Source organism: Cupriavidus sp. D384 (genome assembly GCF_001652915.1).
Classification (GTDB): domain Bacteria; phylum Pseudomonadota; class Gammaproteobacteria; order Burkholderiales; family Burkholderiaceae; genus Cupriavidus.
The window spans coordinates 1-114,161 of record NZ_BBQI01000009.1 but is presented as its reverse complement, the minus strand read 5'-3'; the positions used below and the strand labels follow the sequence as shown (position 1 = coordinate 114,161).

The 114,161-nt window shown below is 65.8% G+C and carries 99 protein-coding genes, 1 tRNA gene, 1 other RNA gene and 1 riboswitch (1 of these 102 running past the window's edge); of the genes, 60 read left to right on the top strand and 41 right to left on the bottom strand.

Annotation, left to right across the window (positions count from 1 at the left end):
* Positions 1 to 987: the 5' portion of a bifunctional riboflavin kinase/FAD synthetase gene (locus tag A9J21_RS03860; RefSeq protein ID WP_066732082.1), read on the bottom strand. It extends 30 nt beyond the left edge of the window; 987 of the gene's 1,017 nt are visible here — the first part of the coding sequence; its start codon is at positions 985 to 987; the stop codon falls past the left edge of the window.
* A gap of 284 nt (positions 988 to 1,271) precedes the next feature.
* Between A9J21_RS03860 and A9J21_RS03855 the strand changes: the two genes are divergently transcribed.
* Positions 1,272 to 3,062 (top strand): hybrid sensor histidine kinase/response regulator, encoded by a 1,791-nt coding sequence (locus tag A9J21_RS03855; RefSeq protein ID WP_066732079.1) that lies wholly within the window; start codon positions 1,272 to 1,274, stop codon positions 3,060 to 3,062.
* 85 nt (positions 3,063 to 3,147) lie between these two features.
* Here the strand turns inward: A9J21_RS03855 and A9J21_RS03850 are convergent, their stop codons facing one another.
* Positions 3,148 to 3,807: a response regulator transcription factor gene (locus tag A9J21_RS03850; protein WP_029051234.1), complete on the bottom strand. Its 660-nt coding sequence runs from the start codon at positions 3,805 to 3,807 to the stop codon at positions 3,148 to 3,150.
* Between the two features lie 237 nt (positions 3,808 to 4,044).
* Here A9J21_RS03850 and purN point away from each other — a divergent pair, with 237 nt between their 5' ends.
* The 6 genes from purN to nadC all read left to right on the top strand — a co-directional run bounded on the left by purN (position 4,045) and on the right by nadC (position 11,139).
* A complete protein-coding gene (purN, locus tag A9J21_RS03845) occupies positions 4,045 to 4,704 on the top strand; it encodes a phosphoribosylglycinamide formyltransferase (protein WP_066732076.1) in 660 nt (219 codons plus the stop codon).
* Positions 4,701 to 6,092, top strand: coding sequence for an RsmB/NOP family class I SAM-dependent RNA methyltransferase (locus A9J21_RS03840; RefSeq protein ID WP_066732074.1), 1,392 nt, complete (start codon positions 4,701 to 4,703; stop codon positions 6,090 to 6,092). Before purN ends, A9J21_RS03840 begins: the two co-directional genes overlap by 4 nt.
* 36 nt (positions 6,093 to 6,128) lie before the next feature.
* Positions 6,129 to 7,484: a mechanosensitive ion channel family protein gene (locus tag A9J21_RS03835; protein ID WP_066732072.1), complete on the top strand. Its 1,356-nt coding sequence runs from the start codon at positions 6,129 to 6,131 to the stop codon at positions 7,482 to 7,484.
* A 308-nt stretch (positions 7,485 to 7,792) separates the two neighbouring features.
* Positions 7,793 to 8,983, top strand: a complete 1,191-nt coding sequence (locus A9J21_RS03830) for an acyl-CoA desaturase (protein WP_066732070.1) — start codon at positions 7,793 to 7,795, stop codon at positions 8,981 to 8,983.
* Between the two features lie 141 nt (positions 8,984 to 9,124).
* Complete coding sequence (gene nadA / locus A9J21_RS03825; protein ID WP_066732068.1) at positions 9,125 to 10,279, top strand: quinolinate synthase NadA; 1,155 nt, start codon at positions 9,125 to 9,127, stop codon at positions 10,277 to 10,279.
* Complete coding sequence (gene nadC / locus A9J21_RS03820; RefSeq protein WP_066732066.1) at positions 10,276 to 11,139, top strand: carboxylating nicotinate-nucleotide diphosphorylase; 864 nt, start codon at positions 10,276 to 10,278, stop codon at positions 11,137 to 11,139. Before nadA ends, nadC begins: the two co-directional genes overlap by 4 nt.
* A gap of 15 nt (positions 11,140 to 11,154) precedes the next feature.
* Here nadC and nadB read toward each other — a convergent pair whose 3' ends face one another.
* From nadB to rpmB, 3 genes are all read right to left on the bottom strand, one after another.
* Positions 11,155 to 12,768, bottom strand: coding sequence for an L-aspartate oxidase (nadB, locus tag A9J21_RS03815; protein WP_066732064.1), 1,614 nt, complete (start codon positions 12,766 to 12,768; stop codon positions 11,155 to 11,157).
* Between the two features lie 210 nt (positions 12,769 to 12,978).
* Complete coding sequence (gene rpmG, locus A9J21_RS03810) at positions 12,979 to 13,149, bottom strand: 50S ribosomal protein L33 (RefSeq protein ID WP_029051226.1); 171 nt, start codon at positions 13,147 to 13,149, stop codon at positions 12,979 to 12,981.
* 13 nt (positions 13,150 to 13,162) lie between these two features.
* A complete protein-coding gene (gene rpmB, locus A9J21_RS03805) occupies positions 13,163 to 13,396 on the bottom strand; it encodes a 50S ribosomal protein L28 (RefSeq protein WP_008644908.1) in 234 nt (77 codons plus the stop codon).
* A gap of 386 nt (positions 13,397 to 13,782) precedes the next feature.
* Here rpmB and A9J21_RS03800 point away from each other — a divergent pair, with 386 nt between their 5' ends.
* The 7 genes from A9J21_RS03800 (at position 13,783) to A9J21_RS03770 (ending at position 20,983) form a co-directional block, all read left to right on the top strand.
* The gene (locus tag A9J21_RS03800) at positions 13,783 to 14,274 is read left to right on the top strand and encodes a peptidylprolyl isomerase (RefSeq protein WP_066732062.1); all 492 of its coding nucleotides are present in this window, start codon (positions 13,783 to 13,785) and stop codon (positions 14,272 to 14,274) included.
* The gene (gene ispH, locus A9J21_RS03795) at positions 14,274 to 15,260 is read left to right on the top strand and encodes a 4-hydroxy-3-methylbut-2-enyl diphosphate reductase (RefSeq protein ID WP_066732060.1); all 987 of its coding nucleotides are present in this window, start codon (positions 14,274 to 14,276) and stop codon (positions 15,258 to 15,260) included. The genes A9J21_RS03800 and ispH overlap by 1 nt, the downstream gene beginning before the upstream one ends.
* Positions 15,261 to 15,927: 667 nt before the next feature.
* On the top strand, positions 15,928 to 17,136 hold the full coding sequence (locus A9J21_RS03790; RefSeq protein WP_066732059.1) for a branched-chain amino acid ABC transporter substrate-binding protein: 1,209 nt from the start codon (positions 15,928 to 15,930) through the stop codon (positions 17,134 to 17,136).
* 221 nt (positions 17,137 to 17,357) lie between these two features.
* Positions 17,358 to 18,293 (top strand): branched-chain amino acid ABC transporter permease, encoded by a 936-nt coding sequence (locus A9J21_RS03785; protein WP_066732058.1) that lies wholly within the window; start codon positions 17,358 to 17,360, stop codon positions 18,291 to 18,293.
* Between the two features lie 13 nt (positions 18,294 to 18,306).
* Positions 18,307 to 19,461: an ABC transporter permease subunit gene (locus tag A9J21_RS03780; protein WP_066732057.1), complete on the top strand. Its 1,155-nt coding sequence runs from the start codon at positions 18,307 to 18,309 to the stop codon at positions 19,459 to 19,461.
* 13 nt (positions 19,462 to 19,474) lie between these two features.
* Complete coding sequence (locus A9J21_RS03775; RefSeq protein WP_066732056.1) at positions 19,475 to 20,251, top strand: ABC transporter ATP-binding protein; 777 nt, start codon at positions 19,475 to 19,477, stop codon at positions 20,249 to 20,251.
* A 15-nt stretch (positions 20,252 to 20,266) separates the two neighbouring features.
* Complete coding sequence (locus tag A9J21_RS03770; protein WP_066732055.1) at positions 20,267 to 20,983, top strand: ABC transporter ATP-binding protein; 717 nt, start codon at positions 20,267 to 20,269, stop codon at positions 20,981 to 20,983.
* A 122-nt stretch (positions 20,984 to 21,105) separates the two neighbouring features.
* Here A9J21_RS03770 and A9J21_RS03765 read toward each other — a convergent pair whose 3' ends face one another.
* The gene (locus tag A9J21_RS03765) at positions 21,106 to 22,293 is read right to left on the bottom strand and encodes an acetylornithine transaminase (protein ID WP_066732053.1); all 1,188 of its coding nucleotides are present in this window, start codon (positions 22,291 to 22,293) and stop codon (positions 21,106 to 21,108) included.
* Positions 22,294 to 22,553: 260 nt separating this feature from the next.
* Positions 22,554 to 23,609, bottom strand: coding sequence for a CDP-6-deoxy-delta-3,4-glucoseen reductase (locus A9J21_RS03760; RefSeq protein WP_066732051.1), 1,056 nt, complete (start codon positions 23,607 to 23,609; stop codon positions 22,554 to 22,556).
* Between the two features lie 10 nt (positions 23,610 to 23,619).
* Between A9J21_RS03760 and A9J21_RS03755 the strand changes: the two genes are divergently transcribed.
* The 11 genes from A9J21_RS03755 (at position 23,620) to hutG (ending at position 35,923) form a co-directional block, all read left to right on the top strand.
* Entirely contained in the window at positions 23,620 to 24,645 is a 1,026-nt protein-coding gene (locus A9J21_RS03755; protein WP_066732049.1) for an NAD-dependent epimerase/dehydratase family protein, read from the top strand.
* A 297-nt stretch (positions 24,646 to 24,942) separates the two neighbouring features.
* Positions 24,943 to 25,905 carry an ABC transporter substrate-binding protein gene (locus tag A9J21_RS03750; RefSeq protein WP_066732047.1) on the top strand — a complete coding sequence of 321 codons (963 nt, stop codon included), beginning with the start codon at positions 24,943 to 24,945 and terminating at the stop codon, positions 25,903 to 25,905.
* 13 nt (positions 25,906 to 25,918) lie between these two features.
* Positions 25,919 to 26,791, top strand: a complete 873-nt coding sequence (locus tag A9J21_RS03745) for an ABC transporter permease (RefSeq protein WP_156545652.1) — start codon at positions 25,919 to 25,921, stop codon at positions 26,789 to 26,791.
* Positions 26,788 to 27,567, top strand: coding sequence for an ABC transporter ATP-binding protein (locus A9J21_RS03740; RefSeq protein ID WP_066732045.1), 780 nt, complete (start codon positions 26,788 to 26,790; stop codon positions 27,565 to 27,567). The genes A9J21_RS03745 and A9J21_RS03740 overlap by 4 nt, the downstream gene beginning before the upstream one ends.
* Before the next feature lie 29 nt (positions 27,568 to 27,596).
* The gene (gene hutC / locus A9J21_RS03735) at positions 27,597 to 28,358 is read left to right on the top strand and encodes a histidine utilization repressor (protein WP_066732043.1); all 762 of its coding nucleotides are present in this window, start codon (positions 27,597 to 27,599) and stop codon (positions 28,356 to 28,358) included.
* Between the two features lie 99 nt (positions 28,359 to 28,457).
* On the top strand, positions 28,458 to 30,020 hold the full coding sequence (hutH, locus tag A9J21_RS03730; protein WP_066732041.1) for a histidine ammonia-lyase: 1,563 nt from the start codon (positions 28,458 to 28,460) through the stop codon (positions 30,018 to 30,020).
* Positions 30,021 to 30,136: 116 nt separating this feature from the next.
* On the top strand, positions 30,137 to 31,840 hold the full coding sequence (gene hutU, locus A9J21_RS03725; protein WP_066732039.1) for a urocanate hydratase: 1,704 nt from the start codon (positions 30,137 to 30,139) through the stop codon (positions 31,838 to 31,840).
* Positions 31,840 to 32,433 carry a HutD family protein gene (locus A9J21_RS03720; RefSeq protein WP_066732037.1) on the top strand — a complete coding sequence of 198 codons (594 nt, stop codon included), beginning with the start codon at positions 31,840 to 31,842 and terminating at the stop codon, positions 32,431 to 32,433. Before hutU ends, A9J21_RS03720 begins: the two co-directional genes overlap by 1 nt.
* A complete protein-coding gene (gene hutI / locus A9J21_RS03715; RefSeq protein WP_066732034.1) occupies positions 32,430 to 33,656 on the top strand; it encodes an imidazolonepropionase in 1,227 nt (408 codons plus the stop codon). The genes A9J21_RS03720 and hutI overlap by 4 nt, the downstream gene beginning before the upstream one ends.
* On the top strand, positions 33,653 to 35,059 hold the full coding sequence (locus A9J21_RS03710; protein ID WP_066732032.1) for a formimidoylglutamate deiminase: 1,407 nt from the start codon (positions 33,653 to 33,655) through the stop codon (positions 35,057 to 35,059). The genes hutI and A9J21_RS03710 overlap by 4 nt, the downstream gene beginning before the upstream one ends.
* 42 nt (positions 35,060 to 35,101) lie before the next feature.
* Positions 35,102 to 35,923 carry an N-formylglutamate deformylase gene (gene hutG, locus A9J21_RS03705; RefSeq protein ID WP_066732031.1) on the top strand — a complete coding sequence of 274 codons (822 nt, stop codon included), beginning with the start codon at positions 35,102 to 35,104 and terminating at the stop codon, positions 35,921 to 35,923.
* A 154-nt stretch (positions 35,924 to 36,077) separates the two neighbouring features.
* On the opposite strand, the gene A9J21_RS03700 is transcribed toward hutG, so the two are convergent.
* The 4 genes from A9J21_RS03700 to A9J21_RS03685 all read right to left on the bottom strand — a co-directional run bounded on the left by A9J21_RS03700 (position 36,078) and on the right by A9J21_RS03685 (position 42,245).
* Positions 36,078 to 37,706, bottom strand: a complete 1,629-nt coding sequence (locus tag A9J21_RS03700) for a bifunctional aspartate transaminase/aspartate 4-decarboxylase (protein ID WP_066732029.1) — start codon at positions 37,704 to 37,706, stop codon at positions 36,078 to 36,080.
* Between the two features lie 41 nt (positions 37,707 to 37,747).
* Positions 37,748 to 39,433 carry an aspartate-alanine antiporter gene (gene aspT, locus A9J21_RS03695; protein ID WP_066732027.1) on the bottom strand — a complete coding sequence of 562 codons (1,686 nt, stop codon included), beginning with the start codon at positions 39,431 to 39,433 and terminating at the stop codon, positions 37,748 to 37,750.
* Positions 39,434 to 39,512: 79 nt separating this feature from the next.
* Positions 39,513 to 41,216, bottom strand: a complete 1,704-nt coding sequence (gene aspT, locus A9J21_RS03690) for an aspartate-alanine antiporter (RefSeq protein ID WP_066732025.1) — start codon at positions 41,214 to 41,216, stop codon at positions 39,513 to 39,515.
* 279 nt (positions 41,217 to 41,495) lie between these two features.
* On the bottom strand, positions 41,496 to 42,245 hold the full coding sequence (locus A9J21_RS03685; RefSeq protein ID WP_066732023.1) for a M48 family metallopeptidase: 750 nt from the start codon (positions 42,243 to 42,245) through the stop codon (positions 41,496 to 41,498).
* A 661-nt stretch (positions 42,246 to 42,906) separates the two neighbouring features.
* On the opposite strand from A9J21_RS03685, the gene A9J21_RS03680 reads away from it, so the two are divergent.
* On the top strand, positions 42,907 to 43,677 hold the full coding sequence (locus A9J21_RS03680; protein WP_066732022.1) for a ChbG/HpnK family deacetylase: 771 nt from the start codon (positions 42,907 to 42,909) through the stop codon (positions 43,675 to 43,677).
* A gap of 66 nt (positions 43,678 to 43,743) precedes the next feature.
* Here the strand turns inward: A9J21_RS03680 and A9J21_RS03675 are convergent.
* Both A9J21_RS03675 and A9J21_RS03670 read right to left on the bottom strand, forming a co-directional pair.
* Positions 43,744 to 43,828 (bottom strand) — tRNA-Leu (locus tag A9J21_RS03675).
* Positions 43,829 to 43,950: 122 nt separating this feature from the next.
* Positions 43,951 to 44,325 carry a hypothetical protein gene (locus A9J21_RS03670; protein WP_066732021.1) on the bottom strand — a complete coding sequence of 125 codons (375 nt, stop codon included), beginning with the start codon at positions 44,323 to 44,325 and terminating at the stop codon, positions 43,951 to 43,953.
* Between the two features lie 99 nt (positions 44,326 to 44,424).
* Between A9J21_RS03670 and A9J21_RS03665 the strand changes: the two genes are divergently transcribed.
* Positions 44,425 to 45,363, top strand: a complete 939-nt coding sequence (locus A9J21_RS03665; RefSeq protein ID WP_066732020.1) for an alpha/beta hydrolase — start codon at positions 44,425 to 44,427, stop codon at positions 45,361 to 45,363.
* A gap of 18 nt (positions 45,364 to 45,381) precedes the next feature.
* Here the strand turns inward: A9J21_RS03665 and A9J21_RS03660 are convergent, their stop codons facing one another.
* The 4 genes from A9J21_RS03660 to A9J21_RS03645 form a co-directional block, all read right to left on the bottom strand.
* Positions 45,382 to 46,254 carry an NAD(P)-dependent oxidoreductase gene (locus A9J21_RS03660; RefSeq protein ID WP_066732019.1) on the bottom strand — a complete coding sequence of 291 codons (873 nt, stop codon included), beginning with the start codon at positions 46,252 to 46,254 and terminating at the stop codon, positions 45,382 to 45,384.
* A gap of 13 nt (positions 46,255 to 46,267) precedes the next feature.
* Positions 46,268 to 47,425: an ABC transporter substrate-binding protein gene (locus A9J21_RS03655; RefSeq protein WP_066732017.1), complete on the bottom strand. Its 1,158-nt coding sequence runs from the start codon at positions 47,423 to 47,425 to the stop codon at positions 46,268 to 46,270.
* 139 nt (positions 47,426 to 47,564) lie between these two features.
* Complete coding sequence (locus tag A9J21_RS03650; RefSeq protein WP_066732015.1) at positions 47,565 to 48,725, bottom strand: class I SAM-dependent methyltransferase; 1,161 nt, start codon at positions 48,723 to 48,725, stop codon at positions 47,565 to 47,567.
* Positions 48,726 to 48,875: 150 nt separating this feature from the next.
* Positions 48,876 to 49,817, bottom strand: coding sequence for a CysB family HTH-type transcriptional regulator (locus A9J21_RS03645; RefSeq protein ID WP_066732013.1), 942 nt, complete (start codon positions 49,815 to 49,817; stop codon positions 48,876 to 48,878).
* A gap of 171 nt (positions 49,818 to 49,988) precedes the next feature.
* Here A9J21_RS03645 and A9J21_RS03640 point away from each other — a divergent pair, with 171 nt between their 5' ends.
* From A9J21_RS03640 to cobA, 7 genes are read left to right on the top strand one after another with little or no spacing between them, the layout of a single operon-like run.
* Positions 49,989 to 50,762, top strand: a complete 774-nt coding sequence (locus A9J21_RS03640) for a sulfite exporter TauE/SafE family protein (RefSeq protein ID WP_066732011.1) — start codon at positions 49,989 to 49,991, stop codon at positions 50,760 to 50,762.
* Between the two features lie 31 nt (positions 50,763 to 50,793).
* Complete coding sequence (locus tag A9J21_RS03635; protein ID WP_066732009.1) at positions 50,794 to 52,476, top strand: nitrite/sulfite reductase; 1,683 nt, start codon at positions 50,794 to 50,796, stop codon at positions 52,474 to 52,476.
* Positions 52,477 to 52,495: 19 nt separating this feature from the next.
* Positions 52,496 to 53,083, top strand: a complete 588-nt coding sequence (locus tag A9J21_RS03630) for a DUF934 domain-containing protein (protein WP_066732008.1) — start codon at positions 52,496 to 52,498, stop codon at positions 53,081 to 53,083.
* On the top strand, positions 53,080 to 53,898 hold the full coding sequence (locus A9J21_RS03625; RefSeq protein ID WP_066732006.1) for a phosphoadenylyl-sulfate reductase: 819 nt from the start codon (positions 53,080 to 53,082) through the stop codon (positions 53,896 to 53,898). Before A9J21_RS03630 ends, A9J21_RS03625 begins: the two co-directional genes overlap by 4 nt.
* Before the next feature lie 26 nt (positions 53,899 to 53,924).
* Entirely contained in the window at positions 53,925 to 54,896 is a 972-nt protein-coding gene (cysD, locus tag A9J21_RS03620) for a sulfate adenylyltransferase subunit CysD (protein ID WP_066732004.1), read from the top strand.
* 25 nt (positions 54,897 to 54,921) lie between these two features.
* The gene (locus A9J21_RS03615; protein ID WP_066732002.1) at positions 54,922 to 56,226 is read left to right on the top strand and encodes a sulfate adenylyltransferase subunit 1; all 1,305 of its coding nucleotides are present in this window, start codon (positions 54,922 to 54,924) and stop codon (positions 56,224 to 56,226) included.
* Positions 56,227 to 56,265: 39 nt separating this feature from the next.
* Positions 56,266 to 57,042 (top strand): uroporphyrinogen-III C-methyltransferase, encoded by a 777-nt coding sequence (gene cobA, locus A9J21_RS03610; RefSeq protein WP_066732000.1) that lies wholly within the window; start codon positions 56,266 to 56,268, stop codon positions 57,040 to 57,042.
* Between the two features lie 65 nt (positions 57,043 to 57,107).
* Here cobA and A9J21_RS03605 read toward each other — a convergent pair whose 3' ends face one another.
* From A9J21_RS03605 to lptF, 3 genes are read right to left on the bottom strand one after another with little or no spacing between them, the layout of a single operon-like run.
* Complete coding sequence (locus A9J21_RS03605; protein WP_066731999.1) at positions 57,108 to 57,518, bottom strand: sirohydrochlorin chelatase; 411 nt, start codon at positions 57,516 to 57,518, stop codon at positions 57,108 to 57,110.
* A gap of 2 nt (positions 57,519 to 57,520) precedes the next feature.
* Positions 57,521 to 58,708 carry an LPS export ABC transporter permease LptG gene (gene lptG, locus A9J21_RS03600; RefSeq protein ID WP_066731997.1) on the bottom strand — a complete coding sequence of 396 codons (1,188 nt, stop codon included), beginning with the start codon at positions 58,706 to 58,708 and terminating at the stop codon, positions 57,521 to 57,523.
* Positions 58,705 to 59,853, bottom strand: a complete 1,149-nt coding sequence (gene lptF, locus A9J21_RS03595) for an LPS export ABC transporter permease LptF (RefSeq protein WP_066731994.1) — start codon at positions 59,851 to 59,853, stop codon at positions 58,705 to 58,707. Before lptF ends, lptG begins: the two co-directional genes overlap by 4 nt.
* 165 nt (positions 59,854 to 60,018) lie before the next feature.
* On the opposite strand from lptF, the gene A9J21_RS03590 reads away from it, so the two are divergent.
* Genes A9J21_RS03590 through A9J21_RS03580 form a run of 3 tightly spaced genes read left to right on the top strand, consistent with a single transcriptional unit; the run spans position 60,019 to position 62,519 of the window.
* Positions 60,019 to 61,551 (top strand): leucyl aminopeptidase, encoded by a 1,533-nt coding sequence (locus A9J21_RS03590; protein WP_066731992.1) that lies wholly within the window; start codon positions 60,019 to 60,021, stop codon positions 61,549 to 61,551.
* Positions 61,552 to 61,575: 24 nt separating this feature from the next.
* A complete protein-coding gene (locus tag A9J21_RS03585; protein WP_066731990.1) occupies positions 61,576 to 62,010 on the top strand; it encodes a DNA polymerase III subunit chi in 435 nt (144 codons plus the stop codon).
* The gene (locus tag A9J21_RS03580; protein ID WP_066731989.1) at positions 62,007 to 62,519 is read left to right on the top strand and encodes a hypothetical protein; all 513 of its coding nucleotides are present in this window, start codon (positions 62,007 to 62,009) and stop codon (positions 62,517 to 62,519) included. Before A9J21_RS03585 ends, A9J21_RS03580 begins: the two co-directional genes overlap by 4 nt.
* Positions 62,520 to 62,591: 72 nt before the next feature.
* Here A9J21_RS03580 and ilvD read toward each other — a convergent pair whose 3' ends face one another.
* Positions 62,592 to 64,265 carry a dihydroxy-acid dehydratase gene (gene ilvD, locus A9J21_RS03575; RefSeq protein WP_066731987.1) on the bottom strand — a complete coding sequence of 558 codons (1,674 nt, stop codon included), beginning with the start codon at positions 64,263 to 64,265 and terminating at the stop codon, positions 62,592 to 62,594.
* Between the two features lie 161 nt (positions 64,266 to 64,426).
* On the opposite strand from ilvD, the gene A9J21_RS03570 reads away from it, so the two are divergent.
* Positions 64,427 to 65,371, top strand: a complete 945-nt coding sequence (locus tag A9J21_RS03570) for a LysR family transcriptional regulator (RefSeq protein ID WP_066731985.1) — start codon at positions 64,427 to 64,429, stop codon at positions 65,369 to 65,371.
* A 57-nt stretch (positions 65,372 to 65,428) separates the two neighbouring features.
* On the top strand, positions 65,429 to 66,247 hold the full coding sequence (lgt, locus tag A9J21_RS03565) for a prolipoprotein diacylglyceryl transferase (protein ID WP_066731983.1): 819 nt from the start codon (positions 65,429 to 65,431) through the stop codon (positions 66,245 to 66,247).
* Between the two features lie 56 nt (positions 66,248 to 66,303).
* On the opposite strand, the gene A9J21_RS03560 is transcribed toward lgt, so the two are convergent.
* Entirely contained in the window at positions 66,304 to 67,335 is a 1,032-nt protein-coding gene (locus tag A9J21_RS03560; protein WP_066731981.1) for a M48 family metallopeptidase, read from the bottom strand.
* A gap of 18 nt (positions 67,336 to 67,353) precedes the next feature.
* A complete protein-coding gene (locus A9J21_RS03555) occupies positions 67,354 to 68,439 on the bottom strand; it encodes a YjgN family protein (RefSeq protein WP_082926224.1) in 1,086 nt (361 codons plus the stop codon).
* 784 nt (positions 68,440 to 69,223) lie between these two features.
* On the opposite strand from A9J21_RS03555, the gene A9J21_RS03550 reads away from it, so the two are divergent.
* The 5 genes from A9J21_RS03550 (at position 69,224) to A9J21_RS03530 (ending at position 75,013) form a co-directional block, all read left to right on the top strand.
* Complete coding sequence (locus A9J21_RS03550) at positions 69,224 to 69,958, top strand: GntR family transcriptional regulator (protein WP_066731979.1); 735 nt, start codon at positions 69,224 to 69,226, stop codon at positions 69,956 to 69,958.
* A gap of 53 nt (positions 69,959 to 70,011) precedes the next feature.
* Positions 70,012 to 71,451, top strand: coding sequence for a malonyl-CoA decarboxylase domain-containing protein (locus A9J21_RS03545; RefSeq protein WP_066731978.1), 1,440 nt, complete (start codon positions 70,012 to 70,014; stop codon positions 71,449 to 71,451).
* A gap of 107 nt (positions 71,452 to 71,558) precedes the next feature.
* The gene (locus A9J21_RS03540) at positions 71,559 to 72,566 is read left to right on the top strand and encodes a tripartite tricarboxylate transporter substrate binding protein (protein WP_066731977.1); all 1,008 of its coding nucleotides are present in this window, start codon (positions 71,559 to 71,561) and stop codon (positions 72,564 to 72,566) included.
* A complete protein-coding gene (locus A9J21_RS03535; RefSeq protein WP_066731976.1) occupies positions 72,566 to 73,372 on the top strand; it encodes an enoyl-CoA hydratase/isomerase family protein in 807 nt (268 codons plus the stop codon). The genes A9J21_RS03540 and A9J21_RS03535 overlap by 1 nt, the downstream gene beginning before the upstream one ends.
* An 87-nt stretch (positions 73,373 to 73,459) precedes the next feature.
* Positions 73,460 to 75,013 carry a malonyl-CoA synthase gene (locus tag A9J21_RS03530; protein WP_066731974.1) on the top strand — a complete coding sequence of 518 codons (1,554 nt, stop codon included), beginning with the start codon at positions 73,460 to 73,462 and terminating at the stop codon, positions 75,011 to 75,013.
* Positions 75,014 to 75,104: 91 nt separating this feature from the next.
* Here A9J21_RS03530 and A9J21_RS03525 read toward each other — a convergent pair whose 3' ends face one another.
* The 5 genes from A9J21_RS03525 to A9J21_RS03505 form a co-directional block, all read right to left on the bottom strand.
* On the bottom strand, positions 75,105 to 75,803 hold the full coding sequence (locus A9J21_RS03525) for an SIMPL domain-containing protein (RefSeq protein ID WP_066731972.1): 699 nt from the start codon (positions 75,801 to 75,803) through the stop codon (positions 75,105 to 75,107).
* A 152-nt stretch (positions 75,804 to 75,955) separates the two neighbouring features.
* Positions 75,956 to 76,429, bottom strand: a complete 474-nt coding sequence (locus A9J21_RS03520) for an EVE domain-containing protein (RefSeq protein WP_066731970.1) — start codon at positions 76,427 to 76,429, stop codon at positions 75,956 to 75,958.
* Between the two features lie 76 nt (positions 76,430 to 76,505).
* A non-coding RNA gene (gene ssrS / locus A9J21_RS03515) (6S RNA) lies at positions 76,506 to 76,724 on the bottom strand.
* 330 nt (positions 76,725 to 77,054) lie between these two features.
* Positions 77,055 to 77,378 carry a cell division protein ZapA gene (locus tag A9J21_RS03510; RefSeq protein ID WP_066731968.1) on the bottom strand — a complete coding sequence of 108 codons (324 nt, stop codon included), beginning with the start codon at positions 77,376 to 77,378 and terminating at the stop codon, positions 77,055 to 77,057.
* Positions 77,375 to 77,698, bottom strand: a complete 324-nt coding sequence (locus A9J21_RS03505; RefSeq protein WP_066731963.1) for a hypothetical protein — start codon at positions 77,696 to 77,698, stop codon at positions 77,375 to 77,377. Before A9J21_RS03505 ends, A9J21_RS03510 begins: the two co-directional genes overlap by 4 nt.
* Before the next feature lie 205 nt (positions 77,699 to 77,903).
* A riboswitch (cobalamin riboswitch) is annotated at positions 77,904 to 78,207 on the top strand.
* Between the two features lie 75 nt (positions 78,208 to 78,282).
* Here A9J21_RS03505 and A9J21_RS03500 point away from each other — a divergent pair.
* Genes A9J21_RS03500 through cobC form a run of 7 tightly spaced genes read left to right on the top strand, consistent with a single transcriptional unit; the run spans position 78,283 to position 85,199 of the window.
* Positions 78,283 to 80,238, top strand: a complete 1,956-nt coding sequence (locus A9J21_RS03500; RefSeq protein ID WP_066731962.1) for a TonB-dependent siderophore receptor — start codon at positions 78,283 to 78,285, stop codon at positions 80,236 to 80,238.
* 16 nt (positions 80,239 to 80,254) lie between these two features.
* Positions 80,255 to 81,262, top strand: a complete 1,008-nt coding sequence (locus tag A9J21_RS03495) for an iron ABC transporter permease (protein WP_066731961.1) — start codon at positions 80,255 to 80,257, stop codon at positions 81,260 to 81,262.
* Entirely contained in the window at positions 81,259 to 82,086 is an 828-nt protein-coding gene (locus A9J21_RS03490; RefSeq protein WP_066731960.1) for an ABC transporter ATP-binding protein, read from the top strand. Before A9J21_RS03495 ends, A9J21_RS03490 begins: the two co-directional genes overlap by 4 nt.
* Complete coding sequence (gene cobO / locus A9J21_RS03485) at positions 82,083 to 82,718, top strand: cob(I)yrinic acid a,c-diamide adenosyltransferase (protein ID WP_066731959.1); 636 nt, start codon at positions 82,083 to 82,085, stop codon at positions 82,716 to 82,718. The genes A9J21_RS03490 and cobO overlap by 4 nt, the downstream gene beginning before the upstream one ends.
* Positions 82,719 to 82,777: 59 nt before the next feature.
* On the top strand, positions 82,778 to 83,842 hold the full coding sequence (gene cobT, locus A9J21_RS03480) for a nicotinate-nucleotide--dimethylbenzimidazole phosphoribosyltransferase (RefSeq protein ID WP_066731956.1): 1,065 nt from the start codon (positions 82,778 to 82,780) through the stop codon (positions 83,840 to 83,842).
* A 14-nt stretch (positions 83,843 to 83,856) separates the two neighbouring features.
* Entirely contained in the window at positions 83,857 to 84,633 is a 777-nt protein-coding gene (locus A9J21_RS03475; protein ID WP_066731955.1) for an adenosylcobinamide-GDP ribazoletransferase, read from the top strand.
* Positions 84,618 to 85,199, top strand: coding sequence for an alpha-ribazole phosphatase family protein (cobC, locus tag A9J21_RS03470; protein WP_066731954.1), 582 nt, complete (start codon positions 84,618 to 84,620; stop codon positions 85,197 to 85,199). The genes A9J21_RS03475 and cobC overlap by 16 nt, the downstream gene beginning before the upstream one ends.
* A 104-nt stretch (positions 85,200 to 85,303) precedes the next feature.
* Here the strand turns inward: cobC and A9J21_RS03465 are convergent, their stop codons facing one another.
* The 4 genes from A9J21_RS03465 to cobU are packed head-to-tail and all read right to left on the bottom strand — an operon-like array spanning position 85,304 to position 88,957.
* On the bottom strand, positions 85,304 to 86,197 hold the full coding sequence (locus tag A9J21_RS03465; protein WP_066732482.1) for a cobalamin-binding protein: 894 nt from the start codon (positions 86,195 to 86,197) through the stop codon (positions 85,304 to 85,306).
* A gap of 8 nt (positions 86,198 to 86,205) precedes the next feature.
* Entirely contained in the window at positions 86,206 to 87,234 is a 1,029-nt protein-coding gene (gene cobD / locus A9J21_RS03460; RefSeq protein WP_066732483.1) for a threonine-phosphate decarboxylase CobD, read from the bottom strand.
* Positions 87,231 to 88,220, bottom strand: coding sequence for a CobD/CbiB family cobalamin biosynthesis protein (locus A9J21_RS03455; RefSeq protein ID WP_066731953.1), 990 nt, complete (start codon positions 88,218 to 88,220; stop codon positions 87,231 to 87,233). Before A9J21_RS03455 ends, cobD begins: the two co-directional genes overlap by 4 nt.
* Positions 88,217 to 88,957 carry a bifunctional adenosylcobinamide kinase/adenosylcobinamide-phosphate guanylyltransferase gene (gene cobU, locus A9J21_RS03450; RefSeq protein WP_082926222.1) on the bottom strand — a complete coding sequence of 247 codons (741 nt, stop codon included), beginning with the start codon at positions 88,955 to 88,957 and terminating at the stop codon, positions 88,217 to 88,219. Before cobU ends, A9J21_RS03455 begins: the two co-directional genes overlap by 4 nt.
* Positions 88,958 to 89,127: 170 nt before the next feature.
* On the opposite strand from cobU, the gene A9J21_RS03445 reads away from it, so the two are divergent.
* Positions 89,128 to 90,630, top strand: coding sequence for a cobyric acid synthase (locus tag A9J21_RS03445; protein ID WP_156545664.1), 1,503 nt, complete (start codon positions 89,128 to 89,130; stop codon positions 90,628 to 90,630).
* Here A9J21_RS03445 and A9J21_RS03440 read toward each other — a convergent pair.
* Positions 90,605 to 91,159: a GNAT family N-acetyltransferase gene (locus A9J21_RS03440; RefSeq protein ID WP_066731949.1), complete on the bottom strand. Its 555-nt coding sequence runs from the start codon at positions 91,157 to 91,159 to the stop codon at positions 90,605 to 90,607. The two genes, A9J21_RS03445 and A9J21_RS03440, sit on opposite strands and share 26 nt — an antisense overlap.
* A 176-nt stretch (positions 91,160 to 91,335) precedes the next feature.
* Here A9J21_RS03440 and A9J21_RS03435 point away from each other — a divergent pair, with 176 nt between their 5' ends.
* Positions 91,336 to 92,523, top strand: coding sequence for a PepSY domain-containing protein (locus A9J21_RS03435; RefSeq protein ID WP_066731946.1), 1,188 nt, complete (start codon positions 91,336 to 91,338; stop codon positions 92,521 to 92,523).
* A gap of 68 nt (positions 92,524 to 92,591) precedes the next feature.
* Here A9J21_RS03435 and panC read toward each other — a convergent pair whose 3' ends face one another.
* The 3 genes from panC to A9J21_RS03420 all read right to left on the bottom strand — a co-directional run bounded on the left by panC (position 92,592) and on the right by A9J21_RS03420 (position 94,719).
* On the bottom strand, positions 92,592 to 93,434 hold the full coding sequence (panC, locus tag A9J21_RS03430; RefSeq protein WP_066731944.1) for a pantoate--beta-alanine ligase: 843 nt from the start codon (positions 93,432 to 93,434) through the stop codon (positions 92,592 to 92,594).
* 156 nt (positions 93,435 to 93,590) lie between these two features.
* Positions 93,591 to 94,499, bottom strand: coding sequence for a ScpA family protein (locus A9J21_RS03425; RefSeq protein WP_066731933.1), 909 nt, complete (start codon positions 94,497 to 94,499; stop codon positions 93,591 to 93,593).
* Between the two features lie 28 nt (positions 94,500 to 94,527).
* Complete coding sequence (locus A9J21_RS03420; protein WP_066731922.1) at positions 94,528 to 94,719, bottom strand: DUF3460 family protein; 192 nt, start codon at positions 94,717 to 94,719, stop codon at positions 94,528 to 94,530.
* Positions 94,720 to 94,979: 260 nt separating this feature from the next.
* Here A9J21_RS03420 and A9J21_RS03415 point away from each other — a divergent pair, with 260 nt between their 5' ends.
* The 3 genes from A9J21_RS03415 to bamE all read left to right on the top strand — a co-directional run bounded on the left by A9J21_RS03415 (position 94,980) and on the right by bamE (position 101,529).
* Positions 94,980 to 96,776, top strand: coding sequence for an autotransporter assembly complex family protein (locus A9J21_RS03415; protein WP_066731920.1), 1,797 nt, complete (start codon positions 94,980 to 94,982; stop codon positions 96,774 to 96,776).
* Positions 96,776 to 100,915 (top strand): translocation/assembly module TamB domain-containing protein, encoded by a 4,140-nt coding sequence (locus A9J21_RS03410; RefSeq protein ID WP_066731918.1) that lies wholly within the window; start codon positions 96,776 to 96,778, stop codon positions 100,913 to 100,915. The genes A9J21_RS03415 and A9J21_RS03410 overlap by 1 nt, the downstream gene beginning before the upstream one ends.
* Before the next feature lie 65 nt (positions 100,916 to 100,980).
* A complete protein-coding gene (gene bamE / locus A9J21_RS03405) occupies positions 100,981 to 101,529 on the top strand; it encodes an outer membrane protein assembly factor BamE (RefSeq protein WP_066731916.1) in 549 nt (182 codons plus the stop codon).
* 81 nt (positions 101,530 to 101,610) lie between these two features.
* Here bamE and metG read toward each other — a convergent pair whose 3' ends face one another.
* Positions 101,611 to 103,683 carry a methionine--tRNA ligase gene (metG, locus tag A9J21_RS03400; RefSeq protein ID WP_066731914.1) on the bottom strand — a complete coding sequence of 691 codons (2,073 nt, stop codon included), beginning with the start codon at positions 103,681 to 103,683 and terminating at the stop codon, positions 101,611 to 101,613.
* A 309-nt stretch (positions 103,684 to 103,992) separates the two neighbouring features.
* Entirely contained in the window at positions 103,993 to 104,628 is a 636-nt protein-coding gene (locus tag A9J21_RS03395) for an OmpA family protein (RefSeq protein WP_066731911.1), read from the bottom strand.
* A 377-nt stretch (positions 104,629 to 105,005) separates the two neighbouring features.
* Between A9J21_RS03395 and apbC the strand changes: the two genes are divergently transcribed.
* The 4 genes from apbC to A9J21_RS03375 all read left to right on the top strand — a co-directional run bounded on the left by apbC (position 105,006) and on the right by A9J21_RS03375 (position 110,011).
* Positions 105,006 to 106,094 carry an iron-sulfur cluster carrier protein ApbC gene (gene apbC / locus A9J21_RS03390; RefSeq protein ID WP_066731909.1) on the top strand — a complete coding sequence of 363 codons (1,089 nt, stop codon included), beginning with the start codon at positions 105,006 to 105,008 and terminating at the stop codon, positions 106,092 to 106,094.
* A 130-nt stretch (positions 106,095 to 106,224) separates the two neighbouring features.
* On the top strand, positions 106,225 to 106,800 hold the full coding sequence (locus A9J21_RS03385) for a superoxide dismutase family protein (RefSeq protein ID WP_066731906.1): 576 nt from the start codon (positions 106,225 to 106,227) through the stop codon (positions 106,798 to 106,800).
* A 204-nt stretch (positions 106,801 to 107,004) separates the two neighbouring features.
* Entirely contained in the window at positions 107,005 to 107,571 is a 567-nt protein-coding gene (gene dcd, locus A9J21_RS03380; protein ID WP_066731905.1) for a dCTP deaminase, read from the top strand.
* A gap of 175 nt (positions 107,572 to 107,746) precedes the next feature.
* The gene (locus tag A9J21_RS03375) at positions 107,747 to 110,011 is read left to right on the top strand and encodes an arginine/lysine/ornithine decarboxylase (RefSeq protein WP_066731904.1); all 2,265 of its coding nucleotides are present in this window, start codon (positions 107,747 to 107,749) and stop codon (positions 110,009 to 110,011) included.
* A 162-nt stretch (positions 110,012 to 110,173) separates the two neighbouring features.
* Here A9J21_RS03375 and A9J21_RS03370 read toward each other — a convergent pair whose 3' ends face one another.
* From A9J21_RS03370 to argH, 3 genes are all read right to left on the bottom strand, one after another.
* A complete protein-coding gene (locus A9J21_RS03370; protein WP_066731902.1) occupies positions 110,174 to 111,898 on the bottom strand; it encodes a TRAP transporter large permease subunit in 1,725 nt (574 codons plus the stop codon).
* Positions 111,898 to 112,440, bottom strand: coding sequence for a TRAP transporter small permease subunit (locus tag A9J21_RS03365; protein WP_066731900.1), 543 nt, complete (start codon positions 112,438 to 112,440; stop codon positions 111,898 to 111,900). Before A9J21_RS03365 ends, A9J21_RS03370 begins: the two co-directional genes overlap by 1 nt.
* 196 nt (positions 112,441 to 112,636) lie before the next feature.
* Positions 112,637 to 114,046, bottom strand: coding sequence for an argininosuccinate lyase (gene argH, locus A9J21_RS03360; protein ID WP_066731895.1), 1,410 nt, complete (start codon positions 114,044 to 114,046; stop codon positions 112,637 to 112,639).
* Positions 114,047 to 114,161: the final 115 nt, after the last annotated feature.

Here is a 114,161-nt window from a genome sequence, read left to right as displayed (position 1 = left end):
GAAGTCGCGCCGGTCGCCGGCCTTGCCGGCGGGATCGGCCGGATCGGCTGGGTTGGCTGCCTCCAGGCCGAAGAACGCACGCGCTTCGCGGGCATCCTTGGCGATGGCCTCGGTCAGTGCCTCCAGCGTGTGAAAGCGCTCTTCGTCGCGCAGCTTCTTCATGAATTCCACGCGCACCAGCTTGCCGTACAGGTTCGCGTTGAAGTCGAACAGATGCACTTCAAGCAGTACGCGGCCGGCGTCCTCCACGGTCGGGCGCACGCCGATGCTCGCCACGCCCGGCAGCGGGTGGTCGGCAATGCCGTGTACCTGCACCACGAAGATGCCGTTCACGGCCGGACGCTTGTGCGTGATCCGCAGGTTCAGCGTCGGGAAGCCCAGGTTGCGGCCCAGCTTGCGGCCGTGGATGACGTGGCCGCTGATGGCATAGCCGTGGCCCAGCAGCCGGCGCGCATGTTCCAGGTCGCCATCGGCCAGCGCCTGGCGCACGGCCGAACTCGAAATGCGGATGCCGCCTTCGGAGACCGAGCCCATCTGCTCCACATCGAAGCCAAATTCGCGGCCGGCCTGCTGCAGGTAGCCGAAATCGCCGGCGCGCTTGGCGCCAAAGCGGAAATCGTCGCCCACCAGCACCCAGCGCGCGTGCAGGCCATGCCAGAGCACGTTCTCAACGAACTGCTGCGGCGACTGGGCGGCAAAATGGGCGTTGAAGTGTTCCACCACCACGCGGTCCACGCCGTTGCGGCGCAACGCATCGAGCTTGTCGCGCAGCAGGGCAATGCGGGTGGGGGCGTGCTCGGGCGCAAAGAATTCGCGCGGATGCGGCTCGAACGTCATGACGCACAGCGGCAGGCCGCGTGCGTCGGCAGCCGCGCGGGCGCGCGCGAGCAGCGACTGGTGGCCGCGATGCACACCGTCGAAATTGCCGATGGTGAGCGCGCAGGGCGCCCGGCTTTCGGCGTTGGGCAGGCCGCGGAAGACTTTCACGAGGACGGCGGACGAGCTTTTCAGGGAAAGCGAGCATTATAAGGCGAATGGCCCCGTGTGCCGCCGGATTGCCTGTTTTGGCGGCACCGGCCTTGTGCCGTTGTATGCATGCTGCCCACAAATGGCGAATTTGTGGGCCTATCCGCCACTCCACGATGGCGCAGCGCCGCAAAAGGCGGCATGATATGCCCGATTCAGAACAAGAACCGCGCGATTCCTGCAACAGTCGCCGCACCCCGGGTCTGTCGCAGCGGAATGTCGTCGCCTTACATGCCAGGCCACACTTGAACGCGCTGCTTAACAAGATATTGCCGCCCCCCGGGCCGCAACTGGATACCGAGACGCGGGCCAAGCTGCTGGCTACGGTCCATCGCGTCTCCCCCACCGCGATTGCCTCGTCCGTGCTCCTGCCGGGCCTGACCGCATGGGCATTCTGGAACGAAGCCAGCCACGCAGCCCTGCTGGTCTGGTGCGCCATCATGCTGCTGCTGACGGCCGGCGGCAGCTGGTTCTATTTGGGCTACCAGCGCGACAGCGGCAAGATGAGCCGTTCGGCGCACACGCGCAAGTGGTGGAACAACATGCGCGCGATTGCCTTCCTGACGGGGCTTACCTGGGGAAGCTCGGCGCTGCTGCATCTGTATACGGGCTCGGTGGTGTTTTCCAGCGTGTTGTACCTGCTGACGCTGGGCGTGCTGGCGGGCGGCGCCACGTCGCAGTCGCCGATCCCCTCGAACCTTGTGTTCGCTGGCGTGCCAATCCTGGTACCCAATATCCTGCTGGCGGAGATCGCCTTTCCGGCCCACGGCGGCTATGTGCAACTGCTGCTGGTGGTCTATGCGCTGATGCTGGCGCGCCATTCACTGAACCTGCAGCACACGCTGGTGCGCGCCATCCAGCTCGAATCGGAAAGCCGGCGCCTGGCCAAGCAGTTCCAGGAGGAAAAGGAGCGGGCGCTCCATGCCAGCGAGGAAAAATCCCGCTTCCTGGCCGCCGCCAGCCACGACCTGCGCCAGCCCGTGCATGCGCTGGTGATGCTGGTCGAGGCGCTGCGCGCGCGCAACCAGTCCAGCGCGCTGCATCCGCTGGTGGAGCAGGTGGCCGCCGGCACGCAGACCATCGACCTGCTGTTCCGTTCGCTGCTGGACCTCTCCAAGCTTGAAGGGCGCAAGGTGCTGCCCACGCTGGAACCCTGCGAGCTGCATGCGCTGATCCACGACGTCATGAGCCAGTTCGCCGCCGATGCGCGCGAGAGCGGCCTGACGCTGACGCCGCGCGTGCCCGACGAACTCTACGCGATGGCCGAGCCGGTGCTGCTGCGGCGCGCGCTGTTCAACCTCGTGCAGAACGCGCTGCGTTACACCAAACGCGGCGGCATCCTGGTCACCGCGCGCCAGCGTCGCAAGCATGTGCGCGTGGAAGTCTGGGACACCGGCGCCGGCATTACGCCCGAGCACCTGCCCGAGATTTTTTCGCCGTACTACCAGGTGCACAACCCCCAGCGCGATCCATCGCAAGGCCTGGGGCTGGGGCTCGCGATCTTCAAGGAATGCGTGCGGCTGATGCGCGGCACGTACGGCGTGCGCTCCGTGCCGGGCAAGGGCTCGGTGTTCTGGTTCGCGCTGGCGCCGGTGCCGGCCGAGACCGTGGACAACGTGCGCGCCATGCGCGCCAATGCCCAGGCCGAGGAAGCGCGGCAGGACCGTCTGCGCGGCACGGTGCTGGTGGTGGACGACGACAGCCAGATCCGCAAGGCATGGATTGCGCTGATGGAGGCATGGGGTATCCGCGTGGCCTGTGCCGCGCATGGTCAGGAAGCCGATGCGCTGTTTGCCAAGGGCCTCAAGCCGGACATCATCTTCTGCGACCTGCGCCTGCCGGGGAACGAGAATGGCCTGGACCTGCTGGAACGCTGGCAGACCACGCAGCCGCAGGCGCGCAGCGCGTTGCTGACCGGTGACCTGAAATCGGCGGCACTGCTGGCTGCCGAGGACGCCGGGTATTTCGTGCTGCCCAAGCCGGTGGACCCGGCGAATCTGCGCATGCTGCTGCGTCGCTGGCTGCAGGCGGGCTGACGCTCGTTGCCTTGGTCCAAACAAAAACGCCGCCCTCGATACTGCGGAGGCGGCGTTTCTCGTTGTGACTGGCGGGGCAGGGAGCTTATTGGCGCAGGCGGAAGCGTTCCATGCGCGACATCACCTGCATGCGCGTGCGCACGCCCAGGCGCTGCAGGATTGCCGAGACGTGTTCCTTGACCGTGTTCTCGGTCAGGCCCAGCTTGCGTGCGATAACCTTGTTCGGCAGGCCTTCCAGCACCAGGGCCAGCACCGAGCCCTGACGCGGCGTCAGGCCGAGTTCGGCCGGCGTGACCGGGATGCCGTGCGCTGGGCCGAACGACTGCGAGCGGCCGGACAGCGCTTCGTCCGACGGAAAGCTCGTATCGCCGGCCAGCACCTTGCGGACGGCGGCTGTGAATGCATTGGCATCGAGATGCTTGCCGACGAAGCCGCATGCGGACAACGCACGCGCACGGCCCACGATCTCGGGCGTGGCTTCGGCAGACATGAAGATGAAGCGCGCGCCCGGAATCACGGTCTTGAACGCCTGCATGGCATCAAAGCCAGTGCCGTCATTCAGCCAGATATCGAGCAGCACGATATCGGGACGAAGTCCCTGGTTCAGCGAGTGGAGAGCCTCCTTGGCGCTCCCGGCAGCGTGGACAGCAACGTCGGGCATCACCTCCGCCAGAAAGGCGGTGGTGCCGGAAAGAGCCATAGGATGATCATCGACCACCAACAAAGTCGGTGCAGCGTTCGACATGCGTATTCCCGTCTAATTTCCCGTTTCGTCCTTGTTGTCACCGTTTTCCGAGGAAGTGGCGCGTGGACGTAGGACCCACTCTAACAGAGCGGGGTGCGCGTCACAATCGGTGGCATTGGGGTATTTCTTCTTGCAGTCTGCCCCAAAAGCGTTGTGAGAGGCGCGTTTCGCGGTAATTAAGTACCTATTGAGCACGGATTGCCAGCGTTTGCACCACAGCTTGGTAGAATCGCGGCGATGAAAAATATTGTCATATTGATTTCCGGGCGCGGCTCCAATATGGAAGCCATTGTCCGGGCCTGCGCAGCCGAGCGATGGCCGGCGCGCGTGGCCGCAGTGCTGTCGAACCGGCCCGATGCCTCGGGCCTGCAGTTTGCCGCCGATCACGGTATTGCCACCGGTGCGGTGGACCACAAGCAGTTTCCCGATCGTTCCAGTTTCGACGCGGCGATGCGCGACGCCATCGACGCTTACCAGCCCGACCTGGTCGTGCTGGCCGGTTTCATGCGCATCCTGACGGACGACTTCGTCGAGCATTACGCGGGCCGGATGCTGAATATCCATCCGTCGCTGCTGCCCAGCTTTCCGGGCATGCATACGCACCGGCAAGCGCTGGAAGCCGGCGTCAAGCTGCATGGCGCGACCGTGCATTTCGTCACGCCCGAGCTCGATCACGGCCCGATTGTGGTGCAGGCTGCGCTTGACGTTCTGCCTGGCGATACGCCTGATTCGCTGGCCGATCGTTTGCTCGATAGCGAACATGTCATTTATCCACGCGCCGTGCGCTGGTTTGTCGAAGACCGCCTGCATGTGCAGGACGGCGTAGTTCAAGTTCAACCGGCCGAACCGCAGTGGTTCATGGCCATCTCGCCCGCAGCGGCAGGAAAACAGCCATGAGTCGCCAACAAGAAAACACGACCTCCCGCGACAACCGCCAACGCCCGCGCGGCAGCAAGAGCAAGTCGCCGATCCGCAAGCCGCAGGGCCAGGCCAATCAAGCCTCGCGCACGCCCGGCGCGCTGCAGGCGTTCCACCTGCAGCACATCGACCGTCTGATCGGCAAGGTGCTGCTGTTCGCGCGTCCCGCGGATGCCGTGGTGAGCCACTACTTCCGTGAAAATAGCAAACTTGGTCATCGTGACCGCGGAATCATTGCTGAAGCAGTTTTCGCAGTGTTGCGCCGACGCGTCGAATTTGGTCAGTTTGCCGAGAGCGGTACCGGCTCGGCCACGCGCCGCCTGGGTCTGCTGGGCCTGGCCGCCACGCTCGGCCGCGATACGCTGACGCCGTTCCTGTATCCCGACGAAGCCGAGTGGCTGGACCGCCTGACCACGATCGAACGCTCGAGCCTGGCACCGCGCGTGCGCGCCAATCTGCCGGAATGGCTGTACGACGATCTGGTCGCACGTCATGGCGAAGCGTTCACGGCCGCGATGGGCGATGCCTGGCTGCGCCCGGCGCCGCTGGATCTGCGCGTGAACACCGCCAAGTTGTCGCGTGAAGAGGCCCTGGCCGAACTGCAGACCGCCGGTATCGCCGCCGAACCCGCGCCGATGGCACCGGCCGGTATCCGCCTGAAGGGCAAGCCCGCGCTGAACCAGCTGCCGCTGTTTATCAACGGCGGGGTCGAAGTGCAGGATGAAGGCAGCCAACTGCTGTGCCATCTGCTGGCGCCGAAGCGCGGCGAAATGGTGGTCGACTTCTGCGCGGGCGCGGGCGGCAAGACGCTGGCGCTGGGCGTGGCCATGCGTTCGACGGGCCGTCTCTATGCCTTCGATGTGTCGGAAAAGCGCCTGGCGAACCTGAAGCCGCGTCTGGCCCGTAGTGGTTTGTCCAATGTCCATCCGGTGCTGATCGACTCGGAACGCGATGCCAAGGTCAAGCGCCTGGCTGGCAAGATTGATCGTGTGCTGGTTGATGCACCTTGCAGCGGTTTGGGCACCCTGCGTCGCAATCCGGATCTCAAGTGGCGCCAGACGCCGGAATCGGTGCTGGAACTGACCGCCAAGCAATCGGCAATTCTTGAGGCGGCAGCGAAGCTGGTAAAGGGCGGCGGTCGTGTCGTATACGCCACCTGCAGCGTGCTGGAAGCCGAAAACGAAGCGATCGTCCGCGATTTCCTGGCCAAGAACGAAAACTTCCGGCTGGTGCCGGCGGCGGAAGTGCTGGCCGAGCAGAAGATCACGGTGCCCGATTTGCCCGCAGAAGGCGGCATGTTGGCGCTCTATCCGCAAGTCCACCAGACCGACGGCTTTTTCGCGGCCGTGCTGGAACGCACGCGTTAAACCGGATATGCGCGAAACCCGGCAGAAGGCAGCAGGATGAATTCCGATACGCTCGCGGCGCTGACCCGCTCGCATTCGGTCATGGGCAAGATGCTCGACGACCTGATCCATGACGCGGGCGGGCAGGGGTTCTTCTGGCAGGTCGGCATCCTGGCCGCCTGCCTGCTGGTGGCGTGGCCGCTGGCGCGCAATGTGGTCAAGCGGCTCGAAGCCCGGCATGAAACGTCGAGCTTCGCGCTGCGCCTGGCAGCCGTCAGCCTCGAACGCGCCATGTTCCCGCTGTTCGCATGGCTGCTGGTGCTGGTGGCCCGCTATGCGCTGGCGCCGTTTGCGTCGATCAGCGTGCTGCGGCTGGCACTGGTGCCGCTGTTCGGCATCACGGCGCTCTATTTCGCGTTCTACATCCTGCGGCGGGTAATGTCCGCCAATGGCCAGCTCCACGGCATGCTGGTGCTGGTGGAAAAGGTGCTGACCACGCTGGTGTGGATCGGCATGGCGCTGTACGTGGTGGGACTGCTGCCCGATGTGGTGCACTGGATGGAGGCCGTACGGTTTTCGATAGGCGGCAAGCACCCGATCAGCATTGCCGATGCGCTGCTGGGCGTGGTCTGGATCCTGCTGACCGTGCTGGTGGCGATGTGGTTCGGCTCGTGGCTCGAAGACCGCCTGATGCGCGCCCACACGCTCGACGCCAATCTCAAGGTGGTACTGACGCGGATCGCCAAGGCGCTGCTGCTGCTGGTGTCGCTGCTGGTGAGCCTGTCGCTGGTGGGGATCGACCTGACCGTGCTGTCGGTGTTTGGCGGTGCCCTCGGCGTGGGTCTGGGCCTGGGGCTGCAGAAGATCGCCAGCAACTACATCTCGGGCTTCATCATCCTGCTGGATCGCTCGATCACGCTCGGCGACCAGATCACCGTGGACAAGTACACCGGCATCGTGTCGCAGATCCGTACCCGCTACACGGTGCTGCGCAATGGCGACGGCGAGACGCTGCTGCCGAACGAGCAGCTGGTGGCGCAGTCGGTGCAGAACCATTCGTTTTCGGGCACCAACGTGCGTGTGGCTGTGCGGGTGCAGGCCGACTACAACTCTGACCCCGAATCGGTGATTGCGCTCCTGCAGGAGTGTGTGCGCGATATTCCACGTGTGCTGGCAACGCCGGCCCCGGCCGCCTTCCTTGTGGCGTTTGCAGACAGCGGCATCGAGTACGAAGCTGCCGTCTACATCGCCGATCCGCAGAACGGCAAGCTCGGGGTGCAATCCGCGATGAACCGCGCCATCTGGCGAACTTTCCAGCAGCATGGGGTGTCCATACCGTTCCCGCAACGAGAACTGCGGGTGCTGAACCCGGCCTCGGGTGTCTTGCCCGCCACTGCGGCCAACGCCGAGTGAGTTCTCCGCAGATCACCTGCGGAACGATTGCCTGCGGGCAGCATCAAAGTCGGGGAAAAAGCGGATGTCCCTCTCGCGCCGATCCGGTAGAATGCCGGGTTGTCGCGGGTATACGGACGACCCGCAGCCCCACACCAGACAACCGCCAGATTGCAGCGGTTCGTGCCTCGGCAAGGCTCCCCTCAGGGATTCAGCCCGCGCCAGAAAGCTATCGCAATCGATAAATTTGCAGTCTTTTTTCTGCGCGACAGGTGCGCCGCACGGTGGTGCCGCGCTGCAAACACTCGTTTTACGACGGAGAACATAGTTTGTTCGACACAATTCTTGACTGGGCCGCCAACGGCCTCGCCAACTGGTCCTGGTGGGAAATCGTGATCTACACGCTCGTGGTGACGCACATCACGATCGCCGGTGTCACCATCTTCCTGCACCGCTGCATGGCGCACCGGTCGCTCGACCTGCATCCGGTCGCCCAGCACTTCTTCCGCTTCTGGCTCTGGATGACCACGGGCATGGTGACCAAGGAATGGACCGCCATCCACCGCAAGCACCACGCCAAGTGCGAAACCGAGGACGATCCGCACAGCCCGCAGACCCGCGGCATCCGCAAGGTGCTGCTGGAAGGCGCCGAGCTGTATCGCGCCGAGGCCAAGAACAAGGAAACCATCGCCAAGTTCGGTCATGGCACGCCTGACGACTGGGTCGAGCGCAATGTGTATTCGCGCTTTGGCTGGCAGGGCGTGGGCCTGATGCTGATCATCGACCTGGCGCTGTTCGGCCTGGTCGGCATGAGCGTGTGGGCCGTGCAGATGCTGTGGATCCCGATCCACGCTGCCGGCATCATCAACGGCCTGGGCCACTGGTGGGGTTATCGCAACTACGATTGCGAGGACGCATCGACCAACGTGTCGCCGTGGGGCTTCATCATCGGTGGCGAAGAGCTGCACAACAATCACCACACGTATCCGACGTCGGCCAAGTTCTCGATCAAGTGGTACGAGATCGACGTGGGCTGGTGGTACATTCGCGCGATGCAGTCGGTTGGCCTGGCGAAGGTCAAGAAGACCCCGCCCAAGGCTCGACTGGTGGAAGCGCGTCCGGTGGATCACAACACGCTGGAAGCGATCATCGCCAACCGCTACGACGTGATGGCACGCTACGCCAAGGCGCTGAAGAGCGCGTACAAGGCCGAGCTGCGCAAGCACAAGGAAGGCAACTCGCCCGAGTACAAGAGCTACAAGCCGGCCCGCAAGTGGTTCCACCGCGAGGAAGTGAAGCTGGGGGCGCCGCAGCGCCAGCAGCTGGCCAGCATCACCGAGCAGAACAAGATGCTGCACACCTACGTGGAAATGCGTCGCGAGCTGGCCGTGATCTGGGGCCGCTCGAACATGACGCGCGAGCAACTGCTGGCCCAGCTGCAGGCATGGTGCCATCGCGCCGAAGCCAGCGGCATCCAGGCACTGCAGGAGTTTTCGCTGCGCCTGCGCCGGTACGCCTGATACAATCGCCGACGCGCCCGTCATGGCTAAAAGCCCCGCCCCAGGCGGGGCTTTTCTTTTGGCTACACTCCCCCATGTTTGCGGCATAGATCGCGCGTTCGAGCGCGGCGGCCGACGGGTGCCCCGAGGAGTACTGCACAAATGACCCCACAATCGATCAAGACCGTCGAGTTCGAAAAGCCGAACCTGGCGGATGCCGACAACGCCGCCGGCAGCAGCTGCGTGGCCCACGCCTGGGCCAAGGTGCCCCCGGCGCTGACACCGGACGAGCGCAGCGCGCTCAAGGACCGGATCCGCAAGCTGCTCAAGGAGCGCAACGCGGTGCTCGTGGCGCACTATTACGTAGACGCCGACCTGCAGGACCTGGCCGAGGAAACCGGCGGCTGCGTGTCCGATTCCCTGGAGATGGCCCGCTTCGGCCGCCATCACCAGGCCCAGACGCTGGTCGTGGCCGGCGTGCGCTTCATGGGCGAGACGGCCAAGATCCTGAGCCCCGAAAAGACCATCCTGATGCCGGATCTCGACGCCACGTGCTCGCTGGATCTGGGCTGCCCGGCCGACGAATTTGCCGCTTTCTGCGACGCGCATCCGGATCGCACCGTGGTGGTCTACGCCAACACCAGTGCCGCCGTGAAGGCCCGTGCCGACTGGATGGTGACGTCGAGCATCGGCCTGAAGATCGTCGAGCATCTGCACGCACGCGGCGAAAAGATCCTGTGGGCACCCGACAAGCACCTGGGCAGCTACATCCAGCAGCAGACGGGCGCCGACATGCTGCTGTGGCAGGGCTCGTGCCTGGTGCATGACGAGTTCAAGGGCGTCGAACTCGACCTGTTGCGCCGCGAACACCCGAAGGCCAAGATCCTGGTCCATCCGGAGTCGCCTGCCAACGTGGTGGCGCAGGCCGATGTGGTGGGCTCCACGAGCCAGCTGATTGCCGCGGCCCAGCAGCTCGATGCCAACGAATTCATCGTGGCAACCGACAACGGCATCCTGCACAAGATGCGCATGGCCGCGCCGGGCAAGATGTTTATCGAGGCCCCGACCGCAGGCAACAGCGCCACCTGCAAGAGCTGCGCGCACTGCCCGTGGATGGCGATGAATGCGCTGACCAATCTGGCTGAAGTGCTAGAGACCGGTCGCAATGAGATCCACGTCGATGCCGATATCGGCAAGCGTGCCGTCACCTGCATCAACCGCATGCTCGATTTCGCCGCGCAGCAGAAGGCCAATGTGCGTCCCGCTGCCGATCTCGCCAAAGAGGCGGCGCTGTTCCAGGGAGTGGGCCCGGCATGAGCGTGAACCCGATCTTCGATAGTTACGGTGCGGCGCTCCAGTCTGCGCTTCGGGCCAATGTGCAGGCCGCCATTGCCGAGGATGTGGGCACTGGCGACCTGACCGGCCTGCTGGTGCCGGCCGACAAGCCGGTGCATGCGCGCGTGATCGTGCGCGAAGCGGCCGTGTTGTGCGGGCGCCCGTGGTTCGAGGCCTGCATGAAGGCCGTGGACGAGCGCCTGCAGGTGACTTGGCTTAAGGAAGAAGGCGCGCGCATGGCGCCCGACGATGTGGTGTGCGAGATCACGGGCCCGGCCCGCGCGCTGCTGACCGCCGAGCGTCCGTCGCTGAATTTCCTGCAGATGCTGTCAGGCGTGGCGACGGCCACGCGTCGCTATGCCGATCTGATCGCCGATACGCGCGCACGCGTGCTCGATACGCGCAAGACGTTGCCGGGACTGCGGCTGGCGCAGAAGTACGCGGTGAAGATTGGTGGTGGCGAGAACCAGCGACTGGCGCTGTACGACGGCATCCTGATCAAGGAAAACCACATCGCGGCCGCAGGCAGTATCACGGCGGCGATGGAGGCCGCGCTGGCGCTGCGTACCGAGGCATCGATCCAGATCGAGGTGGAGTCGATTGCCGAACTTGAAGAAGCGCTGGCCGCTGGCGCGAAATCGGTGCTGATCGACAACTTCACGCTGGAGATGATGCGCGAAGCCGTGGCGCTGAACCACGACCGCGCGTTGCTGGAGGTTTCCGGTGGCGTGAACTACGAGACGATCCGCAGGTTCGCCGAAACCGGCGTCGACCGCATCTCGGTGGGCGCGCTCACCAAGGATGTGCGCGCGACCGACTACTCGCTGCGCATCATCGGCTAAGCCCCGGCCCGGACGTCAGCGCCTGTGCTGACGATGGCGGGCCGCCCGGCCCGTCTCGGGCTGCAGCACCGTGGGCAGCGCCTTCGGCAGGGTTTCCGGGTAGTCGCGGCTGTAGTGCAGCCCGCGGCTCTCGTGGCGCGAGTACGCGCCATCCACGATCAGCGACGCCACTTCCACCAGGTTACGCAGTTCCAACAGGTCGCGCGTGACGCGGAAGTTCGCGTAGTACTCGGCAATCTCCTCGCGCAGCAGGCCGATGCGGTGCTGCGCGCGCTCCAGGCGCTTGTCGGTGCGCACGATACCCACGTAGTTCCACATCATGCGGCGCAGTTCGTCCCAGTTGTGCGACACCACCACTTCCTCATCTGCGTCCGAGACCCGGCTTTCGTCCCAGGCCGGTAGCGGGATATCGGGCGCGCCGGACTTGCCCTGCGAGGCGATGTCCGAGGCGGCGGCCTGGCCGATCACCATGCATTCGAGCAGCGAATTCGATGCCAGCCGGTTGGCGCCATGCAGGCCGGTGCAACCGGTTTCCCCTACCGCATAGAGGTTGCCGATATCGGTGCGGCCAGCGGTGTCGGTGACCACGCCGCCGCAGGTGTAGTGCGCAGCCGGCACCACGGGAATCGGCTCGCGCGCAATGTCGATGCCCAGTTCCAGGCAGCGTGCGTGGATGGTGGGGAAGTGTTCCTTCAGGAACGACTCGGGCTGGTGCGTGATATCGAGATAGACGCAGTCGAGGCCGCGCTTCTTCATTTCGAAGTCGATGGCGCGGGCCACCACGTCGCGCGGCGCCAATTCGGCGCGCTCGTCGTGCTCGGGCATGAAGCGGGTGCCGTCGGGCAGCTTCAGCAAGCCGCCTTCGCCGCGCACGGCCTCGGAGATCAGGAACGACTTGGCGTAGGGGTGATACAGGCAGGTCGGATGAAACTGGATGAATTCCATGTTCGACACGCGGCAGCCCGCGCGCCAGGCCATGGCGATGCCGTCGCCGGTGGCCGTGTCGGGATTGGTCGTATAGAGATAGACCTTGCCCGCTCCGCCGGCCGCCAGCACCGTGTGCGTGGCCGTGATGGTGCGCACTTCATCGGTGGCCACGTCCAGCACGTAGAGGCCGTAGCAGCGGTTGCCCGGCAGTCCCAGCTTGGCCGACGTGATCAGGTCGATCGCGAACTGGTCTTCCAGGATGGTGATGTTCGGATGCTTGCGCGCCTGCTCGGCCAGCGTGGTCACCACGGCGTGGCCCGTGGCGTCGGCTGCGTGGATGATCCGGCGGCGGCTATGGCCCCCTTCCCGCGTCAGGTGGAAGCCCAGTTCGGCCTGGTCGTCGCGCGTGAAAGGCACGCCGCGATCGATCAGCCATTGGATGGCCTCGCGTCCGTGCTCCACGATGAAGCGCGTTGCTTCCTCGTCGCAGAGTCCCGCACCGGCGACGAGCGTGTCCTGCGTGTGTTCGTCGTGGCTGTCACCGGAGTCGAGCACCGCCGCGATGCCGCCCTGTGCCCAGTCGCTGGCCCCCGTTGTCATGGCACGCTTGCTGAGGATGACAACCCGGTGGGTGTCGGCCAGCTGCAGCGCGACGGTAAGGCCGGCCAGACCGCTGCCGACAATCGCGACATCGAAGTTCATGGTGCAGGGGGATCGCTTCTGGGGCGAAAGCGTGATGGGGGAAAGCTGGCAAGTCTACACCGGCTTGCCACGAAACTGACATCTTTCCCTTGTCTGACAAGGGTTGGCGGGTTGCGGCGCCGTTGACGCCACAACGCCGGCAATCGCGTGCGGCACCCCAAAGCAAAAAGCCCCGCGAGGCGGGGCTTTCGGCTGAAGACCAGGGATCAATTACTTGATCTTGGTTTCCTTGTAAGGCACGTGCTTGCGGGCGATGGGATCGAACTTCGAGATCTCCATCTTTTCCGGCATGGTGCGCTTGTTCTTGGTGGTCGTGTAGAAATGACCGGTACCCGCGGTCGATTCCAGCTTGATCTTGTCGCGTCCGCCTTTGCTGGCCATGATTTACTCCTTATTAGACTTCGCCGCGTGCGCGCAGATCTGCGAGCACGGCGTCGATGCCTTTCTTGTCGATCAGGCGCAGACCGGCGTTCGAGACGCGCAGGCTCACCCAGCGGTTTTCCGATTCAACGAAGAAGCGGCGGTTCTGCAGATTGGGCAGAAAACGGCGCTTGGTCTTGTTGTTTGCGTGGGAAACGTTGTTGCCGACCATCGGCGCTTTCCCGGTCACTTGACAGACGCGTGCCATGAAGCACTCCTAAATCTTATTCGTGGACAATGTTCGCAACAGATCAACAAAAGGCGCGCGGGCCCGGACTGCAGCGGATTGGTACTTCAGCGAAACGAGCATTATAGACCGGAATCGGGCGACGAATCAATGCCTTCCGACAGATTCGGAAGTGGGCTGTTGCGCCGTGCCGCCTGCGTCACGTGGCGTGACGTATGGAAACCGGTCCTGCTTTGGATGCACCGCGCACAAACGCGGTGCGGGCCACACTGTAATGGGGGCAGGGCGGCGTGTCCAGTCCGGTGATGGCGGGCAGACTTAGTGGATTTCCGACACGCGGGCGCGGCCGGACCCGGCGGCGGATGTCCCAGTCGCATACAATGGCGGCTGTTGACCGGTTGACTCCCATGACTTTGCAAACTTCTTCGGCGCAGCCCGCCGCTGGTGGCGCGTCCGCCCGCAAGACCGTCCAGGCCGATTCCTTCCTGACGCTTCATTACAGTATCGCCCTCGAGAATGGCACCGAAGTGGTGAGCACGTTCGAGGAAAAGCCCGCCACGCTGCTGCTGGGCCAGGGTCAGCTCGCCCCCACGCTGGAGCAGGCCCTGCTGGGCATGCCCGAGGGCGACCGCACCACATACCGCCTGGAAGCCGAACACGCGTTCGGACCGCGCAACCCTGAACTGCTGCAGTGGGTCTCGCTGGCCACGCTGCGCGAGAACAGCTCGTTCGAAGAGGAATACACGCCCGGCGATCTCGTCGAATTCAATGCGCCTGGCGGCGGCAAGTACGCCGGCGTGCTGAAGGAATACGGCGCAACCGCGGCGCTCTTCGATTTCAACCACCCGCTGGCCGGACAGACGATCTTGTTCGACGTCCAGCTGATCGGAATTCTCTGATGTCCGCCGTGGCGATGGAACGCAGCATGACCGAACTCACTACCTCTGCCGACGCCGAAATCCTGATGGCGCAGCCGCGCGGCTTCTGCGCCGGCGTGGACCGCGCCATCGAAATCGTCGAACGCGCGCTGTCGCGGTTTGGCGCGCCGATCTACGTGCGTCACGAGATCGTGCACAACGCCTATGTGGTGGCCGACCTGCGCAAGAAGGGCGCGATCTTCATTGACGAACTGGAGGAAGTGCCAGCCGGTTCGACCGTCATCTTCAGCGCGCACGGCGTGTCGAAGGAAGTGCGTGCCGATGCCACGCGCCGCGGCCTGACCGTGTTCGATGCCACCTGCCCGCTGGTGACCAAGGTCCACGTGGAAGTGGGCAAGATGCGCGCCGAAGGCTGCGAGATCATCATGATCGGCCACAAGGGTCACCCCGAGGTGGAAGGCACGATGGGTCAGTCCGAGCAGGGCATGCTGCTGGTGGAGTCGGTCGACGACGTCAACCGCCTGGTGGTGAGCAATCCGGCGCAACTGGCCTATGTCACGCAGACCACGCTGTCGGTGGACGAGACGGCCGAGATCGTGTCCGCGCTCAAGTCGCGCTTCCCGCAGATCCGCGAGCCCAAGAAGCAGGACATCTGCTATGCCACGCAGAACCGCCAGGACGCCGTGAAGTTCATGGTGCCCCAGGTGGAGGTGGTGATCGTGGTGGGCAGCCCGAACAGCTCGAACTCGAACCGCCTGCGCGAACTGGCGGATCGCCTGGGCGTGCCGGCCTACATGGTGGATGACCCCGAGCAGCTCAAGCCCGAATGGGTAGCCGGCAAGCGCCGTATCGGCCTGACCGCCGGTGCGTCGGCGCCTGAGGCGCTGGCGCAGGCCATCGTCGAACGCCTGCGCACGTTTGGCGTCAGGAGCGTGCGTGCGCTGGAAGGCGTGGAAGAGAACATGTCGTTCCCGCTGCCGCGCGGCCTGGCGAGCGTGTCGGTCTAGTCCTGACGACCCTGCCTGCTCCCTGAATTTCCGAACGCCGCTGGCCTGCCGCCAGCGGCGTTTGCTTTTGGGGCACCTCCTCCACATGGCGCCCGGCCGCTTGCGCTGCCTCGCGGTCGCCCACCCTGCTGCACTGCACTGGTGCGCGCGTCAGTATCTTCTTCAATACATTGCAAAACGGCTTTCATCGTGCAAAGCCTTATTTGGCGCGATTATCCCGTGGTACCTGTCCGCACACCCAGACAATATCAGGGTAATCCCGGGGAATGGGGTTTTCCCTATTATGGTGCGGCGCTACATTCTGCACATTAGAGCAAGCGGCTGTTAATTCGAATGAAATGCCTAATTAATACCGGGGCATTATAGGTGGCGCCGGGACGGCTTGTTTCGTGGCCTGTGCGGCGCCTCAGGCGCTGCAGGCATGATTCTTGAAAGGGAAGGAGACGGGTCTGCCAAATGGGCGGAGATTGCCCCAATCTGTGCATTGGGGAAATTCCCTAGCTCAAATGGCGGGTAAATGGTTCAGGTTGTTGCGTCGCGTATTGCATCCGCAAAGAAAGGGGATACAATGCGCGCGTTTCAAATTGAAACTAAACAAAGGCGGTCCAGGGAATACGTCCGGGAGGCGTAGTATTTCCCTGTTTTTGTGAATCCTAGGAGATCACTCATGCAATTCACGTTTGCCAAGATTCTGCCGATCGCGGCCGCTGTGGCGCTGGTCGCTGCATGTGGCAAGAAGGAAGAAAAGCCGGCCGATGCGGCAGCATCTGCACCGGCGGCCGCCGCGGCCCCCGCCGCAGCCGGTGGTGGTGAAACCGTCGTCAAGATCGGCCACGCCGCGCCGCTGACGGGCGGCATTGCCCACCTTGGCAAGGACAACGAAAACGGCGCCCGCCTGGCCGTCGAGGAAGTGAACAAGACCGGTCTGGAGATCGGCGGCAAGAAGATCAAGCTCGAACTGGTGGGCGAAGATGACGCCGCCGATCCGAAGACCGGCACCGCCGTGGCCCAGAAGCTGGTGGACGCACACGTGGTGGCCGTGGTCGGTCACCTGAACTCGGGTGTGTCGATCCCGGCCTCGAAGATCTACAGCGACGCCGGCATCACGCAGATCTCGCCGTCGTCGACCAACCCCGACTACACGAAGCAAGGCTTCAAGACCACTTACCGTGTGGTGGCTACCGATGCCCAGCAGGGTCCGGCACTGGCCAACTACGCCGCCAAGAGCCTGCACGCCAAGAGCGTGGCGATCGTCGACGACGCCACCGCCTACGGCAAGGGTCTGGCCGACGAGTTCGAGAAGACCGCCAAGGCGGCAGGCGTGAACGTGGTGGCACGTGAAGCCACCAACGACAAGGCCACCGACTTCAAGGCCATTCTGACCAAGATCAAGGGCAAGAAGCCTGACGTGATCATGTACGGCGGCATGGACGCCACCGGCGGCCCGTTCGCCAAGCAGGCCAAGGAACTGGGCATCACGTCCAAGATCGTTGGCGGCGACGGCGTCTGTACCGACAAGGTGGCCGAACTGGCGGGCGACGCAGTAAGCAACATCATCTGCTCGGAAGCCGGCCTGGCCCTGTCGAAGATGGAAACCGGCGCCGATTTCGAGAAGCGCTACCAGGCTCGTTTCAACTCGCCGGTGCAGATCTACGCACCGTTCACCTATGACGCCGTCATGGTGATCGTGGACGCGATGAAGCGCGCCAACTCGACCGAACCGGCTGCCATCCTGGCCGAAATGCCCAAGACGAACTACAAGGGCGTGATCGGCAACATCGCCTTCGACGAGAAGGGCGACATGAAGGAAGGCACCATCACGCTGTATGAGTACAAGGACAAGAAGAAGTCCGTCCTCGACGTCGTGAAGATGTAATCCGGGGCTTACCGTCCCAGACGAACGGCACCGTGAGTACATTGCGGTGCCGTTCTTTTTAGTCTCGCCAACGTGTTATGAGCATCCTTACCATGGGTGGAACAGGGCGGGCAGCACACCAGCAAAACTGATTACCAACCTACCCGACCTATCCAACATTACCGTCCCATCCGCGGCATCCACACCATGCCGGCCGGAGCGGGGCTGAAGCAGGAGTTTTCATGGATATCTTTATCCAGCAGATCGTGAACGGTCTGGTGCTCGGCAGCATCTATGCGCTGATCGCACTGGGCTACACCATGGTCTACGGCATTCTGGGCATCATCAACTTCGCTCACGGCGACGTCCTGATGATTGGCGCGCTGACCGCTTTGTCGGCAATCATGGGGTTGCAGAAATTTGCCCCCGGCCTGCCCGAATGGCTGACGCTGGTGATCGCCACGCTGATCGCCATGCCCGTCTGTGCAGTGCTTGCCTATACGATTGAACGCGTGGCTTACCGGCCGTTGCGCAATGCGCCGCGCCTGGCCCCGCTGATTACCGCGATCGGTGTCTCGATCATCCTCCAGACCATGGGGATGCTGATCTGGTCGCGCAACCCGCTCACTTTCCCGCAACTGCTGCCCTCGGAACCGATCGACATCGGCTCCACCGGCGCCACCATCACCGGCAAGGAAATGGTCATCATCGGCCTGGCCGTGATGGTCATGGCGGGCCTGCTGGCCCTGGTGAACCGCACCAAGCTCGGCCGCGCCATGCGCGCCACCGCCGAGAACCAGAAGGTGGCGGGCCTGATGGGCGTGAATCCCAACTTCGTGATTTCGGCCACGTTCATGATCGGCGCCACGCTGGCGGCGCTGGCTGGCGTGATGATGGCCACCAACTACGGCAACGCCCACTTCTACATGGGCTTCATCCCCGGCCTGAAGGCGTTCACCGCCGCCGTGCTGGGCGGCATCGGCAACCTGGCGGGTGCCATGGTGGGTGGCATGCTGCTGGGGCTGATCGAGGCGCTGGGCGCCGGCTACATCGGCGACCTCACCAATGGCGTGTTCGGTTCGAACTACCAGGACGTGTTTGCCTTCATCGTGCTGATCATCGTGCTCGTGTTCCGTCCGTCCGGCATCATGGGCGAACGTGTCGCAGACCGCGCCTGAGGGGAGAGAATCCATGAATACTCCGATTCCATCCACGGCCGTGGCGGCACCGTCGCGTGTCCCGGCCAAGACCCTGGCGGCCCTGGTGGCCTTCCTGGTCGTGGCGCTGTGCGCGCCGTTCTTCGTCCAGACCTTCGGCGGCAACTACTGGGTGCGCGTGCTGGACTTCGCGCTGCTCTACATCATGCTGGCGCTGGGCCTGAACATCGTGGTGGGCTTTGCCGGCCTGCTTGACCTGGGCTATATCGCGTTCTACGCGGTGGGCGCCTACAGCATGGCACTGCTCGGTTCGCCGCACCTTGCCAACCAGTTCGAGTGGATCCACCAGCTGTTCCCGAACGGCCTGCATCTGACGATGTGGCTCGTGCTGCCATGCGCGGTGCTGATCGCGGCCACCTTCGGTGTGCTGCTGGGGGCGCCGACGCTGAAGCTGCGCGGCGACTACCTGGCCATCGTGACCCTGGGCTTCGGCGAGATCATCCGGATCTTCATGAACAACCTGGACCGTCCGGTGAACATCACCAACGGCCCCAAGGGCATCACCGCGGTCGACCCGGTGCATATCTTCGGCTTCGACTTCTCGAAATCGCACGAGATCTTCGGGTTCAAGTTCACGCCGGTGTTCATGTACTACTACCTGCTGGTCGCGTTGGTGATCGTGATCGTGTTCATCTGCCTGCGCCTGCAGAACTCGCGTATCGGCCGTGCCTGGGTTGCCATCCGTGAAGACGAGATCGCTGCCAAGGCCATGGGCATCAACACCCGCAACATGAAGCTGCTGGCCTTTGCCATGGGCGCGTCGTTCGGCGGCGCCTCGGGTGCCGTGTTCGGCGCGTTCCAGGGCTTTGTCTCGCCGGAATCGTTCACGCTGTGGGAATCGATCTACGTGCTGGCCATCGTGGTGCTGGGCGGCATGGGCCATATCCCGGGCGTGATCCTGGGCGGCATCCTGCTGGTTGGCTTCCAGGAGTTGCTGCGCGCCGTGGCCGGGCCGATCCAGACCGCCCTGTTCGGCCAGATCATCGTCGATGCCGAAGTGCTGCGGCAGTTGCTGTTCGGCCTGGCCCTGGTGGGGGTGATGCTGTATCGCCCGGCAGGCCTGTGGCCATCGCCGCGCAAGGAAGACCGCCCGGTGGCGCGTCGCGCCGGCAGTGTCGGTCGTTTCTGAACAGGAGGACAACATGAGCAATTCCGATTTCCTCCTGTCCGTGCAGGGAGTCAACAAGCGTTTCGGCGGCCTGCAGGCACTGTCCGAGGTGGGTCTGCAGATCAAGCCCGGCGAGATCTATGGCCTGATCGGCCCGAACGGTGCCGGCAAGACCACGTTCTTCAACGTGATCACGGGCCTGTATACGCCCGATTCGGGCGAATTCGTGCTGGGCGGCAAGCCGTACCAGCCGACCGCCGTGCATGAGGTGGCCAAGACCGGCATCGCGCGGACGTTCCAGAACATTCGCCTGTTCGGCGACATGACCGCGCTGGAGAACGTGATGGTGGGCCGCCACGTGCGGACCAAGGCCGGCCTGTTCGGCGCCGTGTTCCGCCCGCCTTCGGTGCGCCGGGAGGAAGAGGCCATCGAGGACATGGCGCACGACCTGCTGGACTACGTCGGCATTGGCAAGTACGCCAATTTCACGTCGAAGAACCTGTCGTACGGCCACCAACGCCGCCTGGAGATCGCCCGCGCGCTGGCGACCGAGCCCAAGCTGCTGGCGCTGGACGAACCGGCGGCCGGCATGAACGCCACCGAGAAGGTGGAACTGCGCGGCCTGCTGGAAAAGATCAAGAACGATGGCAAGACCATCCTGCTGATCGAGCACGACGTGAAACTGGTGATGGGCCTGTGCAACCGCCTGACCGTGCTGGACTACGGCAAGGTCATCGCACAGGGCCTGCCGCATGAAGTCCAGAACAATCCTGCCGTGATCGAGGCCTACCTCGGCGCGTCGGCGCATTAAGGCGGGAGAGAAGCAATGCCACAAACGATTCTGAAGATTGCAGGCCTGAAGGTGGCCTATGGCGGCATCCAGGCCGTCAAGGGTGTCGATCTGGAGATCCAGGACGGCGAACTCGTGACGCTGATCGGTGCCAACGGCGCCGGCAAGACCACGACCATGAAGGCCATCACCGGCCTGCAGGGCTGGGCTGGCGGCGACGTCGAGTACATGGGCAAGTCCATCAAGGGCGTGCCCAGCTACAAGCTGCTCAAGCAGGGCCTGGCGATGGTGCCGGAAGGCCGCGGCGTGTTCGCGCGCATGACGATCACCGAGAACCTGCAGATGGGTGCGTACACGCGCAACGACGAGGCCGGCATCAAGGCCGACATCGACCGCATGTTCGAAACGTTCCCGCGCCTGAAGGAGCGTGCCAACCAGCTGGCCGGCACGATGTCGGGCGGCGAGCAGCAGATGCTGGCGATGGCGCGTGCGCTGATGAGCCAGCCCAAGCTGCTGCTGCTGGACGAGCCGTCGATGGGTCTGTCGCCGATCATGGTCGAGAAGATCTTCGAGGTGGTGCGTACCGTGTCGGGGCAGGGCGTGACCGTGCTGCTGGTGGAGCAGAACGCGCGCCTGGCGCTGCAGGCGGCCCACCGCGGCTACGTGATGGAGTCGGGCCTCATCACGATGAGCGGCGACGCCAGGCAGATGCTGGACGACCCGAAGGTGCGGGCAGCGTATCTGGGGGAGTAAGGTATCAACGGTTTGTCTCTCCTGTCCCGCATGGCGGGAGAGGGGAGCAAACACCGGGTACACAAAAAAACGCCTCGCGGTTCGCGAGGCGTTTTTCATTGTGGCCCGGCCACCGGCGGGGCTCAGGCCAGCTTCTTCAGCAGTTCGCGCAGCATGCCGATCATCTGGTCGATTTCCTCGCGCGTCACGTTCAGGGCCGGCATGAAACGCAGCAGGTTCGGGCGCGGGGCGTTCAGCAGCAGGCCGGTCGGGTTCATCTCGCGCGCTTCTTCCACGATCTGCGGGCCAATGTCCTTGCCCAGTACCAGCGCGCGCAGCAGGCCTTCGCCGCGTTCGCCGCCCAGGCCGAACTCGGCCGACAGCGCCAGCAGCTGCTCGCGCAGGTATTCGCCCTTGGCCTTCACGTCGTCCATGAAGCCCGGGGCGGTCAGCTGCGAGATCACCGAGCTGCCCACGGCCGTCATCAGCGGGTTGCCGTTATACGTGCCGCCCTGGTCGCCGGCCTCGAAGCTCGCCACGTCGGCCTTGCACAGCAGCGCCGACAGCGGTACGCCGCCGCCAATGCCCTTGCCCAGCGTCATGATGTCCGGCTCCACGCCCGACAGCTCGTACGCGAACAGCGTGCCGCAGCGGCCGCAGCCGGTCTGCACTTCATCCACGATCAGCAGCAGCTTGTGCTTGTCGGCCAGCGCGCGCAGGCCCTGCATGAATTCGCGGCTGGCGGGGATCACGCCGCCTTCGCCCTGCACCGGTTCCAGCATGATGCCGACGGTCTTGTCGGTGATCAGCTTTTCCACCGATGCCAGGTCGTTCAGGTCGGCCTTCGGGAAGCCCGGCACCTGCGGTGCGAAGATGGTGTCCCAGCCGGCCTTGCCCGATGCGCTCATGGTCGCCAGCGTGCGGCCATGGAAGCTGTGGTCCATCGTGATGATCTCGAAGGCGCCGTTCTTGTGCTTGCGGCCCCATTTGCGCGCCAGCTTGATCGCGCCTTCGTTGGCTTCGGCGCCGCTGTTGGCGAAGAACACCTTGTCGAAGCAGCTGTTGTCGGTCAGTTGCTGCGCGAGCTTCAGCATCGGCTCGTTGTAGAAGGCCGGGCTCGGGTTCAGCAGCTTGCGCGCCTGCTGTTCCAGCGCCTGGATCATGCCTTCGTTGGAGTGGCCCAGCGCGTTGACTGCCCAGCCCTGCACGAAATCCAGATAGCGCTTGCCGTTATGGTCCGTCAGCCACGAACCCTTGCCTTCGGTGAAGACCAGTTCGGGGCGGTTGGTGATGTACATCAGCGATTGGACGGGAAACTCAGCAAATGCCATGGCGGACTCCTGGGATCGGCATGAAAAGAGGGACGGAGAAAAGCAAAAAGCCACGGGGGCTGCCCGTGGCTTGTTGACCTGAACAAACGCTGTCTACGGTCAGCCGCGCGGCACCCCGGAGGGGAGCAACGTACGTGCGCGGCGTCGGATCATGGCGGTGTTCATGGCGGCCAATATAAGACGCATGCGCCCGGGTGTCAAAGCGAAATTTGGCAGACCCGGGTGGCATTGTTGTGTCGACGGAACGGCAGCGGGGCCGGTCAGGCGGCGCCGGCCGCGTGCAGATCGGCCTCGGACGTGAACGAATCGGCGAAGAACGCGTCCTCGTGCAGGCGGCACTGGGCCGAGAAATCGGTGCGCGCGGCGTTGACCATGACCGGTGCGCCGCAGGCGTAGACCTCGTGGCCCGACAGGTCCGGATGGTCGGCCATCACGGCCTGGTGGACAAAGCCGTTGCGGCCCGGCCAGTTGTCTTCGGCGCGGGCGTCGGACACCACGGGCACGTACTTGAAGTTCGGCAGGTCGCGTGCCCACTGCTCGCACAGCGCGTGCATGTACAGGTCGGCCGGTCGGCGGCCGCCCCAGTACAGCGTCATCGGGCGCGTGATGCCGGTGTAGGCGGCGTGCTCGACGATGGCCTTGATCGGCGCGAAACCGGTGCCGGAGGCCAGCAGGATGATCGGCTTGTCCGAATCCTCGCGCAGGAAGAAGCTGCCCAGCGGGCCCTCGAAGCGCAGGATGTCGCGTTCCTTCATGGCCGGCATGCCTTCCTTCGCGCCGAACACGTAGTCGGTGAACGCGCCGCCGGGCATATGGCGGATGTGCAGTTCGATCGGGCCTTCCTCGTGCGGCGGCGTGGCGATCGAATAGCTGCGGCGCTTGCCGTCGCGCAGCAGGAATTCCACGTACTGGCCGGCCAGGAACTGCATGCGCTCGGTGGCGGGCAGTTGCAGCCGGATCGAGATCACGTCATCTGCCAGGCGCTCCATGGTGGCGACGCGGCACGGGATCTTCTTGATGGGGATGTCGCCGGCGCCATGCACCTCGCGGCATTCGATGGTGATGTCCGAGGTGGCGTTGGCGCAGCAGAACAGCGCGCGGCCCTCGGTCTTTTCCTGGGCGGTCAGGGCCGACGCGGCGTGGTCGCCCTGGTTGATCGTGCCTTCGACCACACGGCCCTTGCACGACCCGCAGGCGCCGTTCTTGCAGCCGTACGGCAGGCCGATGCTATGGCGCAGCGCGGCGCCCAGGATGGTTTCGTCGGCAGCCACTTCGAACTTGTGGCCACTCGGCATGACGGTAACTTGATAAGCCATAATCGGGTCTATGAACCAAATTCTGTCGCCGCAAGCGGCGTTGTCTTCCCCACGGGGCGTTCGGCGTCGGCGGCTGGGCCGTCCGCGCCTGCTGATCGTTGGTTGCGGCGATGTCGGCACCCGCATCCTGCGCGTGCTTGCCACGCGCATGCGCGTTTTCGCCGTGACGTCGCAACCATCGCGCGAGTCGGAACTGCGCGAAGCCGGCGCGATTCCGCTGGTGGCCAATCTTGACCAGCCGGCCACGCTGGCACGTCTGTCGCGACTGGCCGACCGGGTCATCGACCTGGCGCCGCCGCCCGGACAGGGCGATGGCGATCCACGCACGCAGGCGTTGCTGGGTGCGCTACGGCGCACCAGCTGGCGCCGCACGCGCGCCCTGCGGCCGGGCGTCGGCGAGGCCGCCATTCTACCCGAGCGGGGCTGGCACCGTGCGTTTGAGGCGTCCTCGCGCCACCGTGCCGCCGGGGCCTTCATCTACGCCAGCACCACGGGGGTCTACGGCGATCGGGGCGGGGCCCGCGTGCAGGAATTCCATGCGGTGCGTCCGCAGACGGCGCGGGCCAGGCGGCGCGTGGCGGCGGAAGCGGCGGTGCGCGCCTTTGGCCGCGACGCCGGCTGGCGCACGGGCATCGTCCGCATCCCCGGCATCTATGCCGAAGACCGGCTGCCCGTGGCGCGTCTGCACAAGGGCACGCCAGCGCTGGCGCCCCAGGACGACGTCTACACCAGCCACATCCACGCCGACGACCTGGCGCGCGCCATGATCGCCGCGCTCTGGCGTGGCCGGCCGCAGCGGGTGGTGCATGCCAGCGACGACACCGAACTGCGCATGGCCGACTATTTCGACCTCGTGGCAGACCGCAAGGGCCTGCCACGCCCGCCGCGCATCACGCGCCAGCAGGCGCGCGACACCATCGACCCCACGCTCCTGAGCTTCATGAGCGAGTCGCGCCGGCTCGACAACCGCCGCCTCAAGCGCGAACTGCGACTGCGTTTGCGTTATCCCACCGTCACTTCATTCTTCGATCGATAGATTCGATCGAAGAATGCCGCTGAGCCATTGCCGCCGGCCCGATGCCGGCAGGCATGGCGATTGCGTGGCATTGCGCCGTTCCGGCCTGTCTATACAAGATCGATCCCTGCGTGGTGCGGCCGCTGATTCCCATGATTGTCTTCGGTGCGTCGCAACATGCTCATGCACCGGAATCGCGCGCCATGGTTCGGATCCGGCCAGGCGCACTTGCCGGACGACTCAGGTAAACCCCGGGTTTGACTTGTATATACAGCATTGATAGATTGCGTTCACCCCACGACTGATGGAGCCGACAGCATGAAGCTGCCCCTGCCGTTCCGTTTTGCCGCAGTTGCGTCCACCCTTGCCGTCGCGGCCCTGGCCGCGCCCGCCCACGCCGAGAACACGCCAGTGACCCTGGGCATGAGCGGCTGGACCGGTTTCGCGCCGCTGACGCTGGCCGACAAGGCAGGCATCTTCAAGAAGCATGGCGTGGATGTGGATATCAAGATGATTCCGCAGAAGGACCGCCACCTGGCGCTGGCCTCGGGGGCCATCCAGTGCGCTGCGACCACCGTGGAAACCCATGTGGCCTGGAATGCCAACGGCGTGCCCATCACCCAGATCGTGCAGCTCGACAAGTCGTACGGCGCCGATGGCCTGGCCGTGCGCGGCGACGTGAAGTCGTTTGCCGATCTCAAGGGCAAGACCATCGGCGTGGACGCCCCGGGCACCGCGCCTTATTTCGGCCTGGCCTGGATGCTGAAGAAGAACGGCATGACGCTCAAGGACGTCAGGCTGACCACGCTGTCGCCGCAGGCGGCCGCGCAGGCGTTCGTGGCGGGCCAGAACGATGGCGCCATGACTTACGAGCCGTACCTGTCGACGGTGCGCGCCAATCCGGACAAGGGCAAGATCCTGGCCACCACGCTCGACTACCCGATGGTGACCGATACCCTGGGTTGCGCGCCCAAATGGCTGAAGGACAATCCCAAGGCCGCCCAGGCGCTGGTCGACAGCTACTTCGAGGCGCTGGAGATGATCCGCAAGGAGCCGGAGAAGTCCAACGAGATCATGGGCGCGGCGGTCAAGCAGACCGGCGAGCAGTTCGCCAAGTCGTCGGCCTACCTGCGCTGGCAGGACAAGGCGGCCAACCAGAAATTCTTCTCGGGGGAGCTGGCAAGCTTCAGCAAGGAAGCGGCCGATGTGCTCAAGGACATCGGCGTGATCCGCCAGGTGCCCGATGTGACGGCGATCTATGACGCCCGATACCTCAAGTAAGCCGGAGTCCGTGATGTCGTCGTCCGTGCAAGCTTCCGCCTCCGCGCGCCCGCCCGCGCCCATCGCCACGCAGCCGGTGGACCGCGCGCCGCGCGCACGCCATCCGTGGCTGTCGCCGCTGGTGCCGGTGTCGTCGCAGGTCCGCTGGGTGCTGGGCCTGTCGTTCTTCGGCGTGTTCTTCGCGGTCTGGGCCGTGGTCACGCTGGGCGGCTTCGTGCCGCGCACGTTCCTGGCCGATCCGCTGACGATGGCGCACGAGGGCTGGCTGCTGTTCACGCAGTATGGCTTTATCGGCGATATCGGCATGACGGTCTGGCGCGTGGTGGGCGGCTTCGTGCTGGCGGCGGTGCTGGCCGTGCCGCTTGGCATCTTCATGGGTGCCTACAAGGCGGCCGAGGCGTTTTTCGAACCGTTCGTGTCGTTCTGCCGCTACCTGCCGGCGTCGGCGTTCATTCCGCTGCTGATCCTGTGGGCCGGTATCGGCGAGACGCAGAAGCTGCTGGTGATCTTCATCGGCTCCTTCTTCCAGATCGTGCTGATGGTGGCGGTCACGGTGGGCGGTGCGCGCAAGGACCTGGTCGAGGCTGCCTACACGCTGGGGGCCACGCCGCGCGGCATTGTGCGCCGCGTGCTGATTCCGGGCGCAGCGCCGGAGATTGCCGAGACGCTGCGGCTGGTGCTGGGCTGGGCGTGGACATATGTGATCGTGGCCGAGCTGATCGGCTCGTCATCGGGCATCGGCCACATGATCACCGACAGCCAGGCGCTGCTGAACACCGGGCAGATCATCTTTGGCATCATCGTCATCGGCTGCATCGGGCTGGTGTCCGACCTGGTCTTCAAGCTGGCGAACCAGCGCCTGTTTCCGTGGAGTTCGATCAAATGAGCGCGCTGTCGATCCAGCAGGTTTCCCGTACGTTCGAGAATCCGCGTGGCGGCAGCACGCAGGCGCTGCTGCCGGTGGACTTCGATGTCCGCGACAACGATTTCGTGACGATCCTGGGCCCGTCGGGCTGCGGCAAGTCCACGCTGCTGCGCATCGTGGCCGGGCTCGACACTCCGAGCGGCGGGCGCGTGCTGCTGGACGGCCAGCCGGTGGCCGGCCCGGGCGCCGACCGTGGCATGGTGTTCCAGTCGTACACGCTGTTTCCGTGGCTGACGATCGAGCAGAACGTGCGTTTCGGCCTGCGCGAGCGTGGCATGAGCGCGGCCGAGCAGAAAGAGCGCAGCGACTTCTTTATCGCCCGCGTGGGGCTGCGCGGGTTCGAGCAGCACTATCCGAAGCAGCTGTCGGGCGGCATGCAGCAGCGCACGGCGATTGCGCGCGCGCTGGCTAACGACCCGAAGATCCTGCTGCTCGACGAGCCGTTCGGCGCGCTGGACAACCAGACGCGCGTGCTGATGCAGGAACTGCTGCTCGGGATCTGGGAGTCGCACCGCAAGACGGTATTATTCGTGACGCACGATATCGACGAGGCCATTTTCATGGCTAACCGCGTGGCGGTGTTTTCCGCGCGGCCCGGTCGGATCAAGAGCGAGATCGCGGTGGACTTTGCCCATCCGCGCCATTACACGATCAAGACATCGCCCGAGTTCTCCGTGCTCAAGGCACGGCTCACCGAGGAGATTCGCGCCGAAGCCATGGCTTCGGCCGAGCACTGAACCGGCAATCCGGCAATTCGCAACAGGCCATGAATCAGTCCGCCAATCCGGCACCTTCCCCGTCCAACGCTCCGGCTGCGCTGTACCAGCAGGTCAAGGAATACATCGCGCGCCAGATCCAGAGCGGCGCGTGGCAGCCTGGCGACCGCGTGCCGTCCGAGCAGGAACTGGTGAACCGGTTCTCGGTGTCGCGCATGACGGTCAACCGGGCATTGCGCGAGCTGTCGGAGCAGGGCAGGGTGGTGCGCGTGGCCGGTGTGGGCACGTTCGTGGCCGAACACAAACCGCAGTCCACGCTGCTGTCGGTGGTCAACCTGCAGGACGAGATCCGCATGCGCGGCCATGACTACGCCTGCGACGTGATCCTGGTGGAGCGCGTGTCGGCGTCGATCGAGGTAGCCGCCGCGCTGGAACTGCGCACCGGCGAATCGGTGTACCACTCGATCTGCATCCATCGCGAAGATGGCTTGCCGGTGCAGCTGGAAGACCGCTACGTGAACCCGCGGGTGGCCCCCGACTTCATCACGCAGGATTTTGCCGATACGCAGCCGGGCGAGTACCTGCTGCGCAACGTGCCCTATGACCAGGTGGAGCATGTGGTCGATGCCATCGCCGCCACGGCCGAGCAGGCCGCGCAGCTGGAGATGCCGCCCACGCAGCCCTGCCTGCTGCTGACACGCCGCACCTGGACGCATGGCGTGCCAGTCACATTTGTTCGCTGCCTGCACCCGGGCAACCGGTATCGGCTGGGCAGCCGGTTTCGCGCCGACGGCAATCCAGCCTTCGGCTAGGGCAGTCGCCCGACGCCCGGGGCCAGTCAAAAGCTGGTCATCGGGTTTATTTTTCGACTAACCTGTATAGACAGGCTCATACAACAAAGACGTACGCAGATGACCAACGATTCCCGCTCCCTCCTGACCCTGAACCCTGGCCACGTGTCGCTGGACGATCTGCGCCGCATCCATCGTGGCGAAGTGCGCCTGGCGATGGCCGAATCGGCCTGGGCCGGCGTGCGCGCCGCGCAGGCCACGGTGCAGGACATCATCGACGCCGACGCCGTGGTCTATGGCATCAACACCGGCTTCGGCAAGCTGGCGCAGTCGCGTATCCCCCACGACAAGCTGGCCGAACTGCAGCGCAACCTGGTGCTGTCGCACAGCGTGGGCACCGGCGCCGACCTGCCGGCCGATACCGTGCGGCTGATCCTGGCGATCAAGGCCGTCAGCCTGGCGCGCGGCCATTCGGGCGTGCGCCCGGAACTGATCGAAGCGCTGCTGGCACTGGCGAACCACGGCGTGTCGCCGTGCATTCCGGCCAAGGGATCGGTGGGCGCCTCGGGCGACCTGGCGCCGCTGGCCCATATGTCCTGCACGCTGATCGGCGTGGGCGACGTGATGATCGACGGCCGCCGCATGCCCGCTGCGCAGGGCCTGGCCCATGCCGGGCTGGGTGCGTTCACGCTGGGACCAAAGGAAGGGCTGGCGCTGCTGAACGGCACGCAGGTGTCCACCGCGCTGGCGCTGGCCGGGTTGTTTGCTGCCGAGGATGCCTTCGCGGCCGGGCTGGTGGCCGGCGCGCTGTCGCTGGAAGCGATCAAGGGATCGGTCAAGCCGTTCGATGCCCGCATCCATGACGCGCGCGGGCAGGCGGGCCAGATCGCCGTGGCCGCCGCCGTGCGCGCGATGCTCGACGGCAGCGAGATCGTCGACTCGCACAAGGCCTGCGGGCGTGTGCAGGACCCGTATTCGATCCGCTGCCAGCCGCAGGTGATGGGCGCGTGCCTGGACAACCTGGGCCACGCCGCGCGCATCCTGCGCATCGAGGCCAATGCCGCGTCGGACAACCCGCTGGTGTTTTCCGCGCAGGGCGACGTGGTGTCAGGCGGCAACTTCCACGCCGAGCCGGTGGCGTTTGCCGCCGACATCATCGCGCTGGCGATCGCCGAGATCGGCGCCATTTCCGAACGCCGCCTGGCGCTGCTGCTCGATACCGGCCTGTCTGGCCTGCCGCCGTTCCTGGTGCGCGACGGTGGCCTGAATTCCGGCTTCATGATTGCCCAGGTCACGGCTGCGGCGCTGGCCTCCGAGAACAAGTCGCTGGCGCATCCGTCCAGCGTGGACAGCCTGCCCACGTCGGCCAACCAGGAAGACCACGTGTCGATGGCGACCTACGGCGCGCGCCGCCTGGGCGACATGGCCGCCAACACGGCCGTGATCGTGGGCATCGAGGCCATGGCCGCCGCGCAGGGCATCGAATTCCACCGCCCGCTGAAGTCGTCGCCGCTGGTGGAACAGGAACTGGCCCGCATCCGCAGCCGTGTGGCCTTTGTGGAAGCCGACCGCTATCTGGCGCCCGATATCGAGGCGATGAAGCAATGGGTGGTGCAGGGCGACGCCGGTGCCGGGTGGCCCGAGGCCGTGAGGGAGATTCTGCCGACGAACGTAGCCGTTTGAAGCGCCAGCCCTCTCCCGCTCCGTTTCCGCCTCTCACCCGCTGCGCGGGACAGGGGCGGGGCGGGAGGGCCAGCGGTTCCTGACCGAAACAGTATTGAACAGACGCGAGACACGACATGAACGCCAACGAACACCAATTCACCGACAACCAGCGCGGCCAGCGCGAGATCCGCGCCCCGCGCGGCAGCCAGTTGCATTGCAAGAACTGGCTGATCGAAGCCGCCTATCGCATGATCCAGAATAACCTGGACCCCGATGTGGCCGAACGCCCGCAAGACCTGGTGGTCTACGGCGGCATCGGCAAGGCCGCGCGCAACTGGGAGTGCTTCGACGCCATCCTCGACAGCCTGCGCCGCCTGGGCGAGGACGAATCGCTGCTGGTGCAGTCGGGCAAGCCCGTGGGTGTGTTCCGTACCCATGCCGATGCGCCGCGCGTGCTGATCGCCAACTCCAACCTGGTGCCGCACTGGGCCACGTGGGACAAGTTCAACGAACTCGACCGTGCCGGCCTGATGATGTACGGCCAGATGACGGCCGGTTCGTGGATCTACATCGGCACGCAGGGCATCGTGCAGGGCACGTTCGAAACGTTTGTGGAGGCTGGCAACCAGCACTACCACGGCGACCTGACCGGCAAGTGGATCCTGACCGCCGGCCTGGGCGGCATGGGCGGCGCGCAGCCGCTGGCCGGCGTGCTGGCGGGCGCCTGCGTACTGGCGATCGAATGCCAGGAATCGCGCATCGACTTCCGCATCCGCACGCGCTACCTGGACAAGAAAGCCACCACGCTGGACGAAGCACTGGCGATGATCGAAGACGCGACGAAGAAGGGCCAGGCCATCTCGGTGGGCCTGCTCGGCAACGCTGCCGAAATCGTGCCCGAACTGGCACGCCGTGCGCAGGCCGGCGGCATGCGCCCGGACATCGTCACCGACCAGACCTCGGCGCATGACGTCATCAACGGCTACCTGCCCGAAGGCTGGACCGTCGAACAATGGGAAGACCTGCGCGCGCGCGATCCCAAGGCAGTGGAAGCCGCCGCACGCAAATCGATCGTCAAGCATGTGCAGGCCATGCTGGCGTTCCAGCAGATGGGCGTGCCGACCGTGGACTACGGCAACAACATCCGCCAGGTGGCGTTCGAGGAAGGCGTGAAGAACGCGTTCGATTTCCCGGGCTTTGTGCCGGCCTATATCCGCCCGCTGTTCTGCCGCGGCAAGGGGCCGTTCCGCTGGGTGGCGCTGTCGGGCGACCCGGAGGACATCTACAAGACCGATGCCAAGATGAAGGAGCTGTTCCCGGACGACAAGCCGCTGCACCGCTGGCTGGACATGGCGCGCGACCGCATCGCGTTCCAGGGCCTGCCGGCGCGCATCTGCTGGGTGGGCCTGGACGAACGCCATCGCGCCGGCCTGGCCTTCAACGAGATGGTGAAGAACGGCGAACTCAAGGCGCCGGTGGTGATCGGGCGCGATCACCTCGACTGCGGCTCGGTGGCATCGCCGAATCGTGAAACCGAGGCGATGCGCGATGGCTCCGATGCGGTGTCCGACTGGCCGCTGCTCAACGCGCTGCTGAACACTGCCGGCGGCGCCACGTGGGTCAGCCTGCACCATGGCGGCGGCGTGGGCATGGGCTTCTCGCAGCATTCGGGCGTGGTCATCGTCTGCGACGGCACCGATGCGGCGGCCAAACGTATCGAACGCGTGCTCTGGAACGATCCGGCCACCGGCGTGATGCGCCATGCCGATGCCGGCTACGACATCGCCATCGACTGCGCCCAGGAAAAGGGCCTCAACCTGCCGATGGTGAAGCGCTGATGGCCGTCACGCGGTTCTCGCTCGACGCCATCGCCCCCACGCCGTGGAAGAACGGCGGCGGCACCACGCGCGAGATTGCCGCGTGGCCGCCGGGCGCCGGCATGGACACGTTCGACTGGCGGATCAGCGTGGCGGATATCGCGGCGGACGGGCCGTTCTCGGCCTTCCCGGGCATCGATCGCCAGATCGTGCTGATCGACGGCGCGGGCGTGCATCTGCAGGCCCATGACGATTCGTTCTGCCACAAGCTCGTGCGCGTGGGCGAGCCGTTCGCGTTTTCTGGCGATACGGCTATCCACGCAGCACTGGTCGATGGCCCGACACGCGACTTCAACGTGATGACGCGCCGTGGCCGCTGCCGCGCCGAAGTCCGCCTGATGCGGCAGCCGTTCACGGCGGTGCCCGCCGAAGCCACCGTGATGGTGCTGGCGCTGCGCGGCGACTGGGACACTGCCAACAGCGGCGACGGCCAGCACCTGTCGGCGGGCGAGGGCATCCTGATGCCGGCCGGTTCGCCAGCCATCACCCTGAGCCACACCGAACTTTCCGCGCTGTGCCTGCGCGTGATACTGCATAGGGAGCAGGACCGATGAACTTCCACGATGCGCCTTCCGCAGATGGCGTCTGGCATCACTGCCACCTGCTGCCCGATGCGGACCCCGACCGGGCCATCCGCGACGGCGCGCTGGTGATCGAACACGGGCGGATCGCCTGGCTCGGGGCGCTGGCCGGCCTGCCGGACAGCTATCGCCACCTCGATCGGCACAATGCCGGTGGCGCGTGGATAACCCCGGGCCTGGTCGACTGCCATACGCACCTGGTGTACGGCGGCCAGCGCGCCGACGAATTCGCGATGCGCCTGGCCGGCGCCAGCTACGAAGACATTGCACGCGCCGGTGGCGGCATTGTGTCGACCGTGCGCGCCACGCGCGAGGCCGACGAGGCCACGCTGTTTGCGCAGGCCGCCGTGCGCCTGGAGGCGCTGCTGGCCGAGGGCGTGACCACCATCGAGATCAAGTCCGGCTATGGGTTGTCGCTCGAAGCCGAGCGCAAGCAACTGCGCGTGGCGCGCCAGCTTGGCGAAGCCTATGGCGTGACGGTCCATACCACGTTCCTGGGGGCGCACGCGCTGCCGCCCGAATATGCAGGCCGCGCCGACGACTATATCGACCTGGTCTGCAACACGATGCTGCCGGCGCTGGCCGAGGAAAAGCTGGTCGATGCCGTCGATGCCTTTTGCGAGGGCATCGGATTTTCGCCAGAACAGACGGCGCGGGTGTTCGAAGCCGCCGCGCGTCATGGCCTGCCCGTCAAGCTGCATGCCGAGCAACTGAGCAACCTGGGCGGCGCGGCACTGGCAGCGCGGCACAAGGCGCTGTCGGCCGACCATCTCGAACATCTGGACGAGGCCGGGGTGATGGCGATGGCCCAGGCCGCCACGGTGGCGGTGCTGCTGCCCGGTGCCTACTATTTCCTGCGCGATACCCATCTGCCGCCGCTGGCGCTGCTGCGCCAGCATGGCGTACCGGTGGCCATTTCCACCGATCACAACCCGGGCACGTCGCCCACCACATCGCTGCTGCTGATGATGAACATGGCCTGTACCTTGTTCCGCATGACGGTGCCCGAAGCGCTGGCCGGCGTGACCACGCATGCGGCACGGGCGCTGGGCGCAGCGGACCGGCACGGGCGGCTGGCCGTGGGCCGCGCCGCCGATTTCGCGCTATGGCGCGTGGCGTCGCCTGCCGAACTGGCCTACTGGTTCGGCCGCAATCCGTGTGCCGGTGTGGTGCGGCAGGGCAAGGTGTTCCGATGAGCGCCGGCCAACTGTTCGCCCGCCACGCGCTGCTGCCGGACGGCTGGGCGCGCGATGTGCTGCTGGAATGGGGTGCCAACGGCGCTTTCACGACCATCACGCCCGGCGCCACGCCAGCGCCTGCGGTGCCGCAGGCGGCTGGCCCGGTGCTGCCGGGCATGCCCAACCTCCATTCGCATGCGTTCCAGCGCGGCTTTGCCGGACTGACCGAATACCGCAGCGTGTCGCCCGACGACGACCCGGCCGGCGGTGACTCGTTCTGGAGCTGGCGCACGTTGATGTATCGCTTCGCGCTGCGGCTGTCGCCCGATGCGCTGGAGGCCATCGCCACGCAGCTTTATATCGAGATGCTGCGCGCCGGCTACACCAGCGTGTGCGAATTCCACTATGTGCATCACGATCCCGACGGCAAGCCGTACGCCGACCGCGCCGAGATGTCGCTGCGGCTGCTGCGTGCGGCGCAGGCCGCAGGCATCGGCATGACGCTGCTGCCCGTGCTGTACCAGACGGCCGGGTTTGGCGAAAAGCCGGCCCAGCACGACCAGCGCCGTTTCCTGAACGACACCGATGCCATGCACGCGTTGCTGGAAAAGCTGGCGCCGCACTGCACCGCCTATGGCGCGCGGCTGGGCCTGGCGCCCCATTCGCTGCGCGCGGTGCCGCCGCGCAGCCTGGTGCAGGCCGTTACCGCGCTGCACGCAATGGACGCCACGGCGCCCGTGCATATCCACATCGCCGAACAGCAGAAGGAAGTGGACGACTGCCTGGCCACCAATGGCGTGCGGCCGGTGGAATGGCTGCTGGACCACGCGCCCGTGGACCAACGCTGGTGCCTGGTCCACGCCACGCACATGGACTGGGACGAACGGCGGCGGCTGGCCCATAGCGGCGCCGTGGCCGGTATCTGCCCGACCACCGAAGCCAACCTTGGCGATGGCGTGTTCGAGGCCGCGCCCTACCTGGCGCAGCAGGGATGGTGGGGTATCGGATCGGACAGCCATGCCAGCGTCAGCGTGGCAGAGGAACTGCGCACGTTCGAATACGGGCAGCGGCTGGGCCTGCAGCGGCGCAACGTGCTGGCGTCGGACAGCCATCCGCAGGTGGCCGACCGGCTCTGGCTCGAAGCCGTGGCCGGCGGAGCGCGGGCGGCGGCGCGGCCGGTGGCGGGCTTGGCCGCCGGACAACGTGCCGATTTCCTGGTGCTGGACAGCCAGCATCCGACGCTGGCCGGGCTCGACGGCGCCCATGCGCTGTCCACTTACGTGTTCGCCAGCCACGGGCATGAGACACTAGCGGAAGTCCGCACGGGCGGCACGTGCCGCGTACAGCACGGCGCGCATCCGCTACAAGGGGATGCGGGCCGTTTGTTCGCCGAGGCGCGCGCCCGCCTGCTGGCCGACTGAAGGGTCCCGAACCCGCCACATACAAAGCAGCCCCGAGACACGATGTCCTCCTCCTTCACCACCGATATTCCCGCTTTCACGCTGCATCGCGGCACCCGCCCGTTGCTGGTGTCGATGCCGCACGTCGGCACCTACGTACCCGCCGGACTGGCCGAGCGCCTGACGCCCGAGGCGCGTACCGTGCCCGATACCGACTGGCACATGGACCGCCTGTACGACTTTGCCCGCGAACTGGGCGCGTCGATCCTGATGGCCACGCACTCGCGCTACGTGATCGACCTGAACCGTCCGCCCGACAACGCCAACCTGTATCCCGGCCAGGACACCACGGGCCTGTGCCCGGTCGATACCTTCGACAAGACGCCGGTGTACGCCGAAGGCGCCAGCGGCCCCGACGACGCGGAAATCGCGCTGCGCCGTGGCGCGGTCTGGCATCCGTACCACAACGCGCTGCAGGAAGAACTGAAGCGGCTGCGCGCCGAGCACGGCACGATCGGCCTGTGGGATGCGCATTCGATCCGCTCGGTGCTGCCGCGCTTCTTCGAAGGCAAGCTGACCGACTTCAACCTGGGCTCGGCCGATGGCAAGAGCTGCGACACCGGCCTGGCGGCCGACGTGGTCGAAATTGCCGAAGCGGTGCCAAACCATACGGCCGTGCTCAATGGCCGCTTCAAGGGCGGCTATATCACGCGCCAGTACGGCAACCCGGCTGACGGCGTGCATGCGATCCAGCTGGAACTGACGCAATCGTCGTACATGGAAGAGGTGTATCCGTTCGCGTACGACCCCGCCAAGGCGGCCAACGTGCAACCGGCCATCCGCAAGATGCTGGAGACGGTGCTGGCCTTCGTGGAAGCGCACTGAGGACGGGTGTTGCGGGTTTCTCCCCTCTCCCGCATGCGGGAAAAGGGGAGAAAGGCCGGTGCAAGCGCAAAAAAACAGCCCGTGGTGGCTGACCTTGCCACAGACGGGCCGATTTGCTGCGGTGACGCTCCCCTTGTAGTTCGTAGTAATTCCCTTATTTCTTCGTCACGTTCTTGTCCGCCTTGCTGCCGGTGGCCTCGTTGTAGCGGCCCACGTAGTCTTCGAACAGCTTGCGGATCGACTTGCCGATCTTTGCGTAGTCCGACTCGTTGAGGTTTGCCAGCGACACGCGGCCCGACGGATGGCGCGTGCCGAAGCCACGTCCCGGCAGCAGCACCACGCCGGCTTCCTCGGCCAGCCGGAACAGCAGTTCGGTGGGTTCCGTCGATGCCAGCACCCATTTCACGAACTCGGGCCCCAGCGCCTTGCCGCCAAGCTGCTCGATATCGAGCAGCGTGTAGTAGTCCACCACGTTCGGATCTTCGGTGTCCTCCGGCGCAATGCCGATCTCGCGGAACAGCGCCGCCTTGCGGTTGCGGATCAGCCGCTTCATGGCCTGCTTGTACGCGTCGGGCGTGTCCATGAGCGAGAACAGCGAGAACAGCACCATCTGCACCTGCTGCGGCGTGGACAGGCCCGCCGTATGGTTCAGCGCCACGGTGCGGCTGTCGGCCACGATGCGGTCGATGAACTTGAGCGTGTCCGGCGTGGTCGTGATCGAGTTGTAGCGCTTGTGCAGCTGCTGGCGCTTGTCCTCTGGCAATTCCGCCAGTTTCTGGTCGAAGATATTGTCGCGGTGCGTGGCGATCACGCCGAGCCGCCAGCCCGTGGCGCCGAAGTACTTCGAGAACGAATAGACCAGGATCGTGTTGCGCGGGCAGAGCGCGAACAGCGACACGAAGTCGTCGGCAAAGGTGCCGTACACGTCGTCGGTCAGGATGATCAGGTCGGGCCGTTCCTCGATGATCGATGCCAGGTATTCCAGGCTTTCGTCGCTCATGCGCACCGACGGCGGATTGCTTGGGTTGACCAGGAAGAAGGCCTTGACGCTGGGGTCGCGCAGCTTGTCGAGTTCCTTGTTCGAATACTGCCAGCGCGACGCCGGATCGGCGTCGATCGACAGTTCCACGAGCTGGTAGTCGTTGAGTTCCGGAATCTCGATATAGGGCGTGAAGATCGGCATGCCCAGCGCGATCTTGTCGCCGGCCTTGAGCAGGTGGTTCTCGCGCATCGAGTTAAACAGATACGTCATCGCGGCCGTGCCGCCCTCCACAGCGAACAGGTCGAATTCGCCGATAAACGGGTGCTTGCCGATCATCTCCTTGCGGATGTACTGGCCGACGATGATCTCGCTCAGCTTGAGCATGCGATCCGGCACCGGGTAGTTGCAGGCCAGGATGCCTTCGCACATCTCGTAGAGGAAATCGGCGGCGCTCAGGCCCAGCTGGTCGCGCACATACGACACGGCGCCGGCCAGGAACTTCACACCGGGGATGTCGTGGTTCTCGCGCGCAAACAGGTCGAAGCGCTCCTCGATGCCTTCGCGGCGCGGAAAGCCGCCCACGCCTTCGGGCATGTACTGGAACGACCGCTCCGATTCGCGCATCGCAAAAAGTCCAAGTTGCCAGAAGCCGTGGCGCGGCACGGTGGCAAGGAAATTGGGATTGCCGCGGCCGGCGTTCAGCATCAGGCGGTTGGCGTCGCTGCTGGCCAGCTTGATCAGTTCGTCCTTGAGTTCGAACGGCGACAGGCTGGACAGCGTGGACAGATCCGGTTTGCTCATGGCGTTGCTCCGTTGAAGAATGCGATCAATCGGGGTGGGCGTCAGACAAAGCCGACAACAAGGGGGCCCAGCAGTGTCAGCAACACGTTGGCGAGGGCATAGGTGATGGCGAACGGCACGGTCGGCACGGGGCTTTCGGCCTTGTCCAGGATGCCGCCGAACGCCGGGTTGGCACTGCGCGAGCCGGCCAGCGCGCCGGCCAGCAGCGCGGCGTTGTCGTACTTGAGCACGTAGCGGCCGAACAGCATCGTCAGGAACAGCGGCAGCAGCGTGACCACGGCGCCGAGCAGGAAGATCGTCACGCCGCTATGGCGCAGGGTGTCGACGGCCTGCAGCCCCGAGTTGATGCCGACGATCGCCACGAACGCCGCCAGGCCGAAGTCTTTCAGCAGCTGGCAGGCCGCGGTCGGCATCGCGCCATACATGGGATGCTTGGACCGCGCCCAGCCGAACACCAGGCCCGACAGCAGTGCGCCGCCGCCCGCGCCCAGCGTCAGCGGGATCGAACCGATGCGCACCACCAGCAGGCCGATCAGCAGGCCCACCAGCACGCCGGCGCCAAAGTAGACGAAGTCGGTCTTCTCGCTCGGCACCAGTTCATAGCCGGCGCGCTGGGCAGCGCGTTTGGTGTCGGCCGGGGTGCCGTAGAACGTGATGATGTCGCCGTGCTGCAGCTTCAGGTCGGGCAGGATCGGCAACGCGTGGTCGTAGCGCTCGATGCGCTCCAGGTACACGCCGTGACGCATCTCGCGGCTGATATTGGCGACGATCTCGCCCAGCGGCTTGTTGTTCAGGCCCTTGCGCGTGAACACGGCGCGGCGCGTCTGCATGACCATGCCCATGCCATCGGCATCGGCCACTTCCTCGCCAATCACCAGCGCGGTGGGCACCATGGCGTCGCGCCGGCCCACCAGCAGCACCAGGTCACCGGTTTCGAGCACGGTGTCCTGCGTGACGTCGAGCGGCTTGCCGCCGCGCTGGAGCTTCTCCACGGTGACCAGGTCTTCGCCGCCGATCTCGATGTCCTTGACCGTCTTGCCCGCGGCAGTTGTCACGCGGAACAGGCGGCCCACCAGCCGGGGCAGCGCGCCGGCCTGGCCCGGGCCGAACTGCGGCAGGCCGCCGTGCATGGCCGCTTCCACCTTCTTCGAGTCGGACTTCAGGTCTGCTCCCATGAAGCGCGGCAGGATGTTCACGCAGACGATGATGGCGCCCAGCGATCCGAACACGTAGGTCACGGCGTAGCCGATGGCGACATTGGCCTGCAGCGTCTTCACCTGGTCGGGCGGCAGGCCGAGCTTGGTGATGGCGTCGCCGGCCGTGCCGATGATGGCCGATTGCGTCATGCCACCGGCAGCCAGGCCCGCGGCAATCCCCTTGTCGAGGTCGAAGATCTTGGCCAGCACCACCACGGTCACCAGCCCGGCCACGGCCATGAACACGGCCATCGCGATCTCGCGCAGCGAACTGCGGTTCAGCGAGTTGAAGAACTGCGGGCCGCTTTCGTAGCCCACCGCGTAGATGAAGACCGCGAACATCACGGCCTTCACGCCGTTGTCGATCTCCACACCCACCTGGCTGATGATGACCGCCGCGAGCAGAGAGCCGGCGACGCCGCCCAGCTGGAACTTGCCGAGCGTGAGCTTGCCGATGGCATACCCGATCGCCAGCGACAGGAACAGCGCTGACTCGGGCGATTTCTGGAAGATGTCATGCAACCAATCCATAGGGAACTCCTGTAAAGCGTGACACGGGTGACAGGGGCGCATGCGCAGGCACTCGTGGTGCCCGGCATGCGGGGCACAGCTACTGCGGCGCAGATGCCAGCGCGCCGGCCATTGCCACGGCGATCGGGCCGAGCAATGGCAGCAGGACATTGGAGATGGCGTAGGTGATCGTGTAGCCGATAACGGGCGTGCCGTTGCCGGCGGCGTTGGTGAGCGCCATGATCGTGGGGGTGCTGCAATGCTGGCCGGCCACCGCGCCCAGCAGGATAGGCAAGTCGAGCTTCAGCCAGCGATGGCCGATGTACAGCGAGATGGCGGCCGGGATGACTGAGATCAGTACGCCCGCCACAGGCAGGATCAGGCCGAACTTCTGGATCAGCCGCAGCGCGTCGGGGCCGGCCGAGAGGCCCACGGCGGCGATGAACGTTGCCAGCCCGAAGTCCTTGAGGATTTCGGCGGCGGGCGCGGGCAGGGAACCCATCACCGGCAGCCGTGCGCGCAGCCAGCCGAACGCCAGGCCCGATACCAGGCACCCGCCGCCTACGCCCAGCGTCAGGTCGGCCTGGCCCACCTTGACGCTCCACGAGCCGATCAGCATGCCCAGCAGCACGCCGATGCCGAGGAAGACGAAGTCCGTGCGGATCGTGGGGACGACCGGATAGCCCAGCTCTGGCACCACGCGCCGCAGGGCCTGGTCGGGGCCGGACAGCGTGACGACGTCGGCGCGCTCCAGTACGGTCTCGGGCAGGATCGGCACGGCGTGCTGCATGCGCGTGATGCGCGACACATACACGCCGCGCCCCATGCCGACATCCACGCTCTGGCGCAGCCGCGCCAGCGATACGCCGACCACTTCGCGGCGTGTCAGCAGCACCGACTGCTCCGCCTGCACCACGGTATCCATGCCGGGTTCCTCGGGCATCTCGGGGCCCACGGCGGCGGCAAACGGCACCATCGCGTCGCGCCGGCCCACGGCCAGCACGACGTCGCCGGCACGCAGCACTTCCTCGGGCGCGGGCCGGAAGGTATTGCCGTCACGGCGAATGCGCCGGATCGTCACGCCCAGCGCCACGTCGTGTTCGGCTTCCAGGATGGTCTTGCCGGCCATATGGTCCACGCGCAGTACGCGCGCCACGATCAGCGGCAGCGCCGTCATCTGGTTGTCGGCCATGTCGTTCTGGCCGCCCAGCTTCTGCCACAGCTGGGTGGCGGATTCACGTAGATTCTGACGCAGCAGAAATGGCGCCAACTGGCTGGTGAACAGCACGATGGCGATCAGGCCGAACAGGTAGGTCACGCTGTAGGCCGTGACGATATTGGTCTGTAGCACGCGAATGGCATCGGCCGACAGGTCCAGCCGCGCGATGGCCTCGGACGCTGTGCCGATCACTGCCGATTCGGTGGCCGCGCCGGCCAGCAGGCCTGAAGCCGTGCCAGGGTCCAGCCGCAGCAAGGGCACCGCAACTGCCAGCAAGGCCAGCAATACGAACACCTCGACCAGCGACAGCAGGCCGATGCGCCATTCGCGCACCACATTGGCGAAAAACTGAGGGCCGCCCGTAAAGCCGAGCGCAAAGATGAACACGGCGAATGCCACGTTCTTGACATCATTGTCCAGCCGCACACCGCTCTGGCCGATGACCAGCGAGACGATCAGCGTGCCGCAGATACCGCCAAGCTGGAAAGGTCCGAAACGGATCGCGCCCACTGCATGGCCCACGGCCAGTGCCAGGAACAGGGCAATCTCCGGTTGTCCGGCAAGCAGGGCGGAAACGGACTCCATGACGCTGCGCAAGCCTCCCTATGGCTCATGGCAAGCCATGCGGAAGGGTCCGCAGGCGTGAGGCATTATCCGCACGGGCGGTGTTGGCGCGTACTGAAAGCTTTTGAATGCGTATTAAACGCAATCAAACAAACGGCTATGTCTTGGGGGAGGAGGGGGGAGGAGAAGAAGGGGGAGGAAGCCCCTTGCCGCGTGGGTGGCTGGCGGCAAGGGGCGGGGATCGCGTGACAACAGCCTGCGTGCGGCACGGAACGGTGCCGCCGTGCCGGAGGACGGCAATTACTTGCCGCTGTTGATCCGGTCCTGGATATGCCTGGCCCGCGCATCGGAGCCCGGGTGCGAGCTGAGCAGGCCCGACTGTCCGCCATCGAGCTTTGCCAGCTTCTGGAAGGCGGTGACCAGCGCCTGCCGGTTGGCGCCGTTCTTCGTCAGCAGGTTGAACGAGTAGTCGTCCGCCTCGCTTTCCTGGCGTTGCGAGAATTGCGCGTTGATAAAGGTTTCGCCAAGTTCGCCGATCTGCGATGTCGACAGCGCCGTCAGCGTGGCGTAGCCGGTGGAGCCCAGCGCGCCGCGCGCGGCCGCCGTGGTGTAGGCCACCTGCATGGCCTTCTTGGTGTGTCCCAGCGCCACGTGGCCGATTTCGTGGCCTAGCACGCCGCGCACTTCGTCGTCGGTCATCAGGTCCATCAGGCCGCTGTAGACGCGTACACAGCCATTGGCCATGGCCCACGCGTTCACGTCCTTGGTCATGTAGACCTTGGCATCGAGCGGCAGCCCGGTGTTCTGCAGGCCATTCATGATGTTCACCAGCCGTTTGGCGTAGGTGCTGTCCGCCGTGGCTATCGTATTCTTCTTGTCCATGTCGGCACAGGACTGGTCGGACAGCTGCTTGACGTTGGCGTCGCTGAGTGTGGCGGCGCTGAAAAGGCTGCCGCCGGCCTGGCTCAGACTGTTCATGTCGGCGCCGGCACAGCCCGCGAGCAGTGTTGCGCAGCCGATGGCTGCAGCCGTAGCAATATAACGATTCATCTTTCGATTCCCTGATGGTCAGTCGTTGTCATGGAGGCGCAGGCAGCAAGCATAAGCAAGTGATTGCATGGCCGCCAGTAGAGTACGTCTGACAGGGCGGGCGGAGTAAGGTGGCAGCAATGCCGATGGCAAACCAGGAGAGAATCGCGCGCCGGGGTGGGCTGCGATGGCGGTTATGTGTGCGACCGCACATAGCCATGTCGCCAGCGAACGGTTCAAACGGCTGGTCGTGACTAACCTGAGAAAACGTCAGTGGCGCCAATAGCGCGTGCACCATCGGAATCGTCGGTTTGTTCCGGTTGCGCTGTTCGGGCATCTCTGACATATCGGACAAGTGTCCGATTCGTAACATGCGCTGCGACACGCGATGGGTGGGAGCCGGCCAGCTACGAGCGGGACCGCACATAATCTGGCGTTAATCTTGGCGCAAGATACATCCGTGGTAAATCCAGATGTACTGAAAATAGAACAAAAAACTAGAACATTATTGTTGTCGACACTGGGAATTGGCCGGCCGCAAGGCACGAGGGGCATTCATGTTTTGGCGCACTGTGCATCAGGCTCCATTTCCGAATTTCGGCGACCAGCGCACGGGCGACGCGGCAGCGGGCCGCGCCGTGGCTGGTGAAATCACGAAGGGAGAGGACTGGAGAACCGGAACATGCGCAGCCTGATCATCAATGCCGATGACTTCGGCCTTGATCGCGAAACCTTCAATACGACAGTGGACTGCTTCGAGGCTGGACTGCTGACCAGCGCCACGATCATGGTCGGCTGCGACGCGTCTGCGCAGGCGTACGACTTTGCCCGGCAGAACCGCAAGCGCTTTTCGTTCGGACTGCATTTCAACATCGTCGATGGCTTCAGGCCGGTGGCGCCGGAAATCGACACGTCGCTGTGCGACGAGCCCGGTGCCTTTCGCGAAAGTATGGACCAGCGCTACGCGGCCCTGATCGGCATGCTGACCACTACGGACATCCGCCGCGAGTTCCGCCTGCAATTGGAGGAACTGCGAGATCATCACGTGGAGGTGACGCATGTCGACAGCCACGGCCATCTGCACAAATTCCCGAGCGTCATTTATTCGCTGCGCCAGGAAATGCGCCGTGCCGGCCTGACCTGGGTGCGCCGGCCGCAAAACATGTTCCTGAATCCCAACGGCAAACGGCGCATGGTGAACAACGTCTTCATGATCCCGTTCTGGGGAATGATGTACACCGACTACTACTGCGCAGTGGACCAGTGCGACGGCACCTGGGCGAAACGGCTGCCCGAAGTGCTGCCGAACGGGCTAACCGAAGTCTCCGTCCACCCCGGCCGTACCGAAGCATGGCGGCTCAACGAGGCTGCGCCCCTGCTGGCACCACGGGAACTGTCGAAGGCGCTGAAAATGGCAGATATCTCGCTGACACGGTATCGGGCCTGGGTCTGAGGCTCGGGGTACTGGAGACGGGGAAGCTGCTGCGGAAGACGTCCGGATCGGCGTCTCAAGAAAATCTGGTGCCCGGGGTCGGACTCGAACCGACACGCCTTGCGGCGGGGGATTTTGAGTCCCCTGCGTCTACCTGTTTCACCACCCGGGCATGGGCTTGGCGATGGACGGAAATGCACATCGCGCGCTGATGAACCGCCGATTATGCCGCAATTCCACTGCATGGACAACAAGCGCGCGCCCTGATCGGCCCACCGGGCGGGCGCCGATCGCCTAGCGTCCGCGCCGCGCATTGGTGGTGCGGCTGCGGTCAAAGAAGCCGGGCGGTTTGCGGGCGATCCAGCGGATGAAGTCGGCCATGGCCGGGTGGGCGCGAAGGGTGTCCCAGTCGTGATAGATCGTTGCCAGTTCGGCTTCGGAGAAGACCGAATGGATCTTCTGATGGCAGACGCGATGCATGGCGATGACCGCGCGCCCGCCCTGGCTGCGGGGTACGGGGTGGTGCAGGTCGGTGCTGGCGTCGTCGAGCAGCAGCCGTCCGCACAGCGGGCAGCAGGCCGGCCCCGGATCGGCGCCATCGTCGGGGGCAATATCGGGTGGTCCGAGCTGCGGAGCCTTGCCGGCGCGCAGCCGGCGCTTGACGACCATACGCAAATCCGCTGAAAAGAGGGTGCCTTGGCAGTTGCGGTAGGATAGCGCGCAACCGTCCCATGCCGTGTCGCCGCGACCTCACCGGAGCCGAGAGCCATGTCTGCCCAGCCGACCCTCGATGCCACGCCTGCCGCCAGCCTTGCGTCGCTGGCAGCCCTGCCTTCGCAGGACCCCGCCTTCTACGCCCAGGCCTACAACAATCGCGCCAATGTGCCGGACAATGCCGTTCATATGGCGCGCTGGGCGGCGGATTCGGCACTGGTGCGGGCCGGCATGGTGACGTACTTCGAGAACCTGGCCTATGGCGATGCGGATTCGCCGCTTGCCGAGACCGAAACGCTCGACTACTTCCCGGCGGCGCTGCGCGATGACGATGCGCCACCGTTGCTGGTGTTCCTGCACGGCGGCTATTACCGTGCGCTGGACAAGCGCGACCACAGCTTCGTGGCCAGCGTGCCCACGCGTCGCGGCGTGTCGGTGGCCGTGGTCAACTACGCGCTGTGCCCCGCTGTGACCGTGGAGACCATCGTGTGGCAGGTCATGCAGTCGGTGGCGTGGCTGTATCGCGAGGCCGACCGGCTGGGTCACGATCGCAATCGCATGTTCCTGGCTGGGCATTCGGTGGGCGGCCACCTGGTGACGATGCTGATGGCCGCGCTGTGGCCGCAGTTTGCCGACGACCTGCCGTCAGACCTGATCAAGGGCGGACTGTCTATCAGCGGTCTTTACGATCTGGAGCCGCTGCGTCGCGCCGAATTCCTGCAGACCGACCTGCAGCTCAGCGAGACCGATGTGGCGCGCCTGTCGCCGGCCTTCATGGTGCCGGCCACCGGCGCGCCGCTGATTACCGCCGTGGGCGAGCTTGAATCCAGCGAGTACCAGCGTCAGCACGCGCTGATCCGCGCGGCGTGGCCGGGCAACGCGCGCGACGATATCGCGCTGCCGGGCCGCCATCATTTCAACGCCATGGACGATTTGATGCGCGACGACAGCCCGTTGTCGCGTGCGCTGCTGGGGATGATCGCGGGCGTCTAGCCGGCATTCGCCACGCGCTTACTGCTTTTTCAGTTCCAGCACCTTCAGCAGCGACGACGTGTCGTCCTTGCCCCAGCCCTGATCCATCAGTTCGCCCAGCTGGGCGGCCGTGGCGCGCATGGCGGGCAGGTCCAGGCCGATTTCACCGGCGATATCGGCGGCCAGGCCAAAGTCCTTGGCGTGCAGCCGCGATTCGATGCCGGCGGAAAAATCGCGCGACACCATCTTCGGGCCCAGCAGGTCGAGCATGCGGCTGCCGGCAAAACCGGTGGACAGCGCCTGGAAGACCTTGCCGGTATCCACGCCCTGCGCGCCGGCAAAGCGCATCGCCTCGGCAATGCCTTCGATATTGACCACCTGGGCAATCTGGTTGCAGAGCTTGGCGACCTGGCCGGCGCCATGGTCGCCGATATGGGTGATCGTCTTGCCCACGCATTCCAGCAGTGGTCGCACTTTCTCCAGATTCTCGGCCTTGCCGCCGACCATGATTGTCAGCGTGCCAGCCTGTGCGCCGATGGTGCCGCCCGACACCGGGCAGTCGAGCGCCTCGATGCCCCGGGCGGCCAGCGCCTGGGCAATCTCGCGCGTGACGATCGGCGAGATCGTGCTGTGATCCACGCAGATGGTGCCCGGCGCGGCGCCTTCGATCACGCCTTGCTGGCCCAGTAGCACGTCGCGCACGTCTTCCGACGAGGTCACGTTGGTGAAGACGACGGCCGCGCCGCGAGCCGCCTCGGCGGGCGTGAAGAACGGCTCGGCGCCAAGCTGGCGCGCGGCGTCGGCTGCTTCGGGGCGGCGCACGAAGGCGCGTACGGTGTGGCCGGCGCGGATCAGGTGACCGACCATTGGCGCGCCCATTGCGCCCAGGCCGATAAATGCCACGGTAGTCATGAATGCTTCCTTGTTACTTGTCGCCTGCATAGGCGAACTTGCCATTGCGGATGGTGCCCATCACGCGGGCACGCTGGTCAAAACCCTGGTGGTCCTGCGCGCTGAGGTTCAGTACGCCATTGGGCACGGTCAGGTTCCTTGTCGATTCGATGGCGTCGCGCAGTGCGCTGCGGAACGCCGGGGTGCCCGGCTGGGCGCCAGTCTTCAGGGCGCGCCGGCTGGCATCGTCCAGCAGCAGCCAGGCGCCCCAGGCATCGCCGGCGAATTGCGTGACGGTGTCGGCGCCGTACTTCGCTTCATAGCGCTTGACGAAGTCGATCGCCACCTTCTTCGCCGGATGGCTGTCGGGTAGCTCGCGCGCCACCACGACGGGCCCGGTGGGAAACAGCGTCCCTTCCACGTCCTTGCCGCCAATGCGCAGGAAATCCCACGAGGCGATGCCATGCGTCTGATAGATGCTGCCCTTGTAGCCACGCTCGTTGAGCGCCTTCTGTGGCAGCGCGGCCGGCGTGCCCGAGCCAGCGATCAGGATGGCGTCGGGGTTGGCCGCAATCAGCTTGAGCACCTGGCCCGTGACCGAAGTGTCCATGCGGCCGAAGCGCTCCTGCGCCACCACCCGCAGGTGTCGCATTTCGGCCATTTTCGAGAATTCGCGCCACCAGCTTTCGCCATAGGCGTCGTTGAAGCCGATAAAGCCAACGGTCTTCACGCCGTGGTTGACCATGTATTCGGTCAGCAGCGTTGCCATCAGCGCGTCGTTCTGCGGCATCTTGAAGGCCCAGCGGCGGCGCGTATCGGCCTGCGGTTCGACGACGCTGGCGGACGCGGCCAGCGCCACCATTGGCGTGCCGGTCTCGGAGAGCGCATCGAGCGCGGCAATCGCATTCGGCGTGATGTTCGGGCCGACGATCACATCGACCTTGTTTTCGGCGATGAACTTGCGCACGTTGCGCACCGCGACGGCCGGGTCGGTGCCGTCGTCCAGCACGATGTACTGGGCACGCTGGCCGCCCAGCGTCTGCGGCCACAACTGCACGGTATTGGTCGACGGAATGCCGATGGCCGCGGCGGAGCCTGTCAGCGACAGGTCGACCCCGACGCGAATATCGGCGCGCGCGGCACCGATCAGGCACATCGACATCACAGGCAGCAGCAACTGACGCAGGCGCATGGACAACCTCCGGAACATGACAGCATGACAGCGGTGGAAGAAAAAATGCCGATCTGGCGCTTGGTTCGGGGCCCGGCTTCGCGCCCCTTATTTCACGCCCTTGCTTCCCGACGTTACTTCTTGACCTTACTTCTTGACCTTACTTCGCGGCCAGTCGCCATAGCGACGTGACCTCGGCCTTGCGCGCGGCGAACAGCGGATCCTCGGCGTCAGTGGCCTTGGGGTGCCGTGGCCGGATATCGGAGCGGCCCAGAACCTTGAGCCCCGCCGCATCGATCCAGCCTAGCAGTTCGTCGCGCGAACGCAGGCCCAGATGTTCGGCAAAGTCGGACAGGATCAGCCAGCCCTGGCCGCCCGGCTCCAGATGCGCGGCCAGGCCGTTCAGGAAGCCACGCAGCATGCGGCTGTCGGGGTCGAACACCGCATGCTCGATCGGCGAGCTTGGCCGTGCCGGCACCCAGGGAGGGTTGCAGACCACCAGTGGGGCGCGGCCTTCGGGGAACAGGTCGGCGGCGATGATCTCGACCTGCTTTGCCAGGCCAAGCCGGTCGATGTTCTCGCGTGCGCAGCCCAGCGCGCGCGGGTCCTGGTCGGTGCCCACCACGCGCTTCACGCCGCGCTGGGCCAGCAGGGCGGCCAGCACGCCGGTGCCGGCGCCGATGTCGAAGGCCAGTGCCGTGGATGGCAGCGCTTCCCTGGCTACCAGCTCGATGTATTCGCCGCGTACCGGCGAGAACACGCCGTACCACGGATGGATGCGCTCGCCCAGCACCGGGATCTCGACACCCTTCCTGCGCCACTCGTAGGCGCCGATCAGGCCCAGCAGTTCCCGCATCGACGCCACGTAGGGGCCGTCGCTCTTGCCATAGACCTGTTCGCAGGCTTCATGCACGTCGGGCGCGCGGCGCAGCGGCACCACATGGCCGGCCTCGAACGGCAGCAGCAGCATGCCCAGTGTACGGGCACGTTGCGACTGCGCCAGCCGGTGCTTGTGGAACGACTCGGTCAGGCTGGCCGGCGCCTTGGTGGCGCTGCGCGCCTTGGTGGCGCTGCGCGCCTTGCGCTGGGGTTTGCGGTCCACGCGGCGCGCCATGGCCTGCAGCAGCTGGCGGGCATTCTGGAAATCACCGCGCCAGAGCAGGGCGGTGCCCTCGCTGGCAAGACGGTAGGCCGTATCGGCCGGGGTCTGGTCGTCGGCAATCACCACGCGTTTCGGCGGCGGCAGACCGGCCTCGGAACGCCACGGCGCGCTGCGCTCGGCGCCATCTTCGGTCCAGTGGATGGTGGGCAGGGTGTCCATCGTTTACTTATATAGGTAGGGTTCTCGCGCCCCGCGAGAGGGCGCCAGGAATATGAAGCCAGGCGATTCTGGCTGGACGCGCGACGGCAGGCAGTACAAGTGGTACGGCAAAGTCGCGCAACGACGCCAGAATCATCCTGTCAGTGTCTTTTACAGCTCGTAAGCCTCGTGGTCGCCGGACATCGCTTGCTCGACGAGCTTGCGATTCAGCGTCGGCGAGAACAGTTCGATGAAGGTATAGACGAAGCTGCGCAGATAGGCACCCTGCTTGACGGCCAGATGGGTCACATTGGTGCCGAACAGGTGGCCGGCAGGGATGCCGCGCAGGTTGCGGTCGCGCTCGGCGTCGAAGGCCAGGCCGGCCACGATGCCGATACCCAGGCCGACCTCCACGTAGGTCTTGATCACGTCGGCATCGATGGCTTCGAGCACGATGTCCGCCTCCAGGTGACGCAACGCGAACGCCTTGTCGATCTTCGGCCGGCCGGCGAAATTCACGTCGTACGTGATCAGCGGGTAGCCGGCCAGGTCCTCCAGCGTCAGGTGCTTTTTTTCCAGCAACGGGTGATCAGGTGGCGTAATCACCATATGTTGCCATTGATGACCCGGCAGCGACACCAGTGCCTTGTCGCTGGAGATGCCTTCAGTGGCGATACCGATATCGGCCTGGTCGTGCAGGATCATGTCGGCGATCTGCGCCGGCGTGCCCTGCTGGATCGACAGCCGCACCTTCGGGTAGCGCTTGGTGAACTCGGCAATCACCCGCGGCAGCGCATAGCGGGCCTGGGTGTGCGTGGTGGCGATGGTGAAGTTGCCCTGGTCCTGCGCGGCGTAGTCCTTGCCCACGCGCTTCAGGCTTTCCACCTCCTGCAGGATCTTTTCCACCGACATCAGGATGCGCCGGCCCGGCTCCGTGAGGCTCCGGATGCGCTTGCCGTGGCGGGTGAAGATATCGACACCCAGTTCTTCCTCCAGCTCGATAATCGCCTTGGAAACGCCTGGTTGTGATGTATAGAGCGCTTTTGCAGCCTCTGTCAGGTTGAAATTCTGGCGGACGGCCTCGCGCACGAAGCGAAACTGGTGAAGATTCATATAACTTCGCTCGTATAAACAAACAACTTCTTATTAGTTTGAGATATGAGGCGAGTTTATTACGATTCTCGAACTTTGTTAAACGTTCGCCTGCCCGAATTGCGTCTGCGCCCGGCCTGAAAAGGTGGTGCCGGCACCACCGGAGCAAAAGGCGTAGTCGAGAAGCCCCCAATGTCCCTTGCCTATACCGTTTCCGGTCTGCTGGTAGGTCTCCTGGTCGGTCTGACCGGGGTAGGCGGGGGTTCGCTCATGACGCCGCTTCTGACGCTGCTGTTCGGCTTTTCGCCGGCCACGGCGGTCGGTACCGACCTGGCGTTCGCTTCCATTACCAAGGGTTTCGGCACCATCGCCCATCGCGCACACGGCCATGTGCAGTGGCAGGTGGTGCGCCGCCTGTGCCTGGGCAGCCTGCCCGCCGCGCTGGCCGCCATCCTGGTGCTCAAGAGCGCCGGCGAACTCAATGCCCAGTGGCTGCACGCGATTCGCGTGACGATTGGCGTGTCGGTGCTGCTGACCGTGCTGTCGCTGCTGTTCCGCAAGCAGATGCTGGCGTGGCTGGAACGCAACCCGCGCTTCCAGCTGGAAGGCCGCGCGCAGGTGGTGGCAACGGTCATCGTCGGCGCCGTGATCGGCGTGCTGGTCACCGTGTCGTCGATTGGCGCCGGTGCCGTTGGCGCCACATTGATCCTGCTGCTGTATCCCCATATGAAGCCGGCCGAAGTGGCTGGCACCGATATCGCCTACGCCGTGCCACTCACGGCCGTGGCCGGGCTGGGCCACGTGTGGCTTGGCACCGTCGACTGGAATTTGTTGCTGGCGCTGCTGGTGGGCTCGATCCCCGGCATCTGGCTCGGTGCGCAACTGTCGCGGGCGCTGCCCGAACGGCTTGTGCGCGCCGCACTGGCGACGACGCTGACCCTCGTCGCCATCAAGCTCGTTTCCTAAGCATTCACCGAATACTGAACGGACCCACACCATGTATCAGTACGATCAATACGACCAGCGCATCGTCCAGGAACGTGTCGCGCAATTCCGCGACCAGGTGCGCCGCCGCCTGTCGGACGAACTGACCGAGGAAGAATTCCTGCCGCTGCGCCTGCAGAACGGCCTGTACATGCAGCGCCACGCGTACATGCTGCGCGTAGCCATTCCGTACGGCCTGCTGGCCTCGAAGCAGCTGCGCATGCTGGGCCACATCGCCCGCGAGTACGACCGTGGCTATGGCCATTTCTCCACGCGCCAGAACATCCAGTACAACTGGATGGACCTGGAGCGCGTGCCCGACGTGCTGGCGGACCTGGCCAGCGTCGAGATGCACGGCATCCAGACCTCGGGCAACTGCGTGCGCAACATCACCACCGACCAGTTTGCCGGGGTGGCGCCGGACGAGTCGGTAGACCCGCGCGTGCTGGCCGAACTGCTGCGCCAGTGGAGCACGTTCCAGCCCGAATTCGCGTTCCTGCCGCGCAAGTTCAAGATCGCGATCTCGGCCACCAAGGATGACCGCGCCGTGGTGCAGATGCACGACATCGGCATCTATGCGTACAAGAACGCAGAGGGCGAGACGCGCCTGCGCATCCTGGCCGGTGGCGGCCTGGGCCGTACGCCGATCCTGGGCACGATCATCAAGGAAGACCTGCCGTGGCAGCACATGCTGACCTACGTGGAGTCTGCCATCCGCGTGTACAACCGCTACGGCCGTCGCGACAACAAGTACAAGGCCCGCATCAAGATCCTGGTGAAGGCCATCGGCGCCGAGAAGTTCGCCGCCGAAGTGGAAGAAGAGTGGAAGTTCAGCAAGGACGGTCCCGGCACGCTGACGCAGGCCGAGTTCGACCGCGTGGCGCAGTACTTCGCGCCGCCGGCCTACGAAAAGCTGGCCGACACCGACGCATCGTTCGAAAAGCACCTGCTCGAGAACAAGGCATTCGCACGCTGGGTCAGCCGCAACGTGCGCGCGCACCGCGTGCCGGGCTACGCATCGGTCACGCTGTCGACCAAGCCGGGCCCCGTGTCGCCTCCGGGTGACGCCACGGCCGAGCAGATGGAAGCGGTGGCCGACTTCGCCGACCGCTACGGCTTTGGCGAACTGCGCGTGGCGCACGAGCAGAACCTGGTGCTGCCGGACGTGAAGAAGCACGACCTGTTCGCGCTGTGGGAAGAGGCAAGAAAGGCTGGCCTGGCAACGGCCAATATCGGCCTGCTGACCGACATCATCGCCTGCCCGGGCGGCGACTTCTGCTCGCTGGCGAATGCCAAGTCGATTCCGATTGCGCTGGGAATCCAGGAACGCTTCGACGACCTCGACTATGTCTATGACCTGGGCGAAGTGTCGCTGAACATCTCCGGCTGCATCAACGCCTGCGGCCACCACCATGTGGGCAACATCGGCGTGCTCGGCGTCGACAAGGACGGCTCGGAGTGGTACCAGGTCACGCTGGGTGGCGCCCAGGGCAACGACTCGGCGATTGGCAAGGTGATTGGCCCGTCGTTCAGCGCCGAGGAAATGCCCGAAGTGGTGACCCGCATCATCGACACGTTCGTGGCCAACCGTGCCGGCGACGAGCGCTTCATCGAAACGTTTGCCCGTATCGGCATCGCCCCGTTCAAGGAGCGCGTGTACGCCGACAAGCAGCGTGAAGAGCGCGCCGAAGCCTGACGAACGAGAGACATTGAACATGGCAAAGATCATTCAACTGCAACGCGACGACGCAGGCCAATTCCGTCCCGTCATCGTGGAAGACAACTGGACCGTGCTGCGCGCGACCGAGGAACAGCCGCTGGACGAAGCCCGCATTGCCGCCGTGGCAAAGGGCACCGACGCCGTGCTGTTCCCGCTGTCGGTGTGGAAGGCCCATGAGGCACTGCTGGCTGGCCGCGACAAGGCCATCACCGGCGTGTGGCTGGCGCCGGAAGACGAGCCGGGCGATGCCGAGGCGCTGTTTGACCGCGTGTCGGCCGTGGCCGTCGATTTCCCGGTGTTCCGCGATGGCCGCGGCTTCTCCTCGGCCTACCTGCTGCGCACCCGCTACCACTGGGCCGGCCAGCTGCGCGCCATCGGCGACGTGCTGCGCGACCAGCTGAACTTCATGAAGCGCTGCGGCTTCGATACGTTCGCCGTGCGTGCGGACAAGAACATCGAGGACGCCATCAAGGGCTTTACCGAGTTCACCGTGGCCTACCAGGCGTCGGTGGACGAGCCGCTGCCGCTGTTCCGCCGTGCACGCGCCGACGTGACCGACGCAACGGCCCGGGGCGCGGCATGAGCTCCGTGATTTCCGAAATCCCCGTGGTCGATGAATCGGCTTCGCTGTCGGGTTCGATTTCGTCCCTGCGCCCCCCAGCGCTGTGGACGAAGCCCGAGTACACGGGTTCGGTCGAGGCGCTCGAAGCCAAGGAGCGCGAGCTGGCCGAGCGTCTGTCGGGCATCGCCGCACGCTTCTTCCGCGCGCGCTTTGCCACGAGCCTGGCTGCCGAAGACATGGTGCTGACCGACGCGATCCTGCGCGGCGGCGAAGCGGTGCGCGCCGGCATCCGCGTGTTCACGCTGAACACGGGCCGCCTGCACGCCGAGACGCTGGCCGTGCTGGACCAGGTGAAGGACCACTACGGCTACTCGGTCGAGCAGTTCACGCCCGACCAGGAAGCGGTGGACAACTACCTGCGCAACCATGGCCTGAACGCGTTCTACGACAGCGTGGACCTGCGCAAGAGCTGCTGCGGCATCCGCAAGGTGGAACCGCTGAACCGCGCGCTGTCGCACGCCGACGCCTGGATGACCGGCCAGCGCCGCGAACAGGCCGTGACGCGCGCCGAGCTGCCGTTCGAGGAAATGGACGACGCACGCGGCATTCCCAAGTTCAATCCGCTGGCGGACTGGACCGAGGCCGAAGTGTGGGCCTACCTGACGCGCCACAACGTGCCCGTCAACGCGCTGCACGCCAAGGGCTACCCCAGCATTGGCTGCGAGCCGTGTACACGGGCGGTGAAGGCCGGCGAGGACGTCCGCGCGGGCCGGTGGTGGTGGGAAAGCCGGGATTCGAAAGAGTGCGGGCTCCACGAACAGAACATCAAGCACTGAACAGAATTAGCAGAGGCCAGAACGACATGGGCATCATGAACGACATCGCAGACGCAGGCGTGGCCGCCAACGTGGAACACCTGCTGCAGGTCCAGAACGACCACCTCGACCGGCTCGAAGCCGAGTCGATCTACATCATCCGCGAGGTGGTGGCCGAGTGCCGCAACCCGGCGCTGCTGTTCTCAGGCGGCAAGGATTCGATCGTCATGCTGCACCTGGCGCTGAAGGCCTTCCGCCTGGGCGACCGCAAGGTGGAGCTGCCGTTCCCGCTGGTGCATATCGACACCGGCCACAACTACCCGGAAGTGATCACGTTCCGTGACCAGCGCGTGGCCGAACTGGGCGCGCGCCTGGTGGTGGGCCATGTGGAAGACTCGATCAAGCGCGGCACCGTGCGCCTGCGCAAGGAAACCGACTCGCGCAACGCCGCACAGGCCGTGACGTTGCTGGAAACCATCGAGGCGCACAAGTTCGACGCACTGATGGGCGGCGCCCGCCGCGACGAAGAGAAGGCCCGCGCCAAGGAGCGGATCTTCTCGTTCCGCGACGAGTTCGGCCAGTGGGACCCGAAGGCCCAGCGCCCGGAACTGTGGAGCCTGTACAACGCCCGCATGGCGCAGGGCGAACAGATGCGCGTGTTCCCGATCTCGAACTGGACCGAGCTGGATGTGTGGCAGTACATCGCCCGCGAAAACCTGGCGCTGCCGCCGATCTACTACGCGCACCAGCGCGAAGTGGTGCGCAAGAACGGGCTGCTGGTGCCGGTGACGCCGATCACGCCGAAGCAGGACGGTGACGTCAGCGAAGTGATGTCGGTGCGCTTCCGTACCGTGGGCGACATCAGCTGCACCTGCCCGGTTGCCAGCGTTGCCGCATCGCCGGTGGAGATCATCGCCGAGACCGCGGTGACCGAGATCACCGAGCGCGGCGCCACGCGCATGGATGACCAGACGAGCGAGGCCTCCATGGAGCGCCGCAAGAAGGAAGGCTACTTCTAAGCCGACGCAGCAGAGGAATACGACAATGTCTCACCAATCCCAACACCAAGGCCTGCTGCGTTTCATCACCGCGGGTTCCGTCGATGATGGCAAGAGCACGCTGATCGGCCGCCTGCTGTTCGACAGCAAGGCCGTGCTGTCCGACCAGCTGGCCGCGCTGGCCAACGCCAAGAACAAGCGCACTGCCGGCGAGGAAATCGATTTCTCGCTGCTGACCGACGGCCTGGAAGCCGAGCGCGAACAGGGCATCACGATCGATGTGGCGTATCGCTATTTCTCCACGGCGCGCCGCAAGTTCATCATCGCCGACACGCCGGGCCACGAGCAGTACACGCGCAACATGGTTACGGGCGCCTCGACCGCCCACGCGGCCATCGTGCTGGTGGACGCCACGCGCGTCACGGTCACCAATGGCCGTGCCGAACTGCTGGCCCAGACCAAGCGCCATTCGGCGATCCTGAAGCTGCTGGAACTGCAGCACGTGATCGTGGCCGTGAACAAGATGGACCTGGTCGAATACAGCGAACAGCGTTTCAATGAAATCCGCACGGCCTACGGCGAGCTGGCCGAGCAGCTGGGGCTGAAGGATGTGACGTACGTGCCGGTGTCGGCGCTGCGCGGCGACAACATCGTACACGCCAGCGACGCCATGCCGTGGTACCAGGGCGAGCCGCTGCTGCCGCTGCTGGAAGCCCTGCCGGTGGATGACGTGGCCCCCGAGGGCGATGCCGCGCTGCGTTTCCCGGTGCAGCTGGTGGTGCGCCAGGACGGCTCTGCCGCCGATGATTTCCGGGGCTACGCCGGCCGCGTGGAAGCCGGTACCGTGCGCGTGGGCCAGAAGCTGCGCGTGCTGCCGGCCAACCGCGAAGCCGTGGTGGCCGAGGTGCTGACGCCCAATGGTTCGGCCGATTCGGCCAATGCCGGCGACACGGTGACCGTGCGCCTGGCCGAAGACGTCGATGTTTCGCGCGGCGACATGTTCGTGGCCGTCGATGCCCCGGCAGCATCGGCCAGGAAGCTGACGGCCGACCTGTGCTGGTTCGACGACGAATCGCTGAACCCGTCGCGCAAGTACGTGCTCAAGCACACCACCGCCAGCGTGTTCGCGCGCGTGTCGACGGTGGATCGCGTGCTGGACGTGCATACGCTGTCGCACGAGACCGGCCGCCACGAGATCAACCTGAACGACATCGGTTCGGTGCAGCTCTCGCTGCAGAAGCCTATCGTCTGCGACACGTATGGCGACAACCCCGCCACGGGCGCCTTCGTGCTGATCGACGAAGCCACCAACCATACGGTGGCGGCGGGCATGATCCGTGCGTATGCCTGATATCGTCCAGCCTGGACAGATCGGATAACGGTGGCAAAGATGAACGCGCAGAAGGCAACGTCGACCGGCAAGGTGTACCTGATTGGTGCAGGCCCCGGTGCGGCCGACCTCATTACGGTGCGTGGCGCACGGCTGTTGGGCGAGGCCCAGGTCGTGCTGCACGACGCGCTGGTGTCGCCCGAGATGCTGGCCTGGTGTCCGCAGGCCGAGCTGATCGAGGTGGGCAAGCGCTGCGGCCAGCGATCGACCGCGCAACTGTTCATCAACCGCCAGATCGTCGACCTGGCAAGCAAGTACGAGCGCGTGGTGCGCCTGAAGGGCGGCGATCCGATGCTGTTCGGCCGTGCCGACGAGGAATTGCAGGCGCTGGAGGCGGCTGGCATCGAGTATGAAGTGGTGCCGGGCATTACCGCCGCCCTGGCGGCGGCCAGCGCCATTGCACGGCCGCTGACCAAGCGCGGCGTATCGCGCAGCGTGGCGTTTGCCACCCAGGCCAAGGCAGCCGATGCGATCGACGTCGAGGCTGACGTCAAGGCCGACACCATCGTCTATTACATGGGCCGCGACCAGGCGGCCAATATTGCCGCGCAGCTGATGGCGCGCGGCAAGCCGGCATCCACGCCCGCCTGGGTGGTGGAGGCGGCAACCACGTCAAACCAGCGCAGCCGGCAGTTCACGCTGCGCCAGATGGCGGCGGGCGAGGCGGCGCGCTGGATGGATCCGGTACAGCCGAGCCTGCTGATGATTGGCGAGGCGTTGGGAACCCGCGCAACCGAGCGTGTCGAAGAGCACGCGCAGGACGAGCGGGCGGCGTGAGGGGTAGCAGTAGATAGCAAAAAGGCCAGGAAGCGATTCCTGGCCTTTTTCGTTCGGGTTGTCCTTCAATGGCTGCCGGTGGGCCCGGCCGATGGGCCCGAGGAGGCCGCCTGCGCGCAATAGGCCGCAATGGCATCGAGCACGCTGTCGATCTCGCCCACTGCGGTAGCGGCCTCGATCCGCACGCCGGGATGCTTCGCCCGGCATTCGTCGATCAGCAACGGGAAGTCTCGCCGCAGATGGCCGCCCTGGCCAAAGAAGACCGGCACCACGGTCATCGTGCCGACGCCAGCGCCGGCCAGTTCGTCAATGGTTTCCGCCAGCGACGGCGCCATCAATTCCAGAAAGGCCAGCCGGATCGCACAACCGGGCAGCAGCGCCGAAAGCCTGGCGTGCAACCGGTCGAACGGCTCGCGCCAGCGGGCGTCGCGGGCGCCGTGGCCAAACAGGACGATGGCTTTCCTGGGCGCGGTCATCGTCAGTGCCGGTCCACCCAGCGCAATGATGTCAGCGCAATGGTCAGGTAGAGCGTGCCGGGCACCAGCGCCGAGACGATCGGCGGCCAGGTATGCAGCAGGCCCACATGCGAGAACAGCGTGTTGGAAAGGTGGAACGACAGGCCCAGCATGATGCCGCCGAAGACCTTCACGCCCACCGCGCCGGCCCGCGCATGCAGGTAGGCAAACGGCAGGGCCAGCGCCACCATCACGAACAGCGTCAGCGGATAGACCACCTTCTTCCAGAACGCGATCTCGTAGCGCTGCGTGTCCTGCTTGTTATCGCGCAGATGGCGGATATAGCGGAACAGGTCCAGCGTCGACATCCGTTCCGGGGTCACCAGCAGCACCGAGAGGATCTGTGGGGTCAGCTCGGAGTGCATCACCATGTTCGGGAACAGGGCCTGCTCGGCGCGGAAGTCGGGCGCCAGCGCGTCGCGCTGGGCGGCCGGCTGGCCGGCCTGGGCCGGCTGCTGGCTTGCTGGCAGATCGCGCAGTTCGGCAAAACGGGTCTCGTTGACATCGTTGAGCTGCCATTGCTGCCCGCCCTGGTAGCGGCCCTCCTTGGCGACGCGGATCACGCGCAGGCGGTAGTCCTTGTCGAACTCGTAGATCGTGATGCCGGTGATCGACTGGTCCGCCTTCAGGCCCTGGACGTTGACAAAACGAGTGATCTCATTGCCACTTGTAGCATCACGGTCGCGGTCCTTGACCCAGACGCCCGAGCGGAAGCCCGACGAAACCGTGGCGCCAATCGCCTCAAGCTTGATCTTCTGCGCGTACTGTTCGGCCGCCGGGCCGATGAACTCGCCAAAGATGAAGGTGACCACCGCCAGCGGCACGGCGAGCTTGAACAGCGAGAACAGCGCCTGGCGCGTGTTCAGGCCGGCCACCCGGAAGATGGTGTACTCGGACTGGCTTGCCAGCTGCGAGAACACGTAGATGGCGCTGATCAGCACGGCAATCGGCAGCACCTCGTAGACCCGCGTGGGCGCCTGCAGCATGACGTGGACGAACGCCACCAGCGATGTGTAGTTGCCCTGCACGCTCTCCAGTTCGCTGAGCATGTCGAAGAAGATGAACAGCGCCAGCACCGCGAACAGGATGAACGCGAAGACGCCGTAGATCAGCCGCGCGAAGTAGCGCTCATAGACGGCCAGGATCCTCATGCCTTGCTCCCGCCGCTTGCGCCATTTGCGCCCTTGGCCGGCTTCCTGAGCCGGTGCAGGCCGAACACCGCCCGCCAGCCGCCCAGGCTGCGGTTCGCGCGGTAGCGGAACATCATCAGCGCGCACAGGAACACGATGAGGTGGATCGGCACCAGCGCTCCCCAGAACGACAGCGATCCCGAGCGCACCCAGGCCTGGGCCAGGTTGATCAGGTTGCTGTACGTCAGGTAGATCAGCACGGCGAACACCAGCGGCGTATAGCGGCCCAGACGCGGGTTCACATACGCCAGCGGGATGGCGATCATCACGAAATTGAAGGCCAGGATCGGCAGCGACACGCGCCACAGCAGCTCGCCCAGGTTTTCCCGGGTGGGATTGCGCAGCAGGTCGATCGTGTCGCGGCTCTTGGCGGGCAGGTCGGCTTCGGTCTCGGGCGGCTTGTTGTCAACCTTGACGGCATATTTATCGAATTCGATGATCCGATAGTTAAGCTGGCCCGGGATGCCGGCGTAGCGGCGGCCGTGCTCCATGACCACCAGACGGTCGCCGTTGGGCTGGGTCTCGAACTGGCCCTGGTGCGACAGCGCCACCCCGATCTTGCCGGCCTCGGAATTTGCAACAAAAACGTTACGGGCGTGCTTCATGTCGGCGTCGATGCCTTCGATGAACAGCACGTAATTGCCGTTGGCGGGCTCGATGAAGCGCCCGGAGGCGATCATCGACAGCACGCCACGCTGCTGGAAGCGGTCGCGGAACAGTGCGCTCTGCTGGTTGGCCCACGGCCAGGCGAAGGTGCCCAGCAGCAGCGCCATGATGAAGAAAGGCGTGGCGAACTGCAGCACCGGCTTGACCAGGTCGCGCAGCGAGATGCCGGCCGAGAACCACACCACCATCTCGGAGTCCTTGTACCAGCGGGTCAGGACGATCAGCGTCGAGATGAACAGCGTGGCCGACAGCAGGATCGACAGGTAGCCAATGGTGGCCAGGCCGATCAGCATCAGCACGTCGTTGGGGCTGGCCTTGCCGTTGGCGGCCATGCCCAGGATGCGGATCACGAGTGACGTCAGCATGAACGTCAGCATCACCAGGAACACCGCACCGGCGGTGTAGGCGAGTTCGCGTCGCAGGGCTTGTTGAAAAATCATGCACCAATCGCTTCCGGCTTCCGGCCGGAACGGGCGATATGCCGGGGGCCGAGAGACTGGCAGGACCGCGGGCTGTCAGCTTGCAGGATCGGCGGTGGCAGATCGCGGATGAAAATCGCGGATAATGGGGGCTTTCTTTTCGACGAGCCCCTGGAAGGAAGCGCGATGGAATTTAGCACAAAAGCCCTGGATCTGAGCAAAGCCGGCCAAAATGGTTTCCTGGCCACCAAGACCGACTGCCTGGTTGTGGGCCTTTTCGAGGGCCAGAATCTTGCCGGAGTAGGCAAGGCGCTGGACGTGGCCACCAAGGGGCTGGTGGCGCGCCTGGTCAAGCAGGGCGACTTCGAAGGCAAGCGCGGCACCCATCTGATGCTGCACGAAGTGGCCGGCATCGGCGCCGCCCGCGTGCTGCTGGTTGGGCTGGGCAAGGAAGTCGAATTTACCGACAAGGCCTTTGCCGAGGCCGTGCGCACGGCCATGCGTGCGCTGGGCGGCACGCGCGCCACATCGGCGCTCTGGTGCCTGGCACAGCAGGTGCCGTCGCAGCGCGACGTGGCCTGGGCCGTGATCACGACGATCAGCATCGTGCGCGAGGCCGGCTACCGCCTGCTGGAGCGCCATCCCGAACTCAAGCGCCCGACCAAGGGCGCCGGCACCGCCGACAAGCCCACGCTGCGCAAGATCGTGCTGGCCGTGGACGCCGCCGACGCCAAGACGGCCACCCAGGCCGTGGTGCGCGGCTCGGCCATCGCCAACGGCATGGAACTGACGCGCGACCTGGGCAACCTGCCGTCAAACATCTGCACGCCGACCTACCTGGCCAATACCGCGCGCGGCATCGCCAAGAAGCACAAGCTCAAGGTGGAAATCCTGGGCCGCAAGCAGATCGAGGCGCTGAACATGGGCGCCTTCCTGGCCGTGACCAAGGGCAGCGTCGAGCCGCCGCAGTTCATCGTGCTGCGCTATGACGGCGCCAGCGCCAAGGCCGCGCCGGTCGTGCTGGTGGGCAAGGGCATCACGTTCGACACCGGTGGCATCTCGCTGAAGCCGGGCGAGGGCATGGACGAGATGAAGTACGACATGTGCGGCGCCGCGTCGGTGCTGGGCACGATCCAGGCGGTGGCCGAGATGGGCCTGAAGCTGAACGTGATCGCCGTGGTGCCCACCTGCGAGAACATGCCCGCCGGCAACGCCACCAAGCCGGGCGACGTGGTGGTCAGCATGTCGGGCCAGACCATCGAGATCCTGAATACGGACGCCGAAGGCCGCCTGATCCTGTGCGACGCGCTGACCTACGTGGAGCGCTTCAAGCCCGCGGCCGTGGTCGACGTGGCAACCCTGACCGGCGCCTGCATCATCGCGCTGGGCCATGTGAACAGCGGCCTGTACGCCCGCAGCGACATGCTGGCCGACCAGCTGCTCAACGCCGGCCGCAAGGCCATGGACACCGCCTGGCGCCTGCCGCTGGACGACGATTACCAGGACCAGCTCAAGTCGAATTTCGCCGACATGGCGAACATTGGCGGCCGTCCGGCGGGCAGCGTCACGGCGGCGTGCTTCCTGGCGCGCTACACCGAAAAGTACGACTGGGCCCACCTGGACATCGCCGGCACCGCCTGGAAGAGCGGCGCGGCCAAGGGGGCCACCGGCCGTCCGGTGCCGCTGCTGACGCAGTTCCTGATGGACCGTGCCGGGTAACCGGCCAATCGAAGGCAGCACAGGATGACGCGCATCGACTTCCACAGCAACGTGCCGGATTCGCTGGCCTACGTCTGCCGCCTGGTCCGCAAGGCCTATGGGGCAGGGCAGAAGGTGGTGGTGTTCGGTGCCCCGCAGCAGCTGGCGCAGCTTGACGCGCGGCTGTGGTCGTTCTCGCCGCTCGACTTCCTGCCGCATTGCGGGCTGGACAGCCCCAATGCGGCGGTGACGCCGATCATCCTGGCGGCCACGCTGGAATCGGTGCCGCACCACCAGTTGCTGGTGAACCTTGCGCCGGAAGCCCCGGCGCAGTTCGCCAGCTTCGAGCGGCTGATCGAGGTGGTGGGCGCCACCCCCGACGCCCGCGACGCGGGCCGCGAGCGCTATCGTTTCTATCGTGAGCGCGGGTATCCGCTCACGCACCATGACATCGGGCAGGCCAAAGGAGAATCGGCATGAGCGAACGCACGACATCGCGGGTGATTCCGCGGTTGGGTCCCAATGACAGCGTGCCGTTGCTGACCGAAATCGTCGAACTGCCAGACGCGGCATTCGATGTGCCAACCCAGCCGCTGGATCACCCGCAGCCGTCCACGCGCCATGGCGCCACGGTCATCGATACCGCCGACATGCCCGATTCAGGCGTCGTGACGGCGGTCGGCGACATCGATGCCGTGGCCGGCACCGCAGCCGACACCGAGGCGCCGATCGTCGACGCCGCCGCGTTCCTGCCCGGCGAGGATGATTTGCGCGCCGTGCGCACCGAACTGCTGACGCGCGTGATGATGCGCTTTCGCACCGAATGGCCGCAGGTGGTGGAGGCGCATACCGAGGCCACGCTGCAGTCACGCCTGGCCCCGCTGACCGCGCAACTGGCCAGCGAACTGACGCAGGCGCTGGAGGCCCGGCTCGTGGAGTGGCTCGACGCCACGCTGGAAGAGATCGAAAGGGACCCGGGCGGGGTCTGACGCCAACCTGTGATGGATTTCTCCCCTCTCCCGCCGCGCGGCAGAGGGGATCAGGTCAGCGGTACTTCAACTTCAGTCCGTCACGGCGCCCTTGCTGGCCGTCGACGCCAGTTTCGAAAACTTCGCCAGCACGCCACGGGTATAGCGCGGCGACGGCTGCTTCCAGGCGGCACGCCGTTTCGCCAGTTCGTCGTCCGGCACGTTCAGTTGCAGCACCAGTTGATGGGCGTCGATCGTGATCGAATCGCCTTCCTGCACCAGCGCGATGGTGCCGCCGACATAGGCTTCCGGCGCCACGTGACCCACCACCATGCCCCAGGTACCGCCCGAGAAGCGGCCGTCGGTGATAAAGCCCACCGATTCACCCAGGCCCTTGCCGATAATCGCCGAAGTGGGCGCCAGCATTTCCGGCATGCCCGGGCCGCCCTTGGGGCCCAGGTAGCGCAGCACGAGGATATCGCCCGCCTTGATACGGTCGCCCAGGATGGCCTCCATCGCGCTCTGCTCGTCCTCGAACACGCGCGCGGGGCCGGTGATGACCGGGTTCTTGAGCCCGGTGATCTTGGCTACCGCGCCTTCCTCTGCCAGGTTGCCCTTCAGGATCGCCAGGTGCCCCTGTTTGTAGAGTGCGCGGTCGAGCGGCATGATCACGTTCTGGTCGGCGCGCGGCTGGTCGGGCACGTGCTCCAGTTCCTCGGCCAGCGTGCGGCCGGTGATGGTCAGGCAGTCGCCATGCAGCAGGCCCGCGTTCAGCAGGATCTTCATGACCTGCGGAATGCCGCCGGCGCGGTGCAGGTCGGTCGCCACGTAGTCGCCCGACGGCTTCAGGTTGCAAATCACCGGCACGCGGCGGCGGATACGCTCGAAATCGTCGATCGTCCATTCCACCTCGGCCGAGTGGGCGATGGCCAGGTAGTGCAGCACGGCGTTGGTGGACCCGCCCGTTGCCATGATCAGCGTCACGGCGTTCTCGATCGACTTGCGCGTGATGATGTCGCGCGGCTTGATGTCCTTCTTGACCGCCTCCACCAGCACACGGGCCGATTCGGCGGCGCTGTCGACCTTTTCCTGGTCCGGGTTCGCCATGGTCGACGAGTACAGCAGCGACATGCCCAGCGCCTCGAACGAAGAGCTCATCGTGTTGGCCGTGTACATGCCCCCGCACGATCCGGTGCTCGGGCAGGCGTTCTTTTCCACCCCTTCGAAGTCTTCCTCGCTCATGCGGCCAGCCGTGAACTCGCCCACGGCCTCGAACGACGACACGATGGTCAGGTCCTTGCCTTTCCAGTGGCCCGGCTTGATCGTGCCGCCATACACGTAGATGCCCGGCACGTTGGTGCGTGCCAGCGCGATCATGCCGCCCGGCATGTTCTTGTCGCACCCGCCGATGACCACCACGCCATCCATCCACTGGCCCTGGGCTGCAGTCTCGATACAGTCAGCGATCACTTCGCGCGAGATCAGGGAGTACTTCATGCCTTCGGTGCCCATCGACATGCCGTCCGAGATCGTCGGGGTACCGAAGATCTGCGGATTGGCGCCGGATGCGCGCACGGCATCCACGGCGGCATCGGCCAGGCGCTGCAGGCCGGCGTTGCACGGGGTGATCGTCGAATGTCCATTGGCGATGCCCACCATTGGCTTGTCGAAGTCTTCCTTCTTGTAGCCGAGCGCGTAGTACATCGAGCGGTTGGGGGACCGCGCCACGCCTTGCGTGATGTGCTGGGAGCGTTTGTTGAAAGCCATGAAGTCTCTCCGGGGGAAGCCGGCCCAGGCGCGAGCCATTGGTGCGCCAGCCGTGTTGTGGTGTTGTGCCGGAAAGCATGCGCTTGGCGTTTTAGCGTGTCAAATATATTATTCGACCGTTATTAGGTCGAAAAACATATCAGTTGCGGAGGGCTTACCCGTTGGATCTGCGCCAGTTGCGTTACTTCGTCACCGTGGCCGAGGAGCTGCATTTCGGGCGGGCGGCCCGGCGCCTGGCCATGACCCAGCCGCCGCTGTCGCAACAGATCCAGGCGCTGGAAGAAGAGATTGGCGTGCAGCTGTTCGTGCGCACGCGGCGGTCGGTGATGCTGACGCCGGCGGGCCAGCAGTGGCTGCCCGAGGTGCGGCGCGTGCTGGCCGATGCCGGGGCGCTGCCCGGACTGGCGCAGCGGCTGGCACGGGGCGAGGTGGGATCGCTGGCACTGGCCTTCGTCAGCACGGCCGACTACGGCATCCTGCCCGACCTGCTGCGGCATTTCCGCGCGCAGCACCCGGACGTGCAGCTGCAGTTGCGCGAAGCCACCAGCGACGTTCAGCTCGAAGCGCTGGCCGAGGGCACCATCGATGCGGGGCTGGTCATCCGCCCGCAACTGCCCGTGATGCCGCATGGCCTGTCGTACCTGCCGCTGGTGCGCGAACCGCTGGTACTGGCCGTGCCGGACGGGTGGCGGCCCGCCGGCAGTACCTCGGTGCCGCAGGCGGTGGCGCTGCGCGATGCCGCGCGCGAGCCGCTGGTCATCTTCCCGCGCCGAAGTGCGCCAGCGTTTTATGACATCATTACGGGCTACTATGCGCGCGACGGCCTGACGCCGGTGATTGCCCAGGAGGCCATTCAGATGCAGACGATCGTGAGCCTGGTGTCGGCCGGCATGGGCGTGGCGCTGGTGCCGGCATCTCTGCGCAACCTGCGGCGCACGGGCGTGTCCTACCTGACGTTGCTCGATGCCGGGCCCGAGATCGAGACCGGCCTGGCTTGGCGCGAGGGCGCGGCCGGGGTGGCGCCGGTGCTGCGGTCGTTTATCGACATTGCCACCGGGCTGGCCGGCGCCATCGGGCTGACGCATGACCATGGCATAAATACCTAGAACCATCGCGCAGCACGCCGCGCGCCCAAAATTTACCGCTACTCTCCCGCTTTCAACATGCTCGTTCATCCGCAATTCGATCCGGTTGCCATCCACCTGGGACCGCTGGCCATCCGCTGGTACGGACTGATGTACCTGGCCGGCTTCATCATGTTCCTGTGGTTCGGCCGGCTGCGTATCAAACAGCCCCATATCGCGGCACGAGGCTGGGTGTCGCGCGACCTTGACGACATGCTGTTCTATGGCGTGCTGGGCGTGATCCTGGGCGGCCGGCTCGGCTATGTGCTGTTCTACAAGCCAAGCTACTACCTGACGCATCCGCTGGAGATCTTCAAGGTCTGGGAAGGCGGCATGGCCTTCCATGGCGGCTTCCTGGGCGTTCTGGTGGCGATGTGGGTCTTTGCGAAGGTACGGCGCCGCCACTGGATGGAAGTGACCGATTTCATCGCGCCGCTGATTCCGTGCGGGCTGGCGGCAGGCCGCATCGGCAACTTCATCAATGGCGAACTGTGGGGCCGACCGACCGACCTGCCGTGGGGCATGATCTTCCCGCAGGCCGGCGACAATATTCCGCGCCATCCGTCGCAGTTGTATCAGTTTGCTGGCGAAGGCGTGGCGCTGTTCATCATCCTGTGGCTGTTTTCGCGCAAGCCCCGGCCGATGGGCGCGGTATCGGGCGTGTTCCTGATCGGCTATGGCGCGTTCCGCTTCCTGGCCGAGTTCACGCGCGAGCCCGACAGCTTCCTGGGCCTGCTGGCGCTGAGGCTGTCGATGGGCCAGTGGCTGAGCCTGCCGATGATCCTGATCGGCGTGGCGATGGTGGTCTGGGCGTATCGCCGCCAGGCCAACGGCGCGGCAGCAGGGGCGGCGCGTTAATCGGAACTGACCACCCTCTCCCATTTCATGGGCGAGGGGAGCAGGAAAATCGCGTATTACTGCGCGTTCCGGATCGCATTGATCCGCTCTCTGGTCATCGGGTGGGTCGAGAAGAATCCATCCTCCTCATCGTCCCGGTCGGCCCGCCCGGATCCCTTGCGGCGGGCGCCGTGGGCGTCTTCCAGCAGCTGTAGTGCGTCGGCCAGCGCGGCCGGCGGCAGGCGGTTCTCGCGCAATACCTCCACGGCAAACGCATCGGCCTCGCGCTCGTGATCGCGCGAGTAGCGCATGGCCAGCATCGCCGTGGGCACCGTCGCCAGCAGCGAAGACACGTCGCCCAGCACGTACGCGGTCAACGCGCCCACCGCCGACGCCTGGAACACCTGCTGCAGCCCGTGGCGTTGCGTGACGTGGCCGGCCTCGTGCGCCAGCACGCCCATCATGGCCGTACCCGTGCCAAGCAGCTTCACCAGTTCGTCCGTCACGACGATGGTGCCGCCGGGCAGGGCCAGCGCGTTGGCCCCGATGCCGCCACCGTGACGGAACAGGATCTGGTAGTCGTGGCCGGGATCGGCCGGACGGCGCAGCGCCGCGAAATTGTCGCGGATGCGTTGCTGCTCGGCCGCCGGCAGCGTGCTCGGCTTGACGATGCCGCGGTCCAGGCTGTCGAGCGTGGTGCGGCCCAACTGGGCTTCGAGCGAGGGCGGTATCGTGCGTGCAACCAGAACCGCAGTCCACGGCAGCAGGTAGAAATACGAGACCGCCACGAACAGCGCCAGGCCCAGCATCGATGCGCCCACCAGGCGCCAGCTGTTCTGCGCGCGCGACACCCAGCCTTCGCGATGGCCGGTGGCCGCCAGCATCGCGTCAAAGCCGGCGTGGTCGGTGATCTCGCAGTAGGCACCATCGTCGAACGTCACCAGGCGCGGGCCGCGCCGGATGCGCTCGGAAACGCGCAACGACGCCAGCGGCGCGCGGCGCAGTTCGTCGCCGCCGTCATCCTGCAGCACGGCGTGCCCGTCCCGGACATGCAGCACGACCGGATGCGCGCGCGACGTGCGGCCATCGAAGTATTGCGCGGCAATCATGGTGACCCGTTCCTCCGCTTACAGCGCGATGTCGATGTCGTACCAGTCGGCCGCGGCATCGCCCAGCGCACCCACGTGCTGCTTTTCGCCAACCACGAAGGCGTCGAGCTGGCCCACGGCCACCATCGTCATCGATTCGACGCGGTAGCGTACCGAGCGCACGCGTGCGAACGGGTAGAACAGCCCCAGCGTCAGCGCCGTGAGAATCAGGTTTGTGACCGAGATCAGGAACAGCGTGCGCGCCTTGACTTCGCTGCGGAAGTGATGCGGCGCCAGCGTGGTGTGGTTCCACACCGCATTCTGCAGCTTGGCCTGGAAGAACGGGCCGATCAGCAGGAAGCCCGCGTACATCGCCAGCGCCATCAGGATGACGACGAATGCGATCGCTGCCTTGCCGCCAGCCGCCGCTGCCATCGCGCCACCGGCGAGGCCGCCGGCCACCAGGAACAGCAGCACCACGCCGGCGGTCACCAGATAGACGCGGTAGAAATCGCCCGCCGTGCCATCGAAGGCGAATTGCGCCGTGCCAAAGCGCGTGTTGTTGTGCTGGTAGCGCTTGAGACGCTGGTGGGCCATCGGCCCCAGCAGCCACAGCGTCAGGCCCGCCAGCATCGGCCACAGCAGGAAGACCGTGTAACCGTCCCGGTCAGAGCCGGTGAATGCGAAGCGCAGGCCACGGTAGCTGGAATTGGCCATCCGGAAGCGCAGCGACCGCACCAGCAGCAATGGGAATACCACGGCCAGCGCCAGCGCCAGCGCCGCGCCCAGCGCTGGCGAAAGCTCGAGCACCAGCTGATACACCGCGAACAGGCCGAATACGATGCCACGCCCCTTGAGGATCGCTTTTGCGTTGCCGTGGTAGTCGAAGGTGGCCCCGTCGAGCTGCGTACTGCGATAGAAGTACTGCTGTGTGCGCACCTTGGCCCAGGCCGAATAGATGCCCAGCGTGACAATGGTCAGCAGCGTGTTGACGATCCAGATCCGGAAGTATTCGGACCCCGACCCGGTAAATGCGAACTTCAGGTTGCGCGGTATATGGCTGTTCGCCGCGCGCTCCGGTGCGACGGGGCTGTCCGGCAGCCCGGCTTGATCTTCCCAGTTCATCTATTCGACCTCTCCAGTTGTTACGGGGCGCTTTTTTCCCGGCCAGCGCTTGTTTCAGGTTTGCAACCAGTTGGCACACGATATTCGTGCGTCAGGCAACACATTTTCGCACTGCAGCGTATCGCTGCGGTCACAAAAGACCATATGAATCGCGTCAGATACAACGCGGAGGGTAACTGAGGTCGTAACGACAAAGAAACATCCTGTTACATGCTCGGGCGACTGTCACAAGTTGTGTTTCGTCCGCGTCAATGAAATCAATGACTTAGGTGCGATGGCACGGTCCTCGCTATTAAGCCTGTTACAAGATCGGTCAGGGCAGGCAAACGCACTGCCCAACACGGCGCCAGAGGGGAGGGTGCGCACGACGATGCGTCGGCACCGTGGCAACGACTAAAAAGCCGAACGGGAAAAGGCACGGGAAAATCCGCACTCCACGACGAGTGCTTCAACGGGGCAGGCGCAGGGCCAGCGCCAGCAAATGAATCTGACCCGCAAGCGTCCGGCACATCTCGCCCGGCGCCCAAGCAGAAGACCACAGCGGTTCTTTCATGCGCGGGCAATCTTCCTGCAGGGAGGCAGGAGGATTGCCCGCCGCACCTCTCGATTTCCCTGAGTTTCCGATCCGCCACGCTTGCTGCCTTGCAGCATCGAAAGCGCTTGCAGCGTCCGGCGCAATCCATAATTATGAATTATTGCGGCTTAAGCGCCTCTCGCGAGACCGCATCGGCACGCAGGTTCCCGTGGTGTTTTTTCCCCATATCCAAGGCAGGCAGGAGGCACGATGCGTATCGTCAGGCAGGCGCTGTACTTGGAGGTGGCAGACCGGCTGCGCGCGATGATCGACGACCGCACGCTGTCGCCCGGTGCCTGGATCGACGAGGTGGCGCTGGCGGCCTCGCTGGGCACGTCACGCACGCCGCTGCGCGAGGCGCTGAAGGTGCTGGCCGCCGAAGGGCTGGTGCGGCTGGAGCCGCGGCGCGGCTGCTTTGTCAACGCGCTGACCGAGCAGGACCTGGACGACATCTTCCCGCTGATGGCGCTGCTGGAAGGGCGCTGCGCCTACGAGGCCGCGCACAACGTCACGCAGGCCGACCTCGATGCGCTGGAAGGCCTGCATGCGGACCTGGCGCGTTATGCGCAAGCCGGCGATATCGACGCCTACTACGAGACCAACTACCAGATCCATGAAGCGATCCAGCGGCTGGCAGGCAACCGGTGGCTCTCCGGCGTGGTCAGCGACCTGCGCAAGGTGCTGCGATTGTCGCGCCACAAGAGCCTGCGGCTGCCCGGGCGCATCCACGAGTCGTGTGCCGAACACCTGTCGGTGTTCTCGGCATTGAAGGCCCATGACCCCGAGGGTGCCGAGGCCTTGATGAAGACCCACGTGCTGCGCCAGCGCGGCGCATTGCGCATGCTCGATGCGGCCGAGCACGAAGTTGCGGAAGGTGCCGATCCGGGCACCAGTCCCGGCACCGCCCCGGCCGGCGGCCATCTGCGTCTGGCCGGACAAGGCTGACGCCCGATCGATCCGCGCCACCCCTTTATCCACCGACCTCGCAGGACACGACCATGACTGCCCTCGATCCCGCAGACCAACAGAAAGTCAGCGCCCCGCTCGATGCCAGCGAGCCTGCCGGCGACTCGCTGTTTTCGCGCTTTGGCCGATGGTGGAACCGCAAGGGCGACGACGCGCCCAAGGCTGCCACGGCGGACGCCGCGCAGCAGACGCTTTCCACGCGCGCGATCAAGCGCCAGCGCGAGCAGCTGCGCCAGTGCTTCGAGGCCCGGCTGACCGACGGTGCGGCCAACGCCGCGGCACTGGCCTGGCAGGACGAATACCAGGCGGCGGCCGAGTCGCTGCGCCAGGCCATGCTGGGTGTGCTGGCCGATGTGGCGGCCGGGCGCGATGCCCCGGGTGGCGCCGCAGGCGGCGGATCGGCAGGCGGCGCCGGTGCGGCGTCGGGGCTGTCGCAGGCGCTCTCCAACGCGCGTATCCGCTTTTTCAAGCGCTTTGCCGCCCATCATGGCAAGCGTGGCGACAGCGCGTGCGGCCTGCATTTCCTGATCCAGTTGCGTTCGGACATGCTGCGCTGGCAGAAGCGCATTCCCGGCCTGCGCGCGCTGGACGAAGACCTCGAGGCGCTGTTCTCGAACTGGTTCGACGTGGGCCTGCTCGAACTGCAACCGATTACCTGGGATTCGCCGGCGTCGCTGCTTGAAAAGCTGATCCGATACGAGGCCGTTCATGAAATCTCGTCGTGGAACGACCTGCGCAACCGGCTCGATTCCGACCGCCGCTGCTACGCGTTCTTCCATCCGCGCATTCCGCGCGAGCCGCTGATCTTCGTGGAAGTGGCCTTCGTGCCCGAGATGGCCGCCAACGTGCAGGCGCTGCTGGACGAGGCCGCGCCGCTGGAAGACCTGCGCCGCGTGAAATGGGCCATCTTCTATTCGATCTCGAACACGCAGTCGGGCCTGCGCGGTGTCAGCTTCGGCAATTTCCTGCTCAAGCGCGTGATCGAGGAACTGCAGCGCGAATTCCCCAAGCTCAAGCAGTTCGCCACGCTGTCGCCCATTCCCGGCTTTGCCGACTGGCTGCGCAAGCAGGATGGCGAGTCGGTTGCACGCATCCTGGGTGACAAACGGCTGTCGCGCTGGCGCGAACGGCATGGCGACGCGCCGGCCGACGGCGCCGCATGGTTTGGCGCACTGCCCGCTGACGCGCAGGACCCGGTGATTCGCGACACGGCGCTGGCGCTGGTGGCGCACTACCTGGTGCGCGAAGGCGGCAAGGGTGTGCCGGCCGATCCGGTGGCGCGCTTTCACCTTGGTAACGGGGCATGTGTCGAGCGCGTGAACTGGGGCGCCGACCTGTCGCGAAAAGGCCGCGCCCAGTCGTGCGGGGTGATGGTGAATTATCTTTACGTGCCCGAGGCGCTGGATGACAATCTGGCTCGCCTTGGCGATGGCAACCCCCGCGTCAGCCGCGCGGTGGCCAAGCTGCTGTAGCCCTCGGGTCGGGCACGGACGCCAGGCAGGTTTTTTGTCGGGTGGGTTAGCAGTAGGCAGTACTTCGATTGACTTTCCACGCAGCAAGTAGAGAGAGGAGACAGTACATGAGTCGTCAGCGCAAACTGACCGCGTTCGCACGCGTCTTTGCAATCGCCGGCATGGTGGCCGGCGCTGGGGTGAGCCTTTATGCGCCGGCCGCGCAGGCCGCGGATCCGTGGCCGAACAAGCCCGTCACCGTGATCGTGCCGTTCCCGGCCGGCGGTGGCACCGACGCGTTCGCGCGTCCGTTGACCGCGCAGCTTTCGAAGCAGCTGGGCAAGCAGTTCGTGATCGACAACCGCGGCGGTGCCGGCGGCACGGTTGGCGCCAGCCTGGCGGCCAAGGCCGCGCCGGACGGCTACACGGTCTTCATCGGCGGTGCGCACCACGCCATTGCCCCGTCGTTCTACAGGAAGCTCGACTACGACATCGAGAAGGACTTCGTACCGATCACGGTGATCGCCCAGCCGCCGCAGGTGATCGTGGTGAATCCGTCCAAGGTGCAGGCCAATTCGCTGAAGGACCTGATTGCCTATGCCAAGGCGCACCCGGGACAGCTCAACTATGCGTCGGCAGGCAATGGCTCGGCCCATCACCTGGCCGGGGAACTGTTCAAGCTGCAGACGCAGACCGAGATCGCGCACGTGCCCTACAAGGGCGCCGGCCCGGCGCTGTCCGACCTGATCGCAGGCCAGGTCGACCTGATGTTCGACGGCCTTGGCTCATCGGCGCAACATATTCGCGCCGGCCGCATCAAGGCCCTGGCCGTGGCGTCGAAGACGCGCTCGGCGGCGTTCCCGAACGTGCCGACCGCCGCCGAGGCCGGTGTTCCGAACTATGAAGTATCGACCTGGTACGCGCTGTGGGCGCCCAAGGGCACGCCGAAGGACATCGTCGACAAGCTCTACGCCGAGACCACCAAGGCGCTGAACAGCCCCGAGATGAAGGCGATCTGGCTGCAGAACGGCTCTGAGATCCCGCAGTTCACGCAGGAGCAGTTCGCGCAGTTCCAGCACGCCGAGATCAAGCGCTGGGCCGAGGTGGTGCAGCGCTCGGGCGCGAAGATCGACTGATGGGCGGCACGGTCACGTTCGCACGCGAAGGCCTGGTGGCGACGGTCACGCTGTCGCACCCGGGCAAGCTCAACGCCATTTCGGCGGGCATGTGGCAGGCGCTGGCCACGGGGTTTGCCGCGCTGGCCGCCGAGGTGGCGGCCGCCGATCCGGCTGCCCGTCCACCGCGCTGCGTGGTGGTACGTGGCGCCGACGGCAACTTCGCGGCCGGCGCCGACATCGCCGAATTTCCAGTGGTGCGCGGCGACGAAGCCGCGGTGCGCCGCTACCACACGGAAATCATCGCGCCCGCGCTGCGGGCCATCGCCGAATGCCCGTTGCCGACGCTGGCGGCCATCGAGGGCGTCTGCGTGGGCGGCGGGCTGGAAATCGCGTGCAACTGTGACCTGCGCGTCGCTGCGGCTGGCAGCCGCTTCGGCGTGCCGATCAACCGGCTGGGGTTTCCGATGGCGCCTGGCGAACTGCAGGGGCTGCTGGCCCTGGCAGGGCGCGCCGTGACGCTGGAAATCCTGCTGGAAGGCCGCGTCTTCGACGCCGCCGAGGCGGCCGCCAAGGGCCTGCTGACGCGCGTGGTGCCTGAAGCGGCCCTGGATGAAGAGGTGTCCGCCACGGTGCAGCGCCTGTGCGCGGGTGCGCCGCTGGCCGCGCGCATCAACAAGGCGACCATCCGCCGCCTGTCGCCGGTGCCGGCGCCGCTGACCGCGGCGGAGCTGGACGCCCACTTTGCCTACGCCACCAGCCGCGACCATGCCGAAGGCGTGGCCGCCTTCCTGGCGCACCGGCCTCCGGATTTCACCGGGGAGTAATATGTCGGCCGGCCAGCTATCATGGCCGGCTGCCCTGGCGCATTCGCCTGCCATCCCCGGGCATGCCATTCCCTTTTGCTCCGTACCATGAACGCCAATCTGTTCGCCCTGTTCGAATCCCGTTTTCCCGCCGATCGCAGCGCCTGCTGCATCGAAACGCATGACGGCCTGTACTACACGTGGGACGACCTGGACCGCGCCACGGCCAAGCTTGCCAACCTGCTGACCGCGCTGAAGCTGCCGGCCGGCGCGCGCGTGGCCGTGCAGGTGGAAAAGTCGCCGGAAGCGCTGTTCCTGTACCTGGCCACGCTGCGCGCGGGCTATGTGTACCTGCCGCTGAACACCGCGTACCAGGAAGCCGAAATCGACTATTTCGTCGGCAATGCCGAACCGGCGGTGGTGGTCTGCAGCAGCAGCAACTTTGGCTGGGTGTCGAAAGTGGCCTTCGCGCACAACACGGCGCACGTATTCACGCTGGACGACAACCGAACCGGGTCGCTGCTGCAGCGCGCGGCGGCACAGCCGGACACGTTCGAGACCGTGCCGCGGGCGGACGACGACCTGGCGGCCATCCTGTACACCTCGGGCACCACCGGCCGCAGCAAGGGCGCGATGCTGACGCATCGCAACCTGGCATCGAATGCGCTGACGCTGAACGAATACTGGGGATGGCGCAGCGACGACGTGCTGCTGCACATGCTGCCGATCTTCCATGTCCACGGCCTGTTCGTGGCATCGCACGGTGCGTTGCTGGCCGGCGCCAAGATGATCTGGGCGCCCAGGCTGGACATGGGTCAGATCCTGAAATTCATCCCGCGCTGCACGGTGATGATGGGCGTGCCGACCTACTACGTGCGCATGGTGCAGGAGTCGCGTTTCGACAAGGAACTCTGCAAGAACATGCGCCTGTTCGTGTCGGGATCGGCGCCGCTGCTGCTGGAGACGTTCGACGCCTTCCGCGAGCGCACCGGCCACACGATCCTGGAACGCTACGGCATGAGCGAAACCGTGATGCTGGTCTCGAACCCGTACGACACGGCGCTGGGTGACCGCATTGGCGGCACCGTGGGTATGCCGCTGCCGGGCGTGTCGGTGCGCGTGATGGACGGCGAGGGTAACGCTTGCCAGCCCGGCGTGATCGGCAATGTCGAGGTCAAGGGCCCCAACGTGTTCAAGGGCTACTGGCGCATGCCGGAAAAGACCGCCGAGGAATTCACCGCCGACGGCTGGTTCAAGACCGGCGATGTGGGCCGCTTTGGCGGTGCCATCGTCAGCCAGGCCGGCGAACGCAAGGTGCCGGACGACTACCTGACCATCGTCGGCCGCAGCAAGGACCTGATCATCTCGGGTGGTTACAACGTCTACCCGAAGGAAATCGAGAGCTTTATCGACGAAATGCCCGGTGTGGTGGAATCGGCCGTGATCGGCGTGCCCCATGCCGATTTTGGCGAAGCCGTGGTGGCCGTGGTGGTGCGCAAGCCCGGCGCGGACATCGACGAAGCCAACATGATCGGCACGCTCAAGAGCCGCATCGCCAACTTCAAGGTGCCCAAGCGTGTGCATGTGGTGGACGAACTGCCACGCAACACGATGGGCAAGGTGCAGAAGAACGTGCTGCGCCAGCAGTTCGCGACGCTGTAACCCGACGCACCCCGAAAAAAGCCCCGCTCCCATTTCATGGGGCGGGGCTTTTTCCTTGTTTCCTTGCCGGGCAGCCGTAGTGCCAGCGCGCTTACTTCACCATCTGCACCGACCCGTTGACCGATACGGTCACCTGGGTCTTGCCGCCTTCCACCGGAATCGGCGCGCCGGAATCAGCCGACATGGCCTTGGCCGCATACATGCGCGGGACCGGCGGCATCACGCCACCCGATTCGTTGAGCGACACTTCGCGGATGGTGTAGCCGCTGAAGCCAAACAGCTTCGTGGTGGCCTGTGCCTTGTCACGGAATGCTGCCACGGCCTGGTCGGCCAGCTTCTGTTCGGCCGCCCGGCGCGCCTCGCGCGACAGCGAGAAGCCGATGTTCTGCACCTGCATCTGGTTGGCCAGTTCGCCAGCCAGCTTCGACACGGCGGCAAAGTCCTTCGACTTCAGAACAATCTCGGAACGCCCGCGCCACGTGCTGATCTTGCCGTTGCGATCGGTATTCGGATGAATCGTGAAGCCGCCGGACTGCGCGTCCACGCCCGACACACGCTTGGCCTGCGCCAGCGCCGCCTGGGTGCGTGACGACAGCGCATTCGAAATGGCGGAGGGCTCCGGGCCTTCCTGCTCGGCGGCCAGGACCAGTGTGACCACATCGGTTGGCACCTCGGTCATCGCGTCGGCGGACAGCGACAGCACGCCCGAAGGCGGCGGCACGGCAACGGTCTGGGCCGTGGCAACGGCGGCGACGGTGCCCAGCAGCGAGGCGGCAAGCAATTTCTTCATATTATTCTCCGATCAATGTGATGGCTGTCAGATGCGAAGCCTCGCATTTCGTTCCATGCGGGCCTGCATGGGAGATCTAACGAATGGATGGCCGGATCGGGGTTAAGGCGGAAGAAAAAATGCAGTGCGGCCAATCATTGAGGCCGCAGAAGCTACTTCATCAGCTTGCCGGTGATGAAACGCCATTCGGCCGGCGTGACCGGCGTGATCGACAGGCGGTTGCCGTTGCGCAGCACCACCATGTCGGCCAGCGCATCGTGCTCGCGCAATGTCGGCAGCGGAATCAAGGCGCTCTTGCTGACGAAGCGCACATCCACCAGCGACCAGCGCGGCGTTTCCTGCTTCGACGCCTTGTCGTAGTAGGCGCTCTTCGGGTCGAACTGCGTGGGATCGGGGTAGGGCTGCGAGCAGACCTCGGCAAGGCCGGCAATGCCCGGTTCGGGGCACGACGAGTGATAGAACAGCACGCCGTCGCCGATGCGCATCTGGTCGCGCATGAAGTTGCGCGCCTGGTAGTTGCGCACGCCGGTCCATGGCAGCGTACCTTCACGGGCCAGATCGTCGATGCTGGCTTCGTCCGGTTCGGACTTCATCAGCCAGTACTGGCGGGCACGTTCGTCGGCCATGGATCGATGACAGGTCAGAAGTTGAAATGAAAAAGGCGGTGGTTCATTGAAACCACCGCCTCTTCACCACTTGAAGGGGGTCCCCGCCTCGGCCGCTGGGTCGGCATCCTGAACCCAAGTGAGGTTCAGAGTGGCTGCGGAAGTCGTATTTCGGGTACATCGCCCACTCAGGGAGTCCAGACCGAAGCCAGGACTATGAATGCGGTAACGCGCTCGCCCACACGACATGATCCCGCACCATGCAATGCATATCGGTTCAAGGAGTTTATGACCCTCACGAACCAGGCAGGGAAACTGTCAAACGTCTGACTTGAGTTCCTGTGCGTGCAACACGCTTGGGATGTCAGACGTTTGCCGTTTCAAACTAGGATGGGATGGAAACGGCGGCCAGGCCCGATAACCCGACCATCCAACTGCGTCGGTCAGTCTCGCCGCGCAGTGGCTCCACTATACACCGCGACGTCAGTGATACCAAGCCGGATACGTCGAGGCGTTACATTTTCCACAACAACCGGCATATCCATGCACATCGATCGGCCGTGCGCGGCATCGGCTTCACATGGATGACATATCTGGGCCGCGGCCGCGCAATTCAAGTGTTGCCGTCAGGGTTTTTTCGCGCGGGTCAGCGGGTGCCCACGTGCGCGTACTGGCGCAGCGCCTCGTCGGCGCGCTCGTTCAGTTCGCGGATGCGCGCGCGTACCGCGTCGACCGGAATCGAGCCGTCCTCTTCCTGCTTGCGACGGATCGCCAGCAGGTCCGACGCAATGCTGATGGCGGCCATCACGGCCACGCGTTCCACGCCCTTGGCCGACACGCTGCCCTTGAGCTTGTTCATCTTGTCGTCGACCAGCGCGGCGGCCTCGAGCAGCGCGGCCTCGTTCTCCGGCGAGATCGCGAAACGATAAGGCTGGCCGGCGATGTTCAGTTCCACTTGCTTGTTGCTCATGCGTGTTCTCCGGGGGCTTGCTGCGAACCTTCCGATGCGGTGCGGGCCTGGCCGTCGCCCAGCAGGTCGAGCTGGCGCGCATCGCTGGCCGTGGGCAGCTTGTCCAGGATGGACTGGATGCGCAGCTGCGCTTCCTCGATCTTGATATTGAGCAGCTCGCGGTCGGCCGCCATGGCTTCGCGGTCCGCGCGCAACGTGCTCGCCTCGGCCTGCAGGCGGTCGATCTCCGCGCGCAGCCGCTGGTTTTCCGCCGCCAGGGTGTCCGCATGATGCAGCACGCGCCCGATCTTGGCGGCCAGTTGTTCGAGTTCGTTGAGCATAGTGCCTGTCGTGTCCGGTAGGAGTAAGGGTCAGGTTTCGGGATTCTAGCCGATGCACGCGCGGGGGCTACCGTCAACGCGCCCGGTGAGACTTGCGTGCCGCACGGAAGTTGCACCGATCTGCGGCGAACGGCGTGATTTCGCATGTCAAACACGGATATCGGCAACTTGACCCATCGCATTGACGCCAACTTTGAAACTCCCTACACTCGCGCACGTTCCAGGTGCTCGCGGCCTCCACGCAGGGGCTGCAGTTCAACGGGAAACAGGGAGCCGGGTACCGCCCGCCAGCCCGGGACGATGTCGATCGCCCAGGCTGGACGCGAGCGGAGCGGGCCAACCTGTGCTGCCCCCGCAACGGTAAGCGACCGCGAACACGCCATGTGCGCATTCGCAGGGCGGGCCAAGCGCCACTGACACGGACTCGCCGGAGGTTGCGGGAGCCGGTCGGGAAGGCGGCCTGCCTGATGTCGTCAGCCCGGATACCGGCCTGAAGAACGCGGGCGTCCGCACCCCATGCGGCACGCCAATTCGCCATCAGGTCCGCGGGGGAACGGGCCCGGCCGTTCTCATCCATCCTGCTCATGCGTTCCACGCTATCCAGGTCGACCGTCGCGGCAAAGCCGCCGGTTCGCCCGTCCGTGCCCGCCATCATGGCGGCCGTTGCCGTACTTTCCGCATCCCATGTTCCGGCCTTCGCCCAGGAGGCGTCCGCCGGGACCGCACCCGCCGCCCCCGCCGAGCAGCCGCAGGCCCAGCTGGCGCCGGTGGTGGTCACCGCCTCGCGCACCGCGCAAAGCGTGACCGAGGCGCTGCCGCACACCACGGTGGTCACCCAGGAAGACATCGTCAACTCGCAGGCGCCCGACCTGCGCTCGCTGCTGCGTGGCCAGGCCGGTGTCGAATTCGCCGCCAATGGCGGCATGGGCGCCAATACGTCGTTGTTCATGCGTGGCGCCAATTCCAACCAGGTGCTGATCCTGATCGATGGCGTGCGCGTGGCCGGCGTCAGCGGCGGTACAGCGCAGCTTGCGAACATCCTGCCCGACCAGATCGACCATATCGAGGTGGTGCGCGGCAACGTGTCGGCGCTGTACGGGTCGGACGCCATCGGCGGCGTGGTGCAGATCTTCACCAAGAACGGCGCCGGCCAGGCACCGGCGGCCAATGCGCAGGTGGAGTACGGCAGCAACAACACGCGCCAGGGCACCGTGGGCTACGGCGGCCAGATCGGCGACACATCGTTCAACCTGACCGGCTCGATCTTCAAGACCGACGGTTTTTCGTCGATCAACTATAACCAGTGGGCCGCCGCCAACGCCGCGGCCGTGCGGCGCGGCACGGGGCCGAACCCGGGCGACAACCCGTACGAGAACAAGAGCGTGTCGGGCCAGATCCGTCACAAGTTCACATCCGACTGGGATGCCGGCTTCGCGGCGTACTACTCGAAGAGCGACCTGTCCTACGACAGCACCAGTGGCAAGCCGACCGACGATTTCCGCATGAACAGCGAGCTGTACACGCTGTCGGCGTTCGTCAATGGCAAGGTGACCTCGGCCTGGACCACGCACTTCAAGCTGTCGCAGAGCGAGGACCGCAGCGAAGGTACCAAGAATGGCCTGTTCGACAGCCTGTTCAGCACCCGCAACCGCCAGTTCAACTGGCAGAACGAATATGCGCTGACGCCCGACCACAAGCTGCTGTTCGGCACCGACTGGCTGCAGCAGACGCTGGCGTCGAGTTCGTACAACGCACCGTCGCGCAATGTGTTCTCGGTCTACGGCGGCTATGAAGGCCGTATCGGACGGAACCAGCTGCAGCTGAACGGCCGTAACGACCACTATTCCGATTTCGGCAACCAGGGCAGCTTCTTTGCCGGTTATGGCTTCAACGTGACCGAACAGGTCAAGCTGATTGCCAACGTCAGCAACGCGTTCCGCGCGCCGACGTTCAACGAACTGTACTACCCGGGGTTCGGCCAGCCGAACCTGCAGCCCGAGCGCGCCAAGTCCGCCGAGGCGGGCGTGCAGGTCGACACGGCCAGCGCCGGCCTGCTGCGCGTGACTGCGTTCGAGACGCGCTATGACGACCTGATCGTGTCGACGGCCGTGGGCACCGGCGTGTTCCTGGCGCAGAATGTCAACAAGGCGAAGGTGCAGGGTATCGAGGCGTCGTGGCGCGCCACCATCTGGGGTACCGACCTCGGCGCCGCCGTGACCTTCCAGAATCCGGTGGACGAGAGCAGCAACACCCAGCTGCTGCGCCGGGCGCGGCGCCATGCGTCGTTCGACGTGGGCCGCAACTTCGGCAACTGGCGCTTTGGTGGCGAATGGCTGCTGTCTTCGGAACGGCTGGACAACAGCGGGCGCATTCTGGGCGGATACGGTATCGTCAACCTCAATGCCCGCTACAACATCGACAAGCAATGGTTCGTGGCCGCCCGCGTGGAAAACCTGTTCGACAAGAACTACCAGCTCGCCTGGCCCTACAACACGCAGGGCCGCGCCGGGTTCATCACGCTCGGCTGGCGTCAGAAGTAGGGCGTAACGTCACGTCATGACAGAGCTGCGCCGCGCGCTGACCGTCTGGACCGTCCTGGCCTTGGCCGGGGCGGCGGTGTTCGCCCTGTCGCTGGCCGCCGGCAGCGTCGCGCTGGACGGCGCGCAGGTCTGGCAGGCGCTGACCGGCGCCGATACCGGCACGGCCGGCGCCATCGTGCGCGAACTGCGGTTGCCGCGCGCGGCGGCCGCGTTTGCCTGCGGCGGCCTGCTGGCGCTGTCTGGCGCGCTGATGCAGGTGCTGCTGCGCAATCCGCTGGCCGAGCCCTATGTGCTGGGCGTATCCGGCGGGGCGTCCACGGGCGCGCTGCTGGCGATGCTGCTGTCGCTGCCGCTGTGGGTGGTGCAGACCGGTGCGGCGGGCGGCGCGCTCTGTTCGATGTTGCTGGTAGCCACGCTGGCGCGGCGCGACCTGCTGCATCCGCAAGTGCAGGGCGGCCATCACGAGGCCGGCGCACGGCTGCTGCTGACGGGCGTGATCCTGGCGGCCGGCTGGGGCGCGCTGATCACGCTGATCCTCGCCATCGCCCCTGAATCCCGGCTGCGCGGCATGCTGTTCTGGCTGACCGGCGACCTGAGCGGCACGGCCAGCTACGGCTGGGCCCTGGCCACGCTGATGGTGGCGCTGGGGCTGGCGATGCCGCTGGCGCGCGCGCTGAACGTGATGCTGCTCGGTGAAACCGTGGCGCAATCGCTGGGCGTGCGCGTGGGTCGCGTGCGGCTGGCTACCTTCCTGATTGCTTCGTTTGCCATTGCCGCCGCCATCACCACGGCGGGTTCCATCGGCTTTGTCGGGCTGGTGGTGCCGCATATGGTGCGGCTCGCGTGGGGCAACGACCAGCGCCAGCTGCTGCCCGCGTCGGTGCTGCTGGGCGGCACGCTGCTGATGGCGGCGGACCTGATCGCCCGCACCGTGATCGCGCCGGCGCAATTGCCGGTGGGTGTCATCACGGCGCTGCTGGGCGTGCCGACCTTCCTCTACCTGTTGCTGCGGAGGCCGCGATGAGCGAGACAAGCCCGACGCGCCCGTGGTTCGAACCGCTGGCCCCGTGCCCGGTCCTGTCGCTGCGCGGCGTGCGCCTGCGCGCGGGCCGGCGCGTGCTGGTGGATGGCTTGTCGCTGTCCATCGAGGCGGGCCAGCTCTGGTGCATCGTCGGCCCCAACGGCGTGGGCAAGTCGACGCTGATGGGCGTGCTGGCCGGCCTGCGCGCACCCGATGGCGGGGCCGTGGACATCGATGGCATGGCCGCCATGCAGGTTGCGCCGGCCACGCTGGCACGCCAGCGTGCCTACCTGCCGCAAGCCGTGCACGACACGTTTTCGATGGCTGTGGAGGATGCGGTGCGCATCGGCCGCCATCCGCACATGAGCGGCTGGGGCTGGGGCAAGCGCGACGACGACCGTGTGGTGCGCGATGTGATGGCCCAGTGCGATCTCGACACGCTGGCCGCGCGCGACGTGCTGACCCTGTCCGGCGGCGAGCGCCAGCGGGTGTCGCTGGCCGCCGTGCTGGCGCAGCAGGCGCCGCTGCTGCTGCTGGACGAACCGGTCTCGCACCTGGACCTGCGCCACCAGATCCTGGTGCTCGACCTGCTGCGCCGCCTGACCAGTGCCGGCCGCCACGCCGCCGTGGTGATCCTGCACGACCTCACACTTGCGCGCCGCCATGCCACCCATGCCTTGCTGATGTCTGAAGACGGCGTCGCGCTGCATGGTCCGGCGCCCGAAGTCCTGACCCCCGCGCAGTGCTCGCGAGCGCTGCGTACCCCGATTATCAGTATCAGCGACGGCACGCACACCGCGCTGATCCCCGATGGAAAGACACCATGAGCGATACCGGACACGCCAGCCCGACCGACGACGACGGCCGCGACGAGCGCCACAAGAACCGCATGGTTCGCAAGAAGGAAGTGGTCGATGCCAAGATTGCCGCAGCCCAGACCGAGCGCGGCGTGATCGTCATCACCACCGGCAACGGCAAGGGCAAGTCAAGCTCGGGCTTCGGCATGGTGGTGCGCGCGATGGGGCACGGCATGCGCACGGGCGTGGTCCAGTTCATCAAGGGCGCCATCCCGAGCGGCGAGGAAATGTTCCTGCGCCGCTTTCCGGACCAATGCGAATTCCACGTGATGGGCGAGGGCTACACGTGGGAAACCCAGGACCGTGCACGCGACGTGGCAAAGGCCGAGGCCGCGTGGGAGGTGGCGCGCGGCATGCTGCGCGACCCGTCCATCGGACTGGTGCTGTTCGATGAACTGAACATCGCGCTGAAGTTGCACTATCTTGATGTCGAGACCGTGATAGCCGATCTGCAGGCGCGTCCCGCGATGCAGCACGTGGTGATCACGGGCCGTGGCGCGCCGCTTGCGCTGGTGGAAGCCGCCGACACGGTGACCGACATGACGCCGGTCAAACACGCGTTCCAGCAAGGCATCAAGGCGCAACGTGGCGTAGAAATGTAGGACGACACCGGCAAGCCGATTCGCCTTGCTGGCGTTCTCCAAGGATTCGTAAAAGATTGATGACCCATATTTCCGACTTTGCGCTGACCCTGCCGCCGATCGCGCCGCTTGATGAATCGCTGCGTGGCGCGCTGCAGGCCGCTATCGACGACAAGACCAAGCCGCCCGGGTCGCTGGGCCGGCTTGAATCGCTGGCCCTGCAGATCGGGCTGATCCGTGGCGAGACCGTGCCCGAGCTGAACCGGCCCGCCATCATCGTGTTCGCGGGCGACCATGGCGTGGCCGATGCCGGTGTCAGTGCCTTTCCGGCCGAAGTCACCGCGCAGATGGTGCTGAACTTCCTGAACGGCGGGGCGGCCATCAACGTGTTCACGCGCCTGCACGGGATGGCACTCGAAGTGGTCGATGTGGGCGTGCGTGCGCCGCTGCCGGCGTCGCCGGGGCTGGTGAATGGCCGTATCGCCAATGGCACGCGCAATTTCGTCGAGCAGCCGGCCATGACCCCGGCCGAGGCCGGCGCAGCGATCAACACCGGTATCGCACGCGTGCTGCGCCATGCGCAACAGGGCACCAACGTGATCGGCTTTGGCGAGATGGGCATTGCCAATACCTCGGCGGCGGCGTGCGTGATGAGCCGCCTGACCGGCCTGCCGCTGGAAGCCTGCACGGGACGCGGCACGGGGCTGGACGACGCTGGCGTGGCGCGCAAGCGCGAGGTCCTGACGCAGGCGCTGGCGCGGCATCCGGATGCCACCGATCCGCTCGACGTGCTCGCCACGTTCGGCGGCTTCGAGATCGCGGCGATGACAGGCGCCTATCTGGCTGCGGCCGCCAGCCGCATGGTGATCCTGGTGGATGGCTTTATCGCCTCGGCGGCGCTGCTGGTGGCCGCGCGCATCGATCCGGCCGTGCTTCAGTACTGCGTGTTCTCGCATTGCTCGCATGAACAGGGCCACCGCGCGCTGCTGGCCGAATTCAAGGCAGAACCGCTGCTGGCGCTGGACCTGCGCCTGGGCGAGGGCACGGGTGCCGCACTGGCCTGGCCGCTGGTGGCGTCCGCCGTCGCGTTCCTGCGCGAGATGGCGACATTCAGCGGCGCCGGCATCAGCAACGCTTCCGCGTAGATCCCCGCAGCGCCATGGCTGACGAACTCCGCTACTTCCTGACCGCCGTAGGCTATTTCACACGCGTGCCGATGCCCCAGCGGCTGGCGGTCTGGGTGGGGTTTGCGCCGCACTACCTGAACGCTGCGGCGCGCTATTTCCCGGCTGTAGGCCTGATGGTGGGCGTGGCCGGGGCGCTGGTGACGGGCATCGCATGGCAGCTCTGGTCGCCGTCGGTGGCGATCGTGCTGGGCATGGCCGCCACGCTGCTGCTGACGGGTGCGTTCCACGAGGATGGGCTGGCCGATTGCGTGGATGCCTTCGGCGGCGGCTACCGGCCCGAGGACGTGCTGACGATCATGCACGATTCCCGCGTGGGCGCATTCGGTGCCATTGCCATCGTGGTGGCGCTGCTGCTGAAGTGGCAACTGCTGGTGTCCGTGGGAGAAGTCCACGGCGGCATGATGCTGCTGGCGGTGCTGGTTGCCGGCCACGGCGCCAGCCGCGCCATGGCGATCACGTTCCTGGCCACGCACGACTACGTGCGCCACGAAGGCAAGGCCAAGCCGGTGGCGCAGCGGCTGGAGACCCGCAGCCTGGTGTTCGCGCTGGCGTGCGGCGTGCTGCCGCTGCTATGGATCTCGCCGTGGTTCGCCATCGTGACCGTGCTGGTGCTGGCCGGGCTGCGTGCCGCGCTGGGCGCCTATTTCGTGCGGCGCATCGGCGGCTATACCGGCGATTGCCTGGGCATGGCGCAACAGCTTGCCGAGCTGTCGATCTACCTGGTGGCCGCGGCATGGAAGTTCTACTAATTCGCCACGCACGGCCCGAGGTGGCGGTGGGCATCTGCTATGGCAGCCTCGACCTGGCGCTGACGACGCCGGTGACGCCAGACCCGGCGCGGGTGGTTGCCGGCCTGGCACTGCCGCATCGCATCGTGACCAGCCCCGCGCTGCGCGCCCGCGACACCGCCGCGCAACTGATCGCCTGCATGCCGGACCTGCCGGCCGCCGATATAGAGCCGCGCCTGCGCGAGATGGATTTTGGTACGTGGGAAGGGCAGCCCTGGGCCGAGATTCCGCGCGATGCACTGGATCTGTGGGCGGCCGACCTGATGGGTGCCTGCCCCCACGGCGGCGAAACCCCGGCTCAGGTCATGGCGCGCGTGGCCGAGTGGGCCGATGCGCTCGATGCCGGCTCTGGCGCGCGGCTATGGGTGGTGACGCACGCCGGGCCGATGCGCATGCTGGCCGCGCACTGGCTGGGCATCACGCTGGCGCAGACGCTGCACTGGTCGCTCGGCTTCGGCGCCACCTGCAAGTTCACCCTGGGTGATGGCGCGCCCAGGCTGGGGTGGTGGAATCGCGTGACGGGCTGATCGACGGCACGCCCTCTCCCTCAGCCGGTCTCCCGCGCAGCGGGAGAGGGAGGCATCCCAGCGGAACAGCCATTCCCTTCCGGTGATCTGCCGTCTCAGGCTGATCACTTCCCCCGCCGCGACCGCGCGAGATCGAGATCCTTGCAGATTTCCGCCGCGCCGTTCACCACGCGCGGGCCCGCACGGTTGACCAGGTCGCCGTCGATGATGAACAGGTTGTTGCGCGCCACGGCGGTGACCTGCTTCCACTTTTCCCACATCGCAAAGTCCGCCAGCGGCTTGTCAGGGCGCGTGGCGCCCATGCCCGCCGTCAGCATGACCTCCGGGTTGCCAGCCACCACTGCCTCGACCGACACGGTGGGCACCAGCGGGGTCTCCTTCGCGAACAGGTTGCGGCCGCCGCACATTGTCAGCAGGTCGCTGACCAGGTGCTGGCCGTTCAGCGTCATCAGCGGCTGTTGCCACACCTGATAGAACACCGTCACGGGCGGGCGATCGGCATAGGTCTTGCGCAGCGACGACACCTGCTGGCGGAAGTCGGCGGCAGCACGGGTGGCAACGGCCTCGGTGCCCATCAACGTGCCGAGCTTTTCAAGATTTTCCGCGATGGACTCCAGGCGGCGCGGCTCGCTGTAGAACAGCGGCATGCCCAGCGCGCGCAGGCGGTCGGTCTGTTTCTGCGCGTTGCCGTGACGCCAGACCACGATCAGGTCGGGCTTGAGCGCGGCAATGCGCTCCAGGTCCAGGGCCTTGTTGTCGCCCACGCGCGGAATGTCGCGCGCCTGCGGCGGGTAGTCGCTGTAGCTGACCGTGCCGACGATGCGATCGCCGCCGCCAGCCGCGTAGATCAGTTCGGTCACATGCGGTGCCAGCGAGACGATGCGCCGCGCGGGCTGGGCCAGCGTGACGGTCTGGCCGGCGTCGTCGGTAACGGTGACGGCAGCGTGGACACAGGGGCTGGCGAGCAGCGCCGCGGCGAGCAGGAAGGTGGCCTTCATCGGAATCATCAGAGGGTGGAATGCGGTACGGCAGCCAGTGCGGTGGTCAATGCCGCATCAAGCCGCTGCCACGCGGCATCGTTGTCTGGCGGCAGGCCCAGGCGCAGGCTGGCCGGACAGCCGCCTGCGGCGTCGAACAGGCGCGTCCAGACGCCTTGCTGTGCCAGCGCATCGTGCAGCGCGGGGGCATGGACTTCGGGCACCCAGCTGAACAGCGGCTGCGATACCGGCGCAAGCCCATGGTCGCGTAGCAGTATCGCCAGTCGTTGCCCCTGCCGATGCAGGGCCGTGCGGGTGGCTGCCTGCCAGGTGGTGTCGGCCAGCACCAGCCGCGCCACGGCCCGGGCGGGCCCGGAGACCGTCCAGTGTCCAAGCCGGTGTGACAGTGCATCGAGCAGATCGGGCGCGGCCAGCACGAAGCCACAGCGCATGCCCGCCAGCCCGTAGAACTTGCCGATCGACCGCAACACCACCAGCCCCGGCAAGCCGGTGTGCGCGGCCAGCGACGCCGCCGTGGTGCCGTCGAGAAACGCTTCGTCGACGATCAGCGTCGTCAGTCTTGCATGCCAGCGGAGCAACTGCCCGGCGGAGAGCAGCCGTGCGGTCGGATTGTTCGGATTGACGACGACCAGATGGTCGAGCCCGGCAGGCAAGTCGTCGCGCGCGAAATCGCGCTCGTCGAGCGGTACCACCGTGTGCCCGGCCAGCGCGAAGGCGGGCGCATATTCGCTGTAGCCCAGCGCGGCAATGCCCACGCGCCCCGGGCGCAACAACGTGGGCAGCGTGCGGATGGCCGCCTGCGAGCCGGCCACGGGCAACGCGTGCGGCGCACCGTAGGCCTGCGCGGCAATTTCCGCCAGGCCGTCGTCGTCCTGCGGCAACCGCTGCCAGGCGTCGGCGGGCAGCGCGGGGACCGGATAGCCCGCCGGATTGATGCCGGTGGACAGGTCGAGCCAGTCTTCCGCCGCGCGGCCGTAGCGGCGCACGGCCGCCAGCAGGTTGCCGCCGTGGCGGATCGGCACCGGGCTGCTGCTCATGCTGCCCCCCATTTCGAGGGCGATCCCGAGACCCACATCGACAGCAGCGGCACGCTCAGCATCGCCAAGCCGAGCCACAGCCACAGCGTGCGTTGCACGAGCCGCAGGCACGCGTGGACGTGTGCGGCGCGTGGTGCGTCGCCGATGCCCAGCGGCGGGCGTTCTTCCCACTCGCCGTGGTAGCGCGCGCCGCCGCCCAGTGCCACGCCCACCGCGCCGGCGCCGGCGGCCATCACGGGGCCGGCGTTCGGGCTCGACCAGCCTGGAGCCTGCGTGCGCCAGCACCGCATCGCCTGCGCGGTAGCGCCCAGCAGTGCGTACGACAGCGCGGTCAGCCGCGCCGGCACCAGGTTCAGCACATCGTCGATACGGGCCGCGGCCCAGCCGAACATTTCCCAGCGCGGCGTGCGGTATCCCCACATGGCATCGAGCGTATTTGCCAGCCGGAACATGATCACGGCTGGCGCGCCGCCGACCAGGAACCAGAACAGCGCGCCGAAGATGGCATCGTTGCCGTTTTCCAGCGCCGATTCGCAGGCGGCGCGCGCCAGTGCCTCGGCATCGGCGTCGGCCGTGTCGCGCGACACGATGCGGGCCGTCAGCGTGCGCGCGGCGGGCAGGTCATTGCGCGATAGCGCATCGGCAATCGGTGCGATGTGTTGCGTCAGGCTGCAGGCGCCCAGCGCGAAGTAGAGCGCCGCCGCGTGCAGCGCCCAGGCCAGCAGCGGATGGACATCGGCCGCCAGTGCCACCAGCCAGGCGGCCAGCGCGGCAGGGCCGAGCACCACCAGCGACCACGCGGCCAGGCCGGCCACGCGCTGGCGCACGGCACTGCGTTCGGGACGATTGAGACGGTTGGCGACGGCCGACGCGACGCGGCCAAACCCGATCAGCGGGTGCCAGCGGCGCGGCTCGCCAAGCCAGCGGTCCAGCAGCACGCCGGCAAGTGCGGCCGCCACGCAGGCTGGCCAGGACAGCATGATCATCGTGTGTGGCTGCCGCGTGCCTGGGACGGAGCGGGGTCCTTGATCGATACCGGGATGCCGGCGACCAGCAGTCGCACGCGATCCGCGGCGGCGGCCAGCTTCTGGTTCAGGCGGCCCAGTTCGTCGACGTAGAAGCGCGTGATGGCGCCCATCGGCACCACGCCGAAGCCAATTTCGTTCGACACCAGGATCACATGGCCGGGCAGCATTGGCAGCGCCGTCATCAGCGCGTCGATTTCCTCGGTAAAGGCCGGAGGCGGGGTGATGACGCCGTGTTCCGGATAATCGCGGTGTTCACCGAAGACGAGGTTGTTGAGCCACAGCGTCATGCAATCCACCAGGATGCAGCCGTCGTGGCGTGCATGGGCGTAGAGCGCATCGGCCAGATGGACCGGCTCTTCCACCAGCGTCCAGTCGCCCGGCCGGCGGGCGCGATGCAGCGCGATGCGGACTTCCATTTCCTGGTCGGCCTGTTCGGCATCGTGCCGGGCCGTGGCAATGTAGGTGACCGGGCCACGCGTCAGCGCCGCATGATCGGTGGCCAGCTGCTCGGCAAAATGGCTTTTGCCCGAACGCGCGCCCCCCAGCACCAGCGTCAGTTCGCGCGGCGCGGCGGTGCCGGCCTGCGGTTGCGCGGCGGCTTCGGTCGCCGGATCGGCGTCCGTGGCCGCGCCTGCCGAAGCCGGCTCGGACGTGGCCGAGAGATTGAGCGCCTGAGGCGGGGCGTGGGTCTTCATCCCGCGTATTGTAGCCGTCGCATCCCCCGGCCGCATGCATGGATCTTGCAGAGCCATGCCCGGCGGGCCGCGTGCTGTTGCCCCGGCGCTGCTGCCATAATCGCGCGATGCGAAACGATCCTTCTGCCAACCCCTTTCCGTTTGCGGCACGTGCCCTGCGCGGCACCCTGATGGTCCAGGGCACCACGTCCGATGCGGGCAAGAGTACCGTCGTGGCCGGCCTGTGCCGCATCCTGGCGCGCGCGGGCGTGGCCGTGGCCCCGTTCAAGCCGCAGAACATGGCGCTGAACAGTGCGGTTACCGTCGACGGGGGCGAAATCGGGCGCGCCCAGGCGCTGCAGGCCCAGGCGGCAGGCCTGGCGCCCCATACCGACATGAATCCGGTGCTGCTCAAGCCCAGCAGCGACATTGGCGCCCAGGTCATCATCCATGGCCGGGCGCGCATGGACCTGGATGCGCGGGCCTATCACGCCTACAAGCCGCAGGCGATGGCGGCCGTGCTGGAAAGCCACGAACGTCTGAAACAGGCGTACGGCGTGGTGCTGGTGGAAGGCGCGGGCAGCCCCGCCGAGGTGAACCTGCGCGACCGCGATATCGCCAACATGGGCTTTGCCGAGCGCGTGGACTGCCCGGTGGTACTGGTGGCCGATATCGATCGCGGCGGCGTGTTCGCGCACCTGGTGGGCACGCTCGACTGCCTGTCCGAATCCGAGCGTGCGCGCGTGAAGGGTTTCATCATCAACCGTTTTCGCGGCGATATCGCGCTGCTGCAGCCGGGCCTGGACTGGCTGGTGGCGCGCACCGGCAAGCCGGTGTTCGGCGTGCTGCCGTACCTGCACGGGCTGCATCTCGATGCCGAGGACGCCATCGCCAGCGCGCAGGTGGCCAGCCATGACGGCGATGTGCTGCGCGTGATCGTGCCGGTGCTGCCGCGCATTTCAAACCATACCGATTTCGACGCGCTGCGGGCGCACCCGAACGTCGACCTGCAGTTTATTGGCCCCGGCATGCCGATTCCTCCGGCAGACCTGGTGATCCTGCCCGGCAGCAAGAGCGTGCGCGCAGACCTGGCCTTCCTGCGCGCCAACGGCTGGCGCCAGGCGCTGCAGCGGCACCTGCGCTACGGCGGCAAGCTGATGGGCATCTGCGGCGGCATGCAGATGCTGGGGCGTTGCATCCACGATCCCGACGGCCGGGAAGGGCCGGCCGGCACCAGCGATGGGCTGGGCCTGCTCGATTTCGAGACCACGCTGGCGCCCGAGAAGCAATTGCGGCGGGTGTCCGGCAGGCTCGAAGCGGAGGCGGGGGGGGCGGTGGTCCAGGGGTACGAGATCCATCTGGGCGTGACGCACGGGCCGGCGCTGGCGCGCCCCGCGCTGTGGCTGGATTGGGCGGAAGGTTCGGCGGACGCGGGCCGCGCGCCCAGGCCGGACGGCGCCGTGTCAGATGACAACCAGGTGCTGGCTACCTATGTGCACGGTCTGTTCGACCATCCTGAAGCCTGCGGCGCGCTGCTGCGCTGGGCCGGGCTGGAGCGCGCCGAGGGGGTGCATCTGGATGCGCTGCGCGAGGCATCGATCGACCGGCTGGCCGGCAGCATGGCCGAGCATCTCGACCTGCGGGCGATGTTCGCGCCGCTGGTGGCCGCTACGGACCCGGCGCCAGCAGGCTGACCAGTGCGTCGACGTCGTCCCAGCTCACGCGGCGGATGGCGACCATGAGGTCGGTGCCGGGAAACGGATCGTTGAAGCTGTCGGATTCCACGCCGCCCAGGCGCCGGTAGAACTCGCGCGCCTGTGTGTTGCCGTCCAGCACGTAAAGAAACAACGGCTTACCGGGCCACTGGCTGGCGACACGCGTGGCGCAATGCGCCATCAGCGTCTTGCCGTAGCCGCGTCCATGAAACGCCTGCATCACATGGAGATTGTCCAGGTAGATGCCATACCCCGGCTCGGCCAACGGCATCAGGCACGAGAAGCCAGCCGGCTGCCCGTTCACGCGCAGGATGGTGGCTTCCAGCGGTGCCTCGGCGCCTTCCAGCATGCGGGCACGCCAGGTGGCCAGCCGTTCGGCCGGGGCATAGGTTTCCAGATAGTCGGCCGGAATCAGGCCACCATAGGCGTCGCGCCAGCTGTCGGCATGCATGGCGGCTAGCAGGTCGGCGTCGGCCGGGGTGGCGGGAACCAGTTCAATCAGAGGCATGGGCGGGGCAGGGCGGCACTGGATGGGCGCAAGGGAATGACGCGTCCACGATCTTAGCGGCACGCTGCTAGAATCGCGAATTCTTCGCATTTGCATTTGGGCGTTGCCGCACAGATAGGCCGTGAAAGGCACACAAAATGTGAATCGAGCGCCGCAATTTCATAAAAAAGACTCCAATGGTCTCCGGTCGTCTGCGTACCGTCCTCGTCAAGCTGCACCTTTATATCGGGCTGGTTTTCGGCCTGCTGTTCATCATGATGAGCCTGACCGGCACATTGATCTCGTGGCGCGACGACATCGACAAGTGGCTCAATCCAGACTTGTTGCAGGGGGTGTCGGCCACGCGCATCCCGGTGGGCGCGGCTACCGTGGAATCGGTCACGGCCAAGCTGATGGCAGATCCGAAGTACGGCAAGCCCAACCTGCTGATGCTGCCGATCGACGAGCACGACGTGTTCATCGCCTACTACCCGATCAAGGGGCCGGAGGCGATGCCCGGGCGCTCGCGGCAGGTCATGATCGACCCGATCACGCTGGCCGTGAAGGGCGAGCGCCTGTTTGGCGTGCCGGGGGTGTCGCGCCAGCAGATCATGCCGACGCTATTCCACCTGCATCGCTACCTGCTGTCCGGCGACACGGGCAAGACCATCATCGGCGTGACCGGGATGGTGCTGTTCCTCACGGTGCTGCTCGGCGTGGTGCTGTGGTGGCCCAAGATGAAGGTGCGGGCGCTGAAGCAGTCGGTGCGGATCACGCATGGCGGCTCGTGGTCGCGCTTTTTCTACACCTTCCATCGCGCGGGCGGCATCTTTGTGGCGCCAGTGCTGGCCACCATCGCGTTTTCGGGCTGGTATCTGAACCTGCCGAAATGGGTGACACCGATCATCAGCACGGTCATGACCGTGAGCCCGCAGGTGAAGCACCAGTCCGATACGCCGCCGGCCGGCGCCCACGCGATCACGCCGGCCCAGGCCATGACGGCCGCGCAGCAGCAGTTCCCGGGAGCGCAGGTCACGCGCATCAGCCTGCCGCGCAAGCCGGGCGATGCCTACGAGGTGCGGTTGCGTCAGGAGGGCGAACTGCAGGCAGACAGCGGCGCCACGCGGCTGTGGCTCGACGCCTACACCGGCCGCCCGCTGGGCGCGCGGGATCCGCGCGATGCCCAGTCCGGCGACGCCTTTATCCTGTGGCTGTTCCCGCTGCATACGGGCGAGGCGTTCGGTACCTACGGACGCGCGTTCATTACCGCGTTCGGCCTGATGCCGCTGGCATTTGCCGTGACTGGCGTGCTGATCTGGTGGAAACGCCGCAGCGGCCACAAGCGCCATCTGGAGCGGGAAAAAGCCCGGCTGAAGCGGGCTTAGGCATGTGAGGCGGGGGTTTGCTCCCCTCTACTGCATGTGGGAGAGGGGCGCAAGCACTCGGAGAATCTTCAGATTTCCAGGTTGTCGATCAGGCGCGTATTGCCGAGCTTGGCCGCAGTCAGTACCACCAGCGGCTCGCCGGCGGCGAATTCCTCGCGCGTCGGGGCCTGCAGGTTGCTGCGCTTGCGGATCGACACATAGTCGGGATTCCACCCGCGTGCCTGCAGCCGGCCCAGTGCGTCGGCCTCCACGGCCAGCAGATCGACGTTGCCGTTGCCCAGCACGGTGTCGCGCACCTCGTGCAGCGTCTTGTACAGGACCGGCGCTTCCTTGCGCTCGGCTTCGCCCAGGTAACGGTTGCGCGACGACAGCGCCAGGCCGTCTTCGTCCCGCACGGTTTCGGCCGGGATGATGTCCACGGGCAGCGCGAACTGCTGCGCCATGCGCCGTACGATCATCAGCTGCTGGTAGTCCTTCTTGCCGAACACGGCCACGCGCGGCTGCACGCAGCAGAACAGCTTCATCACCACCGTGCACACGCCCTTGAAGAAGCCCGGGCGGAACTCGCCTTCGAGGATGTCGCCCAGGTCGTGCGGCGGCTCCACGCGGTATTCCTGCGGCACCGGGTACATGTCCGACTCGGTCGGCGCGAACAGCACGTAAACGCCTTCGCTCTGCAGCTTTTCCACGTCATCCTGCAGCGTGCGGGGGTACTTGTCGAAATCCTCGTTCGGGCCGAACTGCAGGCGGTTGACGAAGATCGACGCCACCACGGGGTCGCCATGCTGGCGCGCCAGGCGCATCAGCGACAGGTGGCCTTCATGCAGGTTGCCCATGGTGGGGACGAACGCCACGCGGTTCTGACCGCGCAACTGGTCCCGCAACTCCTGGATGGAAGGAATGACTTTCATGAATGTGGTGTGCCGTCGTGGTTGGAGCGTGCCGCTGCGTAGCAGCTGGCGTGCCGGCTCTCTGGGTATGCTTTGGCCGACTGTCGGCGGATTGTAGAGCATCTGCGCCGGTTCGGGCCCGGCGCCCGCGGGGAATTGTTCCGCCGGGTGGAAGGATCAGGCCGGCGTGTACGCCAATCGCACATAAATCGGTGCGAATGGCTCTGCCTGGGTGATCTCGACCAGTGCCTCGCGCGACAGCTCGAGCATGGCGATGAAGTTCACCACCACCACCGGCACGCCCTTGCCGGAGCGGATCGCGTCCTCGAACAGCTCGCTGAATTCCATGAAGCGGGCGTGCTGCAGGCGGCGCAGGATCTGGCTCATATGCTCGCGCACGGACAGTTCCTCGCGCGAGATCTTGTGGTGCTGGTTCAGCTTGGCGCGCTTGAGCACGTCGGCCCAGGCGGACTGCAGGTCCACCGTTTCCACATCGGGAAAACGCTGCACCAGGCTCTGTTCGATATAGACCTGCGAACGCAGGAAGTCGCGGCCCAGCTGCGGCACGGTGTCCAGGCGCTGGGCGGCCAGTTTCATCTGCTCGTATTCCAGCAGGCGGCGCACCAGTTCGGCACGCGGATCCTCGGCCTCTTCGTCGCTGTCGGCCTTCTTGACCGGCAGCAACATGCGCGACTTGATCTCGATAAGCATCGCCGCCATCAGCAGGTACTCGGCCGCCAGTTCCAGGTTGGTCTGGCGGATCTGGTCGACGTACGAAAGATACTGACGCGTCACCTGGGCCATCGGAATGTCCAGGACGTTGAAGTTCTGCTTGCGGATCAGGTACAGCAGCAGGTCAAGCGGGCCTTCGAAGGCCTCCAGGAAGACTTCCAGCGCATCGGGCGGGATGTACAGGTCCTGCGGCAGCTTGAACAGGGGCTCGCCATACAGGCGGGCGAACGCCATCCCGTCGACCATATCGGCCGGATTGGCGCTGGCGCCGACAGGCTGCGCCACGCTGGGCAGCTCGACGGGCAGCGTCAGTTTTTCCTGCGCGCCGGGGTCCAGCGGATCGCTCGGATGCATCGGGATGGTCGTCGGAACGGCCGGCCGATCAGTTGTCGGACGAGTAGACGTACGGCTTCTGGGCCACGCGCGAGGCGTTGGCACGGGCGCGTTCTTCAAGGTCGATCGGGGTCTTGTCCCACAGCAGGCCGCGGCCTTCGCGCTGCTCCGCTTCCAGCGACGGGCGCTCCTGCTTGAGCGTCTTCAGGAACTGGGTGATATCCGATTCGTACATGGCCATGATGAAACCTGTGCCCTCTGGGCGGCGTTGGGGGTGACGGGGCAAGATTTTACCGTATCGGCAAGCCCCGCTGCCGGCGCGGGTGCCGGAAACCTGAATTTTGGCGTCGGGATGGCCTTGCGGCCCCAGTGGTGTGGTCAAATAGCGACTTGATTCGGGAGCCACAAGGACGGATGACGACTGCTTTGGGCCGCTTGGCCGCACAGCCCGCCCCAGCCAAGGCGCCAGGCACCCGCGGCGGTGCCCGCCGGTTTTCGCGCATGGCAGCCACCCGCGTCGCCCCCCATGCCGCAGCGCTGGCCGTCGCCCTGATGCTGCTGGTGGCCCCCTGGCTGCCCGCCCATGCCGCCAAGGCCCAGTACAAGGTCGAGATCGACGCGCCCAAGGGGCTCAAGGACATTCTCGAAGAGCATCTCGACCTGTCGCGCTACACCACGCGCACCGATATTTCCGACGACCAGTTCCAGTACATGGTGGAGACCGTGGGCGACCAGGTGCGCCAGTTCGCTTCCACTGAAGGCTGGTTCGACCCGGTCACCAAGGCCACCGTGGAAGGCGAAGGCGACCATCGCGTGGTCCATATCAGCGTGGACCCTGGCGCCCGCACCGTGATCAGGCGCGTGGATGTCGATGTAAGTGGCCCGGCCGCCACTCAATCGCCCGAGCAGGTGGAGCAGATGCGCAAGAAGTGGGGCCTGCCCGTGGGCAATCCATTCCGGCAGGCCGACTGGGACAAGGCCAAGGAAGACGCGCTGGTGCAGCTGCAGAGCAAGAGCTACTACGGCGCGCGGCTGGCGTCGTCGCAGGCGCGCATCGAACCCGACGAACAGGCGGCCGACCTGCGCGCCAAATACGAAAGCGGCCCGGCCTATGTGCTCGGGCCCCTTGAGATCGAGGGCACGCGCCGCTACCCGGCCCAGATCATCCGCAACGTGAATCCGCTGAGCGAGGGCGAGCCCTACCGCGTGGAACGGCTGCTGGAGTTCCAGCGCGCCATCCAGAACCAGCCGTATTTCTCGAACGTGCAGGTGGAATTGCAGGAGCCGCCCGCCGCCACGTCGGCCGAGGCCGCGGCGCAGCAGCAGACCGTAACGGCGCCGGTCAAGGTGAAGGTACGCGAATATCCCACGCACCGGCTCAGTTCCGGCGTCGGCTTCACCACCGATACCGGCGCGCAGGTGGAAGGCCGCTATTCGTACTACAACCTGTTCAACCGCGCCTGGGTGCTCGACACGCAGGCCCGGATCGAACAGAAGCGCCAGTACGGGTTTGTGGAAATGGCGATGCCGCCAGATCCGCACACCTACCGTAACAGTGTCTATACCAGCTACGAACGCCTGATCGACGTCGAGAGCACCGACACGAAGAGCTGGCGCGCGGGCCTGAAGCGCTCGCGTTCGCGCGAAAAGTACGACACCACGGTGTCGCTGGACTTCTACTACGACGTGCTGACGCCATACGGCGAGGCGTCGCAATATTCGAAGGCGCTGGTGCCGGCTTTCGCGTGGACGCGCCGCGACGTGGACAACCCCGTGTTCCCGCGCCGGGGCAACGTGATCAACACCCAGATCGGCGTGGCGGCCAAGGGCCTGCTCAGCGACGCCACGTTCCTGCGCGTGTACGGCCGGATCCGCCAGTACGTGCCGGTGGGCAACCGCGACCTGTTTGTGGCGCGGCTGGAGCTGGGCGCCGACATGACGTCGAACGATCCGTCGCTGATTCCGGCCACGCTGCGCTTCCGCGCGGGCGGTACCGATTCGATCCGTGGCTACAGCTACCAGTCGATCGGCACGCCGTCCGGCCAGAGCGTGCTGCCCGCGCGTTACCTGGGCACGGGCAGCCTGGAGTACCAGTACTGGTTCAAGCCCGAATGGGGCGCGGCGGTGTTCTGGGACATGGGTACCGCCACCAATAACCTGAACGGCATCACGATCTACCACGGCGTGGGCGTGGGCGCGCGCTGGCGCAGCCCGGTGGGGCCGGTGCAACTTGACGTCGGCTACGGCATCCAGCAGAAGCAGTTCCGCCCGCATATCTCGCTGGGGGTGGCGTTCTGATGAGCATGCCGGACATGCCGCCCGTGCCGCGCGAGGATCGCGACAAGCCCCGCCAGCCCCGCCGTCCGCGCCGCCGGATCTGGAAGGTGCTGGCCTGGCTGGCGGGCATCCTGCTGGTAGTGGTGATCGCGCTGGTCGCCACCGCCGTGACGGCGCTGCGCACCGAGACCGGCACGCGCCATCTCTGGAACATCGCCACGCGGCTGTCCGCGGGGATGCTCGCCGGCCAGTTCGATGGCGGCACCGTGACCAGCGGGCTGCGGCTGCACGATGTGGTGTTCGCCAGCGGCGATACGCGCGTCGCCATCGACCGGATCGATACGAAGTGGGAAATATCGTGGTCGCCCGCGCGGCTGCATGTGGCATGGCTCAAGCTGGGCAAGATCGACGCACGCCTGCCCGCTTCCGCACCGAGCACCGAGCCTGCGAAGATGCCGCAGTCGCTGGAGCTGCCGCTGGCCGTCGACGTGGATACGCTGACCGTCAGCGAACTGTCGCTGCTGCAGGGGCCGGCGGCCACGTCGAGCCCGCTGGTGCTGTCGGACCTCTCGGGCGCGCTGCACAGCGACGGCCAGCGCCATCGCGTGGTCGTGGACAAGCTTGTCACGCCGTACGGCAAGCTGCAGGCCAATGCGCAGATCGGCGGCAAGACGCCGTTCCCGTTGTCGGCCGAAGCGCTGCTGGAGGGCCGGTGGAAGGAAGAGGCCTATGCGGTGTCCGCCACCGCCAACGGATCGCTGGCAGAACTGCGGGCCGAGCTGGAAGCCAATGGCGACCGCATCCGGGCGCGCGGCAATGCCGACGTGACGCCGTTCGGCAAGGTGCCGTTCACGCACCTGGTTGTCGATGGCGAACGCATCAATCCGCGCCTGTTCAGCCCGACCGCGCCACAGGCCAACCTGACCGTCCATGCGGAGCTGCGCCCGGTGGAATCGGTGCCGCCTCCGCCAGAGGTTGCAAAGCCCAAGCCCGGCGAATCGACCGCCAGCGCAGTGGCCGCCGCATCGGCCGCGTCGGCGTCGGCGCCCGTGCCCACGCCGGCCGCCCCCACGAAGAACCCGCTGGCCGTGGCGGGCGAAGTCACCCTCCGCAACCTGGAGCCCGGCCCGATCGACAAGGAACGCCTGCCCGTGCATGCCGTACAGGCGCGCGTCGAACTGAGCGAACTGACGCAGACGCTGCGCGATGTGCGGATTACCCTGCCGGGCCGGGCCGCGATCGTCGGCCAGGGCACGCTGCGCGAAGGGCGTGGCGGGTTCGATCTCGATGTCCGGCATCTCGACGCCGCCGCGCTGCATACGGGCATGGTGGCTACGAACCTGTCCGGCCCGGTGATCCTGCGCCTGGAGCCCGGCCGCCAGAGCGTGGCGCTGGACGTGGCGGGCGGCGAGATCAAGCTGTTCGCCGACGCCCGGATCGATGAAGACGCGGTCACGCTGACAGCGCTGCGCGCGGGCCTGGGCAGCGGCACGCTGACCGCGGACGGCAAGCTCGGGCTGAAGGACCAGCAAGCCTTCGACTTCAAGGGCAAGCTGGCCAACTTCGACCCGGCGCGGCTGGCCAAGGTGGCGCCGGGGCGGATCAACGCCGAGTTCTCGACCAAGGGCTCGCTGGCGAAAGTGCTACGCGTGGCGCTCGATTTCGCGCTGGGCGAGAGCGAATATGCGGGATTGCCGATGACCGGCAACGGCAAGGTGCGCCTGGAAGGCGAGCGGCTGCTGCCGAGCCAGGCGTCACTGCTGATGGCCGGCAACCAGGTGAACCTGAACGGCAGCTTTGGCGCTCGCGGAGACAGCCTGAAGGTCAACATCGACGCGCCGCAGCTGGATCGCCTGAAGTTCGGCGTCGGCGGCCACGCCAAGTTGGATGCCGTGGTCACCGGCACGCTGAAGAAGCCCGAGGTGGTGGGCGACTACAGCGCCCAATCTCTGGTTGTGGGGCCGCACAAGGTTGCCAGCGCCAACGGCCATGTGGAACTGCGTGGCGGGCTGGACGGCACGCTGTCGGCGCAACTGGCTGCGCGCGATTACCACGGGCCGCAGGCCACGATCCGCACCCTCGATGCCAACCTGAGCGGCACGCAGGCCAGCCACACCTTCGACGCCAAGGCTGCCGGCACGATGCATGAACGCCCGCTGCAGCTGTCGCTGTCGGGGCAGGGTGCCTGGCGCGGCGACCAGGGCTGGACCGGCACGATCCGCACGCTTGACGAGCGGGGCACGGCCAACGTCAGGCTCGTCTCGCCCACCCAGCTGATGGTGGCGGATCGCCATATCCGGCTGGGCCAGACGCGGCTGCAGTTCGACCGCGCGACCATGAGCATCGAAGGCTTCGAATTCGATCATGGCCGTATCCGCACGCAGGGCAATTTCAATGGCGTGGAAGTGGGCAACATCATCAAGCTGATGGAGACGTTCACCGGGGAATCGCAGCCGGTGCGCTCGGACCTGGTGCTCGATGGCGGCTGGAACCTGAACCTTGCCGAGACCGCCAGCGGGTTTGCCGAAATCCGGCGGCGCAGCGGCGATGCGTCGGTCAATGCGGGACGGGGCTGGACCACGCTGGGCCTGGGCGAGACCGCGCTGCGGGCGGACTTCAGCGGCAATCGCGTGACGCTGCGCGGCGGCTCCACATCGCAACGGATCGGCAAGGTGGCCGTCGATGCGTCGGCGGGGCTGGTCAGCGAACAGGGCCTGCTGACCGTGGGTCCGGGGTCGACGCTCGGCGGCACGGTCACTGCCGACATCCCGCGCCTGAAATCGCTGGAGGCGCTCAGTGGTCCGCAATACGCGCTCGAAGGCAAGCTGGCGGCGGCCCTGCAGCTGGCCGGCACGGTGGGCAGCCCGCTGCTGACGGGCGCCATCGACGGCAGCGGCATCGGCATCACGCTCTATGACCTGGGCATCCGGCTGACCGATGGCGAGGTTCACGTGGTGCTGGACCAGAACACCGTGGAACTGAAGCAGGTGCGGTTCCGTGGCGGCGACGGCACGCTGACGGCCACCGGCGCGGTGAAGCTGGGCGAGACCGATCCGAACCTGACCGGCCGCATCGTCGCGGACAAGCTGCAGCTGTTTGCCAGCCCCGAGCGTACGCTGATCGTGTCCGGCGAGGCTGGCATCGCCAACGAGAACAAGCTGATCGCCATTCGTGGCAAGTTCCGCGTGGATCGTGGCCTGTTCGACCTGCCCAAGGCCAGCGCGCCGGTGCTGGGCGACGATGTGGTGGTGGTGCGCCGCAAGGACGAGCGCGAACTGAAGACCGCCGCCACGCCGGTGGTGCCCGAATCCAAGCCGGCCAGCCGTTTCAGCCCGCTGATCGACGTGACGATCGACCTGGGCGACAGCTTCCGCTTCCGCGGGGCTGGCGCCGATATCCTGCTGGCCGGCCAGCTTGGCATCAAGAGCGAACCGCTGGCGCCGATGCGCGCAACGGGCACCGTGCGCGTGGTGGAGGGCACTTACGAGGCCTTTGGCCGCAAGCTCGACATCGACCGGGGCACGATCAACTTCAACGGCCCGGTGGACAACCCGAACATGTTTATCCGCGCCCTGCGCCGCAACCAGGAGGTGGAGGCTGGCGTGGAAGTCACGGGCACGGTGCGGCTGCCGCGCGTGCGGCTGGTGTCGGAGCCGAACGTGCCGGACGAGGACAAGCTGTCGTGGCTGATGTTTGGCTACGGCGCCGAAAGTGCCGGGTCCAGCCAGCAGCGCCAGCTTAGTGGCGGCGCGATTGGTGGCGCGGCGCTGGGCATGATCGGTGGCAAGGCCGGCAAGAGCGTGGTGTCGCATTTCGGTATCGACGAATTCTCGATCGGCCCCAGCACGGCCGGCCTGAACGACCAGCAGGTGGTGAGCATCGGCAAGGCGGTGTCCGACCAGATTTCGGTCGGCTACGAGCAAAGCCTGACGTCGGCGTCGAACGTGGTGAAACTGACCTGGGCGTTCTCGCGGCGCTGGTCGCTGATTGCCAAGGGCGGATCGATCAACGGCCTTTCGGTGCTGTTCAACCGCCGGTTCAACAATTGGGATACGCTGTTTGCCGGCGATTCGGGCCGGCGCAGGAATGCCGCGGCCGACGCCACCGTGGAAGGCGCCAGCGCACCCGTCGGCGATCCCGTCGAAGCCATCAAACGATGAAGCCAATCCTTGCGAGGCTTGCAATGCCACCCTTCAACCACGCGTCTCGCAGACGCCTTGCCGCCATGGGACTGATTGCCAGCCTGCTTGCCCTGTTCGGATGCGACCAGCAAAAGGTCGACGAAGCCATGAAGAAGGCGAAATCGGTCGCCACCGACACCTGGAACAGCGTCAAGCCCGACAGCCAGCTGTTCAAGGGCATCGAGATCGGCAAATCCACCGAGGATGATGTGCGGCGCCAGGCCGGCAAGCCCGAGATCGTCTGGGAAGAACCGGACGGCGGCCGCCGCCTGGAATACCCGCGCGGCCCCGAAGGCGCCACGACCTGGATGGTGACGACCAACGCCGATGGCACCGTGCGCGCGATCGAGCAGGTGCTGACGGCCGAGAATTTCGCAAAGGTACGACCCGGCATGAACAAGGACCAGATCCGCCGGATGCTGGGCAAGCCGACCAAGGTGGAGGCGTTCCGCCTCAAGCAGGAAGAAGTCTGGGGCTACCGCTGGTTTGAAAGCCCGACGGATCGGGCCTTCTTCAACGTGCATTTCAACAACGACGGCACGGTAACCACCACGTCACGCAGCGACGATCCGTCGAAGCGGCAGGGCGGCTGAATGACCAGCTGAGGTATTGAGGGATTTTGCGCCCCTCCCGCAGGGCGGGGGAGGGGGCAACAACAGCAGAAGAGCGCCAGATCAGCGAATGCGCATGCCCGGTACGGCGCCGCTGTGCGGCTCCAGGATGTACAGGCCCGGATTGGCCTTCTCATCCGCGGCCGACGCGGCCAGCACCATGCCTTCGGACATGCCGAACTTCATCTTGCGCGGCGCCAGGTTGGCGACCACCACGGTCAGCTTGCCCACGAGTTGCTCGGGCGTGTAGGCCGACTGGATGCCCGAGAACACGTTGCGCGTCTTGCCTTCGCCCAGGTCCAGCGTCAGCTGCAGCAGCTTGTTCGAACCTTCCACCTTCTGGCATTCGACGATCTTGGCCACGCGGAGGTCGATCTTCGCGAAGTCGTCGATGGTGATCGTGTCGCCGATCGGCTCGATCGAGGCCGACGAGGCAGCATCGGCGGCGGGAGCGGCGCCCGAAGCCTGCAGCGATTCCTTGTTGGCGGCCAGCAGTGCGTCAATCTGCTTGGTGTCCACGCGCGTCATCAGGTGCTGGTACGCCTGGATCGGACGGTCGGCGGATAGCTGCTTGTCGATGCCACGCCAGTCGAGCGGCTCGATGTTCAGGAACGACTCCACGCCGGCGGCCATGGTCGGCACCACGGGCTTCAGGTAGACGGTCAGCAGGCGGAACGCCTCGAGCGAGACCGAGCACGCAGCGTGCAGGGCATCGCGCTTGCTTTCGTCCTTTGCCAGTTCCCACGGCTTGTTGGTGTCGACGAACGCGTTCACGGCGTCGGTCAGCTCCATCACCAGGCGCAGCGCCTTGCTGTACTCGCGGCCTTCGTAGAAGGCGGCCACCTGCGGCGCGGCCTGGCGCAGCTGCTCCAGCAGCGGGTTGGCCAGCGCGGCCTCGTTGACCTTGCCGTCGAAGCGCTTGACCAGGAAGCCGGCAGCGCGGCTGGCAATGTTCACGTACTTGCCGATCAGGTCGCTGTTCACGCGGGCGACAAAGTCGTCCAGATTCAGGTCCAGGTCTTCCATGCTCGCGTTGAGCTTGGCGGCGAAGTAGTAACGCAGCCATTCCGGGTTCATCCCGGTGTCGATGTAGCTCTGCGCGGTGATGAACGTCCCGCGCGACTTGCTCATCTTGGCGCCGTCCACGGTCAGGAAGCCGTGCGCGAACACGTTGGTCGGGGTGCGATAGCCCGAGAACTTGAGCATCGCGGGCCAGAACAGCGTGTGGAAGTACAGGATGTCCTTGCCGATGAAGTGGTACTGCTCGGCGGTCGAATGCGGGCCAACCCAGGCGTCGAAGTCGATGCCGCGCTTCGCTGCCAGGTTCTTGAAGCTGGCGTAATAGCCGATCGGGGCGTCCAGCCACACATAGAAGTACTTGCCCGGCGCGCCCGGGATCTCGAAGCCGAAGTAGGGCGCGTCGCGCGAGATATCCCAGTCGGACAGCGTCGAGGCCTCGCCTTCGGCGCCCAGCCATTCCTGCATCTTGTTGCTGGCTTCGGGCTGGGCCAGGTCGGCCACCCATTCGCGCAGGAACGTCTCGCAGCGCGGATCGGACAGCTTGAAGAAGAAATGCGTCGACGACTTGCGCACCGGCGTGGCGCCCGACACCACCGAGTACGGGTTCTTCAGGTCGGTCGGCACGTAGGTGGTGCCGCATACTTCACACGAATCGCCGTACTGGTCCTTGGCGCCGCACTTCGGGCACTCGCCCTTGATGAAGCGATCCGGCAGGAACATGTTCTTGACCGGGTCGAAGAACTGCTCGACATCGCGCTCGGCAATCAGGTCCTGGCCCTTCAGCGACAGGTAGATCTTCTCGCAGAGTTCGCGGTTTTCCTCGGCGTCGGTGCTGTAGTAATTGTCGAACGACACCAGGAAGCTGTCGAAATCGCGCTTGTGCTCGGTCCAGACGCGGTCGATCAGCTGCTTGGGCGTGATGCCTTCCTTTTCCGCACGCAGCATGACCGGGGTGCCATGGGTGTCGTCGGCGCCGACGTAGTAGACCTCGTTGCCCATCATGCGCTGGAAGCGCACCCAGATGTCGGTCTGGATGTACTCCACCAGATGGCCGATATGGATCTGGCCGTTGGCGTACGGCAGGGCAGAGGTAACGAGAATGCGGCGTGCGGTCATGAAAAGAGCCGTTCAGTGGGTGTCGGTGCGCGCCCGGCGGCTGCCGGACGAAGGAACCGGCTATTTTAGCAACTGCCCGCGCAGATTGCTCGGATTGGCGTCGAACGCGGCACAATCGGCGCCCAATCTCGCTGAAATGGCACGTCAAATGCCCGCATCGGGAGTCAAACGGGCAAAAAAAAGCGCCGGTTAGGTACCGGCGCAGCTTTCCACAACGGAAAAGGAGGAGAAATCAGGTACCGCCCGGGAGGTCAGCCACCCATCGCGAGCCAGCAACGGTGGCAAGCGGTACCTGAACTCTATGACTGGTCACCCCGAAATTGGTTTCAAGAAAATTTCGACGCGACGATTTTGTGCCCGTCCGGCCTCGGTGGCGTTGTCCGCCACGGGCTGGGTCTGGCCCCGTCCTTCGGCCGTCAGGCGGTTGCGCGCCACGCCGTGGTCACCCAGGTAGGCGGCCACGCTCTGGGCGCGGCGTTGCGACAGCTGCATGTTGTAGCTCGGGTTGCCGGTGCTGTCGGTATGGCCCACGACGTTGGCGGCCACATCCTGGTGCTGGCCCAGTGTCTGCGAGACCTGGTCCAGCACGTTGCGGAACGACGGCTTGATCGTGGCGCTGTCGGTATCGAACGTCACCTGGCTCGGGATATTGACCTTCAGCGAGCCGTCCGGCTGCTCAGTGATCTGCGTGCCGGTGCCGGCGGTGTCCTTGTTCAGCTTGCCGCGGATGGCATTCCAGTTGTAGCCGGTAGCGCCGCCCAGCGCGCCGCCCACGGCAGCGCCGACCAGCGTGCCCGTGGTGTTGCCGCCGATCAGGTTGCCCAGCCCCGCCCCCACGGCCGCGCCTACGCCGGTGCCGACCGCGGTATGGGTCTGCTGTTCGGTGGCGCATCCTGCCAGGGCCGCAGCGGCGACGATCGAGACGGTAACGAGCTTGAGGTTCATGCTTTCTCCTTCTGGTGATACCCGTAAATGTTTGGCCAACGCCATGTCGCATGGTAACGCCTGCCGCCAGAGGGCGGCCGGGGCGCGACAAGTTTCAACATGCGTATGAAAAACGCTCAGGGTCTTCCACGCGCTGACGCACATGGCCGGAGCGCCGGTAGGCCGGCGCACTACAATAGGCAGATGGCGCCAGCCGCACAAGCCCAGGAGTGTGAGAGATGTAAATGTCTGTAAATCCACACTTAACCAAGGGTTAAATCAGAAGGCGTGCCACGGTCTGCGCGGACCTGCTACCGTGGCCCCTGCCGGATGGCGTTCTTTTGCTACATTACGCGCCTCGCATCCCCCACTATTTCATTCCAAGAGCGGAGTCTGTCTTGAGCCTCACCATTGAACAGGTAACCGAAGTCCTGCGTACGGTCATCGATCCCAACACGGGCAAGGACCTTGTCTCCACGCGGTCGGCGCGCAACGTGCGGGTCGACGGCAGCAACGTGTCCGTGGAGGTGGAGCTTGGCTATCCGGGCAAGAGCCAGTTCGACCTGATCCGCAACCTTGTGACCGATGCCGTGCGCAAGCTCGATGCCGCGGCCAATGTCAGCGTGGCGGTGTCGATGAAGATCGTCGCCCACGCGGTGCAGCGCGGCGTGAAGCTGCTGCCCGGCGTGCGCAACGTGATCGCCGTGGCATCGGGCAAGGGCGGCGTGGGCAAGTCCACGACGGCCGTGAACCTGGCCCTGGCCCTGGCCGCCGAGGGCGCGCGCGTGGGCATGCTGGATGCCGATATCTATGGCCCGAGCCTGCCGATGATGCTGGGCATCAGCGGCCGCCCCGAATCCACCGACGGCCAGACCATGATGCCGCTGCAGGGCCACGGCCTGCAGGCCAATTCCATCGGGTTCCTGATCGAACAGGACAATCCGATGGTCTGGCGCGGCCCGATGGTGACCTCCGCGCTGGAGCAGCTGCTGCGCCAGACCAACTGGAGCGACCTGGACTACCTGATCGTCGACATGCCGCCGGGCACCGGCGATATCCAGCTGACGCTGTCGCAAAAGGTGCCGGTCACCGGTGCCGTGATCGTGACCACGCCCCAGGACATCGCGCTGCTGGACGCCCGCAAGGGTCTCAAGATGTTCGAGAAGGTCGGCATCCCGATCCTCGGTATCGTCGAGAACATGGCGGTCTACTGCTGCCCGAACTGCGGCCATACCGAACATATCTTCGGCGCCGGCGGTGCCCAGAAAATGAGCAGCGAATACAGCGTGGACGTGCTGGGCAGCCTGCCGCTGAACCTGTCGATCCGCGAACAGGCCGATTCGGGCCGTCCTACCGTGGTAGCCGAACCCGATGGCCCGATCGCCGAGATCTACCGCGAAGTGGCGCGCAAGGTGGCCATCAAGGTTGCCGACAAGGCGCGCGACATGAGCAACAAATTCCCGAGCATCGTCGTCCAGAACACCTGAGCGCCTGCCGGACAGCCAAAAATGGGAGGCTGTCCGACATTGTGGTGCCGGGCGCCTGTCCTACAATCCACACGGCAGTCGACGTTCACGCGCGGGCATCGCGCATACAAGCAAGAAGAGGAGGAACGGCATGAAACGTGTACTTTTCGGATTGACGGTAGGGGCTGCCGCGGTGCTGGCAGCCGGATGCGCGCAGACGGACAAGAGCCCTTCGGCGGCGCCCACGGCCAGCGCCGCCATGGCCGCCCCGGGTGCCACCCGGGCCGCCGCCCCGCTGGCGCCCAAGAGCGGCACCAATACGGGCGGGCGCGTCACGTTCGAGCAGCAGCCGGGCGGCGGCGTGATGGTGGTGGTGGCGGTGACGGGCCTGCCGCCAGGCACCACGCATGGCTTCCATATCCACGAAAAGGGAGATTGCTCGGCGCCGGACGCCATGAGCGCGGGAGGCCACTTCAACCCGGGCACCAAGCCGCATGGCCAGATGTCGATGCCTGACCATCATGCCGGCGACATGAACAACCTGACGGCCGACTCCGCCGGCAACGCGCGTGCGCAGTTCGTGATGAGCGACGTGACCGTGGGAGCAGGCCCGAACAGCGTGGTAGGCCGCGCGGTGGTCGTCCACAAGGACCCGGACGACTATCGCACACAGCCCACGGGCAATTCGGGTGGCCGCATCGCTTGCGGCGTGATCGCGGCGACCTGATTGGCGGCACCTGGCTGGTACGTGGCGCGCGACCTGACCGGCCGCGCGGCCGCTTCCGGCGGCCCTTTTCCCGTCCGGCGGGAGAAGGGCGCCCGGCCTTGACCGCCTGCGCCGGGTGCGTGCCGCGAATGGTTGTACAATGCGCCCCATTCCAGCGGCGCCGGGTATGGCCGGCCAGCCGTCCGACCATCCTGCCACGTCTATATGAGCATCAAATCCGACAAGTGGATCCGCCGCATGGCGGAACAGCACGGCATGATCGAACCGTTCGAGCCCGGCCAGGTGCGGGAATCGGACGGGCGCAAGATCGTTTCCTATGGCACGTCGAGCTACGGCTACGACATCCGGTGCGCCGACGAATTCAAGATCTTCACGAACATCAACAGCACGATCGTCGATCCAAAGAACTTCGACGAGAAGTCGTTCGTGGACTTCAAGGGTGACGTTTGCATCATCCCGCCGAACTCGTTCGCGCTGGCCCGCACGATGGAGTACTTCCGGATTCCGCGCAGCGTGCTGACCATCTGCCTGGGCAAGAGCACGTACGCGCGCTGCGGCATCATCGTCAACGTGACGCCGTTCGAGCCCGAGTGGGAAGGCTATGTGACGCTGGAGTTCTCGAACACCACGCCGCTGCCCGCCAAGATCTACGCCGGCGAGGGCTGCGCGCAGGTGCTGTTCTTCGAATCGGACGAGGTCTGCGAGACCTCGTATGCGGACCGCGGCGGCAAGTACCAGGGCCAGCACGGTGTCACGCTGCCGAAGACCTGACGGCCTGTCATTTTCCTGCCTCACAATTCCGGCGTGTGAATCGCGCCGGTGGCGCCGCCGGGCACAACCGCCCGCGGGCCAGACCTGACGAACGAGCCACATGTCGCCGCTGCGGGAACCTCCCGCCGGCCATGTGGCTCAAGTCTTTACAAGCACCCTCATCAAGGATTGCCCGATGAAATTCCGCTTCCCCGTCATCATCATCGATGAAGACTTCCGTTCCGAGAACATTTCCGGCTCGGGCATTCGCGCACTGGCCGAGGCCATCGAGCGCGAGGGCATGGAAGTGATGGGTCTGACCAGCTATGGCGACCTGACATCGTTCGCCCAGCAGGCCAGCCGGGCGTCCACGTTCATCGTGTCGATCGACGACGACGAGTTCGTGCGCGCCGACGACCAGCCCGAAGCCGCCGCCATCGAGAAGCTGCGCGCGTTCGTGAACGAGGTGCGTCGCCGCAATACGGACCTGCCGATTTTCCTGTACGGCGAAACGCGCACTTCGCGTCACATTCCGAACGATATCCTGCGCGAGCTGCACGGCTTCATCCACATGTTCGAGGACACCCCCGAATTCGTGGCGCGCCACATCATCCGCGAAGCCAAGGTCTACCTGGACACGCTGGCCCCGCCGTTTTTCAAGGCGCTGATCGACTACGCGCAGGACAGCTCGTACTCGTGGCACTGCCCGGGCCATTCGGGCGGCGTGGCGTTCCTGAAGAGCCCGGTGGGCCAGGTATTCCACCAGTTCTTTGGCGAGAACATGCTGCGCGCCGATGTCTGCAATGCCGTGGAAGAGCTGGGCCAGCTGCTGGACCACACCGGCCCGGTGGCGGCATCGGAGCGCAATGCCGCGCGCATCTTCAACTCGGACCACATGTTCTTCGTGACCAACGGCACGTCGACGTCGAACAAGATGGTATGGCACGCCAACGTGGCCCCGGGCGACATCGTGGTGGTGGACCGCAACTGCCACAAGTCGATCCTGCATGCGATCATGATGACCGGCGCGATCCCGGTGTTCCTGATGCCGACGCGCAACCACTACGGCATCATCGGCCCGATTCCGAAGAGCGAGTTCGATCCGGAGACCATCCGCAAGAAGATCGAGAACCATCCGTTCGCCAGCAAGGCCAAGAACCAGAAGCCGCGCATCCTGACGATCACCCAGGGCACGTACGACGGCGTGCTGTACAACGCCGAGCAGATCAAGGAAATGCTGACGTCGGAAATCGACACGCTGCATTTCGACGAAGCCTGGCTGCCGCACGCTGCGTTCCACGACTTCTATCGCGACATGCACGCGATCGGCCGCGACCGTCCGCGCAGCAAGGACGCGCTGGTATTTGCCACGCAGTCCACGCACAAGCTGCTGGCCGGCCTGTCGCAGGCATCGCAGATCCTGGTGCAGGATTCCGAGACGCGCAAGCTTGACCGCTACCGCTTCAACGAGGCCTACCTGATGCATACCTCGACGAGCCCGCAGTACTCGATCATTGCCTCGTGCGACGTCGCCGCGGCCATGATGGAAGCGCCGGGCGGCACCGCGCTGGTCGAGGAAAGCATTGCCGAGGCGCTGGATTTCCGCCGCGCCGTGCGCAAGGTCGAGGCCGACTACGACGTCGTGAACAATGGCGACTGGTGGTTCAAGGTCTGGGGCCCGGATACGCTGGCCGAGGAAGGCGTGCCCGACCGCGACGAATGGATGCTCCAGGCCAACGAGCGCTGGCACGGCTTCGGCGACCTGGCCGATGGCTTCAACCTGCTGGACCCGATCAAGGCCACGATCATCACCCCGGGCCTGGACGTGGACGGCGAGTTCAGCGAACGCGGCATCCCGGCGGCCATCGTCACCAAGTACCTGGCCGAGCACGGCATCATCATCGAGAAGACGGGCCTGTACTCGTTCTTCATCATGTTCACGATCGGCATTACCAAGGGCCGCTGGAACTCGCTGGTGACCGAGTTGCAGCAGTTCAAGGACGACTACGACCAGAACCAGCCGCTGTGGCGTGTGCTGCCCGAGTTCGTGGGCAAGTATCCGCAGTACGAGCGGATGGGCCTGCGCGACCTGTGCGATGCCATCCACAGCGTGTACAAGGCCAACGACGTGGCCCGCGTGACCACCGAGATGTACCTGTCGGACATGGAACCGGCGATGAAGCCGTCGGATGCCTGGGCGATGATGGCGCACCGCGAGATCGAGCGCGTGCCCGTGGACGAGCTGGAAGGCCGCGTGACTGCCATCCTGCTGACGCCGTATCCGCCGGGCATTCCGCTGCTGATCCCGGGCGAACGCTTCAACCGCACCATCGTGCAGTACCTGAAGTTCGCGCGCGAGTTCAACAAGCTGTTCCCGGGCTTCGAGACCGATATCCACGGCCTGGTGGAAGACGAGATCGACGGCCAGACTGCGTACTTCGTGGACTGCGTGAAGCAGTAAGGGTTTCGCGCTTCCTCAATGAAAAACCCCCGTGCCGCGAGGCCGGGGGTTTTTGTTTGGGCGTGGTCTGTTGGGAGAGGCTTTGCCCTCTCCCCCGCCCCTCTCCCGCAAGCGGGCGAGGGGACAACACCAGGGGGAACATCAAGGTCTGCCGGTTTGCTCCTACTTGCTCTTCTCGAACTGGAACTGCGGCGCCGCCGGCTCGCTGTCGGTGCTGCTGCCCGGCAGTTCCAGCGTACCCGGCGTCGATGCCCCTCCGCCCGGTTTGCTCTCTTCCCCGCCTAGCGGAATGCTGACTTCGGCGGAATTACTATGCTTGAGCGACCCCTTGTCGAGCAGCCCGGTCACCATGCCCGGCCAGAACATCACCAGCAGCACCATGATGAGCTGCAGGCCGACCCAGGGCAGCGCGCCCCAGTAGATGTCCGAACTCTTCACTTCCTTCGGCGCGATGCCGCGCAGGTAGAACAGCGCGAAGCCGAACGGCGGGTGCATGAACGACGTCTGCATGTTCACGCACAGCATCACGCCGAACCAGACCAGCGCGGCCGTGGCAGCCGCCTCGGGGTTGCCGCCCATCGAATCGGCCACCACGGGCGCCAGGACCTTGACCGCCACCGGGGCAAGCATCGGCACCACGATGAACGCGATCTCGAAGAAGTCCAGGAAGAAAGCCAGGAAGAAGATGAACAGGTTGACCACGATCAGGAAGCCGATCCAGCCGCCTGGCAACGAGGTGAACAGGTGTTCGACCCACGCGCCGCCATCCACGCCCTGGAACACAACCGAGAAGCAGGTGGAACCGATCAGGATGAACACCACCATCGCCGTGATCCGGGCGGTGGACTGGTACGCCTCGACAATCAGCAGGCGCAGTTCGGTCAGCTGTCCGGCGCGGATCAGCAGCCAGAGCACCACCAGGTAGGCTACGGCCAGCGGAATCCGGAACGCATGCGAACCGAACGCGAACACGCCGACGGCCGCCGCCACCAGCGTGGCGCCGATGCCGATACGGTAGACATTGCGGTCGATCCGGTTGAAGCCCTTGTCGCGGATCACGGCCAGCACCAGCGCGCCGACGGCGCCCATCGCACCCGATTCGGTCGGGGTGGCGATGCCCAGCATGATCGTGCCCAGCACCAGGAAGATCAGCACCGCGCAGGGGATGATGCCGCGCAGGCACTTGGCCCACAGCGCCCAGCCGCGCAGCGTGCGGGCTTCGGGCGGCACAGGCGGCAGCCAGTCGGGCTTGATGCGGGTCAGGACGAAGGTGTAGAGCGCGAACAGTGCGATCTGCACGACCGAAGGGCCCCACGCGCCCAGGTACATGCTGCCCACGTCGGCGCTGCCCATCGGCGTCTTGAGCTGGTCGGCCAGTACCACCAGCACCAGCGACGGCGGCACCAGCTGCGTGATCGTGCCCGATGCGGCCAGCACGCCCGTGGCGTACTTCATGTTGTAGCGGTAGCGCATCATCACGGGCAGCGAGATCATCGCCATGGCGATCACCTGCGCGGCCACCGTGCCGGTGATCGCCCCCAGGATAAAGCCGACGATGATCACCGAGTAGCCCAGGCCGCCCCGCACCGGGCCGAACAGCTGGCCCATCGAGTCGAGCATGTCCTCCGCGAGCCCGCATTTTTCCAGGATCGCGCCCATGAACGTGAAGAACGGGATCGCCAGCAGCAGTTCGTTGGCCAGCACGCTGCCGAATATCCGGCTGGGCACGGCCTGCAGGAACTGCAGCGGGAAGTAGCCCCATTCGATGGCCAGGAAGCCGAAGGCCAGGCCCACCGCCGAGAGCGAGAATGCGACCGGGAACCCGATCAGCATGAATACCACCAGGCCGCCGAACATCAGCGGCGGCATATATTCCAATGGAATCATTATTGCACCGGCCTTTCGTATTTTGATTCGATGCGCACCAGGCCCTTCAGGGCGGCAAAGCGCTTGATCAGTTCGGAAATCCCCTGCAGCGTGAGCAGGGCAAAGCCGATGGGCACCACGAGCTTGATCGGATAACGGGGCAGGCCGCCCGAGTTGCCCGACTGCTCGAGAATGCGCCACGAAGGCAGGAACAGCGATTCCCACGACAGCCACGTGAACAGGATCGTCGACGGCAGCAGGAATACCACGATGCCGAAGATGTCGATCCAGTGCTGCGCGCGCTCGGACACGTTGCCGTAGATCAGGTCCACGCGCACGTGCTCGTTGCGCTGGAACGTGTACGACGCGCCGAACATCACGGAAACCGCAAACATGTACCACTGCAGTTCCAGCGGCCAGTTGTCGCTAAGGTTGAAGCCGTAACGAAGCAGGGCGTTCCCTGCGCTGATCAGACACGACAGCAGGATCATGATGTTTGCAAGCCTGCCCGTGTGCTGATTCAACCTGTCGATCTGTCGTGACAGACCAAGCAAGTAATTCATGGGTTGTCTCCCCCCGGTTTTATGCGCCGATTAGTGTATCTGTAACAAATTATGTGAGCGCTAGGGGATTGTCCTACCGACGTGGCAATTCGGCGCCAAGCCCCGGAAAACAAACGAAAAACCAAAGAAAAAGCCGCCGGAGCCCGAAGGCTGCGGCGGCTTTTTTACGACGCAGGCTTACGTGAAACTTACACGGTCACAGCGCCTTGCGTGCGGCGGCGATGGCGGCGCGGACCTGGTCCGGCGCGGTGCCACCAATATGGTTGCGCGATGCGACCGAGCCTTCCAGCGTCAGCACGGCATGCACGTCATCGCCGATCAGCGAAGCCTTGTCGCCCAGGCCGGACACCTGGCGCAGTTCCTCGACCGTCAGGTCGGCCAGGTCGCAGCGGCGGTCGTCGCAGGCGCGCACGGCGTGGGCCACTGCCTCGTGGGCATCGCGGAACGGCAGGCCACGCTTGACCAGGTAGTCGGCCAGGTCGGTGGCGGTGGCGTAGCCCTGCAGCGCGGCGGCGCGCATGTTGTCGGGCTTGACGCTGATGCCCGGCACCATGTCGGCGAAGATGCGCAGCGTGTCCACCACGGTGTCCACCGTGTCGAACAGCGGTTCCTTGTCTTCCTGGTTGTCCTTGTTGTAGGCCAGCGGCTGGCCCTTCATCAGCACCAGCAGGCCGTTCAGGTGGCCGTACACGCGGCCGGTCTTGCCACGCGCCAGTTCGGGCACGTCGGGATTCTTCTTCTGCGGCATGATCGAGCTGCCGGTGCAGAAGCGGTCGGCGATGTCGATAAAGCCGACGCGCGGGCTCATCCAGATCACCAGTTCCTCGCTGAATCGCGAGATATGGGTCATCACCAGCGAAGCGGCGGCCAGGAATTCGATGGCGAAGTCGCGGTCGGACACGGCGTCCAGCGAATTGCGGCACACGCCGTCGAAGCCCAGTTGCTGGGCCACGAATTCGCGGTCGATCGGGTAGCTGGTGCCGGCCAGCGCAGCGGCGCCCAGCGGCAGGCGGTTCACGCGGCGGCGGCAGTCGGCCATGCGCTCGGCGTCGCGCGTGAACATCTCCACATAGGCCATCAGGTGGTGGCCGAACGTGACCGGCTGGGCAACCTGCAGGTGGGTGAAGCCCGGCAGGATGGTGTCGGCGTTCTTTTCGGCCAGGTCCAGCAGCGCACCGCGCAGGTCGCCCAGCAGGCCGATGATGTTGTCGATCTCGCTGCGCAGCCACAGGCGGATGTCGGTCGCCACCTGGTCATTACGCGAGCGGCCCGTGTGCAGGCGCTTGCCGGCATCGCCGACCAGCGCGGTCAGGCGCGCTTCGATATTGAGGTGGACGTCCTCCAGGTCAAGCTTCCACTCGAACGCGCCGGATTCGATCTCGCCCCGGATCTGCGTCATGCCGCGCTCGATCTCGGCGCGGTCGGCGTCGGCGATGATGCCCTGCTTCGCCAGCATGGCCGCATGCGCCAGCGAGCCCTGGATGTCGAACAGCGCCAGGCGCTTGTCGAAGAAGACCGACGCGGTGTAACGCTTCACCAGGTCGGACATCGGTTCGGAGAAGCGGGCGGACCAGGCTTCGCCTTTCTTGGCAAGTTGGGAGGTCATGTCAGGGGCAGGGCGGAAAATCGGAAACGGCGATTATATCGCCAGAGGGCAGGGCAAATGCGGGTGGGTGGCTCCCCTCTCCCGCAAGCGGGAGAGGGGCTGGGGGAGAGGGCAG

Coding starts and splice junctions, on each gene's coding strand:
- A9J21_RS03800 (WP_066732062.1), top strand. CDS start 13,783: ATGACTTTGCAAACTTCTTCGGCGCAGCCCGCCGCTGGTGGCGCGTCC.
- A9J21_RS03660 (WP_066732019.1), bottom strand. CDS start 46,254: ATGACTACCGTGGCATTTATCGGCCTGGGCGCAATGGGCGCGCCAATG.
- A9J21_RS03765 (WP_066732053.1), bottom strand. CDS start 22,293: ATGGCATTTGCTGAGTTTCCCGTCCAATCGCTGATGTACATCACCAAC.
- hutI (WP_066732034.1), top strand. CDS start 32,430: ATGAACTTCCACGATGCGCCTTCCGCAGATGGCGTCTGGCATCACTGC.
- A9J21_RS03615 (WP_066732002.1), top strand. CDS start 54,922: ATGTCTCACCAATCCCAACACCAAGGCCTGCTGCGTTTCATCACCGCG.
- A9J21_RS03490 (WP_066731960.1), top strand. CDS start 81,259: ATGAGCGAGACAAGCCCGACGCGCCCGTGGTTCGAACCGCTGGCCCCG.
- hutH (WP_066732041.1), top strand. CDS start 28,458: ATGACCAACGATTCCCGCTCCCTCCTGACCCTGAACCCTGGCCACGTG.
- A9J21_RS03650 (WP_066732015.1), bottom strand. CDS start 48,725: ATGGACACCCTGCCCACCATCCACTGGACCGAAGATGGCGCCGAGCGC.
- A9J21_RS03680 (WP_066732022.1), top strand. CDS start 42,907: ATGCGCAGCCTGATCATCAATGCCGATGACTTCGGCCTTGATCGCGAA.
- A9J21_RS03370 (WP_066731902.1), bottom strand. CDS start 111,898: ATGATTCCATTGGAATATATGCCGCCGCTGATGTTCGGCGGCCTGGTG.
- A9J21_RS03665 (WP_066732020.1), top strand. CDS start 44,425: ATGTCTGCCCAGCCGACCCTCGATGCCACGCCTGCCGCCAGCCTTGCG.
- A9J21_RS03560 (WP_066731981.1), bottom strand. CDS start 67,335: ATGATTGCCGCGCAATACTTCGATGGCCGCACGTCGCGCGCGCATCCG.
- A9J21_RS03760 (WP_066732051.1), bottom strand. CDS start 23,609: ATGGCTTATCAAGTTACCGTCATGCCGAGTGGCCACAAGTTCGAAGTG.
- A9J21_RS03375 (WP_066731904.1), top strand. CDS start 107,747: ATGAAATTCCGCTTCCCCGTCATCATCATCGATGAAGACTTCCGTTCC.
- panC (WP_066731944.1), bottom strand. CDS start 93,434: ATGAAAGTCATTCCTTCCATCCAGGAGTTGCGGGACCAGTTGCGCGGT.
- A9J21_RS03750 (WP_066732047.1), top strand. CDS start 24,943: ATGAAGCTGCCCCTGCCGTTCCGTTTTGCCGCAGTTGCGTCCACCCTT.
- A9J21_RS03625 (WP_066732006.1), top strand. CDS start 53,080: ATGAGCTCCGTGATTTCCGAAATCCCCGTGGTCGATGAATCGGCTTCG.
- A9J21_RS03395 (WP_066731911.1), bottom strand. CDS start 104,628: ATGAACCTCAAGCTCGTTACCGTCTCGATCGTCGCCGCTGCGGCCCTG.
- A9J21_RS03635 (WP_066732009.1), top strand. CDS start 50,794: ATGTATCAGTACGATCAATACGACCAGCGCATCGTCCAGGAACGTGTC.
- hutC (WP_066732043.1), top strand. CDS start 27,597: ATGAATCAGTCCGCCAATCCGGCACCTTCCCCGTCCAACGCTCCGGCT.
- cobO (WP_066731959.1), top strand. CDS start 82,083: ATGAGCGATACCGGACACGCCAGCCCGACCGACGACGACGGCCGCGAC.
- lgt (WP_066731983.1), top strand. CDS start 65,429: ATGCTCGTTCATCCGCAATTCGATCCGGTTGCCATCCACCTGGGACCG.
- A9J21_RS03500 (WP_066731962.1), top strand. CDS start 78,283: ATGCGTTCCACGCTATCCAGGTCGACCGTCGCGGCAAAGCCGCCGGTT.
- A9J21_RS03670 (WP_066732021.1), bottom strand. CDS start 44,325: ATGGTCGTCAAGCGCCGGCTGCGCGCCGGCAAGGCTCCGCAGCTCGGA.
- A9J21_RS03540 (WP_066731977.1), top strand. CDS start 71,559: ATGAGTCGTCAGCGCAAACTGACCGCGTTCGCACGCGTCTTTGCAATC.
- nadA (WP_066732068.1), top strand. CDS start 9,125: ATGACCCCACAATCGATCAAGACCGTCGAGTTCGAAAAGCCGAACCTG.
- A9J21_RS03685 (WP_066732023.1), bottom strand. CDS start 42,245: ATGAATCGTTATATTGCTACGGCTGCAGCCATCGGCTGCGCAACACTG.
- A9J21_RS03425 (WP_066731933.1), bottom strand. CDS start 94,499: ATGCATCCGAGCGATCCGCTGGACCCCGGCGCGCAGGAAAAACTGACG.
- A9J21_RS03640 (WP_066732011.1), top strand. CDS start 49,989: ATGTCCCTTGCCTATACCGTTTCCGGTCTGCTGGTAGGTCTCCTGGTC.
- A9J21_RS03790 (WP_066732059.1), top strand. CDS start 15,928: ATGCAATTCACGTTTGCCAAGATTCTGCCGATCGCGGCCGCTGTGGCG.
- A9J21_RS03605 (WP_066731999.1), bottom strand. CDS start 57,518: ATGACCGCGCCCAGGAAAGCCATCGTCCTGTTTGGCCACGGCGCCCGC.
- A9J21_RS03645 (WP_066732013.1), bottom strand. CDS start 49,817: ATGAATCTTCACCAGTTTCGCTTCGTGCGCGAGGCCGTCCGCCAGAAT.
- A9J21_RS03585 (WP_066731990.1), top strand. CDS start 61,576: ATGACGCGCATCGACTTCCACAGCAACGTGCCGGATTCGCTGGCCTAC.
- cobC (WP_066731954.1), top strand. CDS start 84,618: ATGGAAGTTCTACTAATTCGCCACGCACGGCCCGAGGTGGCGGTGGGC.
- A9J21_RS03555 (WP_082926224.1), bottom strand. CDS start 68,439: ATGAACTGGGAAGATCAAGCCGGGCTGCCGGACAGCCCCGTCGCACCG.
- cobA (WP_066732000.1), top strand. CDS start 56,266: ATGAACGCGCAGAAGGCAACGTCGACCGGCAAGGTGTACCTGATTGGT.
- lptF (WP_066731994.1), bottom strand. CDS start 59,853: ATGATTTTTCAACAAGCCCTGCGACGCGAACTCGCCTACACCGCCGGT.
- A9J21_RS03840 (WP_066732074.1), top strand. CDS start 4,701: ATGAGTCGCCAACAAGAAAACACGACCTCCCGCGACAACCGCCAACGC.
- lptG (WP_066731997.1), bottom strand. CDS start 58,708: ATGAGGATCCTGGCCGTCTATGAGCGCTACTTCGCGCGGCTGATCTAC.
- A9J21_RS03495 (WP_066731961.1), top strand. CDS start 80,255: ATGACAGAGCTGCGCCGCGCGCTGACCGTCTGGACCGTCCTGGCCTTG.
- A9J21_RS03755 (WP_066732049.1), top strand. CDS start 23,620: ATGAACCAAATTCTGTCGCCGCAAGCGGCGTTGTCTTCCCCACGGGGC.
- A9J21_RS03720 (WP_066732037.1), top strand. CDS start 31,840: ATGGCCGTCACGCGGTTCTCGCTCGACGCCATCGCCCCCACGCCGTGG.
- A9J21_RS03785 (WP_066732058.1), top strand. CDS start 17,358: ATGGATATCTTTATCCAGCAGATCGTGAACGGTCTGGTGCTCGGCAGC.
- rpmG (WP_029051226.1), bottom strand. CDS start 13,149: ATGGCCAGCAAAGGCGGACGCGACAAGATCAAGCTGGAATCGACCGCG.
- A9J21_RS03535 (WP_066731976.1), top strand. CDS start 72,566: ATGGGCGGCACGGTCACGTTCGCACGCGAAGGCCTGGTGGCGACGGTC.
- A9J21_RS03745 (WP_156545652.1), top strand. CDS start 25,919: ATGTCGTCGTCCGTGCAAGCTTCCGCCTCCGCGCGCCCGCCCGCGCCC.
- A9J21_RS03530 (WP_066731974.1), top strand. CDS start 73,460: ATGAACGCCAATCTGTTCGCCCTGTTCGAATCCCGTTTTCCCGCCGAT.
- A9J21_RS03780 (WP_066732057.1), top strand. CDS start 18,307: ATGAATACTCCGATTCCATCCACGGCCGTGGCGGCACCGTCGCGTGTC.
- A9J21_RS03525 (WP_066731972.1), bottom strand. CDS start 75,803: ATGAAGAAATTGCTTGCCGCCTCGCTGCTGGGCACCGTCGCCGCCGTT.
- cobU (WP_082926222.1), bottom strand. CDS start 88,957: ATGAAGACCCACGCCCCGCCTCAGGCGCTCAATCTCTCGGCCACGTCC.
- dcd (WP_066731905.1), top strand. CDS start 107,005: ATGAGCATCAAATCCGACAAGTGGATCCGCCGCATGGCGGAACAGCAC.
- A9J21_RS03410 (WP_066731918.1), top strand. CDS start 96,776: ATGAGCATGCCGGACATGCCGCCCGTGCCGCGCGAGGATCGCGACAAG.
- A9J21_RS03385 (WP_066731906.1), top strand. CDS start 106,225: ATGAAACGTGTACTTTTCGGATTGACGGTAGGGGCTGCCGCGGTGCTG.
- A9J21_RS03520 (WP_066731970.1), bottom strand. CDS start 76,429: ATGGCCGACGAACGTGCCCGCCAGTACTGGCTGATGAAGTCCGAACCG.
- A9J21_RS03835 (WP_066732072.1), top strand. CDS start 6,129: ATGAATTCCGATACGCTCGCGGCGCTGACCCGCTCGCATTCGGTCATG.
- A9J21_RS03850 (WP_029051234.1), bottom strand. CDS start 3,807: ATGTCGAACGCTGCACCGACTTTGTTGGTGGTCGATGATCATCCTATG.
- A9J21_RS03700 (WP_066732029.1), bottom strand. CDS start 37,706: ATGAGCAAACCGGATCTGTCCACGCTGTCCAGCCTGTCGCCGTTCGAA.
- A9J21_RS03465 (WP_066732482.1), bottom strand. CDS start 86,197: ATGAAGGCCACCTTCCTGCTCGCCGCGGCGCTGCTCGCCAGCCCCTGT.
- A9J21_RS03740 (WP_066732045.1), top strand. CDS start 26,788: ATGAGCGCGCTGTCGATCCAGCAGGTTTCCCGTACGTTCGAGAATCCG.
- A9J21_RS03550 (WP_066731979.1), top strand. CDS start 69,224: ATGCGTATCGTCAGGCAGGCGCTGTACTTGGAGGTGGCAGACCGGCTG.
- ilvD (WP_066731987.1), bottom strand. CDS start 64,265: ATGGCTTTCAACAAACGCTCCCAGCACATCACGCAAGGCGTGGCGCGG.
- nadB (WP_066732064.1), bottom strand. CDS start 12,768: ATGAACTTCGATGTCGCGATTGTCGGCAGCGGTCTGGCCGGCCTTACC.
- purN (WP_066732076.1), top strand. CDS start 4,045: ATGAAAAATATTGTCATATTGATTTCCGGGCGCGGCTCCAATATGGAA.
- ispH (WP_066732060.1), top strand. CDS start 14,274: ATGTCCGCCGTGGCGATGGAACGCAGCATGACCGAACTCACTACCTCT.
- A9J21_RS03770 (WP_066732055.1), top strand. CDS start 20,267: ATGCCACAAACGATTCTGAAGATTGCAGGCCTGAAGGTGGCCTATGGC.
- nadC (WP_066732066.1), top strand. CDS start 10,276: ATGAGCGTGAACCCGATCTTCGATAGTTACGGTGCGGCGCTCCAGTCT.
- bamE (WP_066731916.1), top strand. CDS start 100,981: ATGGGACTGATTGCCAGCCTGCTTGCCCTGTTCGGATGCGACCAGCAA.
- A9J21_RS03435 (WP_066731946.1), top strand. CDS start 91,336: ATGGTCTCCGGTCGTCTGCGTACCGTCCTCGTCAAGCTGCACCTTTAT.
- A9J21_RS03580 (WP_066731989.1), top strand. CDS start 62,007: ATGAGCGAACGCACGACATCGCGGGTGATTCCGCGGTTGGGTCCCAAT.
- A9J21_RS03445 (WP_156545664.1), top strand. CDS start 89,128: ATGGTCCAGGGCACCACGTCCGATGCGGGCAAGAGTACCGTCGTGGCC.
- hutG (WP_066732031.1), top strand. CDS start 35,102: ATGTCCTCCTCCTTCACCACCGATATTCCCGCTTTCACGCTGCATCGC.
- A9J21_RS03775 (WP_066732056.1), top strand. CDS start 19,475: ATGAGCAATTCCGATTTCCTCCTGTCCGTGCAGGGAGTCAACAAGCGT.
- A9J21_RS03655 (WP_066732017.1), bottom strand. CDS start 47,425: ATGCGCCTGCGTCAGTTGCTGCTGCCTGTGATGTCGATGTGCCTGATC.
- cysD (WP_066732004.1), top strand. CDS start 53,925: ATGGGCATCATGAACGACATCGCAGACGCAGGCGTGGCCGCCAACGTG.
- A9J21_RS03455 (WP_066731953.1), bottom strand. CDS start 88,220: ATGATCATGCTGTCCTGGCCAGCCTGCGTGGCGGCCGCACTTGCCGGC.
- cobD (WP_066732483.1), bottom strand. CDS start 87,234: ATGAGCAGCAGCCCGGTGCCGATCCGCCACGGCGGCAACCTGCTGGCG.
- A9J21_RS03440 (WP_066731949.1), bottom strand. CDS start 91,159: ATGCCTCTGATTGAACTGGTTCCCGCCACCCCGGCCGACGCCGACCTG.
- A9J21_RS03710 (WP_066732032.1), top strand. CDS start 33,653: ATGAGCGCCGGCCAACTGTTCGCCCGCCACGCGCTGCTGCCGGACGGC.
- hutU (WP_066732039.1), top strand. CDS start 30,137: ATGAACGCCAACGAACACCAATTCACCGACAACCAGCGCGGCCAGCGC.
- metG (WP_066731914.1), bottom strand. CDS start 103,683: ATGACCGCACGCCGCATTCTCGTTACCTCTGCCCTGCCGTACGCCAAC.
- aspT (WP_066732025.1), bottom strand. CDS start 41,216: ATGGAGTCCGTTTCCGCCCTGCTTGCCGGACAACCGGAGATTGCCCTG.
- A9J21_RS03365 (WP_066731900.1), bottom strand. CDS start 112,440: ATGAATTACTTGCTTGGTCTGTCACGACAGATCGACAGGTTGAATCAG.
- A9J21_RS03475 (WP_066731955.1), top strand. CDS start 83,857: ATGGCTGACGAACTCCGCTACTTCCTGACCGCCGTAGGCTATTTCACA.
- cobT (WP_066731956.1), top strand. CDS start 82,778: ATGACCCATATTTCCGACTTTGCGCTGACCCTGCCGCCGATCGCGCCG.
- A9J21_RS03420 (WP_066731922.1), bottom strand. CDS start 94,719: ATGGCCATGTACGAATCGGATATCACCCAGTTCCTGAAGACGCTCAAG.
- A9J21_RS03415 (WP_066731920.1), top strand. CDS start 94,980: ATGGCAGCCACCCGCGTCGCCCCCCATGCCGCAGCGCTGGCCGTCGCC.
- A9J21_RS03630 (WP_066732008.1), top strand. CDS start 52,496: ATGGCAAAGATCATTCAACTGCAACGCGACGACGCAGGCCAATTCCGT.
- aspT (WP_066732027.1), bottom strand. CDS start 39,433: ATGGATTGGTTGCATGACATCTTCCAGAAATCGCCCGAGTCAGCGCTG.
- argH (WP_066731895.1), bottom strand. CDS start 114,046: ATGACCTCCCAACTTGCCAAGAAAGGCGAAGCCTGGTCCGCCCGCTTC.
- A9J21_RS03590 (WP_066731992.1), top strand. CDS start 60,019: ATGGAATTTAGCACAAAAGCCCTGGATCTGAGCAAAGCCGGCCAAAAT.
- A9J21_RS03510 (WP_066731968.1), bottom strand. CDS start 77,378: ATGAGCAACAAGCAAGTGGAACTGAACATCGCCGGCCAGCCTTATCGT.
- rpmB (WP_008644908.1), bottom strand. CDS start 13,396: ATGGCACGCGTCTGTCAAGTGACCGGGAAAGCGCCGATGGTCGGCAAC.
- A9J21_RS03545 (WP_066731978.1), top strand. CDS start 70,012: ATGACTGCCCTCGATCCCGCAGACCAACAGAAAGTCAGCGCCCCGCTC.
- A9J21_RS03505 (WP_066731963.1), bottom strand. CDS start 77,698: ATGCTCAACGAACTCGAACAACTGGCCGCCAAGATCGGGCGCGTGCTG.